The 112,341-nt window shown below is 70.8% G+C and carries 114 protein-coding genes and 1 pseudogene (2 of these 115 running past the window's edge); 71 read left to right on the forward strand and 44 right to left on the reverse strand.

Annotated elements, in window-relative coordinates; all coding sequences use genetic code 11:
* Together ACQPXD_RS12235 and ACQPXD_RS12240 are read right to left on the reverse strand one after the other, a co-directional pair.
* Positions 1-389 carry the 5' end (the start) of a hypothetical protein gene (locus tag ACQPXD_RS12235; protein WP_432837795.1) on the reverse strand. Its footprint begins 1,210 nt before the window's first position, so only the first 389 of its 1,599 coding nucleotides appear in the window; it begins with the start codon at positions 387-389; the stop codon falls past the left edge of the window.
* A complete protein-coding gene (locus ACQPXD_RS12240) occupies positions 390-1,037 on the reverse strand; it encodes a TetR/AcrR family transcriptional regulator C-terminal domain-containing protein (protein ID WP_432837797.1) in 648 nt (215 codons plus the stop codon).
* Between the two features lie 66 nt (positions 1,038-1,103).
* On the opposite strand from ACQPXD_RS12240, the gene ACQPXD_RS12245 reads away from it, so the two are divergent.
* Entirely contained in the window at positions 1,104-2,066 is a 963-nt protein-coding gene (locus tag ACQPXD_RS12245) for a quinone oxidoreductase family protein (RefSeq protein ID WP_432837799.1), read from the forward strand.
* A 50-nt stretch (positions 2,067-2,116) separates the two neighbouring features.
* Here ACQPXD_RS12245 and ACQPXD_RS12250 read toward each other — a convergent pair whose 3' ends face one another.
* Positions 2,117-2,941: a class I SAM-dependent DNA methyltransferase gene (locus ACQPXD_RS12250; RefSeq protein WP_432837801.1), complete on the reverse strand. Its 825-nt coding sequence runs from the start codon at positions 2,939-2,941 to the stop codon at positions 2,117-2,119.
* 376 nt (positions 2,942-3,317) lie between these two features.
* Between ACQPXD_RS12250 and ACQPXD_RS12255 the strand changes: the two genes are divergently transcribed.
* Positions 3,318-3,557: a CPCC family cysteine-rich protein gene (locus ACQPXD_RS12255; RefSeq protein WP_432843816.1), complete on the forward strand. Its 240-nt coding sequence runs from the start codon at positions 3,318-3,320 to the stop codon at positions 3,555-3,557.
* 40 nt (positions 3,558-3,597) lie between these two features.
* On the opposite strand, the gene ACQPXD_RS12260 is transcribed toward ACQPXD_RS12255, so the two are convergent.
* Together ACQPXD_RS12260 and ACQPXD_RS12265 are read right to left on the reverse strand one after the other, a co-directional pair.
* Entirely contained in the window at positions 3,598-4,830 is a 1,233-nt protein-coding gene (locus ACQPXD_RS12260) for a D-alanyl-D-alanine carboxypeptidase family protein (RefSeq protein ID WP_432837803.1), read from the reverse strand.
* 219 nt (positions 4,831-5,049) lie between these two features.
* The gene (locus ACQPXD_RS12265; protein WP_432837805.1) at positions 5,050-5,736 is read right to left on the reverse strand and encodes an SDR family NAD(P)-dependent oxidoreductase; all 687 of its coding nucleotides are present in this window, start codon (positions 5,734-5,736) and stop codon (positions 5,050-5,052) included.
* A 103-nt stretch (positions 5,737-5,839) separates the two neighbouring features.
* Here ACQPXD_RS12265 and ACQPXD_RS12270 point away from each other — a divergent pair, with 103 nt between their 5' ends.
* Positions 5,840-6,526 (forward strand): class I SAM-dependent methyltransferase, encoded by a 687-nt coding sequence (locus tag ACQPXD_RS12270; RefSeq protein WP_432837806.1) that lies wholly within the window; start codon positions 5,840-5,842, stop codon positions 6,524-6,526.
* Between the two features lie 21 nt (positions 6,527-6,547).
* Here ACQPXD_RS12270 and ACQPXD_RS12275 read toward each other — a convergent pair whose 3' ends face one another.
* From ACQPXD_RS12275 to ACQPXD_RS12290, 4 genes are all read right to left on the reverse strand, one after another.
* Positions 6,548-6,892 carry a hypothetical protein gene (locus ACQPXD_RS12275; RefSeq protein ID WP_432837807.1) on the reverse strand — a complete coding sequence of 115 codons (345 nt, stop codon included), beginning with the start codon at positions 6,890-6,892 and terminating at the stop codon, positions 6,548-6,550.
* Positions 6,893-7,714: 822 nt separating this feature from the next.
* Complete coding sequence (locus tag ACQPXD_RS12280) at positions 7,715-8,422, reverse strand: hypothetical protein (RefSeq protein ID WP_432837808.1); 708 nt, start codon at positions 8,420-8,422, stop codon at positions 7,715-7,717.
* 118 nt (positions 8,423-8,540) lie between these two features.
* A complete protein-coding gene (locus ACQPXD_RS12285; RefSeq protein WP_432837809.1) occupies positions 8,541-9,527 on the reverse strand; it encodes a radical SAM/SPASM domain-containing protein in 987 nt (328 codons plus the stop codon).
* Between the two features lie 2 nt (positions 9,528-9,529).
* Positions 9,530-9,832: a hypothetical protein gene (locus ACQPXD_RS12290; RefSeq protein WP_432837810.1), complete on the reverse strand. Its 303-nt coding sequence runs from the start codon at positions 9,830-9,832 to the stop codon at positions 9,530-9,532.
* 336 nt (positions 9,833-10,168) lie between these two features.
* Here ACQPXD_RS12290 and ACQPXD_RS12295 point away from each other — a divergent pair, with 336 nt between their 5' ends.
* The gene (locus ACQPXD_RS12295) at positions 10,169-11,401 is read left to right on the forward strand and encodes a glycosyltransferase 87 family protein (protein WP_432837811.1); all 1,233 of its coding nucleotides are present in this window, start codon (positions 10,169-10,171) and stop codon (positions 11,399-11,401) included.
* Between the two features lie 28 nt (positions 11,402-11,429).
* Entirely contained in the window at positions 11,430-12,248 is an 819-nt protein-coding gene (locus ACQPXD_RS12300) for an alpha/beta fold hydrolase (protein ID WP_432837812.1), read from the forward strand.
* Between the two features lie 56 nt (positions 12,249-12,304).
* Here the strand turns inward: ACQPXD_RS12300 and cysK are convergent, their stop codons facing one another.
* The 8 genes from cysK to ACQPXD_RS12340 form a co-directional block, all read right to left on the reverse strand.
* Positions 12,305-13,246 carry a cysteine synthase A gene (gene cysK, locus ACQPXD_RS12305; RefSeq protein ID WP_432837814.1) on the reverse strand — a complete coding sequence of 314 codons (942 nt, stop codon included), beginning with the start codon at positions 13,244-13,246 and terminating at the stop codon, positions 12,305-12,307.
* Complete coding sequence (gene epsC / locus ACQPXD_RS12310) at positions 13,219-13,767, reverse strand: serine O-acetyltransferase EpsC (protein WP_432837815.1); 549 nt, start codon at positions 13,765-13,767, stop codon at positions 13,219-13,221. The genes cysK and epsC overlap by 28 nt, the downstream gene beginning before the upstream one ends.
* A 217-nt stretch (positions 13,768-13,984) precedes the next feature.
* Positions 13,985-14,887: an NADP-dependent oxidoreductase gene (locus ACQPXD_RS12315; RefSeq protein WP_432837816.1), complete on the reverse strand. Its 903-nt coding sequence runs from the start codon at positions 14,885-14,887 to the stop codon at positions 13,985-13,987.
* Positions 14,888-14,923: 36 nt separating this feature from the next.
* On the reverse strand, positions 14,924-15,415 hold the full coding sequence (locus ACQPXD_RS12320) for a MarR family winged helix-turn-helix transcriptional regulator (RefSeq protein ID WP_432837817.1): 492 nt from the start codon (positions 15,413-15,415) through the stop codon (positions 14,924-14,926).
* A gap of 269 nt (positions 15,416-15,684) precedes the next feature.
* The gene (locus ACQPXD_RS12325) at positions 15,685-16,551 is read right to left on the reverse strand and encodes a helix-turn-helix transcriptional regulator (protein WP_432837818.1); all 867 of its coding nucleotides are present in this window, start codon (positions 16,549-16,551) and stop codon (positions 15,685-15,687) included.
* 54 nt (positions 16,552-16,605) lie between these two features.
* A complete protein-coding gene (locus ACQPXD_RS12330; RefSeq protein ID WP_432837819.1) occupies positions 16,606-17,703 on the reverse strand; it encodes a hypothetical protein in 1,098 nt (365 codons plus the stop codon).
* Positions 17,700-18,137: a VOC family protein gene (locus ACQPXD_RS12335; protein WP_432837820.1), complete on the reverse strand. Its 438-nt coding sequence runs from the start codon at positions 18,135-18,137 to the stop codon at positions 17,700-17,702. Before ACQPXD_RS12335 ends, ACQPXD_RS12330 begins: the two co-directional genes overlap by 4 nt.
* A gap of 177 nt (positions 18,138-18,314) precedes the next feature.
* Positions 18,315-19,214, reverse strand: a complete 900-nt coding sequence (locus tag ACQPXD_RS12340; RefSeq protein ID WP_432837821.1) for an enoyl-CoA hydratase/isomerase family protein — start codon at positions 19,212-19,214, stop codon at positions 18,315-18,317.
* 43 nt (positions 19,215-19,257) lie between these two features.
* On the opposite strand from ACQPXD_RS12340, the gene ACQPXD_RS12345 reads away from it, so the two are divergent.
* On the forward strand, positions 19,258-19,650 hold the full coding sequence (locus tag ACQPXD_RS12345; protein WP_432837822.1) for a winged helix-turn-helix transcriptional regulator: 393 nt from the start codon (positions 19,258-19,260) through the stop codon (positions 19,648-19,650).
* 78 nt (positions 19,651-19,728) lie between these two features.
* Here ACQPXD_RS12345 and ACQPXD_RS12350 read toward each other — a convergent pair whose 3' ends face one another.
* The 3 genes from ACQPXD_RS12350 to ACQPXD_RS12360 all read right to left on the reverse strand — a co-directional run bounded on the left by ACQPXD_RS12350 (position 19,729) and on the right by ACQPXD_RS12360 (position 23,545).
* Positions 19,729-20,334 (reverse strand): hypothetical protein, encoded by a 606-nt coding sequence (locus tag ACQPXD_RS12350; RefSeq protein ID WP_432837823.1) that lies wholly within the window; start codon positions 20,332-20,334, stop codon positions 19,729-19,731.
* 124 nt (positions 20,335-20,458) lie between these two features.
* A complete protein-coding gene (locus ACQPXD_RS12355) occupies positions 20,459-20,659 on the reverse strand; it encodes a hypothetical protein (RefSeq protein WP_432837824.1) in 201 nt (66 codons plus the stop codon).
* Between the two features lie 51 nt (positions 20,660-20,710).
* Positions 20,711-23,545 carry an AfsR/SARP family transcriptional regulator gene (locus tag ACQPXD_RS12360; RefSeq protein WP_432837825.1) on the reverse strand — a complete coding sequence of 945 codons (2,835 nt, stop codon included), beginning with the start codon at positions 23,543-23,545 and terminating at the stop codon, positions 20,711-20,713.
* A 340-nt stretch (positions 23,546-23,885) separates the two neighbouring features.
* Between ACQPXD_RS12360 and ACQPXD_RS12365 the strand changes: the two genes are divergently transcribed.
* The gene (locus ACQPXD_RS12365) at positions 23,886-24,221 is read left to right on the forward strand and encodes a hypothetical protein (protein ID WP_432837826.1); all 336 of its coding nucleotides are present in this window, start codon (positions 23,886-23,888) and stop codon (positions 24,219-24,221) included.
* Positions 24,222-24,253: 32 nt separating this feature from the next.
* Here ACQPXD_RS12365 and ACQPXD_RS12370 read toward each other — a convergent pair whose 3' ends face one another.
* Positions 24,254-25,006, reverse strand: a complete 753-nt coding sequence (locus ACQPXD_RS12370) for a metallophosphoesterase family protein (RefSeq protein ID WP_432837827.1) — start codon at positions 25,004-25,006, stop codon at positions 24,254-24,256.
* Positions 25,007-25,112: 106 nt separating this feature from the next.
* Here ACQPXD_RS12370 and ACQPXD_RS12375 point away from each other — a divergent pair, with 106 nt between their 5' ends.
* From ACQPXD_RS12375 to ACQPXD_RS12420, 10 genes are all read left to right on the forward strand, one after another.
* Positions 25,113-26,000, forward strand: a complete 888-nt coding sequence (locus ACQPXD_RS12375; protein ID WP_432837829.1) for a MurR/RpiR family transcriptional regulator — start codon at positions 25,113-25,115, stop codon at positions 25,998-26,000.
* Between the two features lie 22 nt (positions 26,001-26,022).
* A complete protein-coding gene (locus ACQPXD_RS12380) occupies positions 26,023-26,670 on the forward strand; it encodes an HAD family hydrolase (RefSeq protein WP_432837831.1) in 648 nt (215 codons plus the stop codon).
* Between the two features lie 31 nt (positions 26,671-26,701).
* On the forward strand, positions 26,702-28,255 hold the full coding sequence (locus tag ACQPXD_RS12385; protein ID WP_432837833.1) for an ABC transporter substrate-binding protein: 1,554 nt from the start codon (positions 26,702-26,704) through the stop codon (positions 28,253-28,255).
* Entirely contained in the window at positions 28,252-29,226 is a 975-nt protein-coding gene (locus ACQPXD_RS12390; RefSeq protein WP_432837835.1) for an ABC transporter permease, read from the forward strand. The genes ACQPXD_RS12385 and ACQPXD_RS12390 overlap by 4 nt, the downstream gene beginning before the upstream one ends.
* Positions 29,223-31,190, forward strand: coding sequence for a dipeptide/oligopeptide/nickel ABC transporter permease/ATP-binding protein (locus ACQPXD_RS12395; RefSeq protein ID WP_432837837.1), 1,968 nt, complete (start codon positions 29,223-29,225; stop codon positions 31,188-31,190). Before ACQPXD_RS12390 ends, ACQPXD_RS12395 begins: the two co-directional genes overlap by 4 nt.
* Entirely contained in the window at positions 31,187-32,110 is a 924-nt protein-coding gene (locus ACQPXD_RS12400) for an ABC transporter ATP-binding protein (protein ID WP_432837839.1), read from the forward strand. The genes ACQPXD_RS12395 and ACQPXD_RS12400 overlap by 4 nt, the downstream gene beginning before the upstream one ends.
* A 33-nt stretch (positions 32,111-32,143) precedes the next feature.
* A complete protein-coding gene (locus tag ACQPXD_RS12405; protein WP_432837841.1) occupies positions 32,144-33,022 on the forward strand; it encodes an endonuclease/exonuclease/phosphatase family protein in 879 nt (292 codons plus the stop codon).
* A gap of 79 nt (positions 33,023-33,101) precedes the next feature.
* Entirely contained in the window at positions 33,102-34,109 is a 1,008-nt protein-coding gene (locus ACQPXD_RS12410; protein WP_432837843.1) for an SEC-C metal-binding domain-containing protein, read from the forward strand.
* A 14-nt stretch (positions 34,110-34,123) separates the two neighbouring features.
* On the forward strand, positions 34,124-34,426 hold the full coding sequence (locus ACQPXD_RS12415) for a hypothetical protein (protein WP_432837845.1): 303 nt from the start codon (positions 34,124-34,126) through the stop codon (positions 34,424-34,426).
* A gap of 87 nt (positions 34,427-34,513) precedes the next feature.
* The gene (locus ACQPXD_RS12420; protein ID WP_432837846.1) at positions 34,514-35,329 is read left to right on the forward strand and encodes an MBL fold metallo-hydrolase; all 816 of its coding nucleotides are present in this window, start codon (positions 34,514-34,516) and stop codon (positions 35,327-35,329) included.
* A gap of 724 nt (positions 35,330-36,053) precedes the next feature.
* Here the strand turns inward: ACQPXD_RS12420 and ACQPXD_RS12425 are convergent.
* Positions 36,054-36,929, reverse strand: a complete 876-nt coding sequence (locus ACQPXD_RS12425) for a helix-turn-helix domain-containing protein (RefSeq protein WP_432837848.1) — start codon at positions 36,927-36,929, stop codon at positions 36,054-36,056.
* A 117-nt stretch (positions 36,930-37,046) separates the two neighbouring features.
* On the opposite strand from ACQPXD_RS12425, the gene ACQPXD_RS12430 reads away from it, so the two are divergent.
* Positions 37,047-38,165: a cytochrome P450 family protein gene (locus tag ACQPXD_RS12430; RefSeq protein WP_432837850.1), complete on the forward strand. Its 1,119-nt coding sequence runs from the start codon at positions 37,047-37,049 to the stop codon at positions 38,163-38,165.
* Between the two features lie 112 nt (positions 38,166-38,277).
* Here the strand turns inward: ACQPXD_RS12430 and ACQPXD_RS12435 are convergent, their stop codons facing one another.
* Positions 38,278-38,754: a hypothetical protein gene (locus tag ACQPXD_RS12435; protein WP_432837852.1), complete on the reverse strand. Its 477-nt coding sequence runs from the start codon at positions 38,752-38,754 to the stop codon at positions 38,278-38,280.
* A gap of 362 nt (positions 38,755-39,116) precedes the next feature.
* Between ACQPXD_RS12435 and ACQPXD_RS12440 the strand changes: the two genes are divergently transcribed.
* The gene (locus tag ACQPXD_RS12440; RefSeq protein WP_432837853.1) at positions 39,117-39,917 is read left to right on the forward strand and encodes a zinc-binding dehydrogenase; all 801 of its coding nucleotides are present in this window, start codon (positions 39,117-39,119) and stop codon (positions 39,915-39,917) included.
* Positions 39,918-40,017: 100 nt separating this feature from the next.
* Here ACQPXD_RS12440 and ACQPXD_RS12445 read toward each other — a convergent pair whose 3' ends face one another.
* Complete coding sequence (locus tag ACQPXD_RS12445) at positions 40,018-40,452, reverse strand: VOC family protein (RefSeq protein WP_432837855.1); 435 nt, start codon at positions 40,450-40,452, stop codon at positions 40,018-40,020.
* 87 nt (positions 40,453-40,539) lie between these two features.
* Here ACQPXD_RS12445 and ACQPXD_RS12450 point away from each other — a divergent pair, with 87 nt between their 5' ends.
* From ACQPXD_RS12450 to ACQPXD_RS12460, 3 genes are all read left to right on the forward strand, one after another.
* The gene (locus tag ACQPXD_RS12450; RefSeq protein ID WP_432837857.1) at positions 40,540-41,271 is read left to right on the forward strand and encodes a phosphotransferase; all 732 of its coding nucleotides are present in this window, start codon (positions 40,540-40,542) and stop codon (positions 41,269-41,271) included.
* 81 nt (positions 41,272-41,352) lie between these two features.
* Positions 41,353-42,261 carry a methyltransferase domain-containing protein gene (locus tag ACQPXD_RS12455; protein ID WP_432837859.1) on the forward strand — a complete coding sequence of 303 codons (909 nt, stop codon included), beginning with the start codon at positions 41,353-41,355 and terminating at the stop codon, positions 42,259-42,261.
* 174 nt (positions 42,262-42,435) lie between these two features.
* The gene (locus tag ACQPXD_RS12460; RefSeq protein WP_432837861.1) at positions 42,436-43,257 is read left to right on the forward strand and encodes an SAM-dependent methyltransferase; all 822 of its coding nucleotides are present in this window, start codon (positions 42,436-42,438) and stop codon (positions 43,255-43,257) included.
* 81 nt (positions 43,258-43,338) lie between these two features.
* Here the strand turns inward: ACQPXD_RS12460 and ACQPXD_RS12465 are convergent, their stop codons facing one another.
* Positions 43,339-44,238 (reverse strand): hypothetical protein, encoded by a 900-nt coding sequence (locus ACQPXD_RS12465; RefSeq protein WP_432837863.1) that lies wholly within the window; start codon positions 44,236-44,238, stop codon positions 43,339-43,341.
* Between the two features lie 21 nt (positions 44,239-44,259).
* Between ACQPXD_RS12465 and ACQPXD_RS12470 the strand changes: the two genes are divergently transcribed.
* The 3 genes from ACQPXD_RS12470 to ACQPXD_RS12480 all read left to right on the forward strand — a co-directional run bounded on the left by ACQPXD_RS12470 (position 44,260) and on the right by ACQPXD_RS12480 (position 45,871).
* On the forward strand, positions 44,260-45,084 hold the full coding sequence (locus tag ACQPXD_RS12470; protein WP_432837865.1) for an SCO6745 family protein: 825 nt from the start codon (positions 44,260-44,262) through the stop codon (positions 45,082-45,084).
* Positions 45,085-45,288: 204 nt separating this feature from the next.
* The gene (locus ACQPXD_RS12475; RefSeq protein WP_432837867.1) at positions 45,289-45,537 is read left to right on the forward strand and encodes a hypothetical protein; all 249 of its coding nucleotides are present in this window, start codon (positions 45,289-45,291) and stop codon (positions 45,535-45,537) included.
* Positions 45,538-45,583: 46 nt separating this feature from the next.
* Positions 45,584-45,871 (forward strand): DUF6959 family protein, encoded by a 288-nt coding sequence (locus ACQPXD_RS12480; RefSeq protein ID WP_432837868.1) that lies wholly within the window; start codon positions 45,584-45,586, stop codon positions 45,869-45,871.
* Positions 45,872-46,067: 196 nt separating this feature from the next.
* On the opposite strand, the gene ACQPXD_RS12485 is transcribed toward ACQPXD_RS12480, so the two are convergent.
* Positions 46,068-46,937, reverse strand: a complete 870-nt coding sequence (locus ACQPXD_RS12485; protein ID WP_432837870.1) for a hypothetical protein — start codon at positions 46,935-46,937, stop codon at positions 46,068-46,070.
* Positions 46,938-47,091: 154 nt separating this feature from the next.
* Here ACQPXD_RS12485 and ACQPXD_RS12490 point away from each other — a divergent pair, with 154 nt between their 5' ends.
* The 6 genes from ACQPXD_RS12490 (at position 47,092) to ACQPXD_RS12515 (ending at position 51,658) form a co-directional block, all read left to right on the forward strand.
* Positions 47,092-47,862 (forward strand): hypothetical protein, encoded by a 771-nt coding sequence (locus ACQPXD_RS12490; protein WP_432837872.1) that lies wholly within the window; start codon positions 47,092-47,094, stop codon positions 47,860-47,862.
* A gap of 103 nt (positions 47,863-47,965) precedes the next feature.
* Positions 47,966-48,529 carry a dihydrofolate reductase family protein gene (locus ACQPXD_RS12495; RefSeq protein WP_432837874.1) on the forward strand — a complete coding sequence of 188 codons (564 nt, stop codon included), beginning with the start codon at positions 47,966-47,968 and terminating at the stop codon, positions 48,527-48,529.
* A gap of 99 nt (positions 48,530-48,628) precedes the next feature.
* On the forward strand, positions 48,629-49,318 hold the full coding sequence (locus tag ACQPXD_RS12500) for a TMEM175 family protein (protein WP_432837876.1): 690 nt from the start codon (positions 48,629-48,631) through the stop codon (positions 49,316-49,318).
* Positions 49,319-49,737: 419 nt separating this feature from the next.
* On the forward strand, positions 49,738-50,373 hold the full coding sequence (locus tag ACQPXD_RS12505) for a hypothetical protein (RefSeq protein ID WP_432837878.1): 636 nt from the start codon (positions 49,738-49,740) through the stop codon (positions 50,371-50,373).
* The gene (locus tag ACQPXD_RS12510) at positions 50,370-51,041 is read left to right on the forward strand and encodes a DUF4166 domain-containing protein (protein ID WP_432837879.1); all 672 of its coding nucleotides are present in this window, start codon (positions 50,370-50,372) and stop codon (positions 51,039-51,041) included. The genes ACQPXD_RS12505 and ACQPXD_RS12510 overlap by 4 nt, the downstream gene beginning before the upstream one ends.
* Entirely contained in the window at positions 51,038-51,658 is a 621-nt protein-coding gene (locus ACQPXD_RS12515) for a TetR/AcrR family transcriptional regulator (protein ID WP_432837881.1), read from the forward strand. The genes ACQPXD_RS12510 and ACQPXD_RS12515 overlap by 4 nt, the downstream gene beginning before the upstream one ends.
* Positions 51,659-51,740: 82 nt before the next feature.
* Here ACQPXD_RS12515 and ACQPXD_RS12520 read toward each other — a convergent pair whose 3' ends face one another.
* Positions 51,741-52,346, reverse strand: coding sequence for an RBBP9/YdeN family alpha/beta hydrolase (locus tag ACQPXD_RS12520; protein ID WP_432837883.1), 606 nt, complete (start codon positions 52,344-52,346; stop codon positions 51,741-51,743).
* A 53-nt stretch (positions 52,347-52,399) separates the two neighbouring features.
* Here ACQPXD_RS12520 and ACQPXD_RS12525 point away from each other — a divergent pair, with 53 nt between their 5' ends.
* The 3 genes from ACQPXD_RS12525 (at position 52,400) to ACQPXD_RS12535 (ending at position 54,866) form a co-directional block, all read left to right on the forward strand.
* On the forward strand, positions 52,400-52,750 hold the full coding sequence (locus tag ACQPXD_RS12525) for a MerR family transcriptional regulator (protein ID WP_432837885.1): 351 nt from the start codon (positions 52,400-52,402) through the stop codon (positions 52,748-52,750).
* Positions 52,751-52,887: 137 nt separating this feature from the next.
* Positions 52,888-53,883: a DUF1152 domain-containing protein gene (locus ACQPXD_RS12530; protein ID WP_432837887.1), complete on the forward strand. Its 996-nt coding sequence runs from the start codon at positions 52,888-52,890 to the stop codon at positions 53,881-53,883.
* Between the two features lie 596 nt (positions 53,884-54,479).
* Positions 54,480-54,866, forward strand: a complete 387-nt coding sequence (locus ACQPXD_RS12535; protein WP_432837889.1) for a nuclear transport factor 2 family protein — start codon at positions 54,480-54,482, stop codon at positions 54,864-54,866.
* A 42-nt stretch (positions 54,867-54,908) separates the two neighbouring features.
* On the opposite strand, the gene ACQPXD_RS12540 is transcribed toward ACQPXD_RS12535, so the two are convergent.
* Complete coding sequence (locus ACQPXD_RS12540; RefSeq protein WP_432837891.1) at positions 54,909-55,526, reverse strand: dihydrofolate reductase family protein; 618 nt, start codon at positions 55,524-55,526, stop codon at positions 54,909-54,911.
* Between ACQPXD_RS12540 and ACQPXD_RS12545 the strand changes: the two genes are divergently transcribed.
* A complete protein-coding gene (locus tag ACQPXD_RS12545; RefSeq protein WP_432837892.1) occupies positions 55,498-55,968 on the forward strand; it encodes a hypothetical protein in 471 nt (156 codons plus the stop codon). The genes ACQPXD_RS12540 and ACQPXD_RS12545 overlap by 29 nt on opposite strands.
* 36 nt (positions 55,969-56,004) lie before the next feature.
* Here ACQPXD_RS12545 and ACQPXD_RS12550 read toward each other — a convergent pair whose 3' ends face one another.
* The 4 genes from ACQPXD_RS12550 to ACQPXD_RS12565 form a co-directional block, all read right to left on the reverse strand.
* Entirely contained in the window at positions 56,005-57,699 is a 1,695-nt protein-coding gene (locus tag ACQPXD_RS12550; protein ID WP_432843818.1) for an ABC transporter ATP-binding protein, read from the reverse strand.
* Between the two features lie 11 nt (positions 57,700-57,710).
* Positions 57,711-59,375 (reverse strand): ABC transporter transmembrane domain-containing protein, encoded by a 1,665-nt coding sequence (locus tag ACQPXD_RS12555; RefSeq protein WP_432837894.1) that lies wholly within the window; start codon positions 59,373-59,375, stop codon positions 57,711-57,713.
* A gap of 84 nt (positions 59,376-59,459) precedes the next feature.
* Entirely contained in the window at positions 59,460-60,269 is an 810-nt protein-coding gene (locus ACQPXD_RS12560) for a methyltransferase domain-containing protein (protein ID WP_432837896.1), read from the reverse strand.
* A gap of 147 nt (positions 60,270-60,416) precedes the next feature.
* Positions 60,417-61,691 carry an MFS transporter gene (locus tag ACQPXD_RS12565; RefSeq protein ID WP_432837898.1) on the reverse strand — a complete coding sequence of 425 codons (1,275 nt, stop codon included), beginning with the start codon at positions 61,689-61,691 and terminating at the stop codon, positions 60,417-60,419.
* 292 nt (positions 61,692-61,983) lie between these two features.
* Between ACQPXD_RS12565 and ACQPXD_RS12570 the strand changes: the two genes are divergently transcribed.
* The 9 genes from ACQPXD_RS12570 (at position 61,984) to ACQPXD_RS12610 (ending at position 70,649) form a co-directional block, all read left to right on the forward strand.
* Complete coding sequence (locus tag ACQPXD_RS12570) at positions 61,984-62,727, forward strand: AfsR/SARP family transcriptional regulator (protein ID WP_432837900.1); 744 nt, start codon at positions 61,984-61,986, stop codon at positions 62,725-62,727.
* Positions 62,728-62,896: 169 nt separating this feature from the next.
* Positions 62,897-63,319 carry an aspartate 1-decarboxylase gene (gene panD, locus ACQPXD_RS12575; protein ID WP_432837902.1) on the forward strand — a complete coding sequence of 141 codons (423 nt, stop codon included), beginning with the start codon at positions 62,897-62,899 and terminating at the stop codon, positions 63,317-63,319.
* A gap of 1 nt (position 63,320) precedes the next feature.
* The gene (locus ACQPXD_RS12580) at positions 63,321-64,700 is read left to right on the forward strand and encodes a DUF6002 family protein (RefSeq protein WP_432837904.1); all 1,380 of its coding nucleotides are present in this window, start codon (positions 63,321-63,323) and stop codon (positions 64,698-64,700) included.
* A gap of 26 nt (positions 64,701-64,726) precedes the next feature.
* Positions 64,727-65,899, forward strand: coding sequence for a hypothetical protein (locus ACQPXD_RS12585; RefSeq protein ID WP_432837906.1), 1,173 nt, complete (start codon positions 64,727-64,729; stop codon positions 65,897-65,899).
* Positions 65,896-66,999: a potassium transporter TrkA gene (locus ACQPXD_RS12590; protein WP_432837908.1), complete on the forward strand. Its 1,104-nt coding sequence runs from the start codon at positions 65,896-65,898 to the stop codon at positions 66,997-66,999. The genes ACQPXD_RS12585 and ACQPXD_RS12590 overlap by 4 nt, the downstream gene beginning before the upstream one ends.
* A 95-nt stretch (positions 67,000-67,094) precedes the next feature.
* A complete protein-coding gene (locus ACQPXD_RS12595) occupies positions 67,095-67,835 on the forward strand; it encodes a TauD/TfdA family dioxygenase (protein WP_432837910.1) in 741 nt (246 codons plus the stop codon).
* 86 nt (positions 67,836-67,921) lie between these two features.
* On the forward strand, positions 67,922-68,842 hold the full coding sequence (locus ACQPXD_RS12600) for a UbiA family prenyltransferase (protein WP_432837912.1): 921 nt from the start codon (positions 67,922-67,924) through the stop codon (positions 68,840-68,842).
* A gap of 185 nt (positions 68,843-69,027) precedes the next feature.
* Complete coding sequence (locus ACQPXD_RS12605; protein ID WP_432837914.1) at positions 69,028-70,011, forward strand: sensor histidine kinase; 984 nt, start codon at positions 69,028-69,030, stop codon at positions 70,009-70,011.
* Entirely contained in the window at positions 70,008-70,649 is a 642-nt protein-coding gene (locus ACQPXD_RS12610) for a response regulator (RefSeq protein ID WP_432837916.1), read from the forward strand. The genes ACQPXD_RS12605 and ACQPXD_RS12610 overlap by 4 nt, the downstream gene beginning before the upstream one ends.
* 174 nt (positions 70,650-70,823) lie before the next feature.
* Here ACQPXD_RS12610 and ACQPXD_RS12615 read toward each other — a convergent pair whose 3' ends face one another.
* From ACQPXD_RS12615 to ACQPXD_RS12625, 3 genes are all read right to left on the reverse strand, one after another.
* A complete protein-coding gene (locus ACQPXD_RS12615) occupies positions 70,824-72,527 on the reverse strand; it encodes a RyR domain-containing protein (protein WP_432837918.1) in 1,704 nt (567 codons plus the stop codon).
* 56 nt (positions 72,528-72,583) lie between these two features.
* Positions 72,584-74,716, reverse strand: coding sequence for a toll/interleukin-1 receptor domain-containing protein (locus tag ACQPXD_RS12620; RefSeq protein ID WP_432837920.1), 2,133 nt, complete (start codon positions 74,714-74,716; stop codon positions 72,584-72,586).
* Between the two features lie 420 nt (positions 74,717-75,136).
* Positions 75,137-76,090, reverse strand: coding sequence for a helix-turn-helix domain-containing protein (locus ACQPXD_RS12625; protein WP_432837922.1), 954 nt, complete (start codon positions 76,088-76,090; stop codon positions 75,137-75,139).
* Positions 76,091-76,254: 164 nt separating this feature from the next.
* Here ACQPXD_RS12625 and ACQPXD_RS12630 point away from each other — a divergent pair, with 164 nt between their 5' ends.
* Complete coding sequence (locus ACQPXD_RS12630) at positions 76,255-77,133, forward strand: alpha/beta hydrolase (protein ID WP_432837923.1); 879 nt, start codon at positions 76,255-76,257, stop codon at positions 77,131-77,133.
* Between the two features lie 27 nt (positions 77,134-77,160).
* Here the strand turns inward: ACQPXD_RS12630 and ACQPXD_RS12635 are convergent, their stop codons facing one another.
* From ACQPXD_RS12635 to ACQPXD_RS12645, 3 genes are all read right to left on the reverse strand, one after another.
* The gene (locus ACQPXD_RS12635) at positions 77,161-77,811 is read right to left on the reverse strand and encodes a hypothetical protein (RefSeq protein ID WP_432837925.1); all 651 of its coding nucleotides are present in this window, start codon (positions 77,809-77,811) and stop codon (positions 77,161-77,163) included.
* Between the two features lie 263 nt (positions 77,812-78,074).
* A complete protein-coding gene (locus tag ACQPXD_RS12640) occupies positions 78,075-79,061 on the reverse strand; it encodes an aldo/keto reductase (protein WP_432837927.1) in 987 nt (328 codons plus the stop codon).
* Complete coding sequence (locus ACQPXD_RS12645) at positions 78,995-79,936, reverse strand: helix-turn-helix transcriptional regulator (RefSeq protein WP_432837929.1); 942 nt, start codon at positions 79,934-79,936, stop codon at positions 78,995-78,997. The genes ACQPXD_RS12640 and ACQPXD_RS12645 overlap by 67 nt, the downstream gene beginning before the upstream one ends.
* Before the next feature lie 157 nt (positions 79,937-80,093).
* Here ACQPXD_RS12645 and ACQPXD_RS12650 point away from each other — a divergent pair, with 157 nt between their 5' ends.
* The gene (locus ACQPXD_RS12650) at positions 80,094-81,116 is read left to right on the forward strand and encodes a zinc-dependent alcohol dehydrogenase family protein (RefSeq protein WP_432837931.1); all 1,023 of its coding nucleotides are present in this window, start codon (positions 80,094-80,096) and stop codon (positions 81,114-81,116) included.
* Between the two features lie 72 nt (positions 81,117-81,188).
* Here the strand turns inward: ACQPXD_RS12650 and ACQPXD_RS12655 are convergent, their stop codons facing one another.
* The 3 genes from ACQPXD_RS12655 to ACQPXD_RS12665 all read right to left on the reverse strand — a co-directional run bounded on the left by ACQPXD_RS12655 (position 81,189) and on the right by ACQPXD_RS12665 (position 83,738).
* Positions 81,189-81,758, reverse strand: coding sequence for a YbhB/YbcL family Raf kinase inhibitor-like protein (locus tag ACQPXD_RS12655; protein ID WP_432837933.1), 570 nt, complete (start codon positions 81,756-81,758; stop codon positions 81,189-81,191).
* A 290-nt stretch (positions 81,759-82,048) separates the two neighbouring features.
* A complete protein-coding gene (locus tag ACQPXD_RS12660; protein WP_432837935.1) occupies positions 82,049-82,675 on the reverse strand; it encodes a nucleoside deaminase in 627 nt (208 codons plus the stop codon).
* 10 nt (positions 82,676-82,685) lie between these two features.
* Entirely contained in the window at positions 82,686-83,738 is a 1,053-nt protein-coding gene (locus tag ACQPXD_RS12665) for a Rieske 2Fe-2S domain-containing protein (protein WP_432837937.1), read from the reverse strand.
* A 366-nt stretch (positions 83,739-84,104) separates the two neighbouring features.
* Between ACQPXD_RS12665 and ACQPXD_RS12670 the strand changes: the two are divergent.
* Positions 84,105-84,359, forward strand: a pseudogene (locus ACQPXD_RS12670) (molybdopterin-binding protein); the annotation flags it as partial.
* Between the two features lie 275 nt (positions 84,360-84,634).
* Here the strand turns inward: ACQPXD_RS12670 and ACQPXD_RS12675 are convergent.
* Positions 84,635-85,135, reverse strand: a complete 501-nt coding sequence (locus ACQPXD_RS12675; RefSeq protein WP_432843820.1) for a HEAT repeat domain-containing protein — start codon at positions 85,133-85,135, stop codon at positions 84,635-84,637.
* Between the two features lie 253 nt (positions 85,136-85,388).
* Here ACQPXD_RS12675 and ACQPXD_RS12680 point away from each other — a divergent pair, with 253 nt between their 5' ends.
* The gene (locus ACQPXD_RS12680; RefSeq protein WP_432837939.1) at positions 85,389-86,042 is read left to right on the forward strand and encodes a hypothetical protein; all 654 of its coding nucleotides are present in this window, start codon (positions 85,389-85,391) and stop codon (positions 86,040-86,042) included.
* A gap of 537 nt (positions 86,043-86,579) precedes the next feature.
* On the opposite strand, the gene ACQPXD_RS12685 is transcribed toward ACQPXD_RS12680, so the two are convergent.
* Both ACQPXD_RS12685 and ACQPXD_RS12690 read right to left on the reverse strand, forming a co-directional pair.
* The gene (locus ACQPXD_RS12685) at positions 86,580-86,963 is read right to left on the reverse strand and encodes a winged helix-turn-helix domain-containing protein (RefSeq protein WP_432837941.1); all 384 of its coding nucleotides are present in this window, start codon (positions 86,961-86,963) and stop codon (positions 86,580-86,582) included.
* On the reverse strand, positions 86,960-87,433 hold the full coding sequence (locus ACQPXD_RS12690; RefSeq protein ID WP_432837943.1) for a hypothetical protein: 474 nt from the start codon (positions 87,431-87,433) through the stop codon (positions 86,960-86,962). Before ACQPXD_RS12690 ends, ACQPXD_RS12685 begins: the two co-directional genes overlap by 4 nt.
* An 883-nt stretch (positions 87,434-88,316) precedes the next feature.
* Between ACQPXD_RS12690 and ACQPXD_RS12695 the strand changes: the two genes are divergently transcribed.
* The 23 genes from ACQPXD_RS12695 to tcuB form a co-directional block, all read left to right on the forward strand.
* The gene (locus ACQPXD_RS12695; protein ID WP_432837945.1) at positions 88,317-89,561 is read left to right on the forward strand and encodes an amidohydrolase family protein; all 1,245 of its coding nucleotides are present in this window, start codon (positions 88,317-88,319) and stop codon (positions 89,559-89,561) included.
* Between the two features lie 78 nt (positions 89,562-89,639).
* Entirely contained in the window at positions 89,640-90,014 is a 375-nt protein-coding gene (locus ACQPXD_RS12700; RefSeq protein WP_432837947.1) for a RidA family protein, read from the forward strand.
* The gene (locus ACQPXD_RS12705) at positions 90,001-91,047 is read left to right on the forward strand and encodes a hypothetical protein (protein ID WP_432837949.1); all 1,047 of its coding nucleotides are present in this window, start codon (positions 90,001-90,003) and stop codon (positions 91,045-91,047) included. The genes ACQPXD_RS12700 and ACQPXD_RS12705 overlap by 14 nt, the downstream gene beginning before the upstream one ends.
* An 8-nt stretch (positions 91,048-91,055) precedes the next feature.
* Entirely contained in the window at positions 91,056-91,892 is an 837-nt protein-coding gene (locus tag ACQPXD_RS12710) for an ABC transporter ATP-binding protein (RefSeq protein ID WP_432837951.1), read from the forward strand.
* Entirely contained in the window at positions 91,889-92,782 is an 894-nt protein-coding gene (locus ACQPXD_RS12715; RefSeq protein ID WP_432837953.1) for an ABC transporter permease, read from the forward strand. Before ACQPXD_RS12710 ends, ACQPXD_RS12715 begins: the two co-directional genes overlap by 4 nt.
* 19 nt (positions 92,783-92,801) lie before the next feature.
* Positions 92,802-93,911, forward strand: a complete 1,110-nt coding sequence (locus tag ACQPXD_RS12720) for an ABC transporter substrate-binding protein (RefSeq protein ID WP_432837955.1) — start codon at positions 92,802-92,804, stop codon at positions 93,909-93,911.
* A complete protein-coding gene (locus ACQPXD_RS12725; RefSeq protein WP_432837957.1) occupies positions 93,908-94,051 on the forward strand; it encodes a hypothetical protein in 144 nt (47 codons plus the stop codon). The genes ACQPXD_RS12720 and ACQPXD_RS12725 overlap by 4 nt, the downstream gene beginning before the upstream one ends.
* A 142-nt stretch (positions 94,052-94,193) precedes the next feature.
* Entirely contained in the window at positions 94,194-95,624 is a 1,431-nt protein-coding gene (locus tag ACQPXD_RS12730) for a UbiD family decarboxylase (protein ID WP_432837958.1), read from the forward strand.
* 25 nt (positions 95,625-95,649) lie between these two features.
* The gene (locus tag ACQPXD_RS12735) at positions 95,650-96,309 is read left to right on the forward strand and encodes a UbiX family flavin prenyltransferase (protein WP_432837960.1); all 660 of its coding nucleotides are present in this window, start codon (positions 95,650-95,652) and stop codon (positions 96,307-96,309) included.
* Between the two features lie 17 nt (positions 96,310-96,326).
* Complete coding sequence (locus ACQPXD_RS12740) at positions 96,327-97,211, forward strand: FAD binding domain-containing protein (RefSeq protein ID WP_432837962.1); 885 nt, start codon at positions 96,327-96,329, stop codon at positions 97,209-97,211.
* The gene (locus ACQPXD_RS12745; RefSeq protein WP_432837964.1) at positions 97,208-99,469 is read left to right on the forward strand and encodes a xanthine dehydrogenase family protein molybdopterin-binding subunit; all 2,262 of its coding nucleotides are present in this window, start codon (positions 97,208-97,210) and stop codon (positions 99,467-99,469) included. The genes ACQPXD_RS12740 and ACQPXD_RS12745 overlap by 4 nt, the downstream gene beginning before the upstream one ends.
* Positions 99,466-99,948 (forward strand): (2Fe-2S)-binding protein, encoded by a 483-nt coding sequence (locus ACQPXD_RS12750; RefSeq protein ID WP_432837966.1) that lies wholly within the window; start codon positions 99,466-99,468, stop codon positions 99,946-99,948. The genes ACQPXD_RS12745 and ACQPXD_RS12750 overlap by 4 nt, the downstream gene beginning before the upstream one ends.
* Before the next feature lie 32 nt (positions 99,949-99,980).
* Positions 99,981-100,409 carry a CoxG family protein gene (locus ACQPXD_RS12755; protein ID WP_432837968.1) on the forward strand — a complete coding sequence of 143 codons (429 nt, stop codon included), beginning with the start codon at positions 99,981-99,983 and terminating at the stop codon, positions 100,407-100,409.
* Between the two features lie 19 nt (positions 100,410-100,428).
* Positions 100,429-101,850, forward strand: a complete 1,422-nt coding sequence (locus ACQPXD_RS12760; protein WP_432837970.1) for a dihydroorotase — start codon at positions 100,429-100,431, stop codon at positions 101,848-101,850.
* On the forward strand, positions 101,847-103,496 hold the full coding sequence (locus ACQPXD_RS12765) for a thiamine pyrophosphate-binding protein (RefSeq protein WP_432837972.1): 1,650 nt from the start codon (positions 101,847-101,849) through the stop codon (positions 103,494-103,496). The genes ACQPXD_RS12760 and ACQPXD_RS12765 overlap by 4 nt, the downstream gene beginning before the upstream one ends.
* Positions 103,497-103,516: 20 nt before the next feature.
* Positions 103,517-104,923, forward strand: coding sequence for an MmgE/PrpD family protein (locus ACQPXD_RS12770; RefSeq protein ID WP_432837974.1), 1,407 nt, complete (start codon positions 103,517-103,519; stop codon positions 104,921-104,923).
* Entirely contained in the window at positions 104,920-106,353 is a 1,434-nt protein-coding gene (locus ACQPXD_RS12775) for an aldehyde dehydrogenase family protein (protein WP_432837976.1), read from the forward strand. The genes ACQPXD_RS12770 and ACQPXD_RS12775 overlap by 4 nt, the downstream gene beginning before the upstream one ends.
* A gap of 104 nt (positions 106,354-106,457) precedes the next feature.
* The gene (locus ACQPXD_RS12780) at positions 106,458-107,171 is read left to right on the forward strand and encodes a GntR family transcriptional regulator (RefSeq protein ID WP_432837978.1); all 714 of its coding nucleotides are present in this window, start codon (positions 106,458-106,460) and stop codon (positions 107,169-107,171) included.
* A 97-nt stretch (positions 107,172-107,268) separates the two neighbouring features.
* Positions 107,269-107,766 carry a PaaI family thioesterase gene (locus ACQPXD_RS12785; RefSeq protein ID WP_432837980.1) on the forward strand — a complete coding sequence of 166 codons (498 nt, stop codon included), beginning with the start codon at positions 107,269-107,271 and terminating at the stop codon, positions 107,764-107,766.
* Complete coding sequence (locus ACQPXD_RS12790; protein WP_432837982.1) at positions 107,763-109,349, forward strand: AMP-binding protein; 1,587 nt, start codon at positions 107,763-107,765, stop codon at positions 109,347-109,349. The genes ACQPXD_RS12785 and ACQPXD_RS12790 overlap by 4 nt, the downstream gene beginning before the upstream one ends.
* Complete coding sequence (locus tag ACQPXD_RS12795; protein ID WP_432837984.1) at positions 109,346-110,443, forward strand: NAD-dependent epimerase/dehydratase family protein; 1,098 nt, start codon at positions 109,346-109,348, stop codon at positions 110,441-110,443. Before ACQPXD_RS12790 ends, ACQPXD_RS12795 begins: the two co-directional genes overlap by 4 nt.
* Positions 110,444-110,481: 38 nt before the next feature.
* Complete coding sequence (gene tcuA, locus ACQPXD_RS12800; RefSeq protein WP_432837986.1) at positions 110,482-111,909, forward strand: FAD-dependent tricarballylate dehydrogenase TcuA; 1,428 nt, start codon at positions 110,482-110,484, stop codon at positions 111,907-111,909.
* Positions 111,902-112,341, forward strand: partial view of a tricarballylate utilization 4Fe-4S protein TcuB gene (gene tcuB, locus ACQPXD_RS12805; RefSeq protein ID WP_432837988.1) — the 5' portion only. 700 nt of this gene lie beyond the right edge of the window; only the first 440 of its 1,140 coding nucleotides appear in the window; its start codon is at positions 111,902-111,904; the stop codon falls past the right edge of the window. Before tcuA ends, tcuB begins: the two co-directional genes overlap by 8 nt.

The following is a 112,341-nucleotide window of genomic DNA, read 5'->3' on the forward strand; positions in this document are numbered from 1 at the left end:
AACACCAGCATGACGAGCACCATGCGCCCAGGTGTGCTGCGGATCCTGGCGGTGACGCGGCTGCCCTCGCCGCGCCGGACCGGCGGCTGAACAGGCGCGGGCGCGGTCAGCTGGGCCATCTGGGCCATCTGGATCTCATCATCATCGGCGGCCTCCCCGTGTGCGGGCTTGTGCGGAAAACCGTAGCGAGGATGGTCAAGTAGTCCAATGGCCATTACGTCGGAGTCGCCCGTGTTCACCCTGTTCGTTGCCGCCCCGCCCAGGCCTGGAACCTCGTCGGCGGGGTCGGAGGCCAGCTCTCGCTCGATGGCCGGCGACGCCATGCGGCATCTAGACGCGGATGGGCGGCGCGTGGCCGAGCTGTGCGTCACCGCGACGCCTTCGAGCACTTAAGGATCGGACGGCTTGAGCTGGGCGGCGAGTCCGTCCAGTAGGACACCGAGCTGGCGTTCGAACCGGTGCTCGGCGTTGTCGCGGACGCGTCCGGCCGCCTTGACCAGCGGCACGCCGTCGCCGAGCCACGCGTCGCGCTGCGCGAGCGAGTATCTCGCCGGGTCCGCTTCGGCCGACTGGCGCTGTTCCTGCTCTTCGATGACGAAGCCGACCACGAACGCGGTGATCAGGTCGATCGCACTGGTCGCATCGACGAGCTCGAATCCCACAGCGGTCAAGCACGCCAGCCAGGGTTCCTTCGCGCGCACCACCTCAGGATCGGTGGTCCGCGTACCGCTGAACGTTCGGGCTCCATCACGGTGCAGCAGATACTCCGCCCGCAGGACACCGGCATAGGCGGCCAAGTCGTCACGCCAGTAAGTACCGAGAGCAACCTCCGAAAGCGCCGCGTTGACGCGGCGCTGGATCGCGGTGCTCATCTCGTCGAGCAACTCCTGCTTGTTCTGCACATGCCAGTAGAGCGCGGGCGCCCGCACATTGAGCCGGGCGGCGAGCGCGCGCACGGTCACGGCGTCCATGCCTTGCTCGTCGAGCAGTTCCAGCGCGGCGGTCACGATGCGGTCCCGGGTGACGCCCTTGGTCATGCTTGACAGTTTAACGCCGTTAAAGAATCCTGGAGGGGTACCTGAACTTAGTTAAGGAGTGCCGTTGTGCGTGCCGCAGTCGTCAACAACCCAGAGATGCCGCCCGTCTGTGCCGAGTTCGCCGACCCGGAGCCGCTGCCCGGGCGGGAGCCGCTGACCCTCGTCGGCGCCGGCGTCCACAACGTCGTGCGCGGGATCGCCGCCGGTCGCCATTACCGCAGCGCCAACCGGTACCCGATGGTCCCGGGCATCGACGCGGTCGCCCGCACCAGCGACGGGCGCCTGGTCTACACCGCCTTCGCCCAGGTGCCGTGGGGCACCATGGCCGAGCGGATGGCCACCCCGCTCGGCCTGGACCTACCCGCCGGGGCCGACCCGCTCGCGGTCGCCGCCGGCATCAACCCCGGCGCCTCCGGCTGGATCGTGCTCGCCGACCGGCGCAAGGAAGTCGGCGCCCTCGGCACCGTGCTCGTACTCGGCGCGACCGGCATGTCCGGCGGCATGGCGGTGCAGTCGGCCCTCGCCCTCGGCGCCGAACGCGTCATCGCGACCGGACGCGACCCTGAGGCCCTGGACCGGCTGCGCGGTTTCGGCGCCACCACCGTCTCGATCGCGGGCGCCGGCCCGGACACCTTGGCCACCGCCCTCGGCGCGGCTGTCGCCGAGGCACCGCCCGCCCTCGTCCTGGACTACCTGTGGGGTCCGGTCGCCGAGGCCGCCCTCGCCGCCTTCGGTACTGATAGCAAGCCGGACGACAACACCCCCGGCATCGCCTACGTGCAGATCGGCTCGCTTGCCGGAGACACCGCGGCCGTGCCCGCACCGCTGCTGCGCAGCCGGCGCATCCGTCTCACCGGTAGCGGCGCCGGCTCGTTCACCAAGGAACAGATGATCGCCGTCATTCCCGACGTCATGGCGCACCTCGCCGACGGCAGCCTCGAGGCTCCGTACACGGCGTACCCGCTCAGCCGCGTCGAGCAAGCCTGGGCGCACCAGGGCCGTACCCGTGCCGTCGTCGTCCCCGACTGAGTGGCAGGAAGCGAGGGCGGTCATAGCGCCGGTGTGAGAGGCCGCCGGCGTCATCGTTTGACGGCGACGACGCGCGGGCGTTGATCCTGCCAGCCGGGTAGCCATTCGACGTCGCGGAACCCTGCCTGCCGGATCGCTCCGCGGTACTGCTTGTCCGTGAACAACGTCATGACGTGCTCCTCGACCCAGTGCCGGACGCCGGCACCGGATTCGCCGAGGACGTAGTGCATGGTCATCGTGGAGACGGTGCCGGACCGGCTTGAGTAGCACATCCTGGTGAGGTGCCGGTGGCGGTCGCGTGCGACGCCCGAGTGCACCGTTCCCGGTGTCCATTGTTCCGGCGTGAACCAGGGTTCGAGGAGCAGCACGCCGCCCGGCTCGAGGTGCGCGGCCACGCAGTTGAGCGTCTGATTGAGCTCGCCGACCGATTGCGCGTAGCCGATGGCGGAGAACAGGCAGGTGACCGCGCTGAACGTCCGGCCGAGCTGGAAGTCGCGCATGTCCCCGGCGTGCACCGCGACGCCGGGGAGCCGCTCGACGGCCGCCTGGCGCATGGCGTCGGAGATTTCGAGCCCTTCGACGTGAGCGAACTCGTGCCGCAGGTGTGACAAGTGCAATCCGGTACCGCAGGCCACGTCGAGCATGCTGTCCGCGGTGGGGTTGTGGCGCCGGATCAACTCCGCGATGTCCCGGGCCTCGCCCCGGTAGTCTTTGCCGGCCGCGGTCGCGTAGATGAGGTCGTAGGCGGCGGCGACGTCGTGGCCGCCCGGCCCGGTCACCGCTCCGGTCGCGCCGGCCACATCGAGCCCGAAACCCCGGGGCCGGTCGGCTGATCCCGCGTCGCGAGCCAACCATCGCCGTTCGAGGAATCCCACTGGCATCACCTTCGACAACCGCAGCGTCCGGGCCGCATGATCATGCCAGCCGCGACCGCCCGCGCCAACCGGCTTGCGCGGCCGGGCCGGCCGTATGTCTCCGTGATCATGATGTCCGCGGTGGCCGCACACCGGGTTTGCCATGATCCCGGAGACTTGTGGTACACGGGGGTACATCACCACTCCGCGATCATGAAAAACCGTTGGTGTCGATGCGCGAGCGCACATGATCACGGAGACTTCCGGTCGCCGCGGTGTGCAGCCGCCCGACGTGTAGGACGTGATCGCCGATCGCGCCCACGCCAGGGCGTTGGGACGCGCAGGCCGGGCACCGCTCTACTTCCGGCGCTGCCGGGAATGTGAAAGGCTTACCGGCGTGGGTCAGCCAACCTTGCCCCGGTGCGCTTGCTGTGGCTACCGAACAGGATGCACTACTTGTCCGATCTGTTATTGGACCGATGACGGCCGGAGCGATCTGTCGGCAAGTGTGGTGACCGGCAGCCGCAACGGTGAGTTGAGCCTCGCGGATGCCCGGCTCAACTTCAGCATCTACGGGGCCAGCACGCCGCGCTACCAAGCACTGGTCCGCCCACCCCGCGACGACGAACGACCCTAGGGCCGGGCCGCGCCGCCGCCACGATCCCGCGCTCCGGCACTCACCCGTGCGTGATGCGTTCCCACCAGCTCGGTTGCGCCAGCGCGTCGGTGGCCTGCACGGCGGTGGTCACGGCCGCCGCCGAGGCGGTGAGCTTGAGCGTGCCGGCACCCGCGCCCGCCGCGACGCGACCCGGCACGGCGCTCACCGTCTCGATCCGGTAGGTCAGGCCGGGCCAGCCGAGCACGTCCACGTCGCCGCTCGCGGCGAGGGACGTGCTCCGGCCCGTCGGTCCCCGCAGCGTCGCCACGACCTCGCCGGCGTGCACGACCTTGTACTTGTGCAGCAGGCCGCTGCTGGCCTGGATCAGGCGACGGCTGGCCTCGAAGGCGTCCGCCGTGCTCGGGCCGGGAGCGAGCACGGCACCGATGACCCGTAGCCGTTGCCCCTCCACGGAGATCTCGGCCGCGAAGAGCAGGCAGCCGCCGGCCTCGTCGGTGAAGCCGGTCTTGATGCCGACGAGCCCGTCCTTGCCGAGCTGGGTGTTGACGTTCTCGACCGGCCCGACCACGGGCAGCGTGGCCTTCGACATCGACACGATCTGCGCCAGCACCGGCACCTGCATCGCCACCCGGGCCATGGTGACCTGGTCGGCGGCGGTGCTGACGGTGGCCGGTTCGAGCCCGGACGGGTCGGTGTACTTCGTGTCGGCCATCCCGAGCTGGGCCGCGGCCTGGTTCATCTTCGTGACGAACGCGGAGCTACTACCGGCGTCCCACCGGGCGAGGATGTGGGCGACGTTGTTGGCCGAGGGCAGGAGCAGGGCCTGGAGGGCCTGCCGTTCGGTGAGTACCTCGCCGGCGACCACCTTGACCACCGACTGGCCGGAGGCGAGCTGGGCCGGGTAGGCGGCGGCCTCGTCCGGTGAGACGGTGAGCGTGGGGCCGTCCTCGTCGAGGCGCAGGGGATGGTCCCGCAGGATCAGGTACGCGGTCATCACCTTGGCGACGCTGGCGATCGGCACGGGTCGTGACCCACCGGAGGTACCCAGGCGGCCGAGTCCGTCAATCTCGACCGTCGCCTGCCCGGCCGGCGGCAACGGCAACACCGGCGCGACGCCCGGGATCGTGTACGTCTGCGGCAGGGTCTGGTCGATCCGCGGCGCCGGCACCGCCCGGGTCAGCCTGAACGTGACGAACCCGCCGGCGGCGAGCACCAGGACCGCCGCGGCCACGGACAACCACAGCCACAGCCCCCGACGACGATCCGGCGGCGGCGCAACCACCGGCTCCACACTGGTAATGGTCAACTCGAACCCCCACGGCCGATCGCTCGACGGTCAAGCCGCGGCACGAACGCGGCGAACCGCCGCTACCCACTGCGACCGCCGGCTAACGTCCGAAACGCTCGATCGACTCCAGGCGGCCGGGAAGCTGGCGGCGATCGGATCCGGCCGCCGCCGGCGGCGCCCCGATGCCACCGCGAAACGCGCCGGACGGGGTGGTGCGGCTGCTCAGTGGCGCCCGCCGTCCAGGCTGAGGTTGATACCGGTGGCGAACGGGTTCTCCAGCAGGAAGACGCAGCCGTCGACGATGTCGCGCATGGTGCCCAGCCGCCCGGTCAGCGTCTGCTTGCGCCCGAATTCCAGGGCCTCCGGCTTGTCCTGCCAGAACGGGCTGTCCTCGATGCCGCCCGGGTGGATGGAGTTGACCCGCACCGGCGCCAGCTCGACGCTCAGCGTGCGCACCACACCCACCAGCGCCGCGTTCACCGCGGTCAGCGTGGTCGAGCCCGGATACGGGTAGTCCTTCGCCAGTCCGCCGAACAGCAGCACGGAGGCGTCCGGCGTCATCCGCTCACGCAGCACCGCCGCGACCGTGGTGTAGCCGACCACCTTGGTGGTCGACAGTTCCACGGCCCGCGCCACGTCGTAGTCGGCCAGCGTGTTGACGTCGCGGACCATGCCGACGACGGCGACCCGGTCGACGCTCTCGACGGACTTGAGCGCGTCGCCGATCTCGGCCGGCCGCGTCAGGTCCAGCGCCAGCCCGGTAACGTCGCCGTCGATCCCGGCGGCCACCTCCTCGGCGCGCTCGGCCGACCGTCCGGTGATGACGACGCGGGCGCCGCGGCGGGCGTACTCGGCGGCGAGCTCGCGGCCGGTCCCCTGGGTGGCCCCGATGACAACGATGGACTTCATGATCGGACATTCAACCACACGAATCCCTGTGCGGTCGGATCGTGCCGGCTCCGGCGCTGATCGCGAGGTTGCGGCCTGGCCGAGGTTCCGAGATATTCGACGGATGGCTGGTCGTGACGATCTGGCGGCGTTGCTCGACGAGCAGGCCGCGTTCTATCGCGCGGTCGCGGGTGAGTACGACGACCATGCGCTGCCGTTTCCCGGCGGCGGTGAGCTGTCCCAGGCGCTGGACGCCTTCCGGCCGGCCGGCAGCGTGCTCGAACTCGCCTGCGGTCCGGGCACCTGGACGGCCCAGCTGCTGCGACACGCCACGGACGTCACGGCCGTGGACGCCTCCGCCGAGATGCTCGGCATCGCCGCGGCCCGGGTGGGCCGAGAGCGGGTGCGATTCGTGCTGGCCGACTTGTTCGGCTGGCGGCCGGACCGTCGCTACGATGTCGTGTTCTTCGGGTTCTGGCTGTCACACGTTCCGGCCGAACGCTTCGCGTCGTTCTGGTCGCTGGTGGCCGACTGTTTGCAGCCGGATGGACGAGTGTTCTTCGTTGACGACGGGTACCGCACAGGCGAGGAACTCATCGAGGGTGAGCATTCCCCGGTCATCCAACGCCGGCTCACCGACGGGACGGCCTACCGGATCGTCAAAGTCCCCCACCGGCCCGCAGACCTCGAACAGCAACTCGACCGGATCGGTTGGCGCATCAAGGTCCAGCCAACCTCCGGGCCGTTCTATTGGGGCAGCGGCAACCGCCCGAAGCCGACCCAGGTTGCCATCGGCGGGGTCAGCGCCTGACGATTGCCGATGCCGCCGACGTCAGCCGTCCAGCTTGGTCAGGTCGATGCCGCACTGCGTCTTGACGTAGGCCACGATCGCGGTGGTGGCGTCCTTGCGCTGCGGGGTCTGCAGCAGTTGGACCAGCTTTGCGCTGCCGACCTTCGACGGGTCGTAGTTCGCCGCCGCCAGCGTCGCCTTCAGCTCCAGGGTCGCGTCCTGCAGGACCTTCACGCTTGGCTGAATTTCCGCCGGAGCGGCGTCCACCAACTGTTGGTTCATCGCGGTTGTCTTGTCGAGGTATGCCTTCCAGGCCGCCGCGTTTCCGCCCGTCAGCAAGCTGGACAACTCAGTCCCCTGCAAGAGCGTCTTCTGCTCCTTGACCACTTCGCAGAAGTGCTGAGCGCTCCCACCCGTGGGTGTGGCGGCCGCAGTTGTCGCCGGCGCCGCTGCCGGAGCCGAATCGGACTGCGTCGCGGGCGATGAGCTTCCTCCACATGCGCTGGCCATTCCTACCATGGACGCGGCTACCGCGATTGACAGCAATCGACGACTGATCGAAACCATGAGCGCATACTGCCCGACCCAAGGTCCACGCTGAAGCACCCCCCGAGTCGGATTCAGTACACGCGCGGCACCGGCAGCGACATCGCCGGGCGATGACGCGGTCAGAAGCTCGAACACCGACGTGGTCTCGTCCGGTGGTACACCCGGAAGTCGGCCACGGCCGCCGCCTGCTCGCCGACGCCGTCGCGGGCGCCCACCTGGCAGCCGGGCCTACGACAGATGAACGTCGATTGAACACCGCCGCCGGACCATCGGCCCGAGAGCGATGTCCGTGAGAACCTGCGCTGGCACGTCGCCGATCACGGGAGGGGGCCGCGGATGCGACCATCACGACGAGCAAAGCTCGCCTCCATCGCATTCGTAGCAAGCATGGGCGCGAACCTGGGCTTCGTTATGCACGATGTGCTGGACCGCCCGACACCGGAGTCCGTAGCGCTCCCATTTGTGTTTGTCGTAGCCATGGTGGTTCGGCTGCTCACGAGGCCCAGCCGCTACGCCGACCGGTGGTAGCGGTGACGATCGCCAGGTAGGCGCCGGGGTGCCGCACGTGAATGGGTTTGCGCAGTAGTGCGCCCAGACGTAAGCCGCTGGGCCGTCGAGGGCAGAACTGAACGCTCGGCTCCGCAGGCGGCATCTGGCGAATCAGTCTTCCCACAGCGTCATCTGGTCGATGCTGTCCAGGACACGGTTCCAATCCCGCACGACCGAAATGGTGTCGATGTTGCGTCTGCGGCGGCGAGCGGACCAGCCGGTCAAAGACCGTTGGGCAAGGCGCATGACGTCATCGAGCTGATCAAGCCGCGAACCCGGCGCGAGCAGCCTTACCGCGTCCGTGAGATCGAATACGGTAGCAAATTCGGCGGCTAAATTCCGGCCGGCGACGAGGAGCTCCGGTATCCAGTCCTGCGGCGAGAGCTTGAGGACGTGCGGAATGATCTCGAGATCGATCTGATCGTCAGGGTCGGGCGTCAGGACCAGGTTAATGAACCAGTCTTTGACCTGGGACCAGTCCTCGATCTCGACGAGGAAGTGATCGTCGGCTTCAAGATGGCGAGCCAGCCCGTCGACGGATCGGAACAACAGTGGGCGGCTGTCTCGGTCGAGGAAGAGAAACTCTTCGGGGTCTTGAAAATGACCACGGATCGTGTAGCCCCGGCCCGTCGGCAGGGCAAGCATAATCGGACGGATCGGCGCGTCTCGCCAAGGCCGACCCGGCATGACGACGCCTCGTGACGGCTGCGGCAGCCACGCCCAGGGAGAATCCACGACGTACTTGCCGTACTCCTCGATCCGCTCACCGTCGAGGCGATCGTCCTCTTCGTCGTCTCGGGCCGTTGCGAGCCGGTCCAAAGCGGCTGGTCATCGAGGGCACGGCGGCGCTGCACCTACAGTTCCACCGCCGAACGCGCGATGCCTCTTCCACCGGCGGCCCGCCGCACGAGACGAGGCAGGCGTGACTCCTAAACGCTCACATGGCCGCTGCTTCGACGGCGGCCGCGGTGACCGCCGTGTACCAGTTGGAGGCGGCCGGCGCATCCGGGCCGGCGAGCCGGGCGGCGGCGTCCCGGCAGATCTGGTTGAACTGTGGCAGCACGTCCGCCCGCCACGCGGCCGCGAGGTCGATCAGCCGATGGTCGAGCACGTTGCCGAGCGCGAATGCGTCGGGAAAGCCGTACTCCAGGGGCACGCAGCGCCCATCCGGCTCGACGACCAGTGGTGAGACCAGGCGGGCGAGCGGGGCACAAGGGTCGCATTCGGCGGTGCTGGAGAGCATCCCCCGCACCGCGAGGTCGAGGTGGACGTGGATGCGGTCGCCGACCGCCCGGCGCAGGCGCGCCACCTCCAGCACGGCGATCGAGCGCTCCGTGTCGTCGGCGACCGAGTCGAGCAGGGCGGCGCCGCGGCCCGTCGCCTCCAGGGGATGGACCTGCAGTAGCGACGCGCCCTGCTCGATCGCGAACTGTGCGGCCCACTCCAGCTGGTGCACGTTGTACTGGGTCAATGTGAACAGGAAACCGAAGGCGATGCCCGATGCCCGCAGCGACTCCAGACCACGGCACAGCGCATTGAACGCTCCGGGTTTGGCGCGCATGAGGTCGTGCTCGTCCGGCGGGCCGTCCAGGCTCATGGCCAGCAGGTCGAGATGGGCGGCGAGCCGCTCGAGCCGGCGCGCGCTGGTGAGCGTCCCGTTGGTCGTGACGAGTGTCCGCATCCCGTTGCCGTGTGCGTGCTCGAGCAGGTCGGGGAGCAAGCGGTACATCAGCGGCTCGCCCCCGGAAACCGACAGCACGCGATACCCCAGCTCGGCGGCGTCGCTCACGACATCGTGCAGAGTCCCGATCGCCAGCTCGTCGCGGGCCGACGGACCGGAGTCGGAGTAGCAGTGCAGGCAGCGCAGATTGCAGCGGCGGGTCGGATGCACCTGTAGGATGCCGTCCGGACCGGTCAGCGGCATGGTTACCGGCGTCGGCCGGAGCCGGCCTCGAAGACCACGTCGAATGCGTCCAGGGACGGGATCCCTTTCGGGAACACCTTGAAATTCGGCACCCGCTCAAGTTGGATCAACCGGTCGATGAGGCCGCCCAGCACCTCGGGCCGGACCCGCCAGACGCCCCAGCCGCCGTCGGGGTTGGGGATGCCGAGCGGGAAGAAGTCCACCAGGTCGATGCCGTCCTGATGACCCAACGTGATCAATTCCTCGAGATCCCGCTCGGTGTACCGGTGTTTCAATAACTCCGATCCGCGCACCTTTTCGGCCATGATGACCTCCGCGACTCGTCTGTGAGCCTTCACCGACTGCCCGTCACCATATACGTAGTGTCACCTCGGCGACATGGGGTTCTGATGGAATTACGCCATCTGAGGCGTACCGACCAGTTGACCAATTCACTCATCGGCCGATCTCCGTGCATCCGGTCCAGTGCTCTCGCATAAGCTTTCGCCGCACGCGACAGCGGCGCCTTTCGCCGTGGCCCACTATCCCGCTCTTGATACTACTGTGCATTACATACTACCCTCCAGCGCGTGGATCCCACCAACGCGGTCGCCGATCTCTCCGGGCGCCGCGCCTCTCGAGCGCACGCCAGTAGGCACGGCATGAGGCGGATCGCCCTGGTGGGCATGCTCGCCACGCTGATCGGGGTGGCGATCGCCGTGCTGCCCGGGCACCGCGGCTGGTTCGACGTGTCGGTGTACCACGAGGCCGTCTGGCATTGGGTCCACGGCGGCGGCCTGTACGACTGGACCAATTGGCACGGCTACGGGTTCACATATCCGCCGTTCGCCGCGCTGTGCATGCTGCCGATGGCGGCACTGCCCTGGCACCTGACGATCGTGGTCAACCTGCTGGTCACGGTGGTGGCGTCGGTGTTCGTGCTGGCGCTGCTGATCAACCCGGTGGCCCGCCGCGCCGGCTGGCGCCGCTGGTACGCGTTCGCGTTGGCGGCGTGCGCGTTCGCGTCGCTCAACGCGGTGCGTGACACGGTCAGCTTCGGGCAGATCAACCTGGTGCTGGTGGCGCTGGTCTACTTCGATCTGTGGCTGCTGGAGCGGCATTCCCGGTGGGCGGGAGTGGGCATCGGTCTGGCCGCCGCGATCAAGCTGACGCCGTTGATCTTCATCGGGTACCTGCTGATCACCCGCCGCAGGCGCGCCGCGGCGACGGCCACCGGCACCCTGCTGGCGGCCACCGGCGTCGCCGCGCTCACCGTGCCCGGCGCCACCCGCACATACTTCACGGACGCGATGTGGAACACCTCGCGGATCGGCGACCTCGCGTACATCTCGAACCAGTCGCTGCAGGGTCTGGTCGCCCGGCTGAACCCCGCCCATCCGAGCAAGCTGCTGTGGCTGGCGCTGGTCGGCGCGGCGCTCGTCGTGTGGCTGGTGCGCGTCCGAGCCGCGGGAACCGACACCCGGGCCGGATTCGCGCTGACCGGCATCCTCGGCTGCCTGATCAGCCCGGTGACGTGGGTGCACCACCTGGTCTGGCTGGTGCCGGCACTGATCGTCATGATCGACGCGACACTGCCGCGGACCGGCGCTTCGCGGCGGCGGCGCTGGCCGGCCGCGGCCGCCTACGTCATCCTGGTCAGCAGCGTGGTGTGGCTGTTCGCCGACCTCCACGGCCCGATCGGATTCTTCGGCGCCAATGCGTACACGCTGGTCGCCGCGGTGATGCTGGTCCGGCTGCCCCTCGGCACGCACAGCCCGGAGACGCCTGCCGGCGGCCCCTCGATCGGTCACGACGCCGTCGTGGTGAACGCCGAGGATCAGCGCCAGCAAAGCGCTCCCGGAGAAGCCCCTCCGGCCGTTGCCGCTCGATCATGAGGGCGCCTGAGCACGATACGCTCGGCCGATGGTGGTCGAGCGGGATCTGCGGGTGGCCGGCGGGCGGACGCTGCGGGCGTACGACAGCGAGGGCGACGGGCCGGCGGTCTTCTGGCACCACGGCACCCCGCACACCGGGGCGATCCTCGCGCCGCAGCTCGCCGGCGCGGCCGAGCGGGGGCTGCGCCTGGTGACGTACGCGCGGCCGGGCTACGGCGGGTCGGCGCCGCTACCGGGGCGGGACGTCGCCTCCGCCGCCGCCGATGCCGCGGCCGTCGCCGACGCGTTCGGCGTGGACCGGTTCGCGGTCATGGGCGCCTCCGGCGGCGCGCCGCACGCCCTCGCCTGCGCGGCCCTGCTGCCCGGCCGGGTGAGCGCGGCGGCGACGTTCGCCGGGCTCGCGCCGTACCCAAAAGAGGGTTTCTGGTTCGAAGGCATGGCCGACGACGGTGCGCTGCGCGCGGCGCTGGAGGGGCGCGAGGCCCGGCTGCGATACGCGCAGAGCGCGCGGTTCGATCCGGCGGTGTTCACCGACGCGGACTGGGCGGCGCTGAGCGGGCCGTGGGCGGCGCTCGGCGAGGACGCCGGCCGGGCCGCCGAGGCGGGTGTGGTCGGCCAGGTCGACGACGACCTCGCCTACGTGTCGCCGTGGGGCTTCGACCCGGCGGACATCACGGTGCCGGTGCTGGTCGTTCACGGCGGCCAGGACCGGATGGTGCCCGTCGGGCACAGCGAGCGGCTCATGACCGTGCTGCCCGACGCGACCCGCTGGCCGCGGCCCGACGACGGGCACGTGTCCGTCCTGACGGCCTACGGCGACGCGCTGGACTGGCTCACCGCCCGCTGACGCGGACCGCCCGAGGACGATGGCGTCGAAGCGGGCAGCCGGCGGCGAGGAACCCGCTACCGGCCGGTGGAAGGGACCTGCGGCGTCGTGAACAGCGGCGTGCTCAGGTACCGTTCGCCGGTGTCGGGGAGGACGACCACCACGGTCTTGCCGGCGTTCTCCGGCCGGCGGGCGATCGCGGCGGCCGCGTGCAGCGCGGCGCCGCCGGACACGCCCGCGAGGATGCCCTCGGTGCGGGCGAGCCGCCTGGCGGCGGCGCGGGCCTGGTCGGCGTCGACCCGGACGATCTCGTCGTAGACCGCCGGGTCGAGCACGGCGGGGACGAAGCCGGCGCCGATGCCCTGGATGCCGTGCGGCCCGGGCGTGCCGCCGGAGAGCACCGGCGACTCGTCCGGCTCGACCGCGTACACCCGCAGGCCGGGCTTTTTCTCCCGCAGGGCCTGGCCGACGCCGGTGAGCGTGCCGCCGGTGCCGACGCCGGCCACGAACAGGTCGATGTCGCCGTCGGTGTCGTTCCAGATCTCCAGCGCGGTGGTACGCCGGTGCGCCTCCGGGTTGGCCGGGTTGTCGAACTGGCGGGGCATGAACGCGCCGCGCTCGGCGGCGAGGTCGTGGGCCCGCTCGATCGCGCCCCGCATGCCCGCGGCGGCCGGGGTGAGGACCAGTTCGGCGCCGTAGGCGGCGAGCAGGGCGCGGCGTTCGGCGCTCATGCTCTCCGGCATGGTCAGGGCCAGCCGGTAGCCGCGCGCGGCCGCGACCATGGCCAGGCCGATGCCGGTGTTGCCGCTGGTCGCCTCCACGATGCTGCCGCCGGGTCGCAGCGCGCCGGAGGCCTCGGCGGCCTCGATCATGGCCAGCGCGATACGGTCCTTCACGCTGCCGCCGGGGTTGGCCGCCTCGAGCTTGGCCAGCAGCCGGGCCGGCAGGCCGGGCTCGAACCGGGCGAGGCGGACCAGCGGCGTGCGGCCGATCAGTGCGGTGATGTCGTCGTAGACCATGACTGACTCCTGGGTAGGGCTTCGGCGGCGGGCGCGCGCAGCCGGGCGCCCGCCGGAACGTCGGAAAGAACGAGGCACAGCGCACCGATCTCGGCGTCGTCGCCGATGTGCACGGGCCCCAGCACCGTCGCGCCGACGCCGAGCACGACGCGGTCGCCGACGCTCGGGTGGCGGTGGCTGCCCTTCGGGTCGCGGCGCCAGCCCCGGCCGCCGAGGGTCACCTGGTGGTACATGGTCACGTCGTCGCCGATGCGGGCGGTCTCGCCGATGACGACCCCGGCGCCGTGGTCGATGAACAGCCGCCGGCCGACGACGGCGCCGGGGTGGATCTCGACGCCGGTGGCGTTCCGCATGGCCTGGGAGATCAGCCGGGGCAGGAGCGGCACGCCCCAGCGGTACAGCCGGTGTGCGACGCGGTGACCCCACAGCGCCCACAGGCCCGGGTATAGCAGGACCTCGGCGCGATGGATGCCGTACAGCGCCGGATCGCGCCGGCACACGGCGCGGATGTCGTCCAGCACAGGGATTCCTTCGGCGGGCGGGCGGACAGGACGGGATTCACCGCCCGCGACAACGCTCGTCGAACACTCGGCGCACGTGCGCACCCGCCAGTGGAACGGCGAACCGGTAGCCGGCGAGCTGCCGCCGCTGGATACCTGGTTCGCTCATGTCCCGGACGCTATCCGCGCACATCGGCGGCAGGCAGGGCCGAAAGTCCTGCCTGCGGCACGGGCGCGGCTACAGCCGGAGGAGGACCTTGCCGCGAAGCGTGCCGTTCTCCAGCCGGGTGTGGACGTCGGCGGCCTGGTCCAGCGGTGTGATGGTCGGCTCGGCCAGGGACAGGGTGCCGGCCGCGACCCGGTCCATGGCTTCCCGCAACGCGGCCGGGATCCCGGCCGCGACCGGGCTGGAGAGGGTGACGCCGACCTGGCCGGCCCGAGGGTCCGACAGCGTGATGACCCGGTTCGGGCCGCCGGCCAAGGCGACCGCGGCCCGCAGGTCGCTGCGGCCGGAGGCGTCCAGCACCGCATCGACCGGGGAGGGTACGGCGTCGCTCAGCGGCCGGTGGTAGTCGATCGGGACGGCGCCGCGCCCGGCGACCTCGGCGAAGTCGGACGGGCGCACAACGCTGATCACCTTGGCCCCGCGGGCGATGGCCAGCTGCGTGGCGATCGCCCCGACCGACCCGTTCCCGCCCAGGACCAGCAGCGTCTCGCCCTGCGTCAGGCCGAGCAGCTTGAGCACCCGGATCGCGGCCTCACCGGACGCCGGCAACGCCGCGGCCGAGGTCCACGGCACATTCGCGGGTTTGCGCACCCAGAAGTCGGCGTTGACCCGCTCCGCGTAGCCGCCGAGCGATCCGGGCAGGAACACCGCGACCTCGTCACCGGCGGCCAGGTCCTCCACCTGGTCGCCGACGGCGTCGACGATGCCGGCCGCCTCGAACCCGAGGATGCCGCCGGGCCGCACCGGATAGACGGCGTCCAGATGGCCGGCCCGGATGGCGAGATCGGTGGGCCCGACCCCGGCGAACTTCACCGCGACCTGGATCTGCCGCGCGGCCGGCGGACCGATCTCGACGTCGGCGACCCGCAGGACCGACGGCGGCCCGTACCCGGTGATGGTGATCGCTTTCGTCATCGTACCCTCCACACTCGAATTACGTGACATCTCACGTTATCCGATGGGCGGGCGGCCCAGCGACCCTCGGTCGAGCACGTTCTCGTAGACGGTCTCCAGCGACTCCGCCAGCCGCTGTACCACCTCCGGGTCCAAACCGTCGAAGAACAGCCGGCGGACGAGCTCGACGTGCCCCGGAGCCGCCCCCGACAGCACGTCCCGCCCGGCCGCGGTGAGCGACACCTCGGTCACCCGGCGGTCACGCGCGGCGAGCGTCATCTCCACCAGCCCGCGCGCGGCCATCCGTTTCGCGTGGTGCGACGCACGGCTGCGTTCCCAGCCGATCTGGGCGGCGAGCGCGGTCACCGACATCGTGCCGCCGGAAGCGCCGGCCAGCGCGTTCAGGACGTGGTAGTCGGCGAACGACATCGCGCTGTCCGCCTGCAACTGGCGATTCATCTCATACGTCATCCGCAGCTGGAGCCGCATGAAGGCCAGCCAGGCGCGTTGCTGCTCGGCGTTCAGCCAGCCACCGGGTGGAGAAGACACCGGACAACGATCGCAGATCCGCAATTCGCCCGGACAGCACGCCGGGATGCCGCAGCCCGCCACCGCGACAGCAAGGGATTCATGGCTCGGGTCCGCCCGACTGGCGACCGTTGCTCCCGCCAGACACCGGTCGGGCCTGGCGGCCCTCCCTGCCAGGTCCGCGGTGCCAAGAACAAAGCCGGAGGCCTCATGTCACACGCCACTCACGACCGGCGTCGCGGTCGTCACCGGTGCCGCGCAAGGCATCGGGCGCGCCATCTGCCGGCAGCTCACGATGGGCCCGCGGAGCCGGGGACGCCGGACAGGACCGCCAGCCGGAACTTGGTCTCGTCCTCGCTGTCCGGCGCCGCCGTCAGGATGACAACCTTTCGTTCCGCGTCACCGTCGATCACGACGTCGCAGTCCACGGCGATAGGACCGACCGCCGGATGCTCGACGATCTTGTGGTCCTCGCGATGAGCGCCGACCGCGCCCGAGGCCCACAGCTCGGCGAACCGGTCGTTGCCCGTGGTGAGCACCTGCAGCAGGTCGGTCAGGCGTCTGCTGTCCGGGAAGCGTCCCGTCGCGCGGCGCAGGTCGGACACGACGGCGGACTCGACCGTGTCCTGACCGAGCGAGGTCACCGGCCAGTGCGACAGGTGCGGGCCTCGGCCTTCGATCGGGAAGGTGTCGCGCGCGAAGTTGCGCAGTGGCAGCGGCGTCGTCGACGGGTCGCCGAGCAGGCCCGCCCAGCCGCGGTTCCACCAGATCATCCGCCAATCCGCGGCGAACACGGCAGCGGCGGCGTCAACCAACCGGTTCAGCACGCGGCTCAGCCCGGGTGGGATGTGGTCAGAGATCTCTCCGTCGGCCGGTGGGACGAGACCGGCCAGCCGATACAGATGGTCGCGCTCGGCGTCGTTGAGTTGCAGGGCGCGGGCGAGCGAGGCGACCACCTGCGCCGACGGGGTGGTGTGGCGGCCCTGTTCCAGGCGCACGACGTAGTCGACCGAGATGCCGGCGAGTTCGGCGAGCTCCTCCCGGCGCAACCCCTTGGCTCGGCGCGTGCGCCCGCGCGGCAGCCCGGCCGCCGCCGGAGTGATGCGGTCGCGCCAGACGCGCAACGTCGTCCCCAGCGTCGTCTCGTCACCGGTCATGCTCCGATTCTCGCTCGCGACCAGCGGTGCAGCGTGGTAACCGTTTTCCCACGGTCATGAGCCCAGGAGCCGGAGGGTGTCGAGGAGGCTGTGGTACATCATGCCGCCTTGCTCCCACGGGGCCGCGTGCTTTCCGGTGAGCCGGTGCACCTGGGCGATCCGGATCCCGGTGACCTTGGCCAGGCTGGCGGCCATCCGGTCTTGCTGGTTCATCGGTACGAGCTGGTCTTCGGTGCTCTGGCCCAGCACGACCAGCCGGGGCGCGTTGCCTTCGCGGATCCGCCGGGCGATGCCCGCCGGGTCGAAGCCGGCCGGGCTGGCCTCCGGCCAGGCGCCCTGGTTCGCCCCGAACGCCCTGGACAAGAACTGTTCGTAGTCGTCGCGGAGGTGGGCGTGGGAAGCGCCCAGCCCGTCCGCGGTCGCGAGCGCGGGCAGGTCGTAGAGGCCGTTGAGGCCGAGCAGCGCGGCCGGGCCGGGCGGCTCGGGAAGGTAGCCGAGACCGTAGTAGCCCGGGGACGCCAGGACCGCCTGGAACGCCATGCAGGCGCCGCAGCTGTGTCCGGACAGGACATACGATCCGCTGGCGAGGCCGAGCGAGCCGAGCAGGGCCAAGCCGTGCAGCACGTCGCTGATGTGTTGAGGATGGACGGCCTCCCGGGACAGATCGGTGTGATTGTCCTTGATGGCGTCGTACGGAATGGGGGGATAGGGCATGAACGGGGGAGCGGGGTAGTCGAACTGTGAGACGGTGTAGTTGAGGGACGCGATGGCGCTGACCGGATGGGGTTGCGTGCCGGGGAGTTCGGTGCCGGAGTAGGCGTGGGCGACGGCGGGCTCGATCGAGGCGGAGGTGAGCCGCGGGTCGCGCCAGGCGCCGCCGTGGATGTGCACGAGGTACCGGGGGAGTCGCACCGGTGAGTCGGCCCCTGGCAGGGACGTGACCGGGGTGCCGATGAGCCCGGCGGTCTCGGGCGTGCGCGGCAGGTAGATCGAGACGTTCTGGAAGCGGTTGGCGTTCGCGATGTAGGGGATGTCCTTGGCGGCGATGACCGGGACGGGACGATCGAGCTGAGGGCTCGTCACCTCGGCGGGCCGCCAGCGGGCCGGTCCGGCGGCCTGCGGTGCGGTGAAGTCCGCGCGGTCCGGCATCATGCCCGTCCCGTCCGGCCGGCGGGCCAGGTGCCGGGCTCGGTGAGCTCGATGATGGTGCCGACGTTGTCGGTGACGAACGCGATACGCTGCCCGGTCTCCGCGATGTCCATGGGGCCGCCGATCAGCGGCACGTCGAGTGCACCCAGCCGGGACACCGCCGCGTCGAGATCTGCGACCGCGAGGCAGAAATGGTGCAGGCGCGCCGGGTCCATGCTCGTGAGCACGTTGCCGGTAGCCCGGCCGCGGTTCGACGCGCCCGCGAGGAGCTCGATCTTGACGTCACCGCTGAAGAGGTACACGAACGCGGTGCCGTGGGACTCGAACCGCCGTTCGACGGCGAAACCCAGATTGCGTGAGTACCACGCGATGGTGGCGTCGAGATCCGCTTGCGTAACGCTGATGCCCACGTGGTCGTGCGAGAACGTGAAGGTCATGCCGGTAAGGATTGCCCCGCCGCCGGTCCGGCAGCCAGAGAGAGCAGTTCGGTAGGAAAGCCGCTACCACCTCGCCGGCGAGGCCAAAGCCGCGATCATGACGATCCCGTTCACCGGTACCCGCGCCGCCTGACCACCGGCAGCGGGCCGAGAACCGTCCGCGGGCGCCCGTCGTCCTCAGGCGGCGATCGACCGCAACAGGTCCTCCAGGCGGCGCTCACCGTCCGGGGTTTGCGCGCCGGCAGCCAGCGCGGCACGGAGCAGTTTTTCCGCCGGGGCGTTCGCGAACTGGTTCGCCCAGGCCTCGTGTTCGCGCCGCATCCCGGCGGCCAGGTCCTGCGGCGGCAGAGCGTGCTTGACGGCCGCGATCGTGCCATCGGGCAGGTCCGCGATGTTGCGGGCGATCCGGTCGACGAAGGCGTCGATCTCGCCGGCCGGCAGGGCACGGTTGATCCAGCCGTAGCGTTCGGCCGTTTCGGCGTCGAACAGGTCGGCGCCGAGGATGATCTCCAGGGCGCGGTTGCGGCCGGTCCGGCTCAGCAGGTACTGCGTGCCGCCGCCACCGGGCACGATGCCGCCCAGCGCCTCCATCTGGCCGAGCCCGGCCCGGCCGATCGCCGCGAAGTTCATGTCGGCCGCCGCGACGAACTCGGCGCCTCCGCCGCGCGCCAGCCCGGCCAGCTTGACGATCGTCACCTGGGGCAGGGTACGGACGGCCTCGCCGAGCGCCTGGAAGACGTTGAGTCCTTCCGGCGCGCCGGCGGTGGGATCGGCCACGGCGTTCTCGTCGTCCACCAGGGTCATGTCGACGTGCGCGATGAAGAACTCGGGGTCGGCGCTCTCGAACACGACGACCCGGGCGGCGGCGTCGTCCCGCAGCGAGGTCAGCAGCGTCATCAGTTCGGCCATCATCGGCAGGCTGAGCACGTTGACGGGCGGGTTGTCGAGGACGACCTTGACCACGCCGCGCTCGCGGGTCACGTGCAGGGTGCTGAAGGCGGGCTGGGTCACGACGATCTCTCCGTCTCTAGGTATCCGATGCATACCTATGGTTGAGTAATCGCCGAGGGGCGTCAATGACGCACTTTGAGCATCTCAAGGATCGCGGAGGATACCTAGCGTGACCGATAGTGACGAGCCGGAGTGGGTCTTCCGCACTGATTGCCCGACCCGTCCGATCCTCGACCAGATCGCGGACAAGTGGTCGTTGATGATCATGACGGTGCTGGCCGAGCCGAAGCGGTTCAACGAGATCAAGCGCCGGCTCGAGGGCGTGACCCAGCGCGTGCTCACCCAGAACCTGCGTCGCCTGGAGCGCAACGGCATGATCGAGCGGCGGGTACTGCCGACCTCGCCGGTCGGCGTGGAGTACTCGCTGACGAAGCTGGGCGAATCGCTGCGCGAGCCGTTCTCGCACCTCTACAGCTGGACCGTCGAACACGCCGACGAGATCGTCGACCGGCAGCGCGACTACGACGCGCGATCCGCCGGCTCCCGCCCCGAGCCGTCGTGATCATACGGCTGCGGCGCCCCGCCGCACGACCTCGGCGTCGCTGTTCAGCGGCGCCGAGGTCGTCGACACTGTCCGAACTCACCACCGGATGATGATCGTGCAGTACGGCGGGATCAGCTTGCACTTGAAGGTGATCGTGATCCTCGGCTTCTTCTTGTTCGCGAAGACCACCGTCGGCGCGTCGGTGCCCGCCTTATCGGCGAGGTCGCCGATGGACGTCAGCTTGCCCAGTTCCCGCGTCGCGTAAAGTTCCTTGCCGCCTTCGGACAGCACCACGGCCTCGTCCGGTACCGCCGGCTCGGGCACCCCGGCCGCGTCGAGGATGTACTTGACCTCGCCGGCGGTGATGTCCCCCGCACGCCCGTCGATGACCGCCTCGTCGACCATGACCGTGCCGTGCGGGTCGACGATGACCGAGTCGGCGACGGCAACGGACCTGGAATCGAAGGGGAACCATCCGAAGTGCCATTCCCCGCCACGGCAGTGGAACAGCCCGTACGTGGTGCCCTCCGGCACGTAGACGATCGTGACGTTGCCCTTGTCGTCGGTGCTCTCGACGGCACAGTCGGTCGGGTTCGCCGGACCCGGCTGGTTGTCCTGGGCGAACGCCGCGCCTGGTGCCAGCAGCACCACCGCGGCGACCATACCGAGCATGAACCGTCGCGCGATACGCCTGCGAAACATCCTGCCTCCGCTACTCCTGACCGAGCGGTCCCCGGTCGCTGCGGCAACCGTGGCAGCACGGGCTGAACGGTACTGACGCCGGACTGAAACGCCTGCCAGGAGCCGAGCCGGGCGCACCTGTCGCTCAGCGGGGCTTCGGAGCGAACCGCTCGTTGCCGAGCACGGCGAGCAGGTCCAGCTGCTGCTGGCTGTCGCTTCCGGGGACGGCGGTGAACACGATGAGGGACTGTCCTTGCTGGTGATCGTGGAGGATCTGGCAGTGCAGGGTCATCAGTCCGACTTCGGGGTTGTGGAGCCGCTTCTCGTAGGAGTGCGGCGTCGTCACGTCGTGCTTCGCCCACAGGTCCGCGAACTCGCCGCTCTCGATGAGCAGAGCTTATCCACGGAGTGATGCTCCCTGGACACCACGGTCCGGCCTGCTGCCGAGTCGCCGGCGGACCTCCTCGACGCCGGCGTGGCGAAGCTCGTCGAGAATCGCCTCGGCGTGCCGCCACGAGCGCCGCGCCGATGCCGGGTCTGCCGCCGCGGCGTACGCGTCGCCGAGATGGATGGAGACGTCGGCTTCGTGGAACGGGTCGCCGATGTCGCGGAACAGTGCCAAGGCGTGCTGGTAGCAGTCGACGGCCTGGCCGAGGTCACCGGAACGGTGGTAGGCGTAGCCGAGGCTGTCCCAGGTGTTCGCCTCAACTCGGCGGTCGCCGAGCCGCTGCAGAATCGCCAGCGCTTCGCCGCAGCAGCGCAGCGCCTCCCGGTAGTCGCCGAGCAGGCAGTGGTACCAGCCGACGCCGTTGAGCGCCTTGGCGATGCCGGGTTTGTCGCCGGTCTGCCGGAACAGGTCGAGCCCGGCGCTGGTGTGGGCGAGCGCTTCGTCGAGTTCGTCGCGTAGCTCGGCCAGGCGGCCCAGGCTGTGCCGGACCCGAGCCTGGCCGAGGACGTCGCCGAGTGCGGTGAGGTGGTCGAGGGCGTGGCGATAGTGGATCTCGGCGTCGGTGTAGTCACCCGACCATTGGCAGGCGCGGGCGAGACCGCGGTGGCTGTAGGCGATCGCGCGCCGGTCGCCGAGCCGGTCGGCGGCGCGCAAGACCGTGCCGAGCGCGGGTTTCCATTCGGGCCACAGGCCGCGGCGTTCGACGAACTCGGTCAGCGTGCACACCACCTGTGCGGCGCGCCGGTCGAAACCTTCGGTGCCGCCGAGGCGGACGAGCGCGAGGATGGCGCGATATTCCGCGATGAGCCAGTCGAGGGCCTTGTCGTGGGTCGGCAACGGGGCGGCGGTGACCCCGTCGAGCGGGTCGGCGACCGGGATGTCGTCGCGGTAGGCATCGAGGAGCTCGGCGGCGGCGTGTGCGGTCTGCAGGTAGTGGTCGAGCAGCCGGTGCAGTGCACCCGTGCGGTGCGTCACGGTGTCACGGCGGTGGGCCTGTTCGAGCGCGTACGCCCGGATGAGGTCGTGGAAACCGTAGCGTCCATCGTGGAGGGTGGTGAGCAGGTTGGCGCCGCTGAGTTCGGCGAGCTGCCGGCGCGCCTGCGCGATCGGGACGGCGGCGAGGCTCGCCGCCGCGGCGGCGCTGATCTCGGTTCCCGGGTGCAGGGCGAGGCTGCGGAACAGCCGGGCGGCCTGCGGGCTGAGCGCCGTGTACGACCAGGAGATGACGGCCCGCACGTCGGTGCGCTCGTCGCCGCCGGACAGCGCGTCGAGGGCGTCGGTCTCCACCAGCATCTGCTCGGCGATGGTGGCGAGGGAGAGCGCGGGTTCGGTCTCGGCGCGGGCGGCCACGATACCCAGCGCGAGCGGCAGGCCCGCGCACCGGCTGATGATGTCGTCGACGGCGTCGGGTTCGTGGACGACGCGTTTCTGCCCCAGCCGTTGCGCCAGCAGGGTGTGCGCGGTGTCGCGGGCGAGGACGTCGACGGGTACCGCGGTGGCGCCCTCGTGGACCACGAGCGGGGTGAGCTTGTTGCGGCTGGTGACCACGGCGACGCAGCCGGCGGCGCCGGGCAGCAGGGGCCGGACCTGGTCGGCGTCGTGCGCGTTGTCGATCAGGACCAGCACCCGTCTGCCGGCGAGGGCGCTGCGGTACATACCGACGCGGGCCTCCAGCGTCTCGGGGATGCCTTGCGAGGCGATGCCGAGCGCCTCCAGGAACCCGTGCAGGATGTCGGCGGGTTCGGCCGGCGCGGTGTCGGGACTGAACCCGCGCAGGTTCGCGTACAGCTGACCATCAAGGAACTCGGGTGCGATCCGGTGGGCGAACACGACGGCCAGGGATGTCTTGCCGACGCCGGGTGGTCCGGACACGGCGACGGTCACCGGTGCCGGCTCGCCGTGGGAGCGAAGGGCCTCGTCGAGGCGTTCCAGTTCGCCGTGGCGGCCGACGAAATGCGGCATGGCGGGCGGCAACTGCGCCGGCGCGACCGGAGCATGGACCGCCGGGGCGGTCGCGACGGCCGGTGGGTGCGGTTCCAGGGCCGGGTCTTGGCGAAGCATCGCCGTCTCCAGCCCCCGGAGCCGCCGACCGGGGTCGACGCCGAGGTCGTCGGCGAGGCGTTCGCGGATCTGCCGGAGCACGCCGAGGGCGTCGGCTTGCCGGCCGCAGCGGTACAGCGCGAGGATCAGCTGGGCGTGCAGCACCTCGTCGAGCGGGTGGTGCGGGGCGAGGGCCTGCAGTTCGCCGGCGAGCGCGGTGTGCTCACCCATGGCGAGCCGGGCGTCGACGAGCGCCGTGAACGCGGCGGTGCGCAGCAGCTCGATCCGGCCGGCCTCCGCGCCGAACCAGTCGATCTCCTGCAGATCGGCGAGGGCCGGCGAGTGCCACAGATCGAGCGCGCCGCGCAGCGCCGCCGCCCGCGCGGCCGGGTCCTCGATGCGCTCGGCGCGGGCGATGAGCCGTTCGGCGGTGCGCAGGTCGGTCGCGTCGCCGGCGAGATCGAGCTTGTAGCCGGGCGCCGCCGCGACGATCGCGTCGCGGGTGCGGAACAGACCTCGCAGGTGCGACACGTGCTGCTGCAGCGTGTTGCCGGCGGTCGCGGGTACGTTATCGGACCAGACGATGTCGATGAGCCGCTCGGCGCTGATGATCTGCCCGGGGGACAGCGCGAGGGCCGCGAGAACGGCCTTGCGGCGCACACCGGCGACCGGCACCGCGGTGCCATGAAGGACGACGCCGATCGGCCCGAGCAGCCGTACGTGCTGGTCCTCCGGGCGGGGCATAGGCTCCATGGTGACGGATCCGGTGGCATCTGCGCCCATTTGCCCGCTGTCGAGTCCTCGACAGGTGAGGCTGGGGTCAGCCCGCCGCGGCGGCCAACCGCGGCCGGCGCGACGGCCCGCCCGCCCCCAGCACGCATCTGGGTTGATCCCCGGAAGGCGATCGGCGCGGCGCCGAACCAGGCTCAACCGGCGGAGGGGCCGATCGGCGGCAGTTCCTCGGCCTCAGCGTCACTCCTACCGGCGGACTTCAGCGGCCAAGACGCTCGCTCACGCGAGGCGTGACCCGGCGATGGTCATAATTGGTGATCTCAGAGAGCTGTCACCATCGAAAGGCGGCGAGGTGCTCAGCGGCAAGTTGGTCGTCGGTAAACTCGCCTTGAGGCTCTCAAGTTGCCTGCTGCTTGCCGCTGCGGTCTTGACCATGGTCTACGCCGTCTCCTCGGTGTGGCTGTACTACGTCAGGGTCGATGCTTACGAGGACGCGGTCGCGGCCGGCGCTGTCGGATCGGGGTCCTTCGAGGGGTTCGGCGCTGTGCTCAGCCATGGCTTCGCGGTCCTACAGTTCGCCGTTGCCGCGGCGATGATTGGGCTAGCCAGGTCGAACCTGCGAGGCAGCGGCCCGGCCCGAACCACGACCTGGTGGCTGGGTGGCGTGATGCTCTGCTTCCGGCGTTGAAGGTCGCGGCGACGGCACGGGGCTCGGGCGGCTCACAGCGGCACGATCGAGGCCGTGAGCCGGCCGGAGGAGATGTCGATGAGCCCGAGGCTTCGTACGCCGGGCAGGCCGGCGAACGGCCCGCGCTCGCGGCTCGCGTCGATCGTGTAGGAGAGGGCGCCCGACAGCACGACCGGCACGCCTTCGACGGCGCCGAACAGCGGGTAGTGGTAGTGGCCGGCGAGGATCGCGCGCACGTCCCGGCCGCGGATGACCGCGGCGAGTGAGGCCGGGTTCACCAGCTCGCCCGTCCGCATGCCCTCGATCCGCGTGCCGAGCGGCGGGTGATGCATCGCGAGGATCGTGCCGTGGGGCGCGGCGACGGCGAGCTCCGCCTCGATCCACGCGAGTTGCGCGGCGGAGAGCTCGCCGTCGCCGCGGCCGCGCTCGGAGCTGTCGAGCGCGATGATCCGCAGCCCGCCGAGCCGGTGGACGCGGTCGCGGGGAGTGCCGTCGCCGTCCTCGCCGAGCGTAGCGGCGATCATGGCGGGGTCGTCGTGGTTTCCGGCGGCCCACACGACCTCGACGTCGCGGGCCGCGAGGCCGGCGAACGCCTCGGCGAGACGGCGGTAGTGGGCCGGGTCGCCGGCGTCGGCGAGGTCGCCGGTGAGGACGACGGCGGAGAGCCCGTCGAGCCGGTCGAGCACCGCCAGCGCGGCGGCCAGCCCCGCGTAGCCGTCGTCGTCCGGGCGGCCGAGGTGGAGATCGCTGAGGTGCGCGAGGAGGTAGGAGGTCACATCGTCCATGGTCGCGGTGGAACATTATTCAGTTCAACTCGAAAGATGGAATATTCATCCGTCGGCCACCTCGTCGACCACGGAACGTATCTCCGGCGGCCGTACCGTCCCGGACATGGATTCAGTGACCGACCCCACGTCGGCCTCCGGCCGCCCCCCTGGCTCCGTGACGGAGATGGCCCGCGCTGTCTCCGGATCGCTCGCCCCGGGCGAGACCCGCGTCGTGAACGCGCTGCTCGCCCTCGGGCCGGAGGTCATCCACGCCTCGGTCACGGAAGTCGCGGCGCTCGCGCAGACGAGCGTCGGCACGGTCGTGCGCGCGAGCCAGAGCCTGGGCTTCAAGGGGTTCCAGGCCGCGAAGATCGCGCTCGCACAGGATCTGCGCCCGCGCGACGAAGGACTGCCGACCGACGACATCGCCGCGGGGGACGAGCCCGCGGCCATCCTCGCGAAGCTCGCGAGCGGGAGTGCCGACGCCCTGCGCGGGACGACCGCGAGTGTCGACGGCGCGCAGCTCGCCGCCGCGGTGCGGACCATCTCGGACGCGCGCCGGGTGCTCTTCCTCGGCGTCGGCACGAGCGCCCCGCTCGCGCAGGACGCCGCCTACCGGCTCTCGACGATCGGCGTCGACGCGCAGGCGCCGGCCGACGTCCACGTGCAGCACGTGTGCGCGCGCCTCCTGCGCCCCGGCGACGTCGGGGTCGCCGTCAGCCACACCGGCGCGACCAAGGAGACGCTCGGCGCGGCGCGCGCCGCGAAGGAGGCGGGTGCGACGGTGATCGCGGTCACGAGCTTCAGCACGACCCCCCTCACCACGGTCGCGGACCTCGTGCTCGTCGCCGGTGCCCGCGAGACGAACTTCCGCGTCGAGGCGATGGCGAGCCGGATGGCACACCTGCTCGTGCTCGACGCGCTCTACACCGGCGTGCTGCTCCACGACTCGGAGCGGGCCCGCGTCGCGCAGCTGCGGACGGCCGACGTGCTCGCCGAGCACCGGTTCTGAGCCGATGATCCCCGCACACCGCATGCGTATCGAGGCCGTGGTGTTCGACTGCGACGGGGTTCTCGCGGACACGGCCGCGTGCTGGCAGCTCGCCCTCGACGATGCCGCCTCCGTCGTCGGCCTGCGGCTGCGGACCGCTCAGCGCGAGGCGCTGCGCGGCGCCGCCGTCACGAGCGGCGCGCACGCGATCGCCGCCTGGACCGCCGCGGCGGATCGGATTCCCGAGCTCGAACGCGCCATCCACGCCTCGCTCATGGCGAGCCTCCGGCACGGCCCGCTCGAGCCGCTCGCCGGCATCCCCGAGCTGCTCGCGACGCTCGCCGCCGGCGGGATTCCGCTCGCCGTCGCGAGCAACGCGCCGGTCGCGTTCCTCGACGGCGTGCTCGAGCGCATCGGTGTCCACCACCGGTTCACGGCCGTCGTGAGCGCGGAGACCGCCGGCCGCCCGAAACCCGCCCCCGATCCGTACCGCGCGGCGTGCGAGGCGCTCGGCGCGGACCCGGCCCGAAGCGTCGCGGTCGAGGACAGCGAGGTCGGCGTGCGCTCGGCGCGCGCGGCCGGACTCGGCGTGATCGGCATCGGCCCCGACCTACGCCCGGACCATCCCGCCCTGCTCGTCCACGCGCGATCCGCCGCCGACCCGCGCATCGCCGCGCTCCTACTCCAGTGACCCACGTCAACCGAGGCGCAAGGAGAAACCCATGTTCCGCAACCGAGGCATCGCGGCCGCCGCGGTGCTGACCGTCATAACCGGAGCCCTGATCGGGTGCAGCGCCGATCCGTCCACATCGGACGGGAAGTCCGTCCTCCGCGTCGGCATGAACAGCGGCGAGGCCACCCTCAACCCCGCCGTCAACCTCGTCGGCCGGTTTCAGAACCTGTCGAACGAGGGTCTTGTCCACGCGACCGACGACGGCACCTTCCAGCCTTTGCTCGCGACCGAGTTCGGCTATGTCGGCACGGGCAACACCGACTTCCGGTTGAAGCTGCGCGACCATGTCGAGTTCTCGGACGGCACGCCCCTGAACGCGGCCGCCGTGCAGGGCTGGATCCAGTACTACCACGACGCCAACGGCCCGCTCGCGAAGGGCCTGGACCTCAAGTCGATCGACACACCCGACGACCTGACGGTGGTGATCCACCTGAAGGCGCCGAATCCGATCGTGCCGTTCCTGCTGTCCGACATCGGGGGCGGATACGGGCTCGTCAGCTCTCCCGCGGCGGTCAAGAACCCGACGCTGCTCAAGACGCAGACGTTCGGCGTCGGACCGTACGTGATCGATCCCGGCCGCACGGTCGCCGGCGCGGAGGACGGCGCGAAGTTCGTCTTCGTGCCGAACAAGCAGTACTACGACCAGGACAAGATCCACTTCCAGGAGATCGACTTCACCGTCTACACGCAGCCGTCGACGATGCTGGCCGCCATCCAGACCGATCAGCTCGACATCGCACAGGGCGACATCTCGACGAACGACGCGGCGAAGTCCGCGGGCCTGGACCTCGTGGGCGCCGACACCGGCTGGATCGGCTTCCTGATGATGGATCGCGGTCCGTACCTCCCCGGCGGGTCGACCGTCAACCCGCTGCACGACGTGCGCGTCCGCCAGGCGCTCAACTACGCGGTGAACCGCGACGCGATCATCCACGGCATCGTCAAGGCGTCGGGAACGGCGACCTCACAGGCTCCGACGACCGACGGCGCCGACCCCGCCTACGACAACTACTACGCATACGACCCGCAGAAGGCCAAGGAGCTCCTCGCCGAGGCCGGCTACGCGAATGGTTTCACGCTCAAGGTGACGAGCCAGAGCTACATCGGCACGCTCGGGGATCCGGTGCTGCAGGCGTTCGCCAGCGACCTGAGCAAGGTCGGCGTCACGCTCAAGATCACCACCACGTCGTCGGTCACCGACTTCGTCAACGCGATCTTCAGCGGCGACTGGGTCGCGTCCGGGTTCCTGCAGCAGCCGTACCTGCCGATGTTCCAGTTCTACGGGTACTACACCGGCAAGGACGTCATCCTCAGCCAGAACGGCAGCGACGATCCCGAGCTCGACGCCCTCTACGACAAGGCGCTCGCCGCGGCGGACCCGGGCCCCATCTGGCGGCAGATGTCCGCGCGAACGGTGGAGCAGGCGCACATCGTGCCGCTGTTCCGGTTCAAGTCGTACTGGTACACCCGCACCGACATCCAGGGCGTGCACTTCAGCCCCAACACGGCATTCCCCGACCCCCGCGAGTGGACCCGCAAGTGACCGGCACCGCGACGATCTCCACACATCCGGTGCTCCTCGTCGTCGCGCGCCGCCTCCTCCTGGCGATCCCGCTCCTGCTCATCGTCTCGGTGCTCTCCTTCGTGCTCGTCTCGGTGACGCCGGGAAGCGCCGTCGACGCGATCCTCGGGGTCAACGCGACCCAGCAGCAGCGCGACGCGCTCACCGAGCAGCTCGGCCTGGATCTGCCGCTGCCCGAGCAGTACTGGCGATGGCTGCACAACGCCGTCCGGGGCGACCTGGGGGACTCGATCCTCAACGGCCAGCCCATCGCCCGCCTCATCGAGCTCCGGCTCCCCATCACGCTCTCGCTCATCGGCGGGGCCCTGGTCGTCATCCTCGTCGCCGGTACCGGCCTCGGCACCCTCTCCGCGCTGCGCGGCGGAGCGCTCGGGCGGATGATCGACGTGCTCGCCCTGCTCGGCTACGCCCTGCCCGCCTTCTGGCTCGGCACCGAGCTGGTCGCGATCTTCTCGGTGTCGCTGCGCCTGCTGCCCGCGACGGGGTACGTGCCGATCGCCCAGTCCCCGGCCGACTGGGCGCGCTCGCTCGTCCTGCCGGTCGCGGCGCTGTCGCTCGAGGGCATCGGCTCGACCGCCAAGCTCACCCGCGAGGGGATGCTCGACGTGCTCGGCAGCGAGCACATCCGGATGGCCCGGGCGAATGGTCTCTCGCCCCGGTCGATCGTGTTCCGGCACGCATTGCGGCACACCGCGATGCGCGTGCTCACCCTCACCGGGCTCCAGGTGATCGGGCTGCTCGGCGGGACGGTGTTCGTCGAGAGCGTCTTCGCCCTCCCCGGCCTCGGCTCGCTCATGGTGAACTCCGCGACCCGGCACGACCTGCCCGCCGTCCAAGGGGTCGCGCTGTGCTTCACGCTCGTCGTGGTGCTCGTGAGTCTCGCCGTCGACCTCGCCTACACGGCACTCAACCCGAAGGTGACCGTGCGATGACGCTCCTCGCTCCCAAGCCCTCGGTCGTCGCCGAGCCCGGCTTCCTGCGCCGGCTGCTGCGCCGCCCGGCCGCCCTGATCTGCGGCGGGTACATCGTGCTGCTCGTGCTCGTCGCCGTCGTCGCCCCGATCGTCCTGCCGCACGTCGCGACCGACAACGCCGGCGACCTGTCGGCGACCGGGCAGGGGCCGAGCACCGCGCACCCGCTCGGCACCGACTCGCTCGGGCGCGACGTGCTCGCCCGGCTGCTCGTGGGAACCCGGCCCACGATGATCGGCGTACTCCAGGCGCTCGTCGTGGCGCTCGCGCTCGCCGTGCCGGTCGGCCTCGCCGCCGGATACCGCGGCGGGTGGCTCGACCGCGTCGTCGGATGGCTCGCCGATCTGATCTTCTCGCTGCCCGGCATCATCATCGTGATCGTCGTGCTCGCCGTCTTCCCCGGCAGCACGCTCGCCGCGATGACCACGCTCGGCCTGCTCGCGAGCCCCGGCCTCATGCGCGTCATCCGCTCGGTGACCCTCCCGCTGCGCGACGAGCTCTACGTGCAGGCGGCCCGGACGGCGGGCCTCCGCACGCCGTACCTGCTGAGCCGGCACATCCTGCCCCGCATCGGCGGCACGATCGTCGTGCAGGCCTCGTTCTTCGCCGCCGCGGCGCTCACCGTGCAGTCCGGGCTCGCGTTCCTCAGCCTGCTGGCCGCGCCCCCCGCGCCGAGCTGGGGCGGGATGGTGGCCGACGGCGCGAAGGTGCGCTTCGTGCAACCGTGGCTCAGCTGGCCTCCCGGCATCGCCATCGGCCTGACGATCCTCGCGTTCTGCCTGCTCGGCGACGCGGTCCGCGATGCCGCGACGGAGGGATGGACCGGCCGGATCGGTGCGAGAATGTTTGGCCCGGGTCCGCGTCACCTGCGGACCGTTCCTCCCGGGCGACTCGGGCCGGGGCCCAGCTTCGCCGGCCCTGGCCCTGCGACTGCGCGGTGCCAAGAGCCGCTACCGCCGTCGCTGCTCGCCGTCGAGGGCCTCAGCGTCGCCGTCCCCGCGGGCGACGGCGACCGCCTCCTGGTCGAGGGCGTCAGCTTCGACGTGCGCGCCGGCGAGACCGTCGGCATCGTCGGCGAGTCCGGATGCGGCAAGACCGTCACAACGCGTGCGATCACCGACCTGCTGCCCGGCGGAGCGTTCCGCACGGCGGGCCGCATCCGCTTCGACGGCGTGGACCTCGCCGCCCTCGGCGAGCGCGAACTGCGCCGGTACCGCGGGCGGCGGATCGCCGTGGTCTCCCAGGAGCCGATGGCGAGCTTCGACCCCCTCTTCCGGGTGGGCGACCAGATCGCCGAGGCCGTGCGCCGGCATCTGCGCCTCGGCCGGGCGGCGGCCCGCGCCCGCGCCGTCGAACTGCTGGCGAGCGTCCACCTCCCCGACCCGGCCGCCGTCGCGCGCGCCTACCCGCACGAGCTGTCCGGCGGGATGGCCCAGCGTGCCGCCATCGCGCGCGCCCTCGCGGGCGAACCGCAGCTGCTCATCGCCGACGAGCCGACGACCGCCCTCGACGTGACCGTGCAGGCGGGCATCCTCGACCTGCTGCGCGAGCTGCGCACGGACCGCGGGATGGCGATCCTGCTCGTCACCCACGACTGGGGCATCGTCGCCGACAGCTGCGACCGCGTCGTGGTGATGTACGCGGGGGAGGTCGTCGAACGCGCCCAGGTCGGGCCGATCTTCGCGGCGCCGCGGCATCCCTACACACAGGCGCTGCTCGCCTCCGATCCGCACGAGGCGCCCGCCGGCCGCGACCTGCCCACGATCCCGGGCACGGTTCCACCGCCGGGCGCCTGGCCGCCGGGGTGCCGCTTTCGCGAGCGCTGCGCCCTCGCGACGGCCGGCTGCGAGCGGCCGATCGCCCTCATCCCGGCCGGACCCGGCCAGGAGAGCCGCTGCATCCGCGCCGCGGAGGTGACGGCATGAGCGCCCGTGGGGGTTCTTGGCACCGCGGAGTCGCAGGGAGGCGCGCCAGCGCCGAGCGAGTCGCCTGGGAAGAACGGTCTGCGAGTGACGCGGACCCGGGCCCCGAAAAGGTGCCGCTCCTCGAGCTTCACGACGTGTCCGTCGACTACGGTTCCGGCCGCAAGACCTTCCGGGCCGTCGAAGGGATCGGCCTTTCGCTGGGGATCGGGCGCACGCTCGCCCTCGTCGGCGAGTCGGGATCCGGCAAGACGACGATCGGCAAGGCCATCCTCGGCGTCGAGCGGGTCGCGGGCGGCGAGATCCGCTTCGACGGCGAGGACATCACGCATGCCTCCCCGTCGCGGCGGCGCGAGCTCACCGCCGAGATCCAGGTCGTGTACCAGGATCCGTTCAGCTCGCTCAATCCCGCCCGCACGATCGGCCAGACCGTCGGCGAGATGCTGCGTCCGCACGGCCGGCCGGCCGCGAACGTCGTGCGCAGCCGGGTCGCGGAGGCGCTCGAGCGCGTCGGCCTGCCCGCGTCGACGGCCGACCGCTATCCCGGCGGGCTCTCGGGTGGCCAGCGGCAGCGTGTCGCCATCGCGCGCGCCCTCATCGTCGAACCGCGGCTCATCGTGTGCGACGAGCCGGTGAGCGCCCTCGACACCTCGGTGCAGGCACAGGTGCTCAACCTCCTGCGCGAGCTCCAGCGGGATCTCGGCGTGAGCTACGTCTTCATCTCGCACGACCTCGCGGTTGTCCGGCACGTCGCACACGACATCCTCGTCCTGCGGCGCGGTCGCGTCGTCGAGTACGGCGACGCGACGCGCATCGCGACGCGGCCCGCCGAGGACTACACGCGTGCGCTCCTCGCCGCCGCCCCCATCGCGGATCCGGTCCGCCAGCGCGAGCGCCGCGCCGCGCGCGCCCTCCTTGCCTGATACCCAACCCCTACGAACCGGAGGAATCCGACCATGCGGCTGCGCGTACTCACCCTGAACGTCCTCAACCTCGAGGGCGACCCCCGGCGGCAGGACATCCTGAACGCCGAGATCCGCCGCCTCGACCCCGACCTCGTGTCGCTCCAGGAGGTCGTCGTCAACGAGGAACACGACCAGCTCGCCCGGCTGCTCGACGGCACCGGCCTGCACGGCACCCACCAGGCGCACACCCTCGGCTACGCCGTGCCCTGGTCGGAGCGTTACGGCGGCACCGCGCTCGCGACGCGCTGGCCGCACACGGTGGTCGAGACCCTCGACCTGCGGCTGCCGGAGACCGGCGATGTCCACCCCTGGGGCGCGATCGGCGCCGCCGTCGACATCCCCGGCGAGGGCGAGCTGCTGTTCGTCGCGACCACCAACGGGGCGTCGCTCGCCGACGAACGCGCCCGCGAGCGCCACGTCGTCAAGCTCGCGGAGCTGGACGACCGCCACCGGCGGAAGCTCCCGACGATCATCGCGGGCGACTTCAACGCCCGCCCGGAGGCGTCGAGCATCCGCTTCATGCGCGGCCTGCAGTCGCTCGACGGCCGCACCGCCGGCTACTACGACACCTGGGAAATCGCCGGCGACGGCCCCGGGTACACCTGGAGCTACGACAATCCGTCGGCCGCCTGGATCATGGATTACATCATCCGGCAGCCCTCGCCCCGGATGCGCATCGACTACGTCTTCGTCGCGACGAGCCAGACGCGCCACCTCGACGGCGAGTGCCGGGTCAGGCGCGCGCAGCTCGCGTTCGACCAGCCGGTCGACGGCGTCTGGCCGAGCGACCACTACGGTGTGCTCGTCGACTTCGAGCTCTCCGGCAACATCGAGCGGTTCGAGCGCCAACCGTTGCCCTGGTCGCACTGACCCGCGCGGGGCTTCAGTGAGATCGGCGTAACAGCGCGAGCAGCGGTCGCGGCCCGCACCACCGCAGTAGCGTGAGATCGTGCCAACGACGGACGTTCTCACCACCAGCGAGCTCGCCGACCTCCACCGCTCCGCGCTCGGCGCGGCCAACCCGCTCGGCGTTGCCGCCGAACTGGCCGGCGCGGTCGACCAGGGCCGGCTGGCCGACCCGGGCGATGCCGGGTATGCACTGACCCTGGCCGCGGAGATCGCCGAGAGCCGGGGGAAGCTGGACGCCGCGCTGCGGTATGCGGATCACGCCGTCGCGGCGTACCGGACGGACGACGACACCCGGGCCGGATTCGCCCGAGCCCTCCGCGCCCGGGTCCTGTTCCGCTCCGGCGGCCGCGACGAGGAGGCGCTGGGCGAGCTCACCGCCCTGCGGCCGCTGCTCACCGAGCAACCCGACGCCGCCGCCTACCTCAGCGCGGCGCTGGACGCGGGCGGCCGCACCGACCTGGCCGAGCAGTGGCTGACCGACGCCGTCGGGTCCCTCCTCGCCGAGCGCGCCACGCCCCCGGAGCCGTCGTCCGACACCGAGGCGTCCGGCGCCCTCTTCTTCCTGCTGCAACAGCGACACCGGGTCCGGCACGAGCTGGGCCTGCCGCACGATCAGCACGACAACCTGGCGGACCGCCTGGAGAGCGAGCTGACCGGCCGGGCCGAGGCGGCGGCCGCCGAGCCCACCGCGCTGGTCTTCTGGCCGCGAGCCGAATTCGACCGCCTGCTGTCGCAGTGGCCGGCGCTGACCGACACATACGGGCCGGACTGGGACGAGCACCGGGCCCGGCTCGAGCGGGAGCTGGTGCGGCTCGCCGACGCCGGCCGTCCCGGGCTGACCCTGCTCACCGGCTCGATCGACGGCCTGTCCGGCTTCGCCGGCCGGCGCGGCGAAGACCCGGCCGACCTCCAGGTCCATGCGGGCTATGCGGAACACCTGGCCGGGCAGCCCGGACAGATCCCATGGCCGCCGGCCCGCAACGAGCCGTGCTGGTGCGGTTCGGGCAACAAGTACAAGAAGTGCTGCCTGCCCCGCTCCCGCGGCTGACCAGCCCGGTAGCCGTGGCAACGTTCGCGGAATGGAACGAGCTGTACGAATCGGCCTACGACACGCCCGGCGACCTCAGCGGCCTGGCCTGCCCGGACTGCGGCCGCCACGCGCTGCACCTGGTGTACACCGGCGACCTCGACCAGCTGACCGGCTGGGGAACCTTCTGGTGCGACAACTGCCTGCGGGGCATCGGCATCTCCCGCGCCGTCGTCCCCGAAGGCGCTATCCTGCGCGACCGGCATCTCCCACCCGAGCACCGCCGGCCCCGCATCCCGGGCAACGTCCAACTCGTCCCGGATGAACTCCCGCCCTGACTCGAACCGTGGTTCCTCCGTGGCAGGTATCTCGTCCTCACTATGGTGGTCGCAGAACGCAATCACCAGGGGATGGGGGAGAGGCTCGTGCTGAGGCAGGTCGCGGAGGGTGTGCTGGTCCACGAGAGCGAGTTCTGCCAGAGCAACGCCGTTGTCGTGCAGGGCCGGGGTGGCGTGTTGGTCATCGACGCCGGGGTGCTGGGCGACGAACTGGCCTGCCTCGCGAACGACGTGTCCGATTCGGGCCAGACCGTCGCGGTGGGCTTCTCGACGCATCCGCACTGGGATCACCTGCTGTGGCACCCCGGCCTCGGGGCGGCGCCCCGCTACGGCACGGCCCGCTGCGCGGCCACGGTCAGGGACCGGCTGTCGAACGGAATCGATGCACGCCGGTTCGGTATTCCCGACGAGGTACCACTGGACCTGCTGGGCCTCATCACCGGCCTGCCCGCGGATGCCGCGCGAATTCCGTGGGACGGCCCCGAGGTCCGGATCATCGAGCATCAGGCGCACGCCCCGGGCCATGCGGCCCTGCTGATCGCGGAGCGCGGCGTTCTTATCGCCGGCGACATGCTTTCCGATGTCCTGATCCCGATGCTCGATCCGACCGGCACCACTGACCCGATCGACGACTACCTGGCCGCGCTGCGGCTGCTCGACGCCGTCGCAGACGATGTCGACGTCGTCGTCCCCGGCCACGGCTCCATCGGCGCAGCCGACCAGGTCCACGCACGCATCGACCAGGACCGGGCGTACGTGCACGCCCTGCGCGACGCCCACGCTCTGAGCGATCCGCGGGTCGGCCTATCGGCCAAGCCCGGCTGGGAGTGGGTGACCGACGTCCACGAACGCCAACTCCAGCACCACGCCCAAACCAGCGAGCGCGACGGGACACACCGCTAGCGACCGGTGTAGGCCAACCCGGACGTGGCCGGCTCCTGATCGGTCGTCCGGGACAGCGCGGCATGACGGTTCCGCCTATTGTTCCGTCCGTGACTGACGCTGCTGAGCCGGCTTCGATCGACGAGCCGGTCGCAATCATCGAGGCGCCGGCTGCCGGCGAGGGTCACCTTCACCTGAACCGCCATCATCGTCGGAACCGGATTCGCTGACCTTGAATCGCGCCGGCTGAACGAACGTCGCGGACGAGGTGTTGACCGGGGCACCGGCCCGCGCCGCCCGGGCATCGGCGCCGCTGGCCGCGATGCCCGCCGGCGACCCAGCGGCGCCCCCGCCCGCCCCAACGCCGCGGCGCGATCACGTCCCAAATGGCTGGGCGCGCGGTGCAGGGACCGGAAGTCTCCGTGATCATGCAGAGCCCGCGTCGGCACCAACGGTTTTTCATGATCACGGAGTACTGATGTACCCCTGTGTACCACAAGTCTCCGGGATCATGGCAAACCCGGTGTGCGGTCTCCGCGGGCAGCATGATCGCGGAGACATACGTCCGGTCCGGCCGGGCAGATCGCAGGTTGCGCCCGACTGGTGCGACATCCGCACCGGGGGTCGGCACCACCGATTGTGCTGACCTACCGGCAGGTCCTCGTCGGGTGGGCGAATGCCAAGCTGATCCGCCTGGCCGCCGGAGCAGGCTGGCCGCACTATCGCACAGTGGCGGTGCGCGGTGCTAGGACGGTTGCCGGCCACGGGCATACTGCGCCGGGGTCTGGTTGTAGCGCTGGCGGAATGACCGGATGAAGTGGCTGCTGTCGGCGAACTGCCAGCGCGCCGCGACCTCCGAGACAGTGTGGCCGGCGGTCAGGGCGCGGCGGGCCTCTTCCAGACGGCGGCGCCGGATGTAGGCGGCGACCGGTTCGCCGGTGTCCGCGAACGCGCGGTGCAGGGTGCGCACGGAGACGTGCAACTCGCGGGCGAGCAGGCTGGGCGTCAGTTCAGGGCGGGTGAGCCGCTGGTCGGCGAGTTCGCGGGCCGCCGTGGCCAACGCGGGCGCCAAGGCGGGCTCGCCGGCGTCGACGTAGTGGTGCACCACACCGCGGGTCAGCTCGATCAGCGCGTTTCTGGCCGCCTCGGCGCCGTAGCCGGTGAGTTCATCGATCGTGTCGTGGAGCAGGCTGGCGTGGGCCAGCAGGAGGCGTACCTCGGGTGTGACGGCCGAGCCGCTGATCGGCCTGTCGCCCGCGTGGCCGCCGACGGCCCCGGCCGGTAGCGCGATGGTGGCGCCCGCGGTCTGCGGGCTCGCCTCGAAGCTGGTCAGGCCGGCGGTGCGCCGTACCATGAACCGCCCGCCGGGCAGGGCGACCGGGTCGCCGGAGTGCCGCAGGATCCAGGAACCTCGGTGCACGACGTACAGCCGCAGCTCGTCCGGCGTGTGCGGCGGAACGTCGGATCGCACCCTGACCGCGGTGCGGAAGTCGGTGAGGATCGCGTCCCGTAGCCGGGCCTCCCGGGTGTGGACGCGGGCGCCGAGTTCGGTGCCGGCGGCGTATTCCGGCGGTCGGCCGCAACTGTCGATTTGATCATCAAGTTCCGGAATTCCGCTCATATCTATCATTGTGGCCCGCATGTTCCACCAGATGGCTCCCGGATTCAATCGGCGGCGTCGGCGTACCACCTAGCTTCTGGACCGAGGATCGTGCCCGACGGCAGCGAGGAGCAGCCCGTGACCAGCGCCCAGGAATCCACTCCGCCCGACGGTACGACGCCCGTGCTGGTGACCGGTTTTGATGCTGCCCGGCGGATGCTGTCCGAACGGCGGACGTCGAAGGTCCTCGACGCGGCAGCGATGGGACTCTCGCCGGAACTGGGCGACGCGATGCTGCGCATGATCCTGTTCCTCGACCCGCCGGACCACACTCGCCTGCGCCGTATGGTTTCGGCCGCCTTCTCCGCCGCGCACATCGAGGCGCTGCGCCCGCGCATCGAGCGCGTCGCGGCCGGCCTGCTGGACGCCATGGACGGTCCCGAGACGCTGGACCTCATCGAGGTGTACGCGTGGCCGCTGCCGTTGCAGGTCATCTGCGACCTGCTCGGCGTGCCGACCGATAGCCGCGAGGAGTTCCGCGCGTGGACCGCCATCGTGGCCGGCGGAGCGGCCCGGGAACATGAGCGGCCCGCCCAGCTGACCCGGTTGCTCGGCGTGATCCGGGGAATGATCGCCGACCAGCGTGTACACCCGGGTGATGGCCTGCTCACTGACCTGATCGCGGTCCGCGAGGAGCAGGACCGGCTCTCCGACGGCGAGCTGACCTCGATGGTCTTCGCGCTGCTGGTCGGCGGGCACGAGAGCACCGCGAGCCTGATCGGCAACGGGGTATTCCGGCTGCTTGAAGACCGCGAGCGATGGAACCGGCTCCGGGCCGAGCCCGGGCTTCTGCCCACCGCGATCGAGGAGTTCGTGCGGTTCGACTCCCCGCTGGCCACGACGACCTACCGGGCCGCCGCCGAGACGTTCGAGTTCGACGGCCGGACAATTGCGGCCGGCACGCCCATCGGCATCAGCCTGGCGCAGGCCAACCGTGACCAGAGCCGCTTCCCGCGGGCAGACCGGCTGGAGATGGACCGGGTCGAGAATCCGCATCTCGGTTTCGGGCACGGCACCCACTACTGCCTCGGCGCGCCCCTGGCCCGGATGGAGGCCCAGGTCGCGTTCGCCGCCTTGATGAACCGGTACCCCGACCTCGACCTCGCCGTTCCGGTCGGCGAGCTGACCTGGCGTTCCGACTTCATGCGGACCCTGCCCAGCCTTCCCGTCCGGCCCCGAGGCACCCGGCCGAACTGAAGCACGGTGATCAGGTCAGCGGGGTCAACCTCGGTCAGCCGGACCAGGGTCAGCCTGCCGCGGACCCTACCGGCCCTCACCGGCACCACGAGGCGGACCTTGGTGTCGTCCGCTAGCCGTCCTCTGTTGCTGCCCGCGTCAGCTCGAACACCCGCCGGGTGCGGGAGCGTGCGGCCACGACGATGGCCATGTCGTCTGTTAGGTGGCCCGTCAGCGGGTCCGCACCGATGCCGCTCTCTTCGAAGATATGCCACTCGAGACGGTCCAACGCCTTGATCGACTCCTGCCAGGCGTCCCGAAGTTCAAGCGATGCGAGGAGGTAGACGCGAGCGTCGAGGGTCTCCCAGCCTTCCGGTTTGCGTGGGCGGCGCAGTTCCCGGCGACGGTCAGCGTCGGTCGCTGCGTTGACGAATCGCTCGGCTGCGCTGGTCGCGACATTGATGTCGATATAGAGGGTCGCGCGAGCGTCGCGCAGCCGCGCGCGATGCTCGTTGCGGCTGCTGAGGGATGCGGTGATCATCGGGCCGATGACCGCGCCGACAAGCGTGCCGAGGATGCCGGCCACGGCGACGATGCTGGTGGCGTTCACGCGAGATGACGGTATCGGGAAAAGGCGGTGTCGCCCGCTCGATAGTCGGGTTCCCGCCTCGTTGGAGGACGGCCAACCGCACGTCGTCGTCCGTTCTGACGCCGCCGAACCGGATCGCGCTCCGATTATGGTACGGTGCCTCTTGGAAACGGAGCATAGTCCGGATCTCGGGCCTTCATTCCCCGGCAAGGAGACAAGTGAGCATGCAACAACCGAGCGTCAGCACGTCGGTGACCACGAGCCGAGCGGTCCAGCTCGAGTCATTCGGCGGCCCCCAGGTCCTGAACCTCCGCGAGGTACCCGCACCGCAGGCCGGCTCGGGGCAGATCCGTGTGCGAGTCACCGCGGCCGGACTGAACCCGATGGACTGGTTCATGACCTCCGACGCGGAGACCGCCGCTCGATTCGGCTTGAGCCTGCCGTCCGGGTTCGGAACCGACTATGCCGGGGTCGTGGACCAGGTCGGTGACGGCGTGACCGAGTTCGCGGCCGGCGACCGAGTGTTCGGCGGCGCCCTCTCCCGCGCGGTCGCCGACCACGTAGTCATAGATGTGGCAGGGACCATCGCGGTGGGCGGCGACGCGCACCGTACCCCCGACGGCGTTGACGACCGCACGGCCGCCATCCTTGCAATCGGGGGGTGCACAGCCGCCGCCGCGCTCGCCGTTGTCAAACCCGGCCCGGGCGACACGCTGCTCATCGGCGGCGCGGGAGGCGGGGTCGGCGTGTTCGCCGTGCAGCTCGCTCGCCTCGCGGGCGCGCGAGTGATCGGGACGGGATCGGCGACGTCGGCCGATGCCCTGCGTGCCCTCGGGGCCGAGCCGGTCGCTTATGGCGACGGCCTGGTCGACCGGCTCCGTGCCCTGGCTCCCGCCGGCGTCACCGCGGCCATCGACCTGTACGGGACGGAGACGGCGCAGGCGGCACGGGAACTTGGCGTTCCGGACGGGCGCATCACCACCATCGCCGCACAGGTCGACGGCATCACACCGGCAAACGGCGCCAACGCCGCCCCCGGCGCCATAGAGGAGATCGCTCGCCTGGTCGCGGCGGGCCAGCTCCGTGTGCCCATCGCGGCAAGCTTCCCGGTCGAGCAGATCCGCGCCGCGGTCGAGCTTCAGGCCGGCCGGCACGTGCACGGCAAGGTCGTCATCGACCTCTAGCTTTATCTTGGGGGGTTCTCGCGCGCACGGGTTGTCCAGCGGCCGATGCTCGGTGGCGGCGCTGGTGTCGACCGCGACCTTCTCCACGCCCGCCCTCGTCTCAGTCGAGGCAGAACTCGTTCCCCTCCACGTCCTGCATGTTCAGGCACGACTCGTTGAACTCGTCGGCGATCAGCAGCCGCCCCCGCACCGCCCCCAGCGGAACGAGCCGCGCGCACTCGGCCTCGAGCGCCGCCAGCCGCTCCGCCCCCTTCAGCCCGGTCCCGACCCGCACATCGAGATGCACGCGGTTCTTCACGACCTTGCCCTCGGGCACCCGCTGGAAGTACAGCCGCGGCCCCACCCCGTTGGGGTCCGCACACGCGAACCCGTGATACTGCCGCTCGGGCGGCAACGTGCGCTCATACTCGTCCCAGTTCGCAAACCCTTCAGGCGGCTCCGGTACCACGTACCCGAGCACGGCGCACCAGAAGCGCGCGACCCGCTGGGGATCCGCACAGTCGAACGTGACCTGAACCTGCCTGACGGTCGCCATCCGATCACCATAGATGCGCGATCTTCACCACCGCCACGGAGTTGGCCCAGCTCGGTCGGCGCGCTAAAGACCCGTAAGGTGTGGCGAATGGGGTGGGAGGCACTCGGGCAGTGGGGTGAGGACGTCGCTCGCATCGCGCCGCTCGCCGGCGGAGTCGCCAACGACGTGTGGAGCGTCCGCGTCGGCGGGCACCTCGCGGTCGGTCGTCTTGGCGGCAGGAGCGACGCTGATCTCGCGTGGGAGACCGAGCTTCTCCAGTACCTCGACCGTGAAGGTCTGACCGTGCCGGTGCCGATCCCGGCCATGGACGGGCGGCTGTTCGCCGATGGTCTGGTGGTGATGACCTACCTGGAGGGCGGACCGCCCGAGACGCAGGCCGACTGGCGTCGCGTGGCCGGCGCGCTCTGCGAGCTGCATCGGTTGACGCGGGGCTGGCCGCAGCGCCCAGGCTGGCGGTCGTCGACCGACCTCCTGCACGCCGAGACCGGGACGAAGATCGACCTCGGTGCGATGCCCGTTGAGGGCGTTGCTCGCTGCCGGGCAGCGTGGGCGCGGCTCGCCGGACGTCAGACCTGCGTCGTGCACGGCGACCCGAACCCTGGCAACGTCCGCATGACCGCGAATCAGGTCGCGCTGATCGACTGGGACGAGGCGCACGTCGACGTGCCCGACCTCGACCTGGTGCTGCCCGACAACGCCGCAGGGCTCGACGACGGTGCGTACGACATCGCCGCGCAAGCATCGGCCGCGTGGGAGGCCGCTGTCTGCTGGGACGACGAGTACGCGGCCAAGCGGCTCGCCGAAGTCCGAGCGGTCTGAGCGCTGGCTGGAGCCAGGCTGTGTCTGGCTTCATCCCGTGTCGCGCTGACACAGCACGCGGTGGGGCGTAAGGATGTGGGCATGACTTCATCGCAGCCCGTCGTCGACCCCGGGCCCGAACCGGACACGACCGCGGGCGGGCCGGTGAATACTGCTGGCGCGCCGTCCAGGCCCCCATCGCCGGACGCCCCCGAGTCTTCCCCCGATCACCGCTACCTGCTCGACAACGCCCGGGTGGAGGCGGGCGAGCGGTTCACCTGGCTGGCCGAGCTGTTCGACGGTGTCACGCGTGGGCACTTCGACCGGCTCGGAGTGAGGGCGGGCTGGCGCTGCTGGGAAGTTGGTGCCGGAGGCCCCAGCATTCCCGAGGCACTCGCCACGGCCGTCGGACCAACCGGTTACGTGCTGGCCACGGACATCAATCCGGCCTGGTTGGACCCGCACGGCGGGTACGAGGTGCTCCGGCACGACATCGTCGGGGACCCGCCGCCGCAGCCAGGCACGTTTGACCTGGTACACGCGCGGCTCGTGCTCGTTCACGTGCCCGACCGTGCCCGGGCGTTGGCGACGATGGTGGCGGCGCTGCGGCCCGGCGGTTGGCTGTTGGTAGAGGATGCCGACACTGAGCTGCAGCCGCTGGCCTGCCTCGATGAGGTTGGCCCGGCGCAGCGGCGCGCCAACGGGCTGCGGCGCGCCGTCCGGGAGTTGATGACCCGCCGCGGCGCCGATCTGCGCTACGGCCGTACGCTGCCGCGGGCGTTGCGTGCGGCGGGCCTAGCCGATGTCACGGCGGCCGGCTGCTTCCCGGTCGGCGGGGTAGCCTGCGACCGGTTGGAGACCTCGACGGTGCGCATGGTCCGCGCCGAGTTGCTCGCCGCAGGGCTGGCCAACGACGTCGAGATCGACGCACACCTGACCGCCGTCGATGCCGGCGAGCTCGACCTCACACTCGCGCCACTGATCTCGGCATGGGGACGCCGCCCGGGCTAAGCAGTCTGCCTGAAGTTCTGCCTGGAACTCGGACGGCAGCCAGGGTGAGCTCCATGCTGCTGCGGCGGCCCTTAGGACCGTGCCCTGACCGGTCCGGGGAGGAGCTATGTACACCGTTGACGGGTGTAGGGTGGTTTGCGCGAGTGACGACATCGGCTTACGGAGGCCCTCTCGGTGGAACGTCGTAGCAAAGAAGGTCGTGGGGTCGATCTGCGAACCGACCTGGCGCACGGCGCACGGATCTACGACTACATCCTGGGCGGCAAGGACAACTTCGCCGCCGACCGCGAGGCCGGTGAGAACTCGTTGCGGATATGGCCGGCGCTGAGGGTTCACATGCAGGCCAACCGGTCCTTCATGCACCGGGTGGCGCGTTTCATGGCCACCGAGGGCGGGATCCGGCAGTTTCTCGACATCGGCACCGGACTGCCGACACCACCGAATCTCCACGAGATTGTGCAGTCGGTTGACCCCACTGCACGGGTGGTCTACACCGACAACGATCCGCTGGTGCTCGCGCACGCGCGTGCTCTGATGCTCGGGACGGCACAGGGGCGCACGGCCTACATCGATGCGGACATGCGCGACCCCCAGGCGATCGTTTCCGCGCCGGAGTTCCTGCAGACCCTTGACCTGACTCAGCCGGTCGGGTTGCTGCTGATCGCGATTGTGCACTTCATCAAGGACGACGCGGAAGCGCTGCGGGTCGTGCGACAGGTCTTGGACGTGCTGCCGACGGGCAGCTACCTGGCGATGTCCATCGCCACCGATGAATTCGACCCAATCCCGCTGGCCGAGGTCCAACGGGAGTACAACAGGCTCGGTGAGACTCTCATCTTCCGCGATCGGGGCACGGCGCTGGCATTCTTCGACGGCTTGGAGTTGGTCGAGCCGGGGCTGGTCCAGGTCCACAAGTGGCGTCCGGACGGGTCCGAGGCTCCTGGGATCGCAGACAAGGACATCGCCATGTACGGGGCGGTCGCGCGTAAGGCATAGGCATGCCCCATGTTCATGAGTGATACCCACGACCGTCGGACTCGGTGCGGCGCGAGGTGATCCGTGCGTGCGATGTGGCCGTCAGCCAAGAGTGGCGGCCGCGGCGCCCACCCGTAGGCTGGTCCCGCTCTTCTCGACCGCGATGACCACGACCGGGCCCCGCAACGGTGTGCGCCACGACAACCTGTCGGCGTCTTCGGTCACATGCTCCCGGCTCGGCAGTGTGTCCTGTCCGGCGCTGTCGATCACCACGAACGAGGTCAGCCTCAGGTCGCCGTCCGGAACCTCGACGCGTACCCCGTCGCCATCGCTGATGGCAGTCAGCCGCAGCGTCGGCGGTTCGGGATCGATTCGCTCGTCGCCGGCGTGACCGAGCGGCACAAGGATCAGCAGCGGCCAGGCCAGTCGCGGCGGGCCGGTCAAGTAGCGCACGACCACCACCTCGCTGGGCCTGTCGTAACGCACCCGGTCGTCCACCGCAAGCCAGCCAGCAGTCGCGCGATCCCCGCCAGCATCGGCGTCAGCCTCGTGGAGCGCCGTGCCGAGACGGTCGAAGACGGGTCGAAAGCCCGCCACATCCACATACCGGGCCCGCGCCCCGTCCGTCAGCAACGCCCAGGCGCCGGACACGTCGGCCCGCCGGAGTAGGGCCTCGAATCGTACGGCCGCGTCGTGCGCCGGACGCCGCAGGTCGGGCTTGACGCTGCAGCCGCAGGCAGGCTCGGGCCTCGCGGCGGCGATGACCGCAACGGTCACCGCCGAAACGACGACCGCGACGACAACGCCCACAATGATGGCCCGGCGCATCCGCATACCGGCTTGGACGTCGCCATGACAGGTCAGGTTCCCACCCGCTGACTGGTCCGTTCGTACCGCCTTGAGAGTAAGGCTGATCTTGGCTGGGTTGATGTCGACCGGAGTTGTCGTATCCGGGCAGCGCTGTTCGTAGCCAGGGTGAGAGGCCGCCCACGAGGCCGCCACGACTACAGGAGATGCCGACCGATGCAGCACTCACTTGCCAAGGTCCACCGCATGTTCGAGCTCGTCGACCCGATCGCCATGGTCACCTTCTCGGAGGTACCGAACGAGGCGTTCCTGGCCCTCGGCATGCGCAACTACTGGGACGGCTACTTCGCGGGCCGGGCCGCGCCGCTGGGGCTGGCGCCGGCCGGGGTGGTGCACGCGGTCTTCTACAACTTCGCCGACGGTGAGGTGGCGCGCCACATCCCGTGGGTGTGGGGGAAGACCACCCCGCAGGAGGCGATCGCCGTGCGCGAGCGGGGCAGCGCCGCCGCGCTGCGGCAGATGATCGGGGAGCTCGCCGACTCCCCGGGGCTGGTGCGGGTCGCCGATCTCGCTACCCGAGCCGCGGTCAGCGCACCGACCCAGGGTCGCGTGCTGTACGCCGGGCTCCGGGCGCTCGACGTGCCCGAGGAGCCGGTGGCCAGGCTCTGGCACGCGGCGACGCTGCTCCGGGAGCATCGCGGGGACGGCCACAACGCCGTCCTCGTCGCCCACGGCATCGGCGGCATCGAGGCCCACGTGTTGCTCGCTCTCTCCCTCGGAATGCGGGCGGAGGAATTCGGCCGAGTCCACCACCTGCCCAAAGCGCAGCTGGCCGCTGTCGTTGACGGGCTGCGCGGCCGCGGTCTCGTGGACGCCGCCGGCGGGTTCACCGACGCTGGCCGGGAGACCAGGGAGCGGATCGAGGCCCTCACCGACGAACTGGCGGCGCCGCCGTACGACGTGCTCACCGCGAACGAACTCGACGAGCTGATCGCAGCGCTCGAGCCGATCGCCGCCGCGGTGAAGGCCGTCGACGACTGAGCGGGGGCATCAGGCGACGGCCGGGAGCGCATTGCTGGATGGCGACGCTCCCCGCCGCTCGTAGCGTAGCCAGGTCGCGGCTCGGGCATGCCGCCCTTTCGACGTCGGGTTCTCGCCGGGTCACGGTTGGGTGCTGAAGCCCGATGTTTGTCGGCGGCCGAACAGCAAGTTGATCAACGCCTGTCACCTGCGTAGCCTTGACGCGTGACCGAGCAACGGCCTTGGGCAATCCGAGTGACGCTCCTGGCATCCGACACGGAACTCGAGTCGATAGTCAACCGGATCGGCGCGGCGATCTGCGTGCCACCCGACCATCCCGGACCGTGCGCCAATCCATGGTCGGTGATCTCGACACCAGTAGACGATCTTGACGAGACGGAACGCTCGACATGGCAACCGTCCGTTGACGAACTGCTCGAACAACGCCGCGCACACGCTATCGGGGGCAATTGAGGATGCCGACCGCTCGTTCAGGCGCCTGCGATGCGAGCATCGTCGGGTGACCGATGAGCAGGCGCGTGTACTTGCCCGCGGCGGGAACGTCGCGGTGACTTGGCTGGATGGTCGCGCTTTTCCGGGGATCCACGTACAGGGCGACACCTTCGCCGAGGTACATCGTCAGATTGCCGATGCGGCCAGCCGGTTGCGTCGTACCGTTGGCGACAATGACGCGTTGGACGATCTCGACTACGCGGTCGGAGAGTTGGCCAACATGCTGCGCTTCTACGAATCGGCGCTCGCCGAGCGGGACGTCCGACGGCCGTACCTCCAGGATGAAGCCGGCTGAGATCCGCTCACAGCACTGCGCCGCGCACCCAACGCGCCATGAGTGCGCAGCCGGTCAAGGGTGTAGGCCGTGCAGCGGATCCGGATTCCAGACGAGGCTGAGAAGACGACGGACGTAATCGTTGTTGCCGTGGTTGTCGAGGCCGAACTCGTCGATAGGTGCCCTCGGGTTGGACAGGACGGGTCTGATCGCGCGGTCAAACGGGAGTCGGGTGTGGAATCATGCGGCGCAGCTCGCGATCCAGCAGGGCGATTTCGTCGGCGAGGACGTCTTCGTCGACGATCGGATACGCGTAGGAGAACAAGAAGATTCGGCACTGACCCGGCAGCGCCTGGGCTATCTGCCAGTACCGGATCCGCAGCGGCTCGTCGTCCTCGACCGTGTCGAAGGTGTACACATCGAATCCGCAGTCGTTCGGAAGGATGCCGCTGTCGATTTGCCGTTCGCCCGGCTTGCGTGAGGACCGCGGCAGTGCGGGCAGGCCGTCACCCGGTGTGGCAAACGTGAGCACGTTGAGGCGCAGCACGCCGGTGCCCTCGGGGTCGTAGAAGCATCCGCCGGTGTCGACGTCCTGCTCGATCTGCCACGACTCGGGTAGCCAGAACCGGGCGATCCCGCCGAGGTACACCACTTCGGACAGCCCGTCCCGTTCGCCTGGCGCGATCGGAGCCGCCCTGGTGTGGTACTGACCGCCGCCGGGGTTCCAGAATGCAAACGTCGGCTCGGTCGCCACGTGGAGGTCGCCGTTGACGATGCCCGCCGCGACCAGATCCTGCCGGCTCAAATCCGGCGCCGAGACGAACGTGACCGCGGCGAGCACCGGCCCGACTGTACGATCGAGATGAGCTCGCAGCATCGCCACCCGGTCCTCGAGCGTGCCGTTGGGCGGCGTGAGCCTTTGAACGTGGATGTCGTGGTCGAGCGCGAAGGTCCGAATCCGGAACACGGCCAAGCCGTCGTCCGGCAGGTAGAACTGCATCGTGTCGAACCTGCCGTCGGCCGGCCGCTCGGAGTCCAGCACGTAGGAGCTACGTACGGTCAGTTTCGCGATGAGCAATGACGGCATGCCACGATCGTACGTAGGAGATCGACTCCAGGCCGGTCATCGTCGAGTTCCAGCGAGGAGCCGTGCGCACCGGTCAGGTGGCGTCGGCGGCTCGCGCTATGTTCTGGTCACGGTTGTGGGCGCGTGCCTGCCGCGCGTTCATTGCGGAGGTTGGTTGCAGATGTTGACAGGCGCGGTCGAGGTGTACGCGAACCACGGTGTGCTCATCGTGGGGTCGACCGGTTGGCTTGAGCTGGACTGGGGTGACGGCCCTGCCGATGCCGACGGGCGGCACGTGGTGGTCAAGACGCGTGGTCAGGTGGATCACACCCGGGTGTCGTTTTGGTCAGGTTCGATGCCGATGCTCGGAGTGCTGGTCTTCGACGGCGACCTGGCACTTGAGGACTACCGGATCTGCGTCGGTGACGTTGAACGGCTCGGGCGATGGACGCAGCGGATCTCGAGGTCAGGTCCTCAGCGGGTGATCGTTCGGGTTGATGACCCTGGATACGCGTCCCGCGTCTACGTGGGATTGGACATCAGTGCTGACGCGCAGGTGAGGCCGCTGCCCGCGTCCGGGGGGCCGGTGCTCTTCGACGTCCTCACGTCGGAACGGGATGAGATGGAGATGCCCAACCAGCGGGGCCTGGCGTTGGATGGTCACGACTCACCGCATGCGCGGCTTGCGGCCGCGATCAGTCTGCTGTCCGATCGCAGTTTGATCGAAACGCGGCAGAATGGATACGAGGCAGCGCACATTGCGGAATGGCTGCGATGGCTCAGTATGGATCTCGACCAGGCCGGCGCGGTCGCGCTCGGGGAACAGTTGCGACAGTTGGTCATCGCCGCACGGACCGCCAATCCTGCCGGCGACAGGACAGTCGCGCCTGCCGATGCCGCGCGCATCGCCGAAACGATCCTCAAGGCCGTTCCCCGGGGCGCTTGATCGTTCATGTCAGGGTGCCGCGGGACGACCCGGACCGCCGACGCGCCCGCGACTTGCTGATGAATGTCCAGGCTGTTGCAGCTCATCATCGAGAGGTAGAGGTATGGCCAAGCTGATCTACGTGACGAACGTGTCGATTGACGGGTACATCGAGGACGAACGCGGCGCCTTCGACTGGTTCCCGCCCGACGACGAGGTATTCGCGTTCACCACCGACCTTATACGGTCGGTCGGCACGTTTCTCTACGGGCGGCGACTGTACGAAACGATGGCCGTCTGGGAGACCGACGCCGCTCTGGCCGCGCAGTCCGACCTCATGGCCGACTTCGCGCGCACCTGGCAGGCGGCGAGCAAAGTCGTCTACTCGGTGACCCTGCCCGCGGTGTCAACTGCCGACACCCGAATCGAACGCCGTTTCGACCCCGCCGCGGTACACCAGCTGAAGGCCACGGCCAGCGGCGATCTCACCGTCGGAGGTGCCAACCTCGCGACGCAGGCTTTCAAGGCCGGGCTGGTCGACGAGTGCCAGCTGCTCGTCTGGCCCGTGGTCGTCGGCGGGGGCAAGCCAGGGCTGCCGACCGGCATGCGCGCCGACCTTGAGCTCCTCGATGAGCGCCGATTCCGAAACGGTGTGGTACACCTCCGCTACCGCACTCTCGGACAGTGAACGACAGGCCTGTCCGATCGCCGGCGCGCGCATGACAGGGAGCCGTCGCGTGGCGAGATCGGCCGTGACGACTTTCGCAACACGTGGCACACTGCGGCAGTGTCGAATGCCGTGCCCGAGGAGGCCTCATCCGCCGACCTCCTGACCGAGCATCTGGGTCCCGACGGACTCACCCCGTCCGAGTCGCAGCGCCAGACCCGAGAACGATTGGTGTTCTTCTCCGATGCGGTCGTCGCGATCGCGATGACGCTGCTGGCGCTGGAGTTGCCGGTTCCGCACGGTGACACTTCCGGGGAAGTCTGGCGCTCGTTCGTCGACCTGCTGCCGCGCGACTACCTTACGTTCACGATCAGCTTCGCGGTAACGGCTGCCTTCTGGCATACCCATCACCGCCTCTTCCAACGTGTTGACCGGGCCGACGCCGTGTTGAGCAGGCTCAACATCGTCTGCCTGTTGTTCATCGTCCTGCTGCCGTTCGCGAGCCGGGTGCTCGGCGAGGACGGATCCCTGGCGTTCGGCGTCATCTTCTACGCGTCGGTGATCATCGCCGTGGATCTGAGCTACCTGGCCATGGTGGTGTACACCATCCGGCACCGGCTCGTCCGGACCGATGTGGCGCCCGCAACACTGCGAACCAGTGTCATCCGGATCACGACGGTGGCGGCAGTCTTCCTCGTATCCATCCCGATCGCGCTGATCAACCCTGACGCCGGCAAGTACACCTGGCTGGTCCTGATCGTCCTGCCCAGCCTCCGCTCGTCCCTGCGCCGCCGCGCCAAGGCCACATAACGTCTTCTCGGCGTCTGCCGGTTCGGTGCGTTGATCATGCGGTCGCGGTGAGGCTGCCGCCGGTCCGCGGCGACCAGCAACCGCGGTGGTGTTTGTCCCTCGGGCCAGCGGAATGCGATCGTCAACATCTCGTCGATCGGCGGCAAGGTGAGCACCCTCTATCACGGCACCAAGTTCGCCGTCGAAGGGCTGGGTGAGGCCCTGCACTACGAACTCGCGGCGATCGGCGTCAATAGAAGACGACGTTGACGGTGAGCGCGATCTCCTCGAGCCGCATGGCCAGGTCGACCAGTGGGTCGGGCTGCGCCGTGCGGCGAAGGACGTCGTGGGCGGCCTGCTTGACCATGGCCGCGGCAAGGGGTTGAGCGACTGCTCAAACGGCGCTAGAGTTTTGAGCAGTCGCTCAAAAGGATGGCAGAGTGCTCTACATCGAGACGTCGATCGCCGCGCCGTTGACGGACGTGTGGCGCCTGACCCGCGACGTGGCCCAGCACGTTCGCTGGGACCTGCGGTTCAGCACGATCGAGCGCTACGGGCCGGACGGCCGGTTCCGCTATGCGACCCGGGTGCTGCCCGGGCTGACCGTCGCGGGCGTCGGGGTCACCGCCGGCGAGCGCCACGGCCCTGACGGCCGGGCCACGTCCGCGCTGCGGTTCACCTGCTCGCATCCGCTGTCGCTGATCCGCTCGGGCGCCGGCTACTGGCGCTACGTCCCGACCCCGGACGGGGTCCGCTTCCTGACCGGCTACGACTACGTGCCGGGCTGGGGGCGCCTGGGTCCGGTGGCCGACCTCGCGTTCCGGCCGCTGTTCGGCTGGGCGACGGCGTGGTCGTTCGACCGGCTGCGGCTATGGCTGGAGCGCGGCATCCCGCCCGAGCGCAGCGGCAACCAGGCGCTCGCCGAGGCCGCCGTGCGACTGGTCATCGCCGTCGCCGGGGTCGCGGCCGGGTGGTCCGTCCTGGCGCTGGTGGTGTTCCTGCCGCCGCTGCCGGGCACCCCCGCGGCCCGCCGGTGCCGCCGCCGGTTTCGCGGGGTAGGCGGGGCGCGGTCATGAGCTCGATCTTCCAGCGGGCTCTGGGCGCCGACTTCGGCCGCCTGCATCCGCGGCTGCGCGAGCGGTTCGGGTTCTGCGCCGCCGACCGGGTCGGCTGCGTCGGTACCGGAGTGATGGACGACATCTGGCACGGAAGCGCCGTCGTCGTGCCGTTTCTGCACCTGGGTACCGCGCGGCACATCCTTTTCCCCGAGCAGGGCAGTGGGATTCCGTTCACCATCGAGAACTACGCCTACCGCGACGGCCACGGCCGGGAGACCGTGACGTTCGTCCGCACCTTCGAGATGCGGCCGGATCTGCGCCGCCGGTTCGACGCGACGATGGTCTACAGCCCGCGGCAGTACACCATCATCGACTTCCTGGGCACTCACCAGCACCTCGCGGTCGCGCTGACGCTCGGCGCCGACCGCCGGGGCGGGCTGTGGATACGCACCGGCGAGCAGCGGTACGGCCGCCGCCGCTTTCCCGCCGCGCTCTCGGGGCGGGCCGAGGTGCACGAATGGTGGGACGACGCGGAGGGCTGCTTCCGGATCGACGTGACGGTGACGAATCGTTTCGTCGGTCCGGTTTTCGGGTACCGGGGCCGGTTCACGACCCAGTACGTGGACACGGGGACGGCCCCGGTACCCGCCGCGGTGCGACCGCTGCGGGAGAATGCCCATGGATGAACACCAAGGAACGACTCATCGACGGCACGCTGCAGGCGATCCGGACGCACGGGATCGCCGGCGTGTCCGCGCGCACGGTCGCCGCCTGCGCCGGAGTCAACCAGGCGCTGGTTTTCTACCATTTCGGTACCGTCGATGCCCTCCTCGCCGCCGCGTGCCGGACCGCGACCGCCGAGCGGGTCCAGGTCTACCGCGACCGGCTCGCCGCCGTCGGCTCCCTGCGTGAGCTGCTCGATCTGGGCCGGGTACTGCACGCCGAGGAGCGCAAACAGGGCAACGTCACGGTGCTGGCGCAGATGCTGGCCGGCGCCCAGACCGACGAGCGGCTCGTGCCGCCGGTCCGGGAGGCCCTCGCCCTGTGGACCGACGAGATCGAGTCGGTGCTGCACCGCCTGCTGGACCACTCCCCGCTGGCCGCCCTCGCCGACCCGGCCGGCCTGGCCCGCGCCGTGTCGGCCGCGTTCGTCGGGCTGGAGCTCTACGAGGGCGTCGATCCGCCCGGCGCCACTGCCGCGCTCGACGCGCTCGACCGCCTGGCCGTGCTGACCGAGATGCTCGACGACCTCGGCCCGCTCGCCCAGCGGGCACTGCGCCGACGGGCCCGCAAGGCCACCTGACCCGTGCGTTTCGTGGCCGCCCCGGACACTGAGTAGCGGCCGATCATCTTGGCAGTCTCCGCGTCTGCCGAGATGGGGCGTGTCACGCTACCGGAGACGGCGCTATTCCCAGCATAGCCAGAATTGCGGGCATGGTAGTGAATCCATCGGTTTTGAGAAAATGGCCGCCGCCGCGAATGACGTGAACCTTCGATTCCAGCCGGGCGGCCAGTGCGGCAGAAGCCTCGGATGGGACGAGAGGGTCGTTGTCGGAATAGATTGCATGACTTTGCAAGATCCTCGGCGTCACTTCGGTGAGGTCAACGTCCTCGGACAGAAAGGCGTCGAGTGCGGGCAGCGCGTCCAGTGTGCCAGTGAAGCCGGACACGGTGATCAGGCCACCCAGGCTCCATGGTTCAGCCAGGTCGGCCAAGCGGCGCAGCACGCTGATGACACCGAGGCTGTGCGCGACGATCCACGTCGAACGATCGACGTGTGGGATCGTCGTCACGAGGGTTCGGCTCCAGGCGGGCACGGCCGGAGAGTCCGCGGCGGGAAGCGCGACCGTCGTCACGTCGATGCCGCTGGCGGCCAGTTCCTCGTTCAGCCAGGGAAACCAGTGGTCGCTGGGAGTTGCGCGGTAACCGGGCACGATGAAGACCCTGCGCGGGGGAAGGTTCGGACCCGCTGCCGGTGTTGACGAGATCATGATGCGACCATATGGGGTGACGTCAGCGTGAAGGTCAAGACCGGAGGCTGTCCGTGAGGATCGGGGAACTGGCCAGCAGGACCGGCGTGAGCAAGCGTGCTCTGCGCTACTACGAGGAACAAGGGCTGTTGGTTCCACTGCGCCTGAGCAACGGATACCGCGTCTACGCCGACGACGCGCCGACCATTGTGCTGCACATTGTCGCGCTCCTGCGCATGGGTTTCAATTCCGAAATGACACGCTCCCTCCTTCCCTGCGCCCTTGGGGATCGTCCCGAGTTTGAAATGTGCGACAATTTACGGAAAAGTTTCGCGCAGCGACGCGAGGAGCTCGAGGCGCAACTGCGTCACCTGGCGTGGCAGCGCGATGCTATTGCCGCGCATCTCGATGAGTTCGTGACCTGATCTGCCGCGATCCGCGCCGTGCGCGAGCCGGCGCATCTCCCGTCGATCGCAGAGCGTAGGCGGGCCGGGTCGGTGCGGCACACGGACAGCCCAGCCGACGACCGCCCAACCCGGCTGGCGTGGCCGATCATTGAGCGGTGACAAACCATGCCGCACTGTCGCCCGACCCCGGTGCGTTCTCGTTGGACGTTCCGCCACTGTTCGCCGCGCTGGCGCCGGCCCGCAGCATCCTCATCGCCGGCGCGGGCGGGGGATTCGACGTGTACGCCGGCCTGCCGTTGGCGTTCGCGCTCTGGCGCCGCGGCGTGCAGGTGCACCTGGCCAGCCTGTCCTTCTCCCAGCTGGAATTGATCGACCGGGAGGCATGGGTGGCGGAACACGTCGCGGCGGTGCGGCCGGACACGGCCAGCCCGGACTGGTACTTCCCGGAACGGACGCTTGCCCGGTGGCTGGCGGCGCACGAGCTGCCGCCGACTGTGTATGCCTTTCCGCCGCTCGGCGTCCAGCCGTTACGGGCGGCGTACCGGTACCTGGTCGAACACCTGAACATCGATGCGGTCGTGCTGGTCGACGGCGGCACCGACGTCCTGCTGCGCGGCGACGAAAGCGATCTCGGTACCCCGGTGGAGGACATCACCAGCCTGGCCGCCGTGGCCGCGTTGGACGTGCCGGTCAAGCTGGTGACCAGTCTCGGCTTCGGTATCGACGCCTACGACGGCGTCAACCACGTCCAGGTGCTGGAGAACCTCGCCGCACTCGACCGCGACGGCGGCTACCTCGGCGCCCTGTCCATCCCCGGATCCAGCCGGGAGGCGGCGCTGTACCGCGATGCGGTCGCCGACGCCCAGGCCGCCACCCCGGACCGGCCGAGCATCGTCCAGGGACAGATCGCCGCCGCCACCAGCGGCGCGTTCGGAGCTGTCCGGTTTACCTGGCGTACCGGCGGCAGCGACCTGTTCGTCAACCCGCTGATGGCGATGTACTTCACCGTCGACCTGGACAAGCTCGCCGTCCGATGCTTGTACCTCGACCGCATCGAGAACACCATCGGCCGGCGACAGGTCATCACGCGCATCCAGGCGTTCCGGGACGAACTCCCCACCGCACGCATCCCACGCGCGTTTCCCCACTGAACGCGTGGACGGCGCTGCGACCGCCGCCAAGCGGTGGTCACGCCCGGTGGCGTGGTGTCTGAGGCCCGCGCGCCCTGATCGTGCCGGTTGGTGGCGGCCGCCGCCGCAGGCCGGGCGTCGGTGGCCACCCGCTGGGGGCGCGCCGGTCATCGGCGCCGACCCTCGATGTAGCGCGGTCGGGGCGGGACGGTGCGGATGTCGCACTCGCCGGGCGCGGCCTCCGATCCGCGCGGCCGGGCCGGACGTATGTCTCCGTGATCATGCTGCCCGCGGTGACGGCACGCCGGGTTTGCCATGATCCCGGAGACTTCCGGTACACGGGGGTACATCAGCGCTCCGCGATCATGAAAAACCGCGGTGTCGATGCCGGGTTGCGCATGATCACGGAGACTTCCGGTCGCTGCGCCGGTTCCCGAGCGCCCGCGCCGGGCGCGGGCGGAACACGGCTGCGGCGGGCCGCCCCGGACCGCACGCGGCGCGGCACGGCCGTACCGGCGCCGGCCCCGAGGAGGACACGCCGAGCTCATACACCACGGGTTGAGCGGCCCGGCTGGGGGAATATCGCCGCAGGCGACCAGTAGCAGGAGGGCTGACACTTGAATGCCGACCAACGGACCAGCGCCGCGATCGAGGAACACTGGCGGGCGTCGGAGGCGGGCGGGCTCGAGGCGGAGCACGCCATATACGCCGAGGATGCGATCCTGGACTACCCGCAATCGGGCGAACGGTTCCGTGGCCGCGCCAAGATCGCCGCTCAGCGCGGCGCCCACCCCGCCGAACGCCACTTCGCCGTGCTGCGTATCCGCGGCGGAGGCGACCTGTGGGTGAGTGAATGCGTCATCACCTACGACGGCGTGCCCACCTACTCGGTGAGCATCATGAAGTTCGCCGGCGGCCGGGTCGCGCACGAGACCCAGTACTTCGCGGCTCCCTTCCCGGCGCCGCAATCCCGCGCAGGGCTCGCGGAGCGGATTCCGGGCTGAACGCCCACTCGGCACCCGTGCGGTCCGATCCTCCCGGGAAGGTTACTCCTTCCCGCCGGGCACCTGGTCCTTGACCTGGTCGTAGCCGACCTTGGCCGGTGTTTCGGCCGGCGAGTAGATCACGCGAATCACGCCCGTCGGAAACGTCTCCGTCGCGATCATTCTCAGGTGGTACGGCGTGTCGCCGTCGTCGAACAGCCTGCGGCCCTTACGCGCCGCCACCGGGTGTACCAGCAGGCGTAGCTCATCGACCAGGCCCGCGGCGAGCAGTTGCTGCACCACGGAGATCGAGCCGGGGATGAGGATGCCTCTGATGCCGGCATCGGCCTTGAGCGAGGTGACGGCATCGAGGAGATCGCCCTCGATCAGCTCGGAGTTGCGCCAGGAGAACTCCAGCGGCTGGCGCGAGACGACCACCTTGCGCACGTCCCCGAGTTGCTTGGCGAACGCTGCGTCATCCCCACCCGCCGCCTCGCGGCCGGGCCAGGCCCCGGCGAAGCTGTCGTAGGTCTCCCGGCCGATGAGCAGCACGTCAGCGGTGTCATAGTCCTCGCCGACGGCGCGGCCCATGCTCTCGTCGAAGTACGGGAAGTGCCAATCGGGGTCGATCTCGGCCACACCGTCGGCCGAGATGAACAGCGTGGAGATGACCTTTGCCATCGCGGTGATCCCTTCGAGTCAGCTGGTATCGGCAGGTAGACCCGCACGACATCCCAAAATCGTCGCCCGGCCACAGACCGTCCCGCCGACTGATCGGACGCACGCGGTCATGGGAGACTCTGTCGTCGACAATCGCGGGGTTGCGGGAGGTCGCATGGCGATAGGGAGCGAACAGCGCCGTAAGGAACGGAGGCCTCGCATCGCGAGGCAGTTCGATCCGCAGGAGGTCGAGGCAGCGCTAGATCTGCTGGCCCTGACCGACATGGCGTGGCACGACTGCTACGGCCCGCGCGAGCTTGAGATACCCGCGCTCGTTCTCGATGACATGCTGCTGCTGGCGCACGGCAATCTTGCGGCGCTGATCCGCGTCGCCCAGGAGGCGGTCATGGACTTTCGCGACGTCCGGATGTCCGCCGACGATGAGCGCGCAAAAGGCACGTAGCAGACAACCGCTCATCGGCACGGAGATGTCGAGGACTCAGCCGTGCCACTGCCGCCAGAGTTTGGCGTACGGGCCGTCGTGAGTGATCAGGTCGTCGTGGGTGCCCAGCTCGATGATCCGGCCGGCGTCCATGACCGCGATCCGGTCCGCGTCGTGGGCCGTCTGCAGGCGGTGGGCGATGGCGATCACCGTGCGGTTGTGCAGCACCGCGGCCAGCGCCCGCTCCGCCACACGGGCCGCGCGTGGGTCCAGCAGTGCGGTCGCTTCGTCGAGGATCACCGTGTGCGGGTCGGCCAGCAGCACCCGGGCGAGCGCCAGTTGCTGTGCCTGGGCGCCGGTCAGCGGGTGCTCGCCGAGGTCGGCGTCCAGGTCCTGGGCCCAATCCGCACCGACCGTGCGGAGCGCCTCTGCGAGCCGGTCGTCCGGGGCCGGCACGATCAGGTTGTCCCGGACCGTCTCGCGGAAGACGTGGTGTTCCTGTGTCACCAGGACCACCTGCCGGCGCAGCAGGTCCGGCGGCAGCTCGGCCACCGCGACGCCGCCGACGGTAACCGCGCCGGTGTGTGGACGGTCCACGCCGGCCAGCAGGCGGCCCAGGGTGGACTTGCCGGCCCCGGAGAGCCCGACGATCGCCAGCCGTTCGCCGGGCTGAACCGTGAGATCCACGTCGTGCAGCACGTCCGGGCCGTCAGGGTACGCGTAGCAGACGCCTTTCACCTCGATACGGTCGCCTTCCGGGACGGCTGTGGCCGTCGCCGGCGCGGCCGGTACCGTGGCCAGCCCTTCGACCCGGGCGAACGATGCGCCGCTGCTCTGCAACTGCTCCAGCCAGATCAGGATGGTGTCCATCGGTCCGATGAGCTGACGCAGATACAGGGCGGCCGCGACGACCGTGCCGAGCGTGATCCGCTCGTCGCGGTAGAGCAGGCCGCCGATCAGGAACACCAATACGACCGGGATGTTGTACGAGGCCTCAGCCAGCGGGAAGTACACCGATCTCAGCCGCAGGGTGGCCAACCGGCTGCGCTTGGTCCGGGCGATCGCGGCCCGGCCCACAGCCAGCCGCGATCGATGCAGCCGGAATGCCTCGATGGTGCGCGCCCCGGCGGTGGTCGCCGCCAGCTCCTCCGCCAGCTCCGAGTTCGCGGCACCCTCCTCCAGGTACGCGCTGCGAGCCCGGCGCAGGTACCAGCGGCCGGTGACGACGATGCCGGACAGCCCGAGGAGGCCGGCCACGCCAAGCAGCGGGTCGAGCGCGAGCACCGCCGTGACCAGGAACAGCGCCTGCGTGCCGGCCACGAACACGCCTGGCAGCACATCGCGGAGCGTGCCGGCGACCGCGTCCACGTCGGTCGTGCCGCGGGCGGCCAGATCGCCGGACGGTACCCGCTCGATCACCGAGGCGGGCAGGCTCAGCGCGCGGCTCAGGAAGCCGATCCGGATGCGGGCCGCGGTGCGCTCGCCGAACCGGTACCCGAGCAGCAACGCCCACCGCGCGAGCAGCGTCTGGGCCAACGCGCACAGCAGCACGGCGCCGGCCAGCAGGTCGATCCGGGCGGCGGCGCGTGGTCCGGTGACCGCGTCGATGATCCGGCCCAGCAGGTACGGTGCGCCCAAGGCGGCCACCGCGGCCAGCACGTTGAGCAGGAGTATGGCGGCAGCCGCCGGCTTGTCGGCGGCGATCAGCCGGCCGGCTGCCCGGGCGACCTGGCGGGCGTCCGCGATCGGCATCGTCGAGGTGCTCACAGCACCTCCTGCGCCGCGGCGAATGTCCGGCCCACCAGGTCGCGGTACCCGGGCTCGCGCTCCAGCAGCTCGCGGTGCGTTCCGGCGGCGGCGACCCGGCCGTCGACGAGGTAGAGCACGACATCGGCCCGGTCGAGCAGCACCGGCGACGTTGTGGCCAGCAGGGTGCCCTGCCCGGTGCGGGCCGCGGCCAGCCGCTCGGCGATCGCCGCCTCGGTGTGCGCGTCCACCGCCGAGGTCGGCTCGGCCGCGAGCAGCATCTCCGGGTCGGCGGCCAATGCCCGGGCCAGCCGGACCCGCTGCCGCTGGCCGCCGGAGAGGTTTCGGCCGTCTCGTTCGATGCGGTGGTCGAGCCCGGCGATGTCGGTTGCCACCGCGGATCTGATCGCCCGGCGGACCGCGTCGTCGCCGGCCCCGGTGCAGCCGGCGACCACATCCCGCAGCGTCCCGGCGAACAGGTCCGCGTCGTGGTCGGCCACCAGAATTCGCTCGCGTACCGCCGGTTTGGCAACCTCGGCGATCCTGTGCGAGCCCCAGGAAGCGGTCGTCTCCCCGTACCGGCCGAGCCGGTCGATGATCACGGCCGCATCGCCGGGGCGCGCCGAGGCCAGCATGGTCAGCCGGCCCGGCTCGGCGACCACCCCGGACTCCGGGTCGCGCAGGACCGCCGGGCCGCACGGGGCCGCGCCGCTGCCCGGGTCCTCGACGGGCAACCGCAGGAATGCGATGATCCGCCGGGCCGCGATCACCCCGCGGCTGACATCGCCGGCGCTGAAGATCAGCATCCAGGTGGGTACGACGAGGATCGCCACATACCCGTACACCGCGACCAGTTCGCCGGCGGTGAGATCGCCGCGGACCGCCAGCCGGGCGGCCAGCCACGTCACGCCGGCCAGAAAGATCGTCGGCAGGCCGTCGCCCAGAGCGTTGATCCAGCTCAGCGCCCCGCCCATCCGGTAGCCTTCGGCCCGGACGCCGTCCGACTGAACGGTGTACCGACGCAGGTGGGTTTCCTTGCCGCCGAGGCCGTTGAGGATCCGCAGCCCGCCGAGCACGTCGACCAGCCGCGCGGCCAGCTGACCCTGCCGCTCCCGGTACTCGCCGCCGGCGGTGTTGAGCCGGCGCAGCAGTGGTCCGAGCACCATCGCCAGCACCGCCACCCCGGCCGCCACCACCAACGCGATCATCCCGGACACCCGCACGAGCAGGGTCATCACGACCGCGTAGGCGACGGCCGCGCCCACTCCCGGCCCGGTCACGGTAAGCGCCCGCGCGACCAGCCACACATCCCCGATGCCGATGGTGACCACCTCACCCGCGGTGATCCGGCGCGGAAGCGCAGCACCCAGCTCCACCCCGTGGGCCATCACCGCGTCGGCCGTGCGCAACGCGCCGTCCAACCGGATCTTGGTCATGGTCCGGTGCCGAAGGATGCCGAGCACCGCGTTCGCCACGCCCACCACAAAGATCGCGCCGGCCCAGGCGACCAGCGCAACAGCCTGCCGCGGGCGCAGGCCCCGATCAATGGCCTGGGAAATGAGGTACGGCGTGATCGCCAGGCTGATCATCCACAGCGAACTCCACAGCGCGCCCAGCGCGATCCGTCGTTTCTGCCGCCACGCCAGCCACCCCAGATAGCGTCCCGGCCCCCGTGTCCGCATGCGCTCATCATCGCCGATGAGCCTTCGCGGCCGAACCTCTATTTCGCCGGCCGGGCTGCTGGTGTCAGCAGGCCGGCGATGCTCTCAGACCGGCACGCGGCCCCACGCCTGGAACAGTGTGGCGTGCAGCACGATCGTGTCCGGGCGGCTGAGGTGGGCGCGCAGGTCGGCGATGAGGGTGTCGAGCTCGTCGGCGCTGATGAGGCCGCGCTCCAGGAGCGACGGGCGGCACAGGTCGGCGCGGTCGGCCAGGAGCATGCGGTACGGGTCGCCCTCCTGGAAGACGCGGGCCGCCGCATCGACGCCGATGTCGGTCAGGCCGCGGGCCCGTAGCATGCCCGCCAGCTTGCGGCCGAGCCGTACGTCCATGCCGTTGACGCGCCAGAGCTGGTCGATGAGGGACTTGATCCGGTCCCAGGCGGGGTGGGCGGGCTCGCAGATGCGGGAGATCCAGTCGACGTCCTGGACGGCCACATAGCCGCCGGGGCGGGTCAGGGCGACCATCTCGTCCAGGACCGCATCCGCGTCGGGGACGTTCATCAGGACCAGGCGGGTGTGGGTCAGGTCGAAGGAGTTGCGCGGCAGGCCGGTCGCGGCGGCGTCGGCGGCCAGCAGTTCGACGCCCGGCAGACCGTGCTCGGTCACCGTTTCGGCGGCCAGGTCGAGCATGCGGGTCTCGCTGTCGAGGCCGACGACCGTGCCGGTGGGGCCGACCCGCGCGGCCAGGAGGTCCATCACGCCCAGCGGGCCGCAGCCGACGTCCAGGGCGCGGCCGCCCGGTGGCAGGGTGCAGTTGGCGAGCAGGCGTTCCGCCTCAGGGCGGAACATTTCGCCCTGGACCAGCAGGCGCTGCCGCTCGCTGGTGCCGGCGCCGAGCAGGTACGTGGTGGTCATGGAGGTCTCCTCAGACGCCGATGACGAACGGGCCGAGAACGGGCGCGACCCGGTCGGTGGCCCTCATGCGGCCACCCTGGCAAGGCGTGGTGCAGCGGAGGTGTAGCGGGGGTTTAGGCGACGACCGCGTAGCGGATCTGTGGATGCTCACGGGGTCTCCTTGTGGCCGGCGTCGTCCGCGACGGACGCGGTGACGGCCAGGGCCGGCACGGCGGCCGGTGCGGCCGCGGCGACCCGGTCCGGGCTGCGCAGCGCCCAGCGGGCGAGGGCGGCGGTGGGGGAGACGGACAGGGCCAGGATCGCGCCCAGCAGGATCCAGCCGGTCGAGGCGAGGCCGGTCACCAGCCAGGTCACCACGGCCGGCCCGACGGCGACCGCAATCGCCTCGGTGCTGGCCTGTACGCCCTGGTACTGGCCCTCGGCGTCGCGCACCATCAGGCCGAGCGACAGCGCCCAGCGGGAGGCCACGTAGTACAGCTCACCGAGGACGTGGACGCAGACGCCGGCCACGATGACGATGGTGGCCAGCAGCGCCGAGCTGGGCCGGGCGGCGAGGGCGAACACGACGCAGCAGGCGGCCAGGGCGGCGCCGGAGAGCCGGGCCGAGCGCACCGCCTTGGCCACGTCGCCCTGGTCCTTGCTCACCTGGACCTGGAACAGCGCGATGAGGATCGAGCTGAGCGCGACCGCGAGGGCGGCGGCCCAGGTGCCGGCCGCGGTGTGCCCGACGATCCACAGCGGCAGCCCGCTGGACAGGATCGACCAGCAGAATGCGAGTACGGCGGTGGACATCATGATGGTCACGTAGGGGATGTCGCGCACCGCCTGGGTGGTGCCGCGGCGACGCTCGGCGGGCACGGCCGGCACGCGCGGCACCTGGACCGTGATCGCCGCGGTGACGAGCAAGGTGGCCGCATTCACCAGTACCGCCAGCATGAAGATCCATTTGGCGTCGACGCTGAGCACGACCGCGCCCGCCCCGGCGCCGAGGGCGTAGGCGATGTGCTGCACGACGCGGGACCGGGCCAGCACCCCCATCCGCAGCTCGGCCGGCACCAGCCCGTAGACGAGCGCGACCCGGATGCCGGCACCGGAGCTCTGCACCGCGGTGAAGCAGATCGTCACGATCAGCAGCGACCAGAACCCGCCGACGAGCAGGTACATGCCCATGACCAGGCCGCGCAGCAGGATGACGACGCCGAGGACCTCGCGCGGGCCGCGCCGGTCGGCGAGCACCCCGGCCGGGGTGGCGGCGAGCAGCCCGACGGCGCCGCCGATGCCGACCGCGAGACCCATGCTCTCGGCCGGCACGCCCTGGATGCGGGTGAAGAAGATGGCCCAGATGCTGAACCACAGCCCGTCGCCGAATCCGTTCACGGCCTGGGCGGTCTGCAGCCGCAGCACGATGCCGCGGTACGTCACGGCCTCACTCCTCGGCTGCGGCGCCGACAGACTCCGGCCGGGGGTGGGCGAGCAGCGGCTCCGATCCGGTCGTTGTCGATGTCATTGCACTCATTCTGCCGGGGCCGGCCGGGTCGCGCTTCCGACCAACGAGACATGCACTACGACTTTGGTAACAGTGGCGCCGTCCGCCTTTCGTAATGAAACGCCCGAGCGGTCTATTGCCGACTTTCGATCAATGGCGTATGCGCTTACAGTCTGCGCATCGCCACTCTCAGACATCAATGTCGGCCAGCGATAGGGAGCAAATGTCGTGCGCTTTCTCGTCCTCGGTCCGCTGTCCCTGCAGGACGGCGACGAGCGCCGGATCAACGCCGCGAAACCTCGCGGCCTCCTCGCCGTCCTGCTGATCAACGCCAACCAGGTCGTCACGGTCGACCGCCTGATCGACGAACTGTGGGGCGAGCGGCCACCGCCGACAGCGTGCAACCTGATCCGGCAGTACATCTCCCAGGTGCGCAAGGTGCTGCCGGTCGGCGCCGGCGACGGCGCCGAGCTGCGCACGCACGCGGCCGGCTACATGCTGACCCTCGGCCGCACCAGCCTCGACGCGGCCGAGTTCGAGCACCTGGCCCACCACGCCCGGGCCCAGCTGTCGGGCGACCGGCCCGCCGAGGCCCGCGCTACCATCGGCCGGGCCCTGCGGCTGTGGCGCGGATCGGCCTTCGCCGACGTGCCGACCGGGCCGTCGGCGGCGGCGGAGCGGCTGCGGCTGGACGAGCTGCACTCCAGCGTCCGCGAGCTCAGCGCCGAGGCCGACCTCGCCGCCGGGCACCTGAGCGAGGCGATCGGCGAGCTGACCGTGCTCACCGCCCACTTTCCGCTGCACGAGCGGCCGTACCTGCTGCTGATGCGGGCCCTGTCGCGCGCGGGCCGCAAGGCTGACGCGCTCGCCGTCTACCGCTCCGCCCGCAACACACTGGTGAGCGAGGTCGGCCTCGAGCCGGGCCTCGAGCTGCGCGACGCCGAGCGGCAGATCCTGGCCCTGGCCGGCTAGCCGCACCCCCCGAACCGGTGGCCCGTCCGCGCGGACGGGCCACCCTTCGCCGTGCCCGGATCAGGCCGCCGGCGGCTACACATCCGCTACACCGGCGCTGCCCACCGGCCTACACGGACCGCTGGAAACGTCGGCGGCACGACGTTCGAAACCGAGAAGGGACGCCCCCATGTTCCGGGAAATGCTGAAGTCGAAGATCCACCGGGCGACCGTGACACAGGCCGACCTCCACTACGTCGGTTCGGTCACCATCAGCGCCGACCTCATCGAGGCGGCGGGGCTGCTGCCGCACGAGAAGGTGGACATCGTCGACATCGACAACGGGGCGCGGCTGTCCACGTACGTCATCGAGGGCCCGCGCGACTCCGGGATCATCGGCATCAACGGCGCCGCCGCGCGGCTGATCAGCCCCGGCGACCTGGTGATCATCATCGGGTACGCCACCGTCACCGACGCCGAGGCGCGCGGGCTCCGGCCGTCGGTCGTCTTCGTCGACCGCGACAACCGCATCCTGGCCCGCGGCGACGACCCGGCCGAGCCGATCCCCGGCACCGCCACCGTCCGCGGCGACGTGCTCGTGGGCCAGGCCTGATATGACCGCCGTCGTCGGAACCCCGGGTCTCGCCGTCGCCCCGCTGCTGCGGTACTACGACGAGCTGCGCGCCGTGATGGCGAGCGTCCGCGCGACCCGCCCGCCCGCCTCCGGCCGCGTGGCCGACTTCGCCCCCGGCTTCGAGCTGCCGGAACTGACCCCGGCGCTGGAGGCGTTCCTCGGCGCCGGCCAGGTGCGCACCGCCCCGCTGGGCTCCTACCGCGACGTCCGCCTGACGCTGCTGGACCTCATGGGCAACCCGCGCACGCGGACCACCAAGACGATGGCCTCGCTGCTCATGGTCGCCCGGGTCGTGGCACACATCCGCCGCACCGGCGAGCGGATCATGATCCTGACCCCGTCGTCGGCGAACAAGGCCACCGCGCTGCGCGACGCGGTGCTGCGCGCGATCGAGCACGGCCTGGTCCGCCCGGACGAGCTGCGCATCGCCGTGGTGGTGCCCGCCGCGTCGCGGCCCAAGCTGTGGGCCTCGCCGCTGTCCACGGACCCGGAGCTGGCCGCGCGCAACCCGGTGCTATGCCTGCCGGGCCCGGACCGCTCGGCCGTCAAGACGCTCGCCCGCGAGGTCGTGGACGGCCACGCCGAGACGCTGCAGGCGCTGGCCGGGGTCCGGCTGTGGTACTCCCTGGACCTCGACAACTACCGCACCGCCGACGCCGCCCGGGCGATGTTCGAGCGCGACTTCGCCCCCGGCCGCCCCGGCGACACCCGGCTGCACGCGCACGCCGTGTCCAGCGCCTACGGGCTGCTCGGCCACCACCTCGGGCACACCGCGATCGGCGCGCCCGGCGACCCGCGGTACTTCCTCGTGCAGCACCTGGACACCCCGGACATGGTGCTCAGCCTGTACTTCGGCGACCCCGACCGGGCCCGGCTGCCCCAATATCACTACCGGGCCGCCGACGGGCTCTACCACCAGGACGCCGATCCCCGGTTCCCGGCCACCACGTTCGACCCGGACGAGGTGCTCGACTCCACCTTCTACACCCACCGCCCGCCGACCTCGGCGACCATGAACGAGCTCATCCGCACCGGCGGGGGCGGCGGCATCGTGGTCTCGCTGCACGAGTGCCTGCAGCGGTACCCGGCGCTACGGGCCCGGTTCGCCGAGGCCGGCCTGGACCTGCCGGCCGACCCGCGCCGCCTGCGCGAGTGGTCCCTGATCATGGCGGCCACCGGCGTGCTCAACGCCGTCGACCGCGGCCTCGTCACCGACGACGAGGTCCTCCTGCACGGCTCCGGCTGCTACGGCACCGACGACTTCGCCCCGCTGCCCGACGCCGCCGTGCAGACCGTGCACAGCGGCTCCGACGTCCGCCGGGCCGTGTTCTCCGCCGCGCTGGCCGAGCACTGCCGCTGATCCTCCCGCAGAAAGGGGGTACCTCGGTGGCCACCGTCACCACCGTCCCGGCCGCCCCGTCCCGGTCGCCGGCCGGCGACGCGGCCGGGCCCGCCTGGTCCGCCCGGCTCGCCTACGCCTGGAACAACAGCCCGTCGTGGCCGGCCCGGGCCGCCCGGCGGTACTGGGACGGCCGCGGCCGCCGCGTGCCCGTCGTGCGCTCGGACAGCGCGACCGGCGAGGTGAGCATCGCCTACGCCGGCCTGCCGATCGGCGAGATCAACCTGCTGCAGCTGCTGGAGCACCAGCGCACGGCGGTGGCGGGGCCGGTGGCCGGCCGGACCGCCGCCACCGCCGGCTGGCACGACCTCGAGGCGGGGCGCTGGCCCGACGCCGACCTCGTCGTGGTCGGCGCCGAGGCGCACCGCACCGCGCGGCTGCCGCTTGATCGGGCACTGCTGGCGCCGTTCCGGATCCATCTCGTCGTCGACGTGGCGGACGACCCCGAGGAGCGGCAGCGGCGGATCTCCAAGCGCGAACGGTGGGAATTCCGCCGCAACCACAAGCGGTACCGCTGGGTGCTGGAGGAGGACCCGTCCCCGGCCGCGCTGGAGTTCTTCTACCACCGCATGCACCAGCCGACCATGCGGCGGCGGCACGGCGAGCGCGGCCGCAGCGAGCGCCTCGCCGTGGCCCGCCACGCCGTGCTGCGCCACGGCACGCTGTTCTTCCTCCGCGAGGGCGAGCGGCGGGTGGCCGGCGTGCTGTGCCACCGCTCCTCCGCCGGCACCCTGACCACCCGGCTGCTCGGCGTCCTCGACGGCGACCCGGCCCACTACGACAGCGGCGCCTTCAAAGCCGTGTACCACCTGCTGCTGGAGTGGGCCGGGGAGCACGGAGTGACCCAGCTCGACCTGTTCGGCACCGAGGCGCTGCTGAGCAAGGGCATCTTCCAGTGGAAGCGCAAGTTCGCGCCCCGGGTCGTCGCGCCACCCAACCACTTCGCGACCAAACGGATGTACCTGCACGTGGCCCGCGACACCCCGGCGGTGCGCGACTTCCTGGTCGCCAACCCGCTGCTCGCCCAGGCCGGCGGCGGGCTGGAGCCGTGGTACTTCGCCGACGCGGACCGCCCGGCCCGGCTCCAGATCAGCGCCCAGTGCCCGGGCCTGCCCGAGCCGCGGATCGTCGACCTCGACGCCTGGCTCGGTGCCCGGTGAGCGGCCCGGCCTCGATCGCGGTCATCGGCACCGGTGCGTTCGCCGCCGGCCTGTGCCGCGCCCTGGCCACCGCCGGGCTGCCCCCAGGCAGCACCGTGCACGTGATCGGCCGCGCCCCGGCCGCCGCCGCGGACATCTGCGCCGCGGCGGCGGCCGGCGGCCCGGACGCGCCGCCGTTCACCCCGGTCCACACCGCCATCGGGGTGACCGTCGACTTCCGCGGCCTGTTCGAGCGGCTGCGCCCGGACCTCGTCGTGCTGTGCGCCTCGCTGCAGTCGCCGACCGAGTTCCGCACCGACGGCAGCCGCTGGGCGCAGCTGGTGCGGACCGCCGGCTTCGCCGTCACCCTGCCGCTGCAGGCCGCGCTCGCCGCCCCGATCGCCGCCGCCTGCGCCGACGTCGGCGCGGACCGGCCGATCCGCCTCGTCAACGCCTGCTTCCCGGACGCCGTCAACCCGACCCTGCACGCCCGCGGCCTGCCCGTGCTGTGCGGGCTGGGCAACGTCGCCTCGCTCGCCGCAGCTGCCGCCGCCGAACTCGGCCTCGCCGACCCCACCCGGCTCAAGCTGCTCGCCCACCACGCGCACCTGCACCGCCCGCCGGACCCCGGCCTCGAGGCCCGCTGCTGGGTCGACGACATGCCCTACGACGGCGTCGCCGCGGCCCTCGACCCGATCCGGTCCGGGCCCCGCCCGCACCTCAACGGCCTCGGCGCCGCCGTCGCCGCCGGCCTGGTGCGGGCCCTGGCCGACGGCGGCCCCTGGGCCGGGCACGTGCCCGGCCCGCTCGGGCTCCCGGGCGGCTACCCGGCGCAGATCCGCGACGGCGCCCTGACCCTGCGCCTGCCGCCCGGCATCACGCTCGCCGCCGCCCTGGCCTGGACCGAGCGGGTGTCGGCGCTGGACGGTGCCTGCGTGGCCCCCGACGGCACGGTCCGGCTCACCGAGCGTGCCGCCGCCGCGCTGCACGCGCACCGGCCCGGCCTACCGGCGACGTTCGCCCCGCAGGCCCTGCCCGGCCTGTGCACCACCCTGCTGGAGCTGCGCGAGCGGCTGCGCGCGACCGAACCCGAGGAGACGCCATCACGCCGGACATGGTGATCGCCGCGCTACACGCGGACGCTGCGCCGCGCTACATCTCGCGCCCCGACGATGAACCCGAATCCCGCCACGGCAATTCGCTCACGGAGGTACCCGTGTCCTCATCACCGATCAGCATCCTGTCGCAGACCGACTTCAACGGCGACCCGCTCGACCCGGAGTTGCTGCGGCGCACGTTCGGCCAGCTCATGGAGGAGCACGGCTACGTGCTGATGGTCAACGTGCCCGACGACTTCGACCAGGTCAAGTTCTGCCGCTCGCTGGGCGCGTTCGTGCCGAACTACACCGGCGCCGTGGTCGGCGACGTGCGGCCCGAGCCCGGCATGGACGACGTCTACCACGCCGGCAACACCCGCCCGCTCACCCCGCACACCGAGGGCTACGACTTCACCGTTGTCCCGCCGCGGTACATCGCGCTGTGGTGCGTCGCGCCCGCGAGCGGCCCCGGCGGAGAGACCACGCTGGCCGACACGGCGCCGTGGGTCGCCGCGCTCAGCGACGACGAGCGCAAGTACCTGCTGGACACCGAGTTCGAGTGGAAAACCACCGAGGGCGTGAACCGGCTCGGCCTCGACCTGCACACCAAGCACCCGATCCTGGAGGAGCACGACGACGGGCTCATCGTGCGCTTCTCCTGCAACAACCTGAAGCGCGCCGAGGACGACCCGGTGGTCCCGGTCCAGCAGCGCTGGCGGGACGCCTTCTACGACCACCAGATCGCCGTCGACTACCACCGAAACGACATGCTGGTCTGGAACAACTGGCGGCTGCTGCACGCCCGCAACGCTTTCACCGACCGCAGCCGGCACCTGCGCCGCATCCAGGTCGCCGGCTGAGGGCGCGCCGAGCGATGCTGTCCGCACCAATGGCCGCACCGCCGGTGTTCGCCGCCGCCGCGTCGCCGGACGGCGGTTAGGTCGCCGTGGCCGTCGAGTCGTTACCCCTGGCAGGCGCGCGCCTGCGGGCCGGCGCCGCGCTGCGCACCGCGGCGCTGGTCTGGCGCGAGGCCCGGCCGGTCGTGCAGATCATGTTCGTGCTGCGCTTCCTCGCCGGCGCGGCCCTGGCCGCCGGGAACTCGGTGCTTTCGGTGCGCACCCTGGCCGGGCTGGTGACCTGGTCCGCCGCGGTCTGCGCGGTCTACCTGCGCAATGGCGTCGCCGACGTGGTCGAGGACCGCCGCAACGGCTCCACCCGCCCGGTGGCGGCCGGGCGGCTCGACGCGGGCCGGGCTCTGACGATCGCCCGGTCGCTCGCGGCCGGCTCGATCGTGGCGAGCGCGTTGCTCGATCCGCGGGCCGGGCTGCTCGCCGCCGCGATGGTGGCGCTGGGCTGGGCGTACTCGGCGGGCCGGCGGCCGCTCAAGGGGTCGGTGGCCGGGTTTGCGCTGATCGTGATCGGCGGCGGCCTGCTCACCTACCTGGCCGGCGCGCTGCTGGCCCACGGGCGCTGGTCGGCCCCGGCGTTCTGCTTCGGCCTGGTCATGTCGCTGTGGATGGCGACGGCCGGCTCCTCCAAGGATCTCTCCGACGTGGAGGGCGACCGGGCCGCCGGCCGCCGCTCGCTGCCGGTGCTGCTCGGCCCCTCCCTCGCCGCCGCGGTCATCGCCGGGGCCACCCTCGCCCTGGCCGCCGGGTTCGTCGCGGTCGCGGTGCTGCTCGCGCCCGCCCTGCGCCTGTGCGCGGCGGTGCTGGCGACCGGGGCGGCGGTCACCGCGGTGGCGCTGCTGGGTACCCCGCCGGCCGCGGGCCGGGCGCGGCGCCGCCGGGCCTACCGGGCGTTCATGGCGACGCAATACGCCACGCACCTGGGGCTGTTCGTCAACATCGCGGCGAGCGTCATCTGATACCGCACGACCCCCGCCCGCGAGATGCTTGCCGTACGGAAACATGTTACGTTCCGAAGTGGCTCGGGTATCACGCGTGAAGTACGGCATGGCGTGCCGTAGGGGGACTCCTTATCGTGGACCAACAGCAAGCTCCGATATTCACACTTGTCACTGATCAGCGGCGATTGGAAATCCACGAGCGCGTGATCGGGGGCCTCCGCTCGGCGCGCAGCGCGCTGCTGACGAATGCCGACCGGCTCCGCCAGCTCACCGATCAGATCGACGGCATTCTCGACGATGCCGAGCGCTGCATGGCCGGGGTACCGGCGGAGTCCGACGCGGGCCTGAGCGCCGCCATCGGCACCAGCCGGTCGAGCGACGGGCTGCCGCCGACGGAATCCATGCGCGCGGCCGGCATCCTGTTCGAGGTGGCGCTGGACGTGCTCACCCGGGACGAGCCGGACCCGGCCCGGGTCGCCACCCTGGCGCGCTGCCTCAACGAGTCGATCACCCAACGGGTCGGCCGGGCCGCGACCGCATACGTCACCGCCCTGCTCGAGCGCAACCGGCGCTCCCAGCGGGAGGAGCGGCAGCGGGTCGCCCGCGAGATGCACGATCGGGCGGCGCACAGCGTCGGCGTCGCCCTGCAGAGCCTGGATCTGCACGACGTCTTCGCCGGCCGGGAGCCCGAGCGGGCCGCGGCCCAGCTCGTCGCCGCCCGGCAGAGCCTGGTCGAGGCCATCGAGACGATCCGGGCCATCGCGACCGAGGTCCGCGACGCGCTCGGCGGGCGCGACCTGGGCGAGGCGCTGACCGCCTACGTCAACCGGTTCGCCGGCCCGCAGATCAAGAGCATGGTGCGGGTCGCCGAAGGCACGGCCGCGCTGAGCCCGGCGGTGGCCGAGGAGCTGTACCTGATCGTGCGCGAGGCGGTCTACAACACGTTCCTGCACGCCGACGCCACCCGGCTCGAGGTTCGCATCGAGATCGACGAGGCCGCGGTGCGGGCCGAGGTGCTCGATGACGGCACCGGCTTCGACCCCGCCTCCGCGACCGGCATCGGCATCGCGTCGATGCGCGAGCGCCTCGACGCCCTCGGCGGCCACCTGGAGCTGACCAGCCCGCTGAGCGGCGGCGCGGGTGTCCGCGCGGTCGTCCCGCTTCCGTTGCCGGCCCGGCGGCGATGACCGACGCCGGCGGGAAGCTCAGCATCGTCCTGGTCGACGACCACGCCCTGTTCCGCGAGGGGCTGCGGCAACTGCTCAGCTACGAGACCGGTTGCACCGTGGTCGCCGAGGGCGCCACCGGCGCCGAGGCCGTCCAGCTGGTCCGGGAGCACGACCCGGACGTGCTGCTGCTCGATGTCGAGATGCCGGGCCAGCCGGCCCTGCGCACGGTCGAGCAGGTCAGACAGGGCACCCCGCGCACCCGGATCGTCGTGCTCACCATGCACGACGACCCGCGCCTGGTCCAGGAGCTGCTCAGCCGCGGCGCGTCGGCGTTCCTCACCAAGACCATCGGCCGCGAGCAGCTGCTCTCGGCGATCCGGGCGGTCGCCGACGCCACCGACACCGTGCTCGTGTCGGTGCAGCGCTCGACGTTCGCCCAGATCGGCCGCGACGAGCCGGCGCCGAGCCTACTGTCGCCCCGCGAGCTGGAGGTGCTGCAGCTGCTCGCGCAGGCCTGCTCCAACGCCCAGATCGCCGAGCGGCTGTTCATCACCGAGGGCACCGTGAAGCGGCACTTGACGAACATCTACGGCAAGCTCAACGCGGTCTCCCGCGTCGACGCGATCCGCAAAGCGGCTTCGGCCAACATCCTCTGACCGGTCCAGCCCCTTGGCGGCGCCCGGCCCGGCCCGGACGAGCGCGGTCTTGATAGTCCCTTGTGGACACTTCAGCCGGCGAGAGGCGGAGCTCGGCAAGCGCTCGACGACGTGCGAGCATCCATGTCCTTGTGCTGACGCGGCGGCCGGCTCGAACAGGCCGGAGCACAGCGCTCAAGGCTGGGCCGGGGCGAACCGCACGATCTGCAGGCCACAGTCGGCGAGCACATCGTCGATCTCCCGTACCGCCGCCCGGTCCTTCTCCTGCTCCGCTTCGGACAGTTTCTCCCACGGGATAAGGCTCGGGTGACGCTTGGCGGTGTTGTCCCGCTGCTCGCCCCAGGTCCAGCCCTGCTTCGTGCTCTCGTCCATCCACCGCTCGTGTTCGTGCTCGGCGAGCACGTCCAGCAGGGGGTCGTCGGCGAGGTCGACGCCACTGCCGTCGGTGCGAGGGGCCACGGTGCAGCCGACAGCGGCGAGTTTCCGTCCGATGTCGCGGGTCTGGGCGACGTTCGCGTTCTTGTATTCGTCGGCCAGCTCCTCCCACGCGACCATCGTCGGCGAGCTGCCCATCGTGTTGCCCTTCTGCAGTTCCCGGCGCAGATAGTTGTGGTGCGTGAGCTGCGCCAGCCGTTCGTAGATGTCCTCGTGGATCCGGTCCGTCCCGCTCGCGTCGGTACCGACGACCAGTTTGCCGATGCAGACGGTGTGCAGCCGGCCCTCGACGTCGTCGAGCAGGCTGGTCGCGCTGGGACCGAACACGTCGGCGAGCCCCGACAGCCGGTCCAGGCGGACCACGATCGACCGCTCACCGCCCCGCCACAGCGACGCCATGGTGAGCGCCGCGCGCACCGCCTCGTCTTCGGCCTGGTGACACAGATACACCCGGTGCGGGATCGGGACGATCGGCGTGCGGAACGCGCGGGCGAGATCGGCGACCGGCTTCAGCTCGCAGGTCTCCGCGATCGCCGGCCAGCGCTGCCGCAGCTCCTGCTCGACGGCAACGGCGTCGGGATCCACCAGTACCACTTCGAGCTTCTCGTGCGCGCGTGCCGACACCTGCCACATCCGGGCCAGCTCGACGACGATCGATTGCCCGAACGGCCCGAGGCCGGCGACCACCACAACCGCATTGCCGCTGCCGAACGACCCGGCGTCGCGCTTGACCACCTCCCGGGCGGCCAGCTCGTCGATGTTGAAGAAGTCCGCGCCCGTCACCGGCTGGCTGAGGTGGCGGGCCCGCAACGCGAGGGCGTAGGTGGGGTCGCTGACGTGTGCGTAGACGTTGAGGTCGCCGGCTTTCTTGGTCCGCGTCTGCTGCCGGGCCAGCGCCGCGGCCAACACGTTGACGCTGCTGTCGTCGTGGTCGTCGGCGCACGCGTAGACGAACCTGGCGCCGGCCACACCGGCGTCCCGTAGCGACTCGGCGTCCCCGGCCGTCGCCCGCAGCACGGCGCGCCCGCTGCGGCGCAGTCCGTCGACCATCGCGTCGGCCACCGGCGTCTCACCGACGACGATCGTGTGCCCGGCCTTGCGGCGCTGCCCCATGCGCCGCCACTCGCTGGCGAACACGACCCGCGCCGCCTCGAACAATGCGTAGATGGTCGCCATCGGCGCCAGGAACCGGGCTACCTGCAGCGGCCACGGGAACGGCCCGGCACTGTCGAGCGGTGCCGAGCCCAGCACGAACAGCTGCAGGTCGTAATAGGCGAGGTCCCAGAAACTCCGGCCCAGGTTGTAGGTCGCGCTGCGCGAGTGCCACTCCAAGCCCCAGAAGCCGAGCAGGAGGGCGAGGACCGCCGTCGCCAGGAACCCGATCCGAGCGGTTGACAGGGCCCGCTCCCGAACGCTCTTCGCCAGCGGCATTGTTGTCGGCATGCTGCGCTCCTAGATGATCGCCGCCAGGAAGATCGGCGCATGTAGCTACCCGCGGATCAGATACCGAGCAGGCTCTGGGCGTCGTCGCACGGCTGCTCCATCTCGCCGAGCTTCTTCTGCACCAACGCCTCATCCCCGTTGCTGGATGCGTCGAGCGCCTCGAGCAGCAGCCTGAGGCACGTGCCGATGACGTCACGCTCGCGTTTCGACTCGGCGGTCTCCGCCTGCGAACCGCTCAACCGCTGTTGGGTGTCGGCCGTCATGCGCCGCTGCTCCTCGGCGATGCGTTGCTGTGCCTGGGCCACCTGCCGCTGATGATCCGCGTTGCGCTGCATGGCGAACGCGGCCCCCGCCGCGGCCAGGGCGAGGACGAGCAATGTGGACAGCACGGCCACCAGCCGACCGCGCTGCGCCCGGTCGTGACGAATGCTGCGGGTCAGGAACTCCTGCCCCTGCACGGTCAGCTGCACCGTGTCGGTCATCAGCAGCTTCCGGCCGCCGAACCGCCGGGTGGGACGCAGGCGTGCGCCGAGGTCAGCGACGGTGGCCGCGAGATGACCGCCGGTCCAGAGCCGATCGGCCGGTCGCAGCTTGCCGGACCACTCGGCGGCGGCCAACTCCAGCTCCCGGCGGCGGCGCAACGCCGAGCCGGCCGACTCGATCGCATGCGCCAGCGGCGGCCACGCGGACAGGAACGCCTCGTGCGCCACACCCACGACAACGTCGTCGTCGACCCGATCCGTCGTCACCAGGCGCCGCTTCGCGAAGGCATCCAGCTCCGCCCACGCCTGCTCGGTCAGGTCCGCCTGCCGCACCCGGGCCCGGGTGGGATTGCCGTCGTCGTCGACCGTGACCAGATGCAGCAGTCCGGCGATCACCGCGTCGGTGGTGCGCCCGCTCGCGGCGCGCGCCTCGGCCAGGGCGGCATCGGCCTGACCGACCAGTGCGCCGGCCACGCCGCCCAGCTGCTCGTACCGCTCCTCGGAAAGGTGCCCGCCGCGGTGGACGCCGATGGCCAACTGCTGGAGGGTGAACGCCAGCAGCGGCAACGCCTCGCCGGTATCGGTATCGGCGACGAGCCGCTGGACGAGGCCGGGATCGACGCTGATGCCGGCCAACCGCGCCGGGCCCTCGATCACCATGGCCAGCGCTTCGCGGTTCATCGGACGCAACGTGAAGACCCGTAAGGGAATGGTGGCGAGTTCCCGGTTGGCGAGCGTCCCCGCCAGGAACTCGGGACGCAGCGTCGCCGTCACGGTGACACTGCCGCCCAGCGCGGGGGCGAGGATCGCCGCGAACTCTTGCCGGGCGACCCCGTCCGCCCGCGTCAGCAGCTCCTCGAACTGGTCGACCACCAGCAGCATCCACCGCCGGCCCGAGCCCGGCGCGGCCAGCAGCAGCTCATCGACCAGCTCGACCAGCCCACGCTCGGCGGCCAGCCGCTCCCGCACGCCCGCCAAGGTCCAGACCAGGCCGAGCATGCGCCCGCTGGTGACCAGCTCCCGGACCAGCGCACCGACCGGATCGGCACCGGGCACCATCGGGCCCAGTGCCCACCATTCCGGGTCGGCGGCGATCACCGGTACCACCCCGGCACGGACCAGCGAGGACTTGCCACAGCCGGACGGCCCGACCACAACCAGCGCCTCGGCGGCGGCCTCGCGGGCCGACGAGCGGACCAGACCGGCCAGCTCGTCGATCTCCGTGGCCCGGCCGAAGAAGGCCCGGCGCAGGCCCACGTCGAAGGCCCGTAGCCCCGGGTAGGGACTACGGTCGTCCGGCCAGCCCTCGCCGCCCAGGGCGTCCACACCGCGCAGCGCCTCGATGATCGCGACCACCGCACCGCCCGGGTCGCGGGCGAAGTCGGCGTGCTGAACGCTCACCAGCAGCGGATGCAGCACGTCGGCCTGCACCGACAGCGGCAGCAGCCGGACCCCGAGCGTCTTCGCGATGGCCACTTCGGCGAACGACCATTGGCTGCCCAGGTAGGCGTCGCTGACCAGACTGACGATCGAGTCGGCCCAGCGCAGCCGTTGGTAGAGTTGCTTCTCCCAGTCGTCGCCGATCAGCAGCCCGTCGCGCCGATCGAGGTCGAGAAAGACCTCGTGACCGGCCGAGACGAGCTGTCTGTGCAGCTCGGCCGCGGTGGCGCTGTCCGAGCTGGCGTGGCTGATGAACACCCGTGCCACAGGCGCACCCTTCCCTCATGTGCCGCGAACGTACAACCGGCGTTTTCGGAACGCACCGCCCGTACGGCCAGTATCGGAAGAAGTGCAGCCAGTAAGAGTTGCCGCCGGAAGGATGGCGGCCGGCCCGTTACGACTGGAGAGCAGCCGGAAGCGACACCGGCACGGGCGGATAGCTCTCGCTCGGGGTCGAAATCATCGAGCCGATCCTTCGCGGGGTGAACCCGGCCTCGCGGGCGGCTTCCTCGAACTGCCGGTTGGAGCCGGCCTTGGCGGGTTCAGACCACGGACGGCAGCCTCCGTTCGGCCAACGCCACTGCGACGCACGGCGGTTATCACCCAGAGGCGTCGACGTCTATTGACGCGTTCGCCGCGTTGATCTCATTCTGGGCCGCACACGGAATCGCGACCTCGATGACCAGATCACTGATCTTGCGAGCGAGCGCCTCTTCTCCATTCGGAGGGGGACACGCCGAACTGTGCGCGGAACGAACGGGAGAAGTGTGCATGATCCGCGAAGCCGCAACGGTGGGCGATGTCCGAGACGGTCGAGAGGCCCCATTGGGGGTCCACCAGTAATGTGGCCGCGCGTTCTAGTCGGTGCCGCCGGATCATGTCGCCGAGATCGATCCCTCGCCGGGCGAGAATGGTGTACACGTACCGCTCAGATATCGAGAAGGCGGCGGCGATCGATCGCACTGAGAGCTCGGGGTCGCCCAGGCGGGTCTTGACGTGTTCCTCGATGCGGGTGGCGAGCGAGACGGCAGCGGCTTCCCGGCCAACAGGCGTGTCGGTGACAACCCGGGTAAGCAGGAGGCGGATCAGTTCGAGGATGGGCTTCTCGAGAGCGGATTGCTCGGGCTCTTGGGCGCGCGGTGCATTTCGTGCGGTGCTGCGCAGGAACGCGGAGACGGCCGCCGTGGTGGCCTGATCCGGCCGGATGGCGGAGTGCAACTGGTTGCGGATCAGGTGCCCTGGCAGTCCCAGCTCGTCGAGGGGGAGTTGGTACGTGTGCCGGCGGGCGCCGTCGGTGAACCGCAGCCGATAAGGGTCGGTAGTGACGTAGAGCCCGATGTCGCCCGAGTGCAGCGTCGTCGCGAGGTCGCCCCGCACAACGGTCGTGGTGCCGTGATCGATGACGGTGACCATCAGGCTCGGCCGGGCGTCGTCGCGGGTGAGCCGGTCGGTGCGGACCACGTCGCCGCCCTGCGCCTTCGTCGACAGCAGGTGCACGCAGCCCAGGTCGGCCACCCGGGAATGGACCACCAGGTCGGCGCCCGGGTGCGGGTCGAGCGCGAGCGGCACGGGAGCCTGCAGCATCCGCTCACGGAGGAACTCGATCCGGTCGGTGACCGGGAACTCTTCGAGATCGATCACGACACCCATCAGCACCCCCCCACGTATCGCCGTTAGCCTAGTTGCGGCCGTAAGGTCCGTACAGATCGCGCACAACGCAGTGCGGACGCGGTCAAGACGGTGGCGTGATGCGACACGCACGATGAGAACGACCGGAGCACCACCCAGACGAGACGGGATCAGCCATGGCAGAGCACACCGCGCCCACCCTGACGGATGCCGAACGAGCGGACATCGCTCGAGCCAACGCGTCCGGCCGCCGGCCCGTCGTCTTCGTGCACGGGCTTTGGCTGCTTTCCAGCAGCTGGGACCGGTGGCGGACGGTGTTCGAAGACGCGGGATTCACGACGATCGCGCCTGGATGGCCGGATGACCCGGAGTCCATCGAGGACGCGCGCGCGAACCCGGACGCCTTCGCGTCGAAGATGGTGCAGGAAGTGACCGACCACTACCTCGAAGCCATCGCCGAGCTCGCCGTGCGGCCCGCCGTCATCGGCCATTCCTTCGGGGGCCTCATCGCGCAGAAGATTGCCGGGGATGGAGCGTCCGTCGCCACCGTCGCGATCGATCCCGCGCCGTTTCAGGGAGTCCTGTCGGTGCCCTTTTCGTCGCTCAAGTCGTCCGCTCCGGTGGTCAGCCATCTGAGCAGCCTCAAGCACGGGGTCACGCTCTCGTTCGAGCAATTCCAGTACGGATGGGCGAACGCCCTCGATGACGATGAGGCGCGCGCGCTCTACGACGAGTTCCACGTCGCGGCGGCCGGTAACCCGATCTTCCAGGTGGTCAGCGCCAACCTCAACCCCTTCAGCGAGACCAAGCTCGACACGAAGAACCCCGGCCGGGGACCCCTGCTGCTCATCGGCGGCGAGGCCGACCACACCGTGCCTGTCAAGCCGACCGAACAGGCCTACACCATCCAGGCCAAGAACCCCGGCGTCACCGAATTCGTCGTGCTGCCCGACAGGGGCCACTCGCTGACCATCGACCACGGCTGGCCCGAGGTCGCCCAGACTGCCCTCGAGTTCATCGTCCGAGCCGGCGCGCTCCCAGTCACGTCCGCCTGAGCCCCCCGGCGCCGAACGAAGGAACCGCTACCGCGACAGCGCTCTGATCGGCCAGCGCAGGAAGAAGCGCTCCTCGCCGTCGATGCGCCGGTGGTCCAGCAGTTCGGCGCCCAGGAGACGGTATGGGCGCAGCCGCCGCCGGGTGCAGGTGGAGTAGGCGACGTCGTAGCCTCGTGCCACCAGGTCGCGGTAGCCGAAGTGCCGGATGAAACCGGCGTACGTCGACCGCGTCCAGGTGCGTCCGTCGTCGGCGCTCATCACGTTGAGGATCTCGCAGAACCGGCCGCCGGAGGGGTCTGGCTCCGGCGGTGCCGGCGGGTGGAAACCGAAGGACGCGGACCGCAGCCCGCGCTCCGGGACGAGGCTGACGCCATGGCGCCGATGAGCCTCGCTGCAGATCAGTCCCTGGCCGATGATCAGCGAGAGGTTGTCGTGCTGGAGGATGCGACCGTAGGCGGTTTGGTTGCCGATGAACATCCACTGGTTGGCGTCCGCGTCGGCCAGCATGGTGAAGACGCGGTGCAGCACCCGGTAGCGGACGAAGCGGCGCGACCCCAGCGGCCCCGCCCGCCGCGCGCGGCGCTGGTGGCCCTGCGGCCGGTGCGGCCCCTGCGGCCGGTGCGGCCCCTGCGGCCGGTGCGGCGTGCGGCCGGTGCGGTGTTTTGCTTCCGTGATCATGCGCCGGAGGCGTCCATTTGCTGGGATCCTCATGATCGCGGAGTGATAGTGCCGCTCCTGGTACATCATCGCTCCACGATCATGGAGATCCCGCCATTCGGGACGCTCCTCGGCGTGATCACGGAGAGAAAGCGCCGCACCGCGGGCCCCTTACGGTTCCTGGTCGTTCAACCAACGACCGGAGACCGCGCTCATCGCCGATCTCGACACGCCCGAACCTCAGCGCGGTCCGCCACCACCGCCGACTTCGACGCAGGCCCTAGCTAGAGGTTGGTGAGGCGCTCCAGGTGCTCGGGGTAGCGGGCACCCTGGATGTCGATCTTCGCGGCGGCGTCCTCGATCTCGTCGAGGTCGTCGGTGGTGAGCTCGACGTCGACGGCGGCGAGGTTCTCGTCGAGGCGTTGCAGGCGGCGCGTGCCGGGGATGGGCACGATCCACGGCTGCTGGGCCAGGAGCCAGGCCAGGGCGATCTGGGCGGGCGTGGCGCCTTTCCGGTCGGCGATGCTGCCGAGGAGGTCGACGAGAGCCTGGTTGGCGGCGCGGGCGTCGGCGTCGAACCGGGGGATGGTGGTGCGGATGTCGTTGTCGGCGAACGTCGTGTCGGAGGTGATGGTACCGGTGAGGAAGCCCTTGCCGAGGGGGCTGTAGGGGACGAGGCCGATGCCGAGTTCGGCGCAGGCCGGGATGACCTCGGCCTCGGGCCGGCGCCACCACAGTGAGTATTCGTGTTGTACGGCGGTGACGGGCTGCACGGCGTGGGCGCGGCGGATGGTGCCGGCGGCGGCTTCGGACAGGCCGAAGTGCTTGACTTTGCCGGCGTCGATGAGGTCCTTGACGGCGCCGGCGACGTCCTCGATCGGCACGTCGGGGTTGACGCGGTGCTGGTAGAACAGGTCGATCGCGTCGACGCGCAGCCGGCGCAGCGAGGCGTCGGCGACCTGCTCGATGTGTTCGGGGCGGCTGGACAGGCCGGTCTGGTGGCCGTCGGCGTCGAATGCGAAGCCGAACTTGGTGGCGATGACCACCTGGCCGTGGAACGGTTGCAGGGCCTCGCCGACGAGTTCCTCGTTGACGAACGGGCCGTAGACCTCGGCGGTGTCGAAGAACGTGACGCCGCGCTCGGCCGCGGCCCGCAGCAGGGCGATGTTCGTGTCGCGGTCGGGGCCGGGACCGTAGCTCTGGCTCATGCCCATGGCTCCGAACCCGATGGCGGAGACGGCCAGTCCTTGGCCGAGGGTGCGCTGTCGCATGCGGTGGCTCCCGGTGGTGACGTCGGCACGGTGCTGGTGGCCGCCCAGCTGGCCAGCAGCCGCAGGCCGTCCTGAGCGGGGCTTTCGGGTTCGGCGTGGTAGGCGGTCATGGTCAGGCCCGGGTCGGCGGGCAGCGGCATGGCCTCGTAGCCGAGGCTGAGCAGGCCGACGACGGGGTGGCGGAACTGTTTGACGCCCGTGTGGTGCAGCCGCACGTTGTGCGCGGCCCACAGTGTCCGGAAAGTGTCGCTGCGGGTGACGAGCTCGCCGACGAGGTCGGTGAGGGACTTGTCGTAGGGGTCGCGGCCGGCCTCGGTGCGCAGCAGCGCGACGGTGGTGCTGGCCGCGTCGTCCCAGTCGGGGTAGAAGGTCTCGGCGGCCGGGTCGAGGAAGCAGAACCGGGCGAGGTTCACCGGCCGCTGCTGGCCGGCGAACGCCGGTGAGTACAGCGCCTGCCCGAGTGGGTTGCTGGCGAGGATGTCGAGGCGGCCGTTGCGCACGAAGGTGGGGGCGTCGGTCATCGCGTCGAGCAGTTGCTGGACCGCTGGGCGGATCTGTTGCCGGCCGGGGCGGCGGCGGGTGCGTGGGGTGGTGTTGGCGGCGCGGGCGAGGTCGTGCAGGTGGGAGCGCTCGGCGTCGTCGAGCTGCAGGGCGCGGGCGATGGCGTCCAGGACGCTGTCGGAGACGCCGGTGAGGTTGCCGCGCTCGAGGCGGACGTAGTAGTCGGGGCTGACCCCGGCCAGGAGCGCGACCTCGGCGCGGCGCAGCCCAGGCACGCGGCGGCTGCCGCCGTACTGGGGCAGCCCGGCCTGGTCGGGGGTGATCCTGGCGCGCCGGGAGGCCAGGAACTGGCGTACCTCGTCCCGGTTGTCCACGCCCTTCACGCTACGGCCCGCCGCCGGGGGCTGAGGGGTCCTGTCATTACCTGCTTCAGCAGCCCCTCCCAGCTGGCCGGCGCCGCCGGTTGTATGGGTGACGCAGCCGCAGGCTGCCGGCGCTGACGCCGATCCGCCAACCACGGGGAGACCACTGATGCGAGCCACCATCCTGCACGCCCCCGGCGACGTACGAGTCGAGGACCGCCCCGACCCGGCGATCTCCGCACCCACCGACGCGATCGTCCGCATCGCCGCCACCTGCGTCTGCGGCTCCGATCTGTGGTCGTACCGGGGCGTCGACCCGGTCGGCGGGCCCGCGCCGATGGGGCACGAGTACGTCGGCGTCGTCGAAGCCGCCGGTTCGGACGTCACCACGATCCGGCCGGGCCAGTTCGTCGTCGGTTCGTTCTTCGCCTCCGACAACACCTGCGAGATCTGCCGCGCCGGCTACCAGTCCAGCTGCGTGCACCGCGAGCCGATCGGAGCGCTCGGGGCGCAGGCCGAACTGCTGCGGGTCCCGCTCGCCGACGGCACCCTCGTCGCCACGCCCGAGCCACCCGCCGACGACCTGGTCCCCGGCCTCCTCGCAGCCTCCGACGTGCTCGGCACCGGCTGGTTCGCCGCCGTCGCCGCCGGGGTACAGCCCGGCAAGACCGTCGCGGTCGTCGGTGACGGCGCCGTCGGCCTGCTCGCCGTCCTGGCGGCGAACCACTTCGGGGCCGAGCGGATCATCGCCATGAGCCGCCACGCCGATCGGCAGAAACTCGCCCTCGCCTACGGCGCCACCGACGTCGTCACCGAACGCGGCGACGACGGAGTCGCCCGCATCAGGGACCTCACCGACGGCCTCGGCGCACACTGCGTCATCGAAGCCGTCGGCAGCCAGGAATCGATGCTGCAGGCCATCCGCTCCACCCGGCCCGGCGGGCACGTCGGCTACGTCGGCGTCGCCCACGGCGTGCAACTGCCCGGCCAGGAGCTGTTCTTCTCCTACGTCCACCTGCACGGCGGACCCGCGCCCGTCCGCCGGTTCCTGCCCGAGCTGATCGAGCTGATCACGAACCGGACCATCGACCCCGGCAGGGTCTTCGACCTCACCCTGCCGCTCGACCGGGCCGCCGACGGGTACAAGGCGATGGACGACCGCTGCGCGATCAAGGCGCTCCTGCGCCCCTGACCTACCGCCCAATGTCGCGAGAGGAGCACCTCGCCATGGACCCGTCCCTGACTCCAGCGGCGCATCGGGATGCTAGGTCGTCCGGGTGCCGGTGAGCGTTCCAGAGGCCAGGACATGTCCGGCGAGAGCTGACGGCACCGCTTGCATGTCGGCGACCTTGGCGAAGTCGATGTCGGTATCGAGGGCGTAGAGGTGGTAGCGGTAGCGGTGCGTGCCGTGGCCGGGGAGCGGCCTCGGTCCGGAGTACTTCGCCTGGCGGCGGCGGTTGGGGAGGAACTGGAAACGCGGGTCGTCCGGCGTCAGGGCGCCTTCCGGCAGGCCGCCTTCGGGCGGCGCGAATGCGGCGATTGTGTGGATGCCGGGCACGGCGCCGGGGTTGTCGAGGTCTTCGAGCATGAAGACCAGGCCCTTTGTTCCGGTGGGCAGGGCACTCCACGTGAGGGCGGGTGAGACGTCGTCGCCGATGAACTGCCCGCAGTGCCTGGCGGGTACGACCTGCCCGTCCTGGAAGGCGGGTGAGGTCAGCGTGATGCGGTTTCCGGTCGCGAGTTCGGGGGCGTTGGCGATGCTCGCGGCTTCGTCGGGGCGTCGGTTGCGCAGCAGCCAGCCGACGGGCAGGAGAAGGGCTTCTACGGGGTGCATGGTGTCCCTGTTTCAGGAGTCGGCGATACGGAGGAGGAGCGGGGCGACTCGGAGGATGTCGTCGCGTTCGGTTGCGGTGAGTTCGGCGAGCCGGCCGTTGAGCCAGTCCTGCCGGTGACGACGCGATGCCATGGAGGCTTTCCGGCCCTGTTCGGTCGCCCATCTGCCGGTGAAGTCCGGAACTCACGAACACAAGAACCGGCCGTCGGCCTCGGGACGGTGGCCCGGACGGACCCGGGTGTGCTGCGCGGAACGACGTGACAACGGGGGCTGGCGGGTTCTACGAGCAGCTACTGGATCTGCAGCACGTGGGCGGGTGAGCGGCCGCGGCCGCCGCCGTTGTAGACGATGACGTCGTCGCGTTGGCCGTATTCGCGGAAGGTGGCGAGGGCTTCGTCGCGCAGGACGTCGGTGCGGACTTCGACGCCGCGGGCGGCGAGCTGTTCCTTCCAGTCGGGGCGCATGGGTCCTTCGTCGAAGCCGGTGAGGTGTTCGACCTCGTCGCCTTCGCCGGCGATGACGAGGCGGGTGATGCCGGACCAGAGCACGGCGCCGTAGCACATGGCGCAGGGCCGCCAGTTGACGGCGAGTTCGGCGGGCGGCCGTCCGGCGCCGCCGAGGTCCCAGGTGCCGGCGCCGGCTTGGGCCAGGCTGAGGGCGACGACCTCGGCGTGCATCGTGGACAGGCCGCTGGCCAGTACGAGGTTGACCCCGGCGGCGAGGATCTCGCCGGTGGCGGCGTTGCTGACGACGGCGGCGAATGGGCCGCCGGTGCCTTCGCGGTGGTTGCGCCGGGCGAGGCGGTGCGCGAGCCGCATCCGGTCCTCGGCGTCGGGCAGGGCCGCCGCGACGCCGGCGAGTTCGTCGGCGACCCATTCGGGGAGCCGGGCGCCGAACTGTGTGGTGGTGAGTTGCATGCGTGGCCCTTCAGGCGGTGAAGAAGTGGCTCAGGCCCATGGTCTTGAGACCGCGGCGGTACGCCACTGAGCTTCGGTCGGCGGCGATGTTGACCTCGATGCGCGGGTCGAGGGGCAGGTTCTCGGGCTTCTGGACCTCGACGATGCGCCGGTCCTCCTCGAACACGCGCAGGTTGAAGTCGAAGATCTCGCTCGCGGGCTGGTCGGTGGCGAAGTCCTTGGCGATGGGCGCGAACATGCGGGTACGCCGGGCCGAGACGGGGGTGGCGGTGTTCATGATGCACAGCCGCCCGCCGTCGGGGAAGTGCACGACGAGGGTCGCGGTGAACGGCAGGTGCAGCGCGAAGCGGCGCAGCCACCGAAATCCGTCCGGGGCGCGCAGCCCGGCGCCGTGCGGGTAGTTGGCGACGGTGGAGGTGTAGTCGACGGTGAATCCGTCGGTGGTGGCGACCGGGTTGTAGGGCGGGACGACGGGGTTGTCCGGGTCGCCGAAGGTGTCGAGGTGGACGAACCCGAAGTGCGCGACGTCGAGGAACCCTTCGACCTGGCGGCCGGCGAACGCGGCGACGTCGAACGGCGGGCAGGTGACCCGCTGGAAGCCGGGCTCGTCCCAGCCGGGCATGGGCGGCACTCCGTCGCCGTCGCCGTGAGGGTCGAGGCAGGTCCAGACGAGGCCGTAGCGCTGCACGACCGGGTAGGTGCGCAGGTGCATCCGGGCCGGGATCTTCGCGGCCGGGTGGGCGGGGATGGCGACGCAGGCGCCGGCGGCGCCGAAGCGCAGCCCGTGGTAGGCGCAGGAGATGGTGGTGCCGTCGCCGGTGCCGAGTGACAGCGGCACGCCGCGGTGTGGGCACAGGTCGTCGGCGATGACGATCCCGGCCTCGGTGCGGTAGACGACGAGCGGCGTGTCGAGCAGCGTCGCCGCGACCGGGGCGGTGCCGACGTCCTCGGCGCGGGCGAGGGCGTACCAGCCGCGGGCGAGGATGGCCCAGTCGGCGGGGTCGAAGGTGCAGTCGCGCGGTGGTGCCGGCGCGCTGGTGGGCGTGGTATCGAGCACGGACATGGCAGGGGCTCCCGGAGGCGTCGGGGGACGGCGGACCGCGGTGCGTGTGGTGGCCGCACGAACGGGCGTGGGCCATCGCGGCCGGGTTCAGCCGTGCGCGACCCGCCCGCGCGTCCACGCGGTCCGGTGGACCTGCTGGCGGGCGTCCACACCCAGCAACGCGCTGCTGCTCACGGCCCACCTCCCGCCGGTTGTCCGGGTACCGCCCATGGTCCGGCCGACGCGTTTCGGCGCGGTTACCGCAGCATCTCACGGTCGCGCGGCAGTGCCCGGGAGCTCTTCGTTGCCCGGCCGAATTCGCGCTGGCACGGCGGCGACACCGGGCCGGGGCAGGTCCGCGACGTGTTCGGTCCGCTCGTGGACGCCGTGGTCACCCGGGCCGGCGGCGTGGTGCCGGCGGTCCGGCATGTGCCCGACGAGCCGTCCGCGCTGCGGGCGGCGCTCGCCGCGGCCGCCGCGGATGTCGTCGTGGTCACCGGCGCGTCCTCGGCCGGAGCCGCCGACCACCTGCACACCGTGCTCGACGCGCTGGGTGCCGGGTGGCGTGTCGACGGTGTCGCCTGCCGGCCCGGTCACCCGCAGGGCCTCGCCGAGCTGCCGGACGGCCGGTGGGTGGTGAGTCTGCCCGGCAACCCGTATGCCGGGCTCACCGCGGCGCTGACGCTGCTCGCCCCGCTCGTCGCCGCCCTCGCCGGCCGGCCGCCCTCGCCGCCGGTCCGCGCCGCGGGCTGCGGGAGCTGCGGCGGGTCGCCCGCGGGCCGGCGGTCGTGCTCACCTTCGACGGCGACGCCCTCGACCTGCTCTGGCCGGCCGAGTACTCCCCGGAGCTCATCGCCGCTCGTGGTGCGCAGTCGCGACTGGCCGACCGGCATCCAGTGGTCGAGAACAGTGCACGACTACTTGCTGCTCAACCTCGCGAGGCCGCGAGCGGCGAACTTCCGCACTTGCTCGTCCGGGTCGGTCAGCAGCGCACGAAGTGTGGGTTCAGCCGCCCGGTCACGCAGCCCGCCCAGATACCAGCCCAGGACCATCCGGACATGCGGAACCGGATCGTCGGCAAGCGGCATCAACACCTCGAGTGCCCCGGGCCTCGCCCGGTAGGACACAATGCCGGCAGCCTTCGAACGAACCGCCGGGTCATCGTCGTCAAGGAACGACCGAGCCACAGCGTCGACCCGCTCGGCGTCCGGCTGGTTGGCGAGGGCCTCCAATGCCGTGTACCGCAGCTGCGGATCGGCAAGACCCGCCGCGAGGACGTCGAAGTCGCGCGGATCTCCGAGGAGGCCCACCAGCCGCAGCCGCATCCCCTTGTCACCGGTGTAGGCCCAGACGGCGGCGCGGCTGCCCTCGGGATCGTCTTCGACAAACGCCTCGATCTCATCGATCAGTGCCGACACATCCACGCCTCGACCCGCTGTGGCGAGTACACGCAACGTCTCATCGAGAGTCCCGGACACCCCTCCAGAATAGTGATCACCGGCATCACCGAGAAAGCCTCTTCACGACGGTGGAAACAGCGGCATCCGCGGAGGCCATCGCCCGCGACGGCGGCCTGGGCCGGCCGCGCTGAACATGCCCGGACGATCTGGAGATTGACCACCATCGGTGCGAGAATGTGCATTCATGACCGGCGTGGCAAGGTGGGGCCGAATGCGAGGCGGCCTGCGCTGCCTGATCGCGCTGGCGGCTGCGGGCATCGTCGCCGCCTGCCAAGCCGACACGGGCAGCGTGGCGCGGCCACCGTCGGCCGTATCGACCCCCGCCACCGCCACCGCCTCTGCCACGGCCTCTGCCACCGCTTCTGCCGCGAGCGCGGTGCCGACGGTGGTCGCGAAAGGGCCCGAGGACCTGGGCCGAGTGTGCACCGGTTCGCGGGTCGGCAACGCGCCGTCCTACGACCCCACGGCGACGCCCCGCGTGTTCATCGCACTCAACACGCCGGGAGACGCCACCTTCACGCCCTCCTACACCAACGCCGTGCGGCCGTTCTCGGTCAACGCGTTGCAGTGGGCGTCGACCAGCGTGGTGGCCTGCCTGAGTACGGTGCCGGGCAGCGCCAAGCCACCGCTGAAGTGCCCGTACCGCAAGCAGGACGGCACGTCCGTCACCATCACACGGATCGCCTACCAGGTCGACGTCATCTTCTACGCGGCCGCCACCGCCCAGCGCCTCGCCACCGGGGGCCGGGTGGACGCACCGGTCACCTGCCCCGACTTCATGCTCTACCAGTCCACCGTCTACGGATTCCCCGACGAACGCGCGCTCCTCGCCGAGATCGAGAAGTTCATCGCCGCCCGCCACTGACCGGCGGATCGGACGTTCCGCGCTGGCGTTGTCGCGCCTCTTCCTCACCACCAGGTTCTTCGCCATGAAGATCAACCGTTACGTGCACGACCACGGCGTCACCCACGAGACCCTGAGGTTCGGGCGTGTCGAGATCGGCAATGAGCGAGGTCTCCGGTCGTTGGTTTGCCGACCAAGGAACGCAAGGGGCCCCGGCGGCGCTTTCTTTCCGTGATCATGCCAAGGAGCGTCCCGAATGGCGGGATCTCCATGATCGTGGAGCGACGATGTACCAGGAGCGGCACTATCACTCCGCGATCATGAGGATCCCGGCCCGTGGACGCCTCCGGCGCATGATCACGGAAGCAAAACGCCGCACCGGCCGCACGCCGGCTCACATGCCAGCCCGTCGTGGCGCCCGGCCGCAGCCGGCACGGCGTTGCTGCCCCCGGTCTGCTTCTGCGCGCAGCGCGGGCGCCGGGTCGCTCGGCCCGGTTGTGGTGGCGGCGACGACGAGCGCCCGGTAGCCGCCCTGCCCACGCCGAGTTCTCCCGACACTCAGCTGCTGCCCAGCAGAGGCGGCGGTACACGGCGTGGTTGGTCGCGATCGGCAGGGAGGGGCCTCGCCTGCGGCGCATCCCGGGTGCCGGCGGAGAACGTCTCCTCCAACTGGGCCAGCCAGGCTAGATGACCCTCCACCGCCCGGCGGCCGGCCGCGGTGAGCCGGAACCACGTGCGCGGCCGCCGGCCGATCGCGCCCTTGCGGACTTCCACGTATCCGGCGTCTTCGAGCACGCGGGACTGTTTCGACAGCACCGAGTCGCTGATCCCGGCCGCATCACGCAGCGCGGCGAACTCGACCCAGTCCGCGCCGGCCGCCAGCAGCCCGCAGATCGACAACCGGGTGATCGGGTGGATGAGCGGGTCCGGCTTGGCGGTCACGCCGCCCCTCCGCTGGCTCGCAACTCTTGGCGGACCCCCCGCAGAGCGGCCTGCACGCTGACCACCCCCGTCACAACCGCGAGGGCCGCGACGACGACCGCGGCCACGAGCAGGCCGCGATCGATCAGGAGGTGCTCGGTCACGATGGCGACGATGCTCACCACGAGCATCGTGATCCGTGCGGGACGGCCCGGCCGATAGGTGAGGTCCGGGAATCCGACGGATATGCCGGTGGCCCGGGCCAGGCCCCACTGCAGCAGCCAGGCCGCCGCCAATGCGGCGATCAGGACGGGCCAGACGGCAACCCGCTGCGGAAGGTATCGCGAGATGAAGGGCAACCCGAAGGCCAGTGCGAACAGGATGGCGCTGCCGGTCAGGTACCACCACGGCGGCCGCATTCGGTCCGCCAGCCGGCTGCGCTGTTCCCTCAGCTGCTCCAGCGCCGCCGGGTCTCTTGCCGCATCGCGCATGACGCTCCCCCTGTCATGTACTTTCCAACTAGAAAGTACATGACAGGGCCGCCCGGGGAAAGCCCAGCGGCCGTGGTGAGCGCGGCCGGTAGTTCGACGCTTGTGCCGCCTGATGTCGCGACTGGTGGTCCGCGGGGGTCCGACGACAGTCCACCGATTCCCCGCTGACCTCGGCGGGTTGCCTGCATGCGGGAGGCCACCTGGCTCCACGGCCGCCGATCACGACCGACCCGCGGACGGAACCCGGCGGGTCAGTTCCGGGGCGTGCGCCGCGCGGCCAGGGCCTGACTTCTGGCGGGACGGGGCAGGCGATGGTGCACCCCACGATGCCGCCGGACAAGACGTGCTGACGACGCTCAGCCGTCCCGCATCGACCAAGATCGCAGTGCGTTCCTCGAATCGTAACGTTAACGTACCGCGTCTGGACAGGTAAGTTCCAACACACTAGCCTGTGTCCACATGTATACCGTGGTTGTTCGCTCACCCCTCGCTGGTCCTGGAGGTCGAGCCAGGCCAGCCGAGCATGACGCGTCGGCTGCTCGGCACGACACCGGAACACCTGCGTTTTTCGGGTGTTCGGACGCACACGGCTTCCGTACAACTTTTGCTGCATTCAATTGTATCCAGTGGCATCCACAAGCGTCAGACCTCGCTACCGCGCGACCATGACCCCCCGGTGAGGCGAACGCCGCAGTCGGGGGCAACGAAGCCTTGAACTCTTCTGTTGATGCGCCGACGGCGAATCGGCGGCGCGGGTCCGGGCCGCGCTGGACGAGCTTCGCGAGCGGACCGGCCGGAAGCCAACGTCCGCGGCGCTGCAGGCGGTCGCGGCCCGGGTGGCGGCGCCGCAGACCGTCGAATAGAGATAGGAACCAGTGGTGACGTGAACGGTCCGATTCTGTTCCGCAACATCGGTACGCTGCTCAGCGGCGACCTCGCCCACCCGATGCTCGACGCGACCAGCGTGCTGGTCGACGGTGGGGTGATCCGCGAGATCGGCACCGAGCCGGACGCCGAGACGGTCATCGACCTGCACGGCGCGACGCTCGCGCCCGGCTTCTGGGACAGCCACTTCCACCCCTACTTCGGCGACTACTCGCCACGGCAACGGGTCAACGGTGCGGTGGAGCGCACGGTCGTCTCCGGCGTCACCACACTGATCTCGGCCGGCGCCGGCCACCAGCCGGGTATGTACCTGCCGTCGCCGACCCTGCCCAACGTCCAGGCCGGCAGCGCGGGGCACGGCGGTGACCCGCGGCGGGCCCGCGATGCCCGCGGCACCAAGGCTCTGGCCATCACCATGACCGAGGCCTGGCGCACCGAGCGGCCCTCCGGCGTCAAGTGCTACGCCGGCACGGTCTTCGCCGAGGACGGCTTCGTCCGCGACGACTTCGTCGATCTGGCCGCCAACGGCATCCGCATGCTGAAGTTCCAGCGACCGATCTCGCGCATCGCCGACGCCGAGACCTACCGGAGCTGGGCGGCCGAGCTCGGCCTGCTGGTCATGACCCACACCGGCAACCGGTCGATGACCAAGGACGTGGCGTCCATCCGCGACTCGCTGCGGGCGATCGACCCCGACATCGCCGGGCACGTCAACGGCGGCCCCACGCCCGCGCCGCGGGAGGCGGTCGACTGGCTGATCGACCACGGCCGCGCCGCCCTGGAACTGGTGTTCATCGGCAACCTGCGCGTTGCCGCCCACGTGCTGCGCCGCGCCGCCGAACGCGACGAACTGCACCGGGTGATACTCGGCAGCGACCTGCCGGGCGGCACCGGAGTGGTGCCCGGCGCGATGCTGCGCACCATCCAGTTGCTGAGCCATCTCAGCGACGTTCCGGTGGAGTTGCTGGTCTGCATGGCGACCGGCAACACGGCCAGGGTCCACCGCCTGCCGGGTGGCCTCGTGGCCGTGGGGGAGCCCGCCGACCTGGTCGCCTGGGACCCGGTGGAGGCGTCGGAGACCGACGATTTCCTCGACTGCGTCGCATACGGCGACCGCGCGTATCCGGGACTGATCATGATCGACGGTGTCGTGGTGCATCACGGAAACCCGTTGCTGCTGTCGCCCAAACGCATGCCGACCATCCACCGAAACGCGCCGGCTCTCGCCGCCGGCAGTGTCTGAGCAATCTGGAGCTGATCACACGTGGTCTGGAAGAAAGCAGTCATCCGCCTCCCGGACAGCGCCGTGCGCCCGACTCGCGTGGCCAGTTCGGCCCACGCGATCCAGTTCGGTCCGCTGCTGTTCGTCACCGGCCAGTCCGGACGGCGGCTGGAGGATCCGGAGTACTCCAACGACCCGGTCGAGCAGGCCCGGCAGTGCCTGGACAACATCGGCGCGATCCTGCGCGAGGCCGGCAGCTCCTACGAGCACGTCCTCAAGCGGACCATCGTCGTGCGCGACCGCAACGAGTACAACGCGGTCCGCCCGATCGTCGAGGAGTACTTCGTCAGCCCGGTGGCCAGCTCCATCATCGAATCGGGCCTGCTGCGCGACGAGCAGAAGGTGATGGAGATCGAGGTCATCGCGTTCGTCCCCGACGATGCCGACGGGGACGCCGACGATGCTGCTGCATAACCTGGGCGGCCTGTTCACCGGCGACGCCGGCGCGCCGACGTCCGGCGTCGACGCGATCGGCATTCGCGACGGCGTGATCGTGGCGCCCTCCGAGGCGGCCGGGACGGCGCGGCTCGACGCCCGCGGCGGCTGGGCGATGCCGGGACTGTGGGACGGTGCGCTGAACCTCTACTTCGGCGACCACACACCGACGCTCTCGGCCACCGGCGCATTGGCCGCCTCGGTCGGCTTCGGCGTCACCAGCGTGGTCGCACCGCGCCCGGCCCCGGTGCCCGGCGCGGTGGCCACCGCGCGGTTCCAGCGCGAGCTGGCGGTGCTCACCATGAAGTCCTGGGTGCACGACCGCCCGCGCGGGCTGCACGTCCACACGAGCGCGGTCACCGGTCACCCGGAGTGGGACGCCGAGGATCTTCAGGATCTCGCCGCGTGCGGTGCCGACCTCCTGTTCCTGCCGGCCGCGCTGGCCCCTGACGACGCGCTGCGCCTGGCCAAGGACGCCCGCGACGCCGGGATGCGGATCGGGCTGGCGCTGGGCGGCGCGGACGCGGTCGACCCGGTGGCGCTCGACGACCTGCTGGTCGCGGCGCGGCCCGAGCTGGCCGCACCGGTCAACGCGGCGGGGTTGCCGGTCGGCGTGGTCGACCGGCTGGTGGCGGCGGACGGCCTGGCGCTCGGCCTGGTGCTGACGGGAGATCTGGCCGTCGCGGCGCGGGTCTGCCGCGCGTGTGTCGAACGCGGCGAGCCGGGCCGCCCGTTCCTCGGCACCGGCACGCCCGACGACCGCGGCGTCCTGCCGGCCGGCATGGCGCTGCTGGTCGACGTGCTCGGCGCCGCGGCGCAGCTGCCGCCCGCACTGATGGTCGCGATGGCATCCGGCAACGTGGCCCGTGCCTTCGGCCGGCCCGGGGGCCAGCTCGTCCCCGGCCAGCCCGCCGACGTGGTGGTCCTTGGGGGCGACGGCGGGTTCGTCTCGCCGTGGCTGCACCGGCCCGCCGCGACGCTGATCGATGGTCGTCCGGAAGAGACAGGGTGAGGGTAGGTATGGCGACGACAAACAACGGACGGGTCCAGGCTCCGCCCCCCACAACCGATGGCACCGGCGGCAGCCGGATCGAACTGCGCAACGTCGAGAAGACCTACCGGCTTCGTTCCGGCGATCGCCTGTGCGCCCTGCGGGACGTCTCGTTCGACGTCGCCCCGTCCAGCTTCGTCTCGGTCGTCGGCGCCAGCGGCTGCGGCAAGAGCACACTGCTGCGCATCATCGGCGGCCTCTCCGAGCAGACCAGCGGGGATGTCCTGCTGGACGGCAACCCGGTCACCGGACCGCGCCGGGACGTGGGCGTCGTCTTCCAGGCGCCGGAGCTCCTGCCGTGGCGCACGGTGCTGAGCAACTCGTTGATCGGCGCCGAGATCCTCGGCCTCGACATGGCCGACGCCAAGCGCCGCGCACTGGAGCTGATCAACCTGGTCGGCCTGTCGTCGTTCGAAAACGCCCGGCCCGCCGAGCTGTCCGGCGGGATGCAGCAGCGCAACGCTCTGGTCCGCGCGCTGCTGCACGACCCCAAGCTGCTGTTGATGGACGAGCCCTTCGGCGCGCTGGACGCGCTGACGCGGGAGACCATGGGACTCGAGCTGCTTCGCATCTGGGGAACCCTGCGCTGCAGCGTCATCTTCGTCACCCACTCGGTGACCGAGGCGCTGTTCCTGTCCGACACCGTCGTGGTGATGTCGTCGCGGCCCGGACGGGTAAGCACCATCGTCACTGTCGATGTTCCCCGTCCGCGCGACCTGTCGATGCTTTCCGAACCGGAGATGGTCGAAAAGGCGATGCAGATCCGCGAGTTGCTCGGCGCGAGTCCGGTCGGGGTGGGCGAATGACCGTCCAGGATGAGCTGACGAGCTCGCCGCGGCCAGCGGCATCCGGCCGGAACCGGCCGCGGCGGCAGCGGTGGCAGCGCCAGACCAACCCGCCGGAAGAGAGCAGGCTGCGCAACGCCCTGATGTTCCTTGCCGTCGCCGCCGGAGTGGTGGTGATCTGGCAACTCGTGTGCACGCTCGGCGATGTCAACCCGGTGATCGTGCCCAAGCCCACCGACGTGGCCGAGGCCATGTGGGAGCCGCTGACCGTTTCACCGTCGAGCCGCCTCAGCTACCTGCCGCACGTCGCTCAGACCATGGAGGAGGTCCTGGCAGGGTATGCCGTCGGTTGCAGCGCCGGACTGCTGCTGGCGATCGCAAGCCTCTACATCCGGATGTTCGAGATATTGGTGCGGCCGTTCGTGGTCGCGTTCCAGAGCATGCCGAAGATCGCGCTCGCCCCGCTGGTCGTGGTGTGGTTCGGTTTCGGCTTCGAGTCCAAGTTCGTCCTCGTGACCCTGGCCACCTTCTTCCCCCTGTTCGTCAACGGTCTGGTCGGACTGCGTTCGGTCGATATCGGACTGATTCGGATGCTGCGGTCCTTCAACGCGAGTTCGTTCCAGATGTTCCGCAAGGTTCAGTTCCGCGCCGCGCTGCCGTTCATCTTCGCGGGCATGGAAATCGCGGTGGTGCACGCGGTCACCAGCGCGGTCGCCGCGGAGTTCCTCGGCGGCCAGAAGGGACTCGGGGTTCGCATCATCCAAAGCGAGCAGACCCTGGACGTCCCATCCATCTTCGGTGTGCTCATCCTGCTGGCGCTGATGGGCGCACTCCTCAACCTGATCATCGTGCAGGTACGCAAGCGAACTGTCACCTGGACCGGCGAGAGGCTGGTCTACACGGACCAATAGTGCAGCTGAGAGGCTACAGATGAGCAGTAGATTCATCCGCAGGCGCACGGTACTGGGCATGATGGCCGCACCGGCCGCCGCACTGACGTTGGGGGCGTGCGGAGGCTCGGACTCGGACGGTTCACCCGGCAAGCCTCCCAAGGGCAAGGTATCGGTGGCCTTCGGCCTGACGCTCGGCAACTCCTCCAACCCGTTCGCCTGGATCGGCAAGTACCTCGGCTACTTCGACGAGGAGAACATCGATCCGGACGTCATCAGCCTCAACGGCGACTCGGCCCGCGGCAGCGCGATGCTGACCACCGGCCAGCTCGACGTGGGCATCTTCGGCCTGGAACAGGTGCTGCGCACGGCGGCGGACGGGCGGCCGATCAAGGCCCGCGCGGTCTACAACGTGCAGAGCCGGTCGCAGTACGAGGGTGTGGTGGTGTCGAACTCGCCGGTCAACCAGCTGACCGACCTCAAGGGCAAGAAGATCGGCATTCCGCAGCTCGACGGCACGCTCCAGACGTACGTCAACGCCACGCTCGCGTCGGGCGGCCTGAGCGACCCGGGGATCTCGTTCCTGGCCACGGGCGTCGGTGTGCCCATGGGCGAGGCGCTCAAGAAGGGTCAGGTCGACGCGGCCTTCGCCACCCGTGGCCAGCTCGGCACGCTGCTCTCCGGCGGCTACAACCTGCGCTTCCTGCCGCGGCCGGCGTTCGCGGAGAACTTCATCACCGGCAACATCGTGGCCCGCAGCGACCTGTCGGCGGACAAGGTCCAGGCGCTCAAGGGCTACCTGCGGGCATACACCAAGGCGATCGTCTTCTCCAAGGCCAACCCCCAGGCGGCCATGCTGATCAACTGGAAGATGTACCCGGACGCGGTGCCGAAGAACGTGCCGGTGGAGCAGGCGCTGGCGGCGGCGGTCGACGTGTACAAGGCGTACCTGGACTACATTACCGTCCGCGACGGCAAGTGGGGTTACATGCCGCCGGACCTGATGGAGAACTACGTGGACTTCCTCGGCCTGAAGGGCAAGGTGGACGTGAAGCAGTGGTACACCAATGACTACATCGACTTCGTCAACGACTTCGACCAGCAGGCCATCACGGACCAGGCCAAGAACTACAAGGCCCCATCGCCGTGACCGGGCCGGCCGGCGACGTGCTCGGCACTGACGGCCGGAGCGCCGCTCGGGTCGTCGAGCACGTGGTCGACAACGAGTGTGAGTACCGCGAGAACATCGCCGCCGCACTGGGCGGAGGTCCGGCCGTCAACGGCCGGTGAGGAAGGCGCCGGCATCGTGCTCCGGCGCCAGCGTGAGCACGATGCCCGTTCAATCGGATCTTTACAGAGACAGCACTGTGTGCAACTGTATACATAGGCGTACCGAGGTGCGCCACAGTTTGACTCGCCGAAGGGATGCTCGATGCCGAAGAGCCTGCGGACTTTCCTCGATCAGATCGCGAAGGAGCGGCCGGGTGATCTCAAGGAGGTGACCAGAGAGGTCGACGCCGACCATGAGATCGCCGCTGTGCTGGCCAAGCTGCAGCGCTCCAACCAGTTTCCCGCGGTCCTCTTCCGCAACGTCCGCGGCTCGGAACTGCCCGTTCTGATCAACCTGCACGCGTCGCACGAGCGGATGGCGATCGCGATGGGTGTGAAGGATCTGCTGGAGAGCGAGCGCCTGCACAGCGAGCGTGAGTCGAACCCGACCCCGATCGAGTACGTGGACCCGGCGAGCGCGCCCGTCCGCGAGGTGATCCTCAAGGACGACCAGGCCGACCTGACGAAGCTTCCGCTCACGCACAAGTGCGAGAAGGACGCCGGCCGGTACATCTCCGCCGGGGTCACCATCATGAAGGAGCGCGGCACCGGGGCGATCAACCTCGGCATGTACCGGCTCCAGTTGCAGGGGCCACGGCAGCTCGGCTTCATGGTGAACCCGGCCAACCACGGCAGCCACATCCACGCGGACTACGAGGAGCACGGCGAGCCGACACCGGTGGCGATCGTGATCGGCCACCACCCGACGTTCTATCTGTCCTCGGTGGCCAAGGTGCCGGGCCCGGGTGGCGAGATGGAGTTGTGCGGGTCGCTCATGGGTGAGCCGCTGGAGGTGGTCAAGGGCGAGACGGTCGACATGCCGGTGCCGGCACATGCCGAGATCGTCATCGAGGGCTACATGCGGGCCGGCAAGCGCCAGTACGAGGGCACGTTCGGTGAGTGGCCCGGGTACTACAACATGGAGGGCCCGCGGCCGTACATCGAGGTCACGGCGATCACCATGCGGCGCGACGCCATCTGCCAGGACCTGTTCAACGCGCACCCGGAGCACACGATCCTCGGCGCCATTCCGCGGATGGGCTCGCTCTACCGGGCGATCCACGCGGTCTGCCCCAACCTGCGGGGCGTGAACCTGCCGTGGTCCGGGGGCGGTCGCTCGTTCTGCTACATCTCCCTGCGCAAGCGCGCCGAAGGCGAACCGACGCAGGCGGCGTTCGCCGCGCTGACGACGGAGCCGAACATCAAGCACGTGGTGATCGTCGACGAGGACATCGACCCGTTCAACGAGCAGGAAGTCCTGTGGGCGATGGCGATGCGCTTCCAGGCCGACCGGGACATGAAGATCATCCCCAACGCGCTCGGCGCCCACCTGAACCCGAGCTCCTACGGCTACGACCGGATGGAGAAGGGCGTCATGGAGACGAAGGTGATCTTCGACTGCACCAAGCCGCTGCCGCCGGTCACGTTCGCCGAGCGGGCGCAGGCGAAGCCGGAGCTGGTGGAGGCCATCGACCCGCGTGACTACCTGCGCGACCTGCGCTGGTCCGCGGACGCGGCTCGATCCGCCGAGTGACAACGGCGAAGATATCCAGGAGGGGATGACCGTGCGGTTGGTGGTCGGCCTGTCGGGGGCCAGCGGCGTCGTCTACGGCGTCCGGCTGCTCGAGGTGCTCAGCGAGATGCCGGAGGTGGAGACGCACCTCATTATCAGCGCCGCCGCGAGGCAGACCCTCGCGCACGAGACCGACCGGAAGCTGGGCGACGTGCTGGCGCTGGCGGACCGGACGTACTCCTTCCGCGACATCGGCGCGGCACCGTCCAGCGGGTCGTTCCGCACCGCCGGGATGATCATCTGCCCGTGTTCGATGCGGACGTTGTCGGGCGTGGCCCTCTCCAGCGACGAGAACCTGCTCATCCGGGCCGCCGGGGTCGCGCTCAAGGAACGCCGCCGGCTGGTGCTGGTCCCGCGCGAGACACCGCTGCATCTCGGGCATCTGCGGCTGATGGTGCAGGCGACGGAGATGGGTGCGATCATCGCGCCGCCGGTGCCCGCGTTCTACAGCCGTCCGCAGTCGGTGGAGGCGATCGTGGACCATACGGTACACCGGATCCTGGACCTCTTCGATCTGGAGCCACCCGGCGACATCAACCGGTGGCCGCCGGCCGAACGGGCGGCCCCGCCCGCCGGACGGTGGCGGCTCGACGGCGGCCCGGGCGTGAACGTCGCCTTCGACGACGAGACCGCCGTGGTGCGATGACGGGGAGAGGAATGACGGTGGCATCCCGCCCCGCAACCGTTCATCGCCCGACGACGCCGGCCGAGACGCTTGCCCTGCTCGCGGAGGACCCCGAGCAGAGCAAGCTGCTCGCCGGGGGAACGGCGTTCACGATCCTGTGGCGCAGCGGGCTCATCCAGGCCGAGCACATCATCTGCTGCACCGCGGTATCCGGCCTGGACGGCATACGGGTGGAGGCGGACAGTCTGGTGCTGGGCGCGCTGACGACGCTGCGGGCGGCCGAGGTGAGCCGGGCGGTCCAGCACCACGTTCCGGTGCTGTCGTCGACGCTGCGGCACGTGGCGAACCTCCGGGTTCGCAACGTCGCCACCTGGGGCGGCAACGTCGCCGAGGCCGACAACGCGTCGGATCTTCCGGCCGTGCTCGTCGCCCTGGACGCGCAGGCGGTGGTGCGCTCGGTGCGCGGTGAACGGGTGTCGCGGGTGCAGGACCTGATCGTCGACTTCTTCACCACGACGCTGGCGCCGGACGAGATGATCGTCGAGCTGCGGATCCCCACGCCCGCCTCGTCCTCGGCGGGCAGCTACGTCAAGTTCGTCTCCCGGGCCGGCGACGACCGCACCTGCATGGGCGTGGCCGCGTTCGTCGGCCTCCATCCGGACGGGTCGTGCCGGGACCTGCGGCTGGTGGCGATCGGCGCGGGCGCGGTTCCGCTGCGGCTGCCCGACGTCGAGGCGCAGGCGGTGGGGGAGGTCCTGGACGAGCGGACGGTGGCGGAGGTCGCCGCGGCCTACGCGGCCGCCGCCGATCCGCTCTCGGACGTTCGGGGCAGCGCCGGCTACCGCCGGCGTGTCCTGCCCGCGCTCATCGCCGAGGCCGTTTCCCGGGCGTCGGCCGGGGACAACGAGGCGGTGCTGCTGTGATCGGGGAGTCCGCACAGGTCCCGGACGGGGTCGACCGGGTGACCGGCCGGATCGGCTACGTGATCAATCACGAGCCGCCCGGTACCCTCCACCTCGCGCTGGTCCGCAGCACGGTGCCGCACGCCCGGATCCGCTCGGTCGACACGGCGGCGGCGCGGCGCCATCCGGACGTGGTGCTGGTGCTCACCGGCGAGGACCTCAGGAACGCCAAGATGCGCCCCCGGTTCGGGCCGGTGTACCGCGACCAGCCGGTGCTCGCGATGGACCGGGTCCGCTACGTCGGCGAGCCGGTCGCGGTCGTGGCCGCGACGGACGCGCGGGTGGCCCGGGCGATGGCGGCCGAGATCGACGTCAAGTACGACGAGCTGCCCGCCGTCTTCACACCGCAGGAGGCGCTCGCCGGCGACGCCGTCATCCTGCACGACGAGCCCGACGAGCGGGGCCCCAGCTTCGCCGACATCATCCTGCAGGGCCGCGCCGGGAACGTGTGCAACGTGTTCACCCTGCGCCGAGGCGAGGGACTGGACGGATTCCGGCACGCGGACCGCGTCTTCGAGCACGAGTTCGTCACGCCGGCGGTCCAGCACGTGTCGATGGAGCCGCACGCCGCGGTGGCCGTGTTCGAGGCGAACCGGCTCACGGTGACCACGTGCACCCAGACGCCCTACGCGGTGCGCGACGCGCTGGCCTACATGTTCGACCTGCCGGCCTCCAGGGTGAGGGTGGTGGTCCCCCCGGTCGGCGGTGGCTTCGGTGGCAAGACGTATCCCAAGGTCGAGCCGATCGCGGCGATGGTGGCCAAATACACCGGACGGCCCGCGAAGATAGTCCTCAGCCGCGAGGAGGAGTTCGTCACCAACTCCAAGCATCAGTCGGTCATCCGCCTGCGCACCGCGGTGACGTCGGACGGCCTGCTCGTCGCGCGCCAGGTCGACGCCCTGTTCAACGCCGGCGCCTACACCGACATCAGCCCGCGGCTGATCAAGAACGGCGGCTACGGGTCGATCGGGCCGTACCGCATCCCGCACGTCCACGTCGATTCGCGTGCGGTGTTCACGAACCTGCCGTCCTCCGGTGCGTTCCGGGGTTACGGCGTGGCCCAGGGCGCCTGGGCCTACGAGTCGCAGATGGACATCATCGCCGCCGAACTCGGCATCGATCCGCTGGAGCTGCGCCGGCGCAACCTGTTGCGCGAGGGCGACCAGTTCGCGACCGGCGAGGTGCTGCACGACGTCCGCTTCCGGGCGGTCTTCGACGACGCCACGAGCCTGTTCGACGTCGACGGCGCACCGCCCGAACACCCGCACGTCAAGCGCGGCCGAGGCTGCGCGGTCATCATCAAGTCCACGATCACGCCGTCGGCGTCGAACGCGACGATGAAGGTGAACGGCGACGGCAGCGTTCACCTGCTGACCTCCACAGTGGACATTGGCCAGGGCTCGCACACGGCCCTCGCGCAGATCGCGGCCGACGCCCTCGGCGTGCGCGAGAGCGAGGTCCAGGTCGTGGGACCCGACACCGATGTGACCCCGTACGACCTGACGACGAGCTCCAGCCGCTCGACGGCGGCGATGGGCGCCGCAGTCCGCGACGCCGCCGCCGACCTGCTCCGGCAGATCGTCGGCCACGCCGCCGAGCAGCTGCACGCCGACCCCGGCGACATCGAGGTGGTCGCCGGCGTCGTGCGCCGGCGCGGCACCGCGGAGGAGCGGTCGATCGGACAGGTCGTCTCGGCGTCCAAGCTGGGCACCATCTCGGCCACCGGCAGCTTCGTGACCAAGGGCGGTCTCGACGCCAAAACCGGCCAGGGGATCGCGTCCGAGCACTGGCACCAGGGAGCGGTCGCCGCCGAGGTCGACGTCGACACCCGGACCGGCAAGGTGCGCGTCAACCGGCTACGGGCCTGCGTCTACGCCGGCACGGTCGTGAATCCGGTGAACGCCCGGATGCAGATGTACGGCAGCGTCATGTTCGGGATCAGCCAGGCACTGTTCGAGCAGATCATCTACGACGACGGTCACGTCGCCAACCCGAACCTCTCCGAGTACGCCCTGGCCGGGCGGGTGGACATGCCGGTGGACCTGCAGATCTCGCTGCTGGAAGGGGCGGACGCCGGCGTCGTGCACGGCCTGGGTGAGACGGCGCTGCCGCCGGTCGCGCCGGCCATCGCGAACGCGATCGCCGACGCGATCGGGATCCGCTGCCTGCGGCTGCCGATGACGGCCGAGCGCATCATCGATCTGGCGGGAGGGCAATGAGCGCCGAGACCGAGCTGAGCCTGGAGGTGAACGGCACCTCCCACCGGGTGCGGGCCAGCGCCGACGACACCCTGCTCGACGTGCTGCGCCGGGAGCTTCGACTGTTCAGCTGCCGTGAGACGTGCGGCATCGGCCTGTGCGGCTCCTGCACCGTCATCTGCGACGGCAAGGCGGTCAGCGCCTGCCTGGCGCTGGCGCTGGCCGTCGCCGACTCGCGGATCACCACCGCCGAAGGCCTGGCCCGCGGCGACCAGCTGCACCCAGTGCAGCAGGCATTCGTCGACGCCCAGGCGTTCCAGTGCTCGTTCTGCACGCCGGGCTTCATCATGAGCGTCGTGGCGATGCTGGCCGAGCCGCCGCGGCAGCGCAGCGTGGAGGCGGCGCTCTCCGGGCACCTGTGCCGCTGCGGCAGCTACGGCCAGATCGCCGAAGCGGTGCGGCGGCTCGTCGGCACCGATGACGCCGAGCAGGAGGAGTAATGGCCAGTCGGCAATTCTCAAGGGAGCTCACGGTGACCGCGTCACCGGAGCGCAGCTGGCAAGTGCTCACCGACGTGGACCGCCTCGCCGGCTGGGTCGGGATCGTGCACGAGGTCGTCGAGCTGAGCCGGCTCGAGCGGTACACCGCCGCCCTGGCGGACCAGGTCGGACCGTTCAAGCTGCGGGCCGATCTGGAGATCGCGGCGAATGTGCTGCGCGACGGCTACGAGATCGAGCTGGACGCCTCGGGTCGTGACCGCGCGGTCGATTCCCGCATCGCGGTGCACGCGGTGCTGCGCCTCGATGCCGCCGAGCCCGGCGGCACCACGATCCTGACCGAGGGAAGGTACGAGGTGACGGGGCGGGTGGCCGCGATGGGATCGAGCATCATCGAGAAGAAGGCCGAGCGCGTCCTCGAGGAGTTCTTCGCCAACGCCGGGCGCGAGCTCGGCACGGCATAGCGATCGGGAGGGTTCCACCATGGAGAACAGCGCGCCGGCCGGCCGGTACGACATGATCGTCAAGTCCAGCGAGATCCTCACACCGTCGGGCCGGGTCGACGGGCAGATCGCGATCATCGGCGAACGGATCGTCGGCATCCTCGCCAGGGACGCGGTCGCGACGGCCACCCAGGTCGTGGACGCGGGACGCCGGCCCGTGATCCCTGGCCTCATCGACACGCACTGCCACTTCCGCGACCCGGGGTACACCCACAAGGAGGACTACTACCACGGCACGGTGGCGGCCGCCGCCGGCGGCGTGACGACGGTGTTCGACATGCCCAACGTCGACCCGCCGACCACCACGGCGGAGCGGCTGCGGGCGCACCTGGAGAACGCGCAGTCCAAGGCCGTCGTCGACTTCGGGCACAACGCCTCCGGGGTGGTCCCGGAGAACATCGCCGAGCTGGCCGAGGCCGGTGCCACCGCGTTCAAGGTGTGGATGATGCAGGACATCGGCCGCGACTACCCGCATCCCCCGGGCACGTCGGTGACCAACCACGCGGTGCTCTACCGGATCTTCGAGGCGGTCGCGGAGACCGGCCTGCCGCTCTACATCCATCCGCACGACCACGATCTCTACGCGCTGTTCGTCGAGCGGGCGCGCGCCCAGTGGGGCACGGACTTCCGCTCGTACGCCCGCGCCCTGCGCGGCGGGGACGGCGTCGTGCTCAACACCGCGATCGCCTCGATTCTGGAGTTCCAGCGGTCCACCGGCGCGCGTCTGCACGTGCTGCACCTGTCGACGCGCGACGGCGTGCGCATGGTGCGGGAGGCGAAGGCGCAGGGCCGCCCGGTGACCGCCGAGGCCAATCCCTTCGCCATGTTCGTCACCAACGACTGGGAGAAGATCGAGCGCAAGGGGCCGTACTCCCTGGGATTCTGGGTTCCCGCCGAGGACAACCCGGCGATGTGGCAGGCGATCGAGGACGGCACGATCGACGTCATCGGCAGCGACCACGGCCCGCACACCCGCGAGGAGAAAGAGGTCGGCTGGACCGACATGTACACCGCACCGGGCGGTAGCCCGTTCATCGAGCAGTATCTGCGGTTGATGCTCACCGAGGTGAACAAGGGCCACCTGACGCTGGAGCGGGTCGTCGAGCTGTGCTGCTCGGGGCCGGCGAAGCTGACCGGCTACGACGGGCAGAAAGGATCCATCACGATCGGCGCCGACGCCGACCTGGTGGTGCTGGACATGGAGCACGAGGAGGTCCTGCACGCGGACGCCAGTCACTACCGCTGCGGGTGGATGCCCTCCGAGGACTTCCTCGCCACCGGCCGGCCGGCGATGACGATACTGCGGGGGAAAGTCATCATGGTTGATGGTGAGGTGTCCGCCGAGGCCGGTTCGGGGCGGCTGCTCACGCCGGCGTCGCGGCGCTCCCGCGTCGGCGCGTGAGCGCCAAGGCCGGCACTGCCGGCCCGGACGGCCTGTCGGGCACGACCGCGGACGTGATGGTCCGCGCGCTGGCCGCCGCCGGTGTGCAGCGGATCTTCGCCTATCCGGGAGATCCGATCATCGAGTTCATGGAGTGCGCCCGCCGGCACGGCATCGACGTGGCGCTCGGCTACCGGGAGGGGACCGCCGCGTTCATGGCCGAGGCGCACGCCATGGCCACCGGCGGGATCGGTACCTGCGTGTCGACGCTGGGCCCCGGATCCACGGCGCTGGTCAACGGCGTCGCGGCGGCGACCCTCGATCGGGTACCCATGATCGCGATATCCGGCCAGATCGAGACGGCCCGGCAGGCGTACTTCACCCACCAGGTCGTCGAGCACGAGCAGCTGTACCGGCCGGTGACGAAGTGGGCCGCCCGCGTCGAGGCCCAGGCGGTCGCCACCACGATGCGCAAGGCTTTGCGGGTGGCCACCGCGGAGCGACCGGGTGCGGTACACCTGACCTGCGCCGCCGACACGTTCGCGGCCGACGCGCAGGATGCCACGGTACGGACACCTCCGTTCGCCGCGGACGCGCTGGCCGGTCAGGTGTTCATCGCCGACGGTGCGACGACGCGGCCGGAGACGATGCTGGCCGCGGCGCGGCGCCCGGTCCTGCTGGCCGGGATCGGCGCGTCGCGGGGCGACGCCGGCCCCGCCGTGCTCGCCCTGGCGGCCGCCGTGCAAATGCCCGTCGTGGTCGCACCGATGGCCAAGGGCGTCGTGCCGGAGGACAACGAGTGGTTCGCCGGCGTCCTGGACATGGCGTGCAACGAGATCGTCTGGGATCTGGTCCGGTCGGCCGACCTGGTCCTCGCGGTCGGCTTCGACCCCGTCGAGCTGATCAAGCCGTGGCGGGTGCCCGGCGCCGTCGTGCACATCGACACGACCCCGAACACCGACCAGGTGTACCCGAGCGACCTGGAGATCGTCGGGAACATCGCCGCCGTCCTCGACGCGCTCGCCCGCGACTACACCGGCCAGCACCGCTGGACGGCCGCCGAGGTCGCCGCCTTCCGGCGGCGGCTGCGCGACGGCTACTACTCGGGGCGGGTCGAGGGACACCTCAACCCCACCGACGTAGTGGACGCGGTGCGCGCGGCGGCGCCGCCGGACACCCTGGTCACCACCGACGTCGGCTCGCACAAGCTGCTCGTCGGCCAGGGCTGGCCGGCGATGAGCCCGCGCAGCGTGCTGATGACCAACGGGCTGTCCGCCATGGGCTTCGGGATACCCGCCGCGATCGCCGCCAAGATGGCGCTGCCGGACCGCCCGGTCGTCGCCATGGTCGGCGACGGCGGATTCGCGATGACCGCGACCGAGCTCCGGCACGCCGCGGCCCGCGGTCTCGGCCTGGCGGTCGTGGTCTTCGTGGACGGCAGCCTCAACCGGATCGAGCTCAAGCAGAGCGCCCGGAGCTACCCGAGCACCGCCACCCGGATCGACGACATCGACCTGGTGCTGATGGCCCAGTCGATGAGCTGCGACGGCGCGCGGGCGGAGACGGCCGGCGAGCTGGAGAAGGCGCTGACCGGCCTGGCCACGCTGACCCGTCCGCTGGTGATCGAGGCCCGGATCGACCCGGGCCAGTACCAGGCCCAGTTCTGAGGCTCAGGAGAGGCCCCGAGATGACGTCGACGACACCCAGAGCCGGCACGGCCGCCACCGAACCGATCGCACCCGCGGGACCGGTGACCGTCCGGCTGGCCCGGCTGGCCCAGCAGGTGCGCTCGCGCGGCCTGACCCCGAGCGAGTCGCACGCGGCGACCCGAGCCGTGCTGGACTGGTTCGGGGCGACGATCGCGGGCAGCGCGACGGCGCCCGCGCGGATCCTCAAGCAGGCCGTCGCCCACGACGCGTCCGGCGGGCGGGCGCGGCTGGTGCCGGGCGGCCGGCGGCTGGCGGCGCGCACGGCGGCCCTCATCAACGCGACCGCGTCGCACACCGTGGAGATGGACGACATCTACCGTGAGGGCATCTACCACCCGGGCTCGCCGACGGTCGGCGCCGCGCTGGCCCTCGCCGAGCAGCTCGACCGGTCGGGCGCCGACCTGCTGCGGGCGGTCGCGATCGGCTACGAGGTCGGAGATCGCATCGCCGAGACGGTCAATCCCACGCACTACCGCTACTGGCACACCACCGGCACCATCGGCGCGATCGGGGCGGCGGCCGCCGCCGCCGAGCTGCTGGAGCTGGACGCCGAGCGGTTCGCCCACGCGCTGGCCACCGCGTCGACCATGGGCGCCGGCCTGCAGCAGGCGTTTCGGTCGGATGCGATGAGCAAGCCGTTGCACGCCGGGCACGCCGCCGAAACCGGCGTGCTGGCCGGGCTGGCCGCTCAGCACGGGTACACCGGCGCGCTGGACGTCCTCGACGGCGAGTCCGGCCTCGGGGCGGCGATGGCGGGATCGCCGGACTGGTCGACGACGGCGGCCCACCCGGACGCTCCCCTGAAGATCACCCAGGCCACCGTGAAGAACCACTCGTGTTGCGGGCACACCTTCGCCGCGGTCGACGCGGCACTGCGGCTGCGCACCGAGGGCCTACGCGCCGACCAGGTCGACTCGATCGAGGTGCGCACCTACGGCACGGCCGTCAAGGTCGCGGGCATCGAGGATCCGCGCACCGACTTCGAGGCGAAGTTCAGCACCGCGTACTGCGTCGCGGCCGCGCTGGTGCTCGGCTCGGTGCGGCTGCGGGCGTTCGAGCCGCCGGCGCTCGCCGATCCCCGCGTGCGGGCGCTCGCCGCCCGGGTCCGTCTCGTCCCCGACGCGGAGATGGAGCACGACTTCCCGGGCCGGCGGCGCGCGGTGGTGCGTGTCGTCGACCATGCCGGAGACACCCGCGTGAGCGCCCGTGACACGCGCAAAGGGGATCCCGACGACCCGCTCGACGACGCCGAACTGGCGGACAAGTTCCACGATCTGGCCTCGCCCGTGCTCGGCGACCGCGCCGCCGCACAACTCGTCGCGCAGCTGTGGGCGCTCTCGACGCTGTCCCGGTTGAGCGATCTCGATCCGGGTGTGACGTCGTGAGCGCGGCGCCCGTACCGGTGCGGCCGTTCTACGCCGGGCAATGGCATGACGGCGCGGAGGAGCAGCCCGCCGTCGACAAGTTCACCGGAGCGACGACGACCAGCGTCGGCTGCTCCGACCGGGCACAGGTCACGGCGGCCGTCTCCGCCGTGGTCGCCGGCCAGCAGGCGACCGACTGGGATCCGGTGGCCCGCTATCGCGCCCTGGCGCGCGCTTCGGCGCTGCTCGACGAGCAGCGCGACGACGTCGCCCGCACGATCGTCGCGGACAGCGGTTTCACCCTCTCCGACGCGCGGCGCGAGGTCGACCGCGCGGTGCAGACGTTGCTCATCTCCGGCGAGGAGGCCAAGCGCCTGTCGGGCGAGATGGTGCCGCTCGACGGCGCACCCGGACAGCGCGGCCGGATCGGCTTCACCATGCACCATCCGCTCGGTGTGGTCTGCGCGATCACCCCGTTCAACTCACCGCTGAACACCGTGGTCCACAAGGTCGCCCCGGCGCTGGCCGCCGGCAACGGCGTCATCGTCAAGCCCGCCTCACAGACCCCGCGCACCGCGGACCGCCTGCTGCGGCTGCTGCTCGACGCGGGAGTACCGGAGTCGCTGCTCGCCTTCGTCTACGGCAGCGGCGGCACGGTGGGACAGCAGCTGCTCGAGGATCCTCGGCCGGCCTTCTACGCGTTCACCGGCAGCACCGAGGTGGGGGCGCAGCTGCACCGCACCGTCGGGCTGCGCCGCACGCAGCTGGAGATGGGCAGCCTGTCGAGCACCATCATCTGCGCGGACAGCAACGTCGAGGCGGCCACCGAGCGCCTCGTGCCGGCGGCGTTTCGCAAGGCCGGGCAGGTCTGCACGTCGGTACAGCGCCTCTACGTCGAGCGCGCCGTCGCCGACGAGGTGGTGTCCCGGATCACCGACGAGCTGCGCGGCCGGACGGTCGGCGATCCGGCCGATCCCGACTGCTTCGTCGGCCCGGTGATCAGCCTGGCCGACGCCGAACGCATCGAGTCCTGGGTGAACGCGGCGGTCGCGGCCGGCGCGCGGTGCGCGGCGGGCGGCACGCGCTCACGCAGCGTCGTGGAGCCGACGGTGCTGACCGACGTGACCGCCGAGGCGGACGTGATGGTTCGCGAGATCTTCGGCCCGGTGGTGGTGCTGCGGGTCTTCGACGATCTCGACGCGGCGCTGGCCGAGGTCAACGACACTCCGTACGGGCTCGCGGCGGGCATTTTCACCCGCGACATCAACCGCGCGCTACGCGCGGCGAGCCGCCTGCGGATGGGATCTGTGCACATCAACGAGACGTCGAGCAGCCGTGTCGACCTCATGCCGTACACCGGCGCCAAGCTCAGCGGCATGGGCCGTGAGGGTCCCCGTTACGCGATCCGTGAGATGAGCGAGGAACGACTCATCACCATCGGTCCGCTGTGAGGGGGCGCCACTTGTGCGGGCCCCTTGGCGCAGTACCATACAGTTGTGTACGGAGGTAGCCACGTGTCAGCGCGGCAGGCCCGGCCGAACGGAGGAATCGGGACGTGAGCCCCAGTGGAGCGCCTGTCCGATCGACTGCCAGGGGAGCAAGCAAGTGGACGGCGGCGCCGGATCCGGCTCGCCTGACTCCCTACGAGGCGCTGAAGAAGGCCATTCTCAGTGGCGAGTTCAAGCCCGGCCAGCCGCTCGTCGAGAACGCGCTTGCGGAGTGGTGCCAGACCAGCCGCACCCCAGTGCGTGAGGCGTTGCGGCGGCTCGAGCAGGACGGTCTGGTCGACAGCAGCGATCGCGGCCTGGTCGTCCGCAAGCTCACGCCCGAGGAGATCCTCGACGTCTACGACGTTCGCATCGTGCTCGAGGGAACGGCGGCCCGGGTGGCGGCGGAGCGGCGGACCGACCACGACCTCCGCCTGTTGCGGCTGCTCCTGCAGAAGCTCAACGACGTCTCCGAGTCCGACCGCGACTCGATGGTCGAGGTCAATGAGCAGTTCCATCGCGCGATCTGGAAAGCGAGCCACAACGCGGCGCTGCTGGACCTGCTCGAACGGCTGCATCTGCACCTGGCCCGCTACCCCGGCGCCACGCTGAGCCTGGGCGCGCCGGGCCGGTGGGCCGCGACGCACCGCGAGCACAAGCGCTTGGTCGACGCGATCGACAAGCGTGACGGCGACACGGCACACCGGGTCGCGTTGGCGCACTTCTCCAACGCTCGGGACATCCGCCTCGAGCTGTTCGCCGACGGCCTTCCCGAAGGCTGATCGATCATGCGTGGCGGGCCGGCCCAGCTTTTGCTTCGGCGATGTGTGCAATTGAATACGATTGCGTTCCGTACCGGCGGGACCCCGGGAGGTCACCGTGGCGATTGACCTGTACCGGACCGCGGCCGGGCTCGCCCCCGGCGAGTTCGCCGAGCTCACGCCGCAGGAGCGTCCGGCGGCCCCCGCGGGAAGCCTGATCGACGCGTTCGGCCTGGTGCTGACGCACGTCGGCCGGGGGCGTAGCCGCGTGGCGATGACTGTCGGCGCGCAGCACCTCAACCAGCGCGGCATCGCCCAGGCGGGTGCGGTCGTCGGGCTCGCGGACGCCGCCGCGGGCTGGGCCGCCTACACGGCGCTCGAACACGGCCGCTTCACCACGCTCGAGCTGCGGTGCAGCATGCTGCGCCCGGCCGTCCTCGGTGACCAACTGGTCGCCGAGGCCGTGCCGGTGCACCTGGGCCGGCGGACGCTCGTCTTCGAGGTGGACGTGCACCGGTCGGGCGATCCGGCCCGGCCGCTGGCCCGGTTCGGTTGCACGCAGCTGGTGCTCGACGAACCCGCGGCGGCCCCGGACGTGCCCCGGGACCGGCCATGATCGAGCTGGCGCAGCGGACCGTCCCGGCGGTGCTGGTCCGAGGGGCCAGTCATTGGCCGGACAAGACCGCGGTGCTCGACGAGACGACCGAGCTCACATATGCGCGGCTGCGCGAGTCGACTGCGCGGGTCGCCGGCGGCCTGCGCGCGCTCGGCGTCCAGCCACGCGACGCCGTGGCGCTGCTGCTGAGCAACAGCGTCGACCACGTGCTCAGCTGGTTCGCCCTGTCCTGGCTCAACGCGGTCGAGGTGGCCGTCAACACCGCGCTCAAGCCGGATCAGGTGGCGGCCGTCGTGAACCACAGCGGTGCCGCGACGGTCATCGTGGACGAGGCCTACCTGCCGCTGCTGCGCGCTGCCGCGCCCGGGTTGGCGGCGGTGCGCACGGTGGTGGTCCGGGGCGACGTGTCCGCCGCGTCCGGGCTGCCGTTTCGCGTCGTCGGGTTCGACGAGGTGCGGGCCGCGGCGGAGGTCGAGGCCGAGCCGGTCGGTCCGCACGACGTGCTCGGCATCGTCTACACGTCGGGCACCACGGGCCTGCCGAAGGGCATCGAGGTCACGCAGGCGCAGACCTACGGGCGCATGTGGCCGGGCGGGCCCGGGGGACCGGTGCACGAGGACCGCACCCTCGTTGTCCTGCCGATGTACCACGTCATCGGCCAGTGCCGGGGACTGTACAACTCGCTGATCGTCGGCGGCACGGCCGTGCTGGTTCCGCGCTTCTCCGCCTCCGGATTCTGGGAGCTCGCCCGCCGGCACTCGGCATCGTTCGTCCCGTTGGTCGGAGCCATGGTGGGGTACCTGCTCAACCAACCCGCGCGCGCGGACGACCGCGACCATCCGGTGCGGCACGTCGCGCTGGGCACGACGAGCCCGCTCGTGTCCGACTTCCGGCAGCGGTTCGGCATCGCCGAGATCTCGATGAGCTACGGGCTGACCGAGGCCGGCGGGGTCCTGGTCGCACCGGCCGAACCGTCCGGCTGCGGCTACCTGCGCGACGACTTCGAAGCCCGGCTCGTGGACGAGCACGACGTGGAGGTGGCCGCGGGAGACGTGGGGGAGCTCGTGCTGCGGCCCCACGAACCGTGGACGGTGATGCGTGGCTACTACCGGATGCCGGACGCGACACTCCAGCGGTGGCGCAACCTGTGGCTGCACACCGACGACCTGATGTACCAGCGCCCGGACGGGATGTATGTCTTCGCCGGTCGCCGCTCCGACCGGATCCGCATCAAGGGCGAGAACGTCTCGGTGGCCGAGGTGGAACACGCCGTCGCGGAGTATCCGCCGGTGGCGGAGTGCGCCGTGACCGGCGTGCCGTCGACCGCGCCGGAGGCCGGGGCCGGCGACGAGGAGATCCTGGCCGCCGTGGTGGCGCGGGCCGGCGAGACGGTGCGACCGGCGGAGCTGATCGAGTTCCTCGCGCTCCGGCTGCCGGGCTACGCCGTGCCGCGGTTCGTCGCGGTCGTGGCCGAGCTCCCGCGAACCGATGCGACACACCGCGTGCAGCGCAACGTGCTGGCCGCGCTGCCGGACACCGAGCGGTGGGACCGATGGGCCACCGGAACAGGGGAGCGACGATGAAAGCCTTGATCATCGGTGGTACCGGTCCGACCGGTCCGTTCATCGTGCAGGGTCTGGTCGATCGGGGGTACACCCCGGTCATCCTGCACCGCGGCAACCACGAGGTCGACTTCGTGGCCGGGTTCGAGCATCTGCACGCGGATCCGCACTTCGCCGACCCCGTTCGCGAGGCGATCGCCGGCCGCCGCTTCGACGTGGTCGTCGCGGCATACGGCCGGCTGCGCCTGCTGGTGGACCTGCTCGCCGGGCACACCGACCGGTTGATCACCATCGGCGGCACGGTGTACGAGCGGCAGCGCTGGTCCGCACCGGCCGACGAGTCGGCCGGCCGGGACGTGTCGCACGCCCTTGTGGCGAAGGTGCAGCAGACCGAGGACGCCATCCTGGCCCGGCATCACGACGGCACGTTCAACCTGACCCACCTGCGCTATCCGAACCTCTACGGTCCCCGGCAGCTGGCGCCGCGAGAGTGGAGCGTCGTCCGGCGGATCCTGGACGGCCGGCGTACTGTGCCGGTGCTCGACGGCGGACTGACGCTGGAGAGCCGGGCCTACGTGGAGAACGCCGCGCAGGCGGTGCTGCTCGCCGTCGACGCTCCGGAGGCCTCGGCCGGACGGATCTATCACGTCGCCGACCTCGTGACGCCGAGCGACGGCGAGCGCGCCCAGGCCATCGCCGCGGCGATGGGCGTCGAGATCGAGCTGGTCAACTATCCGCGAGGTGCCGGACTGCCGGGCTACTTCTGGGGCGGCGGTCGCAACCTCGAGGCGATGGGCCGGCCCGGGCCGCCGCCGACCCATCACAAGCTGCTGGACAGCGGCCGGATCCGGGCCGAGCTGGGATACGTCGACGCCGTCGGGTTCCAGGAGGCGATCCGGCGCACGGTCGCGTACTACGTCGCGAACCCGCTCGACTACGGTGGCGAGGAAGAGGCCCGCATCGGCGATCCGTTCGACTACGCGGCCGAGGATGCGTTCGCACAGGCGCTGTCGGAGTTCGTGGATCGCTGCCACCACATCCCGTTCGCCGGCGTGACCCTGCGCCACTCCTACGACCACCCGAAGACGGCGGCCGGGACGCCCCCGGCAACCTGAGCGTGCAATTCTGCATACCGTGGTATACAATGGCATGCATGGACGTGACCAAGCCATCTGTTGCGCCGCCGGAGTGGACGCGGCCGGCCTGGGACGTCGTCGTGATCGGCGGTGGCAATGCGGCGCTGGCGGCGGGAATCGCGGCCAGCGACGCCGGAGCGCGGGTGCTGATCCTCGAGCGGGCGCCCAAGCACCTGCGCGGCGGCAACAGCCGGCACACCCGCAACCTGCGCTGTGTCAGCGTCGGTGACCGCCTCGACTCCGGGTCCTACGGCCACGACGAACTCTGGGCCGACCTGTGCGGCGTGGGGGAGGGCCCGAACAACGAGGCACTGGCCCGCTTCACCGTCGAACAGTCCGCCACCCTGCCGGCGTGGATGTCGGCGCACGGGGTGCGCTGGCAGCGGCCGCTCACCGGCACGCTGCATCTCGGACGTACCAACCGGTTCTTCCTCGGCGGCGGCAAGGCGATGCTGAACGCCTACTACCGCTATGTCGCCGACAGCGCCTCGATCGAGGTCGTCTACGACGCGATGGTCGAGGACTTCGAGATCACCGGCACGAGATGCACGGGTCTGACCGTGCTCGTCGACGGCGTCCGCCACGGCGTGCGAGCGTCCGCGGTGATCTGTGCCAGCGGCGGGTTCGAGGCCAACATCGAGTGGCTGCGCCGATACTGGGGCGACGCCGCCGACAACTACGTGATCCGTGGCACGGCCTACAACGACGGCCACATCCTGGCCCGGCTCTACGACGCCGGCGCGGCCCGGGCCGGTCAGGAGCGCGGCTTCCATGCGATCTGCGTGGACGCCCGCGCGCCGCGCTTCGACGGCGGCATCGCGACCCGGCTGGACAGCATTCCGTTCGGCATCGTGGTGAACCGGGACGGCCGGCGGTTCTACGACGAGGGCGAGGAACTGTGGCCGAAGCGGTACGCGATGTGGGGTTCCCACGTGGCCCGGCAGCCCGGCCAGATCGCCTACTCGCTGTGGGACGCGAAGGTGCGGGACCTCTTCCTGCCGCCGATGTACGGGGCCGCCTCCGCGAACCGCGTCGGTGACCTCGCGGCGGAACTCGGGCTCGACCCGGCCCGGCTCACCCGCACCGTCGAGGACTACAACGCCGCGGTGGTGACCGGGAACTTCGACCCCTCGGGGCTGGACACGTGCCAGACCAAGGGCCTGGCGCCGCCGAAGTCGCACTGGGCCCAGCCGCTGGACACCCCGCCGTTCTTCGGCGTGGCGATCCGGCCCGGAATCACGTTCACGTACATGGGAGTTGCGGTCGGCGCCGACGCGCGGATCGCCCGGGAGGACGGCTCTATGTTCGACAACCTCTACGCGGCCGGCGAGATCATGTCCGGCAACATCCTCAGCACCGGTTACCTCGCCGGATTCGGCGTGACCATCGGGACGGTCTGGGGACGGCACGCGGGCACCAATGCGGCCGTGCGTGTCCATGGCTGAGCGGTTCGCGAGCCCCGGCCCGGTGCCGGTCGAGATCGGGCTGTCCCGGGCGGTCCTCGACGGCGAGGCCGTGCGCCAGCTCACGGTGTGCAACGCCTGCCGCTACTGCGAGGGTCTCTGCGCGGTCTTTCCGGCGCTCGCGCGGCGCAGCGTGCTGTCCGGCGGCGACGTCAGCCAGATCGCGAACCTCTGCCACGACTGCCGGGCGTGCTACGACGCCTGCATGTACAGTCCCCCGCACGAGTTCGCCATCAACCTCCCTCCGCTGCTGTCCGCGGTGCGGGCGGCGGACTACCGCGACTATGTGTGGCCGCATCGGGTTCCGCGGCTGCTGCGCGGCTGGAGCGGCGTGTTCGCCGGCGCACTGGCGAGCGCGGCGGTGGTGGTGGCGGCCGCGGTGGCCAAGGTCGGCCCGGCCGGTCTCGTGCGCCG

It is taken from the genome of Dactylosporangium sp. CA-092794, from assembly GCF_050948465.1.
GTDB lineage: Bacteria > Actinomycetota > Actinomycetes > Mycobacteriales > Micromonosporaceae > Dactylosporangium.

Excerpts from the sequence above, each read along its gene's own strand:
- cysK (WP_432837814.1), bottom strand. The coding sequence starts at position 13,246 with ATGGTCTACGACGACATCACCGCACTGATCGGCCGCACGCCGCTGGTC.
- ACQPXD_RS12315 (WP_432837816.1), bottom strand. The coding sequence starts at position 14,887 with ATGACGAAAGCGATCACCATCACCGGGTACGGGCCGCCGTCGGTCCTG.
- ACQPXD_RS12350 (WP_432837823.1), bottom strand. The coding sequence starts at position 20,334 with ATGTTTCGCAGGCGTATCGCGCGACGGTTCATGCTCGGTATGGTCGCC.
- ACQPXD_RS12690 (WP_432837943.1), bottom strand. The coding sequence starts at position 87,433 with ATGCGCGATGCGGCAAGAGACCCGGCGGCGCTGGAGCAGCTGAGGGAA.
- ACQPXD_RS12770 (WP_432837974.1), top strand. The coding sequence starts at position 103,517 with ATGACGTCGACGACACCCAGAGCCGGCACGGCCGCCACCGAACCGATC.
- ACQPXD_RS12400 (WP_432837839.1), top strand. The coding sequence starts at position 31,187 with ATGAGCGCCCGTGGGGGTTCTTGGCACCGCGGAGTCGCAGGGAGGCGC.
- ACQPXD_RS12680 (WP_432837939.1), top strand. The coding sequence starts at position 85,389 with ATGCGAGGCGGCCTGCGCTGCCTGATCGCGCTGGCGGCTGCGGGCATC.
- ACQPXD_RS12300 (WP_432837812.1), top strand. The coding sequence starts at position 11,430 with ATGGTGGTCGAGCGGGATCTGCGGGTGGCCGGCGGGCGGACGCTGCGG.
- ACQPXD_RS12550 (WP_432843818.1), bottom strand. The coding sequence starts at position 57,699 with ATGCCGATCGCGGACGCCCGCCAGGTCGCCCGGGCAGCCGGCCGGCTG.
- ACQPXD_RS12515 (WP_432837881.1), top strand. The coding sequence starts at position 51,038 with ATGAACACCAAGGAACGACTCATCGACGGCACGCTGCAGGCGATCCGG.
- ACQPXD_RS12580 (WP_432837904.1), top strand. The coding sequence starts at position 63,321 with ATGACCGCCGTCGTCGGAACCCCGGGTCTCGCCGTCGCCCCGCTGCTG.
- ACQPXD_RS12455 (WP_432837859.1), top strand. The coding sequence starts at position 41,353 with ATGACTTCATCGCAGCCCGTCGTCGACCCCGGGCCCGAACCGGACACG.
- ACQPXD_RS12615 (WP_432837918.1), bottom strand. The coding sequence starts at position 72,527 with ATGCCGACAACAATGCCGCTGGCGAAGAGCGTTCGGGAGCGGGCCCTG.
- ACQPXD_RS12790 (WP_432837982.1), top strand. The coding sequence starts at position 107,763 with ATGATCGAGCTGGCGCAGCGGACCGTCCCGGCGGTGCTGGTCCGAGGG.
- ACQPXD_RS12555 (WP_432837894.1), bottom strand. The coding sequence starts at position 59,375 with ATGCGGACACGGGGGCCGGGACGCTATCTGGGGTGGCTGGCGTGGCGG.
- panD (WP_432837902.1), top strand. The coding sequence starts at position 62,897 with ATGTTCCGGGAAATGCTGAAGTCGAAGATCCACCGGGCGACCGTGACA.
- ACQPXD_RS12545 (WP_432837892.1), top strand. The coding sequence starts at position 55,498 with ATGAACAGCGTGGAGATGACCTTTGCCATCGCGGTGATCCCTTCGAGT.
- ACQPXD_RS12650 (WP_432837931.1), top strand. The coding sequence starts at position 80,094 with ATGCGAGCCACCATCCTGCACGCCCCCGGCGACGTACGAGTCGAGGAC.
- ACQPXD_RS12385 (WP_432837833.1), top strand. The coding sequence starts at position 26,702 with ATGTTCCGCAACCGAGGCATCGCGGCCGCCGCGGTGCTGACCGTCATA.
- ACQPXD_RS12610 (WP_432837916.1), top strand. The coding sequence starts at position 70,008 with ATGACCGACGCCGGCGGGAAGCTCAGCATCGTCCTGGTCGACGACCAC.
- ACQPXD_RS12720 (WP_432837955.1), top strand. The coding sequence starts at position 92,802 with ATGAGCAGTAGATTCATCCGCAGGCGCACGGTACTGGGCATGATGGCC.
- ACQPXD_RS12495 (WP_432837874.1), top strand. The coding sequence starts at position 47,966 with ATGGCCAAGCTGATCTACGTGACGAACGTGTCGATTGACGGGTACATC.
- ACQPXD_RS12560 (WP_432837896.1), bottom strand. The coding sequence starts at position 60,269 with ATGACCACCACGTACCTGCTCGGCGCCGGCACCAGCGAGCGGCAGCGC.
- ACQPXD_RS12335 (WP_432837820.1), bottom strand. The coding sequence starts at position 18,137 with ATGACCTTCACGTTCTCGCACGACCACGTGGGCATCAGCGTTACGCAA.
- ACQPXD_RS12520 (WP_432837883.1), bottom strand. The coding sequence starts at position 52,346 with ATGATCTCGTCAACACCGGCAGCGGGTCCGAACCTTCCCCCGCGCAGG.
- ACQPXD_RS12710 (WP_432837951.1), top strand. The coding sequence starts at position 91,056 with ATGGCGACGACAAACAACGGACGGGTCCAGGCTCCGCCCCCCACAACC.
- ACQPXD_RS12715 (WP_432837953.1), top strand. The coding sequence starts at position 91,889 with ATGACCGTCCAGGATGAGCTGACGAGCTCGCCGCGGCCAGCGGCATCC.
- ACQPXD_RS12470 (WP_432837865.1), top strand. The coding sequence starts at position 44,260 with ATGCAGCACTCACTTGCCAAGGTCCACCGCATGTTCGAGCTCGTCGAC.
- ACQPXD_RS12295 (WP_432837811.1), top strand. The coding sequence starts at position 10,169 with ATGAGGCGGATCGCCCTGGTGGGCATGCTCGCCACGCTGATCGGGGTG.
- tcuA (WP_432837986.1), top strand. The coding sequence starts at position 110,482 with ATGGACGTGACCAAGCCATCTGTTGCGCCGCCGGAGTGGACGCGGCCG.
- ACQPXD_RS12750 (WP_432837966.1), top strand. The coding sequence starts at position 99,466 with ATGAGCGCCGAGACCGAGCTGAGCCTGGAGGTGAACGGCACCTCCCAC.
- ACQPXD_RS12405 (WP_432837841.1), top strand. The coding sequence starts at position 32,144 with ATGCGGCTGCGCGTACTCACCCTGAACGTCCTCAACCTCGAGGGCGAC.
- ACQPXD_RS12395 (WP_432837837.1), top strand. The coding sequence starts at position 29,223 with ATGACGCTCCTCGCTCCCAAGCCCTCGGTCGTCGCCGAGCCCGGCTTC.
- ACQPXD_RS12485 (WP_432837870.1), bottom strand. The coding sequence starts at position 46,937 with ATGCCGTCATTGCTCATCGCGAAACTGACCGTACGTAGCTCCTACGTG.
- ACQPXD_RS12655 (WP_432837933.1), bottom strand. The coding sequence starts at position 81,758 with ATGCACCCCGTAGAAGCCCTTCTCCTGCCCGTCGGCTGGCTGCTGCGC.
- ACQPXD_RS12375 (WP_432837829.1), top strand. The coding sequence starts at position 25,113 with ATGGATTCAGTGACCGACCCCACGTCGGCCTCCGGCCGCCCCCCTGGC.
- ACQPXD_RS12270 (WP_432837806.1), top strand. The coding sequence starts at position 5,840 with ATGGCTGGTCGTGACGATCTGGCGGCGTTGCTCGACGAGCAGGCCGCG.
- ACQPXD_RS12325 (WP_432837818.1), bottom strand. The coding sequence starts at position 16,551 with ATGACCGGTGACGAGACGACGCTGGGGACGACGTTGCGCGTCTGGCGC.
- ACQPXD_RS12705 (WP_432837949.1), top strand. The coding sequence starts at position 90,001 with ATGCTGCTGCATAACCTGGGCGGCCTGTTCACCGGCGACGCCGGCGCG.
- ACQPXD_RS12735 (WP_432837960.1), top strand. The coding sequence starts at position 95,650 with ATGACCGTGCGGTTGGTGGTCGGCCTGTCGGGGGCCAGCGGCGTCGTC.
- ACQPXD_RS12265 (WP_432837805.1), bottom strand. The coding sequence starts at position 5,736 with ATGAAGTCCATCGTTGTCATCGGGGCCACCCAGGGGACCGGCCGCGAG.
- ACQPXD_RS12450 (WP_432837857.1), top strand. The coding sequence starts at position 40,540 with ATGGGGTGGGAGGCACTCGGGCAGTGGGGTGAGGACGTCGCTCGCATC.
- ACQPXD_RS12440 (WP_432837853.1), top strand. The coding sequence starts at position 39,117 with ATGGACTGGTTCATGACCTCCGACGCGGAGACCGCCGCTCGATTCGGC.
- ACQPXD_RS12760 (WP_432837970.1), top strand. The coding sequence starts at position 100,429 with ATGGAGAACAGCGCGCCGGCCGGCCGGTACGACATGATCGTCAAGTCC.
- ACQPXD_RS12660 (WP_432837935.1), bottom strand. The coding sequence starts at position 82,675 with ATGCAACTCACCACCACACAGTTCGGCGCCCGGCTCCCCGAATGGGTC.
- ACQPXD_RS12360 (WP_432837825.1), bottom strand. The coding sequence starts at position 23,545 with ATGCCCCGCCCGGAGGACCAGCACGTACGGCTGCTCGGGCCGATCGGC.
- ACQPXD_RS12425 (WP_432837848.1), bottom strand. The coding sequence starts at position 36,929 with ATGAGCGGAATTCCGGAACTTGATGATCAAATCGACAGTTGCGGCCGA.
- ACQPXD_RS12240 (WP_432837797.1), bottom strand. The coding sequence starts at position 1,037 with ATGACCAAGGGCGTCACCCGGGACCGCATCGTGACCGCCGCGCTGGAA.
- ACQPXD_RS12795 (WP_432837984.1), top strand. The coding sequence starts at position 109,346 with ATGAAAGCCTTGATCATCGGTGGTACCGGTCCGACCGGTCCGTTCATC.
- ACQPXD_RS12730 (WP_432837958.1), top strand. The coding sequence starts at position 94,194 with ATGCCGAAGAGCCTGCGGACTTTCCTCGATCAGATCGCGAAGGAGCGG.
- ACQPXD_RS12380 (WP_432837831.1), top strand. The coding sequence starts at position 26,023 with ATGCGTATCGAGGCCGTGGTGTTCGACTGCGACGGGGTTCTCGCGGAC.
- ACQPXD_RS12665 (WP_432837937.1), bottom strand. The coding sequence starts at position 83,738 with ATGTCCGTGCTCGATACCACGCCCACCAGCGCGCCGGCACCACCGCGC.
- ACQPXD_RS12540 (WP_432837891.1), bottom strand. The coding sequence starts at position 55,526 with ATGGCAAAGGTCATCTCCACGCTGTTCATCTCGGCCGACGGTGTGGCC.
- ACQPXD_RS12510 (WP_432837879.1), top strand. The coding sequence starts at position 50,370 with ATGAGCTCGATCTTCCAGCGGGCTCTGGGCGCCGACTTCGGCCGCCTG.
- ACQPXD_RS12285 (WP_432837809.1), bottom strand. The coding sequence starts at position 9,527 with ATGCCGCTGACCGGTCCGGACGGCATCCTACAGGTGCATCCGACCCGC.
- ACQPXD_RS12290 (WP_432837810.1), bottom strand. The coding sequence starts at position 9,832 with ATGGCCGAAAAGGTGCGCGGATCGGAGTTATTGAAACACCGGTACACC.
- ACQPXD_RS12635 (WP_432837925.1), bottom strand. The coding sequence starts at position 77,811 with ATGATCACGGAAGCAAAACACCGCACCGGCCGCACGCCGCACCGGCCG.
- ACQPXD_RS12370 (WP_432837827.1), bottom strand. The coding sequence starts at position 25,006 with ATGGACGATGTGACCTCCTACCTCCTCGCGCACCTCAGCGATCTCCAC.
- ACQPXD_RS12445 (WP_432837855.1), bottom strand. The coding sequence starts at position 40,452 with ATGGCGACCGTCAGGCAGGTTCAGGTCACGTTCGACTGTGCGGATCCC.
- ACQPXD_RS12640 (WP_432837927.1), bottom strand. The coding sequence starts at position 79,061 with ATGCGACAGCGCACCCTCGGCCAAGGACTGGCCGTCTCCGCCATCGGG.
- ACQPXD_RS12330 (WP_432837819.1), bottom strand. The coding sequence starts at position 17,703 with ATGATGCCGGACCGCGCGGACTTCACCGCACCGCAGGCCGCCGGACCG.
- ACQPXD_RS12630 (WP_432837923.1), top strand. The coding sequence starts at position 76,255 with ATGGCAGAGCACACCGCGCCCACCCTGACGGATGCCGAACGAGCGGAC.